Origin of the sequence: Streptomonospora sp. PA3, from assembly GCF_009728995.1 — a bacterium.
Lineage (GTDB): Bacteria > Actinomycetota > Actinomycetes > Streptosporangiales > Streptosporangiaceae > Streptomonospora.
On sequence record NZ_VTZW01000006.1, the window covers coordinates 1 to 113,642 of the forward strand.

A 113,642-nucleotide genomic window follows, 5' to 3' on the forward strand; every position below is an offset into this window, starting at 1 on the left:
CGAAGCGCGATCACAGCTTGCCGCCGAGCGCACGCGGTTCTTCCCAGGTGGAGCCGTACCACCGGTGGCGGACCTCCGGCACAAAAGTGCACCGTGCGCTCGGCGGCAAGCTGGCGCACAGCGCTTCGCGCATCACAGCCCCATTGCCGCAACCTCCTGTGGTGACCGACTCCTTGAACACGACGTAGGCCGCCCCACTACCGCCCTCGCCGCCCCCGTCGGGCGGCCCGCCGTCCGCCGCCGGCAACCGGTCACCGCCCAGCCCAGGCCCCGCCGGCCATCGCCGCCCCGTCGCAAGCCCGACCGGCGGGCACCCGAACCGATGCGCGCGGGCCAAGCCCTGCGCTGTCGTCGCCGCTTCGTCGGGTGATCGGGCCATACGCAGTCATCAGCCGGTGGCCGCCGACCCGAACCCCCGCCGTCGCCGCCCCCGTCGCCCACCGCCACCGGCGAGCACCCCAACCGATCCCCGCGGGCCGAGCCCACCACCGCCCTCGCCGCCACACTCCCGGAGGGCTAATGCTTCCGAGGGCTACCACTCCCGGACCCGAACGAACGGCATCGGGTCTACGGGATGGCTTCGCCCAGCGCCGCGATCACGTCGGCCTTGCGGGGCTGCCCGCTCGCCCGCTCGGTGATGCGCCCAGCGGCGTCGAGCACCAGAACGGTGGGGGTGCGCACGATGTCGAGCCGGCGCACCAGGTCCAGGTGGGACTCCGCGTCGATCTCGACGTGGGCCACGCCCTCGACCATGGCGCCCACGTCGGCCAGGATGCGCCGGGTCGCGCGGCAGGGCTGGCAGAAGGCGGTGGAGAACTGCACCAGGGTCGCGCGCTCGCCGAGCCCCGCACCCAGGTCGGCGGAGGTCAGCGCGCCGGGCGGCGCGTCCGTCCCGGGCGCGGTCTGCCCGCCGGAGTGCTGCGCGTCCATGCCGGCCGCCTCCTTGTGAACCGACTGCGCCTGCGCTTGCGGCGGGTGCTGCCCGCGGGCACCGCGCGCCGATCTTCCGACGGCGCGGAAGCGGCCGTCGAGGCGGCGGCGCAGCAGGCCGATGGCCGTTCCCACGATCAGCACCGCCGCCAGGGCCGCGGCGCCGGCCAGGGCCTCGGTGCCCGGTGCACCCGCGTCCACGAGGCTACCCCTGCAGGGGGGAGCCGCCGACGAGCTGGACGTCGCTGGCCTCGGCGGTGACCTCGACCCCGTTGGGCAGCGCCTTGATGCCCTCGACCTGCAGGCCGAACGGCATCTCGGGGACGGGGACCTCCAGCGACAGCAGGTCGTCGACCAGCCCCCTGCCACCGAACTGGGTCTGGCCGATCTCGATGTCGGAGGGGGAGACGACGATGCTGTCGCCCTCGACGGCGACGTTCAGGTCGGCCGAGACGGGCGTGCTGTACTGCCCCATCGCCAGGTCGCCGGCCATGCGCGGGCGGCCGTTCTCGTTCTCGATGACGATGCCCTCGGGAAGCCGCTTCTGCAGCTCGCTGTAGGGCAGCATGACCTTCGCCTCCGCCGTGCCCGCCACCACGCTGGGCTGGGTCATCAGATCGGACAGCGGCGCCCTGACGTCGAGGGCGGTGATGTCGACCCGCTCCAGCTGGACGTCCTCGACGACGATCGCCCCGGTGACGATCCGGATCTCCTCGTACTCCCCGCTGATCGCCTGGGTGAGGAAGGGGAAGCCGCCGATGGTGACCTCCGGTTCGGAGGTCATCTCGTACTGCTGCTCGACGCGGGAGGCGATCTCGCTCTCGGCCGCGTAGTGCAGCCCGCGGTCGGCGACGGCCACCACGATCAGCACGAAGATCACGAAGACGAGGAACTTACGCATCGGGCTACCAGCACGCTCCTGTTGGTTCCGGCGCCCCGCCCGGCTCCGACATCCGGCCGGCGGGCACGCCACGGCGGCGTCGGAGGGCGCCCAAAGCTCGGTACTTGCATGGAAGGGTACTTCACCCGTTTCGTCACTCCGGGTCCCAGGGGGATCTCACAGCGAACTCTGAGGGAGTACCCAGGGCCGGGGCCGGGCCGGGGAGGAAAGGGGCCGAACGGGCGGCACCGGCCGCACGCCGACGACGAGGTTAGCGCGGCATGAGCATGCTGGCTAGGTTGTCGGTGGCCGAGGCCCCGGAGAGCGAGAGTTCGATCACGTTGGTGGCCACGACCGCGGCGGCGCTGCGGCGGCCGAACTCCAGGACGTGCGGCTGCTGCTCGTGCTCCTCCATGGCCAGCTCGTCGCGGTACATCGCATAGACGATGCGCTGCAGCGGCGCACTGGGCACGGTGTGGCAGGCGAACAGCAGGGTGTCGGGTTCCCGCCGGGCGACCTCGTCGACGACCTCCTCGGCGGCCTCGTCGAAGGCGTCCGCGCGGCCGTCGGCGAGCGTGTAGATGGTGATCACGCCGAGCAGCCGCTGCTGGCGCGGGGCCGGCGCCCGGCCCGCCACCGGGCCGCGCTCGTCGCGGTCGCCGGCGCCGCCGTCGGGCTCGCCGAAATCGTCGTAGTCGGCGTAATCGTCGTAGTCGTCGCGGTCACGCCGCCGGCGCCTGCCCCACACACCGTCCTCCTCATCGTCGGCAGCGCCGCTGCCGTCGCGCTCGTCACCGGCACCGCCGCGGGCCGACCGGGAGCGGCCGCGGGCCCGCCGGTTCGGGCGCTCGCGCGGGGGGTCGACGGCCCGCAGGAAGCCCACCCACAATGCCGCGATCGCGCCCATCATCAGCAACTGGCCGAGAATGCCCAGGCCGAAGCGGCTGACGATGATCTCCAGTAGCACCGCCAGTCCCATCAGCGCCAGCACCGACAGGTCGTGCTGGGCGCGCCGGGGGTTGTCCCGCAGCCGCCGGGACACCGCGATGGCGCAGGCCGCCAGCGCCACCACGGCGAAGATGTGCACCAGCCCCAGCGCGAAGGCGGGGATGGTGTCGTAGTGGTCGCTCATGACCGGGTAGCTGTTGTCGAAGTTCCCCCGCAGCCGGTCCATGGTGAGCACCACGAGCGGCACGACGCCCAGGGTGGTCACGACAAGGCGGGTCCCGAAGCGGGCGCGCGGCGAGTGCACGGCGTACTCGACGGCGCCCCAGCCGGTCAGCAGCGGCCCCAGCAGTCCGACCCCGATCTGCAGGGCGCGGAAGGTGGATTCGGAGAATCCGAGCAGTGCGCCGGGGAAGGCGGCGCTGAGGGCGATCGCGAGCGCGACCGCCGACGCCGCCCAGGCAGCCGTGAAGAGCCGCGGGCGCCGGGAGCCGCGGGCGATCAGCGCCGCGGTGGCGCTCCAGGCCACCAAGGCGCAGACGAATGCCAGTCCAACCTCGACCATCCCGCTAATGATGGTGCACTCGCGGCCCCGGGCGTGAATCCGGACCCGATATCGCCTGACCGTTTTGCCGCACTCACCTCCGTTTGCACGGAAACAGGCGTTTGACATGTGAGTTACCTCACCGGACACACCGCGGTTTCCGCTCGGTTGTCCGGGGGTGCGCACCGACGTCTTAGGCTCGGAGGTATGTGGCGCTATCTCCGTCGAGACGACCGTGGCCGCGCCGCCCTCGCCGGGGAAGCGTCGGCCGCGGCCGCAGAGGCCGGGCGGGGCGACGACCGCGCCCGCGGCGCGTACGTGCGGCCGCTGACGGCCGACGTTGCGGCCGCGGCGGCGCGCACGGGCGCCCCCATGGCCTTCTTCGACGTCGACAACACCCTGATGCGCGGCGCATCGATCTACCACTTCGCCCGCGGCCTGGCCGCCCGCGACCTGTTCACCACCCGCGACCTGCTGCGCTTCGCCTGGGGGCAGCTGCTCTTCCGCGCCAGCGGCACCGAGCACCCCCAGCAGATCGACGCCGCACGGGATGCGGCCCTCGCCTTCGTCGCCGGCCACGACGTCAACGACCTGGTGAACCTGTGCGAGGAGATCTACGACGACACCATGGCCGACCGCATCTGGGACGGCACCCGGAACCTGGTCCGCCGCCATCTCATGGCAGGCGAGCGCGTCTGGCTGGTCACCGCCACGCCGGTGGAGCTGGCCGACATCATCAGGCGCCGCCTGGGGCTGGACGGCGCGCTGGGCACCGTCGCCGAGACCGTCGACGGCGTCTACACCGGCCGCCTGGTGGGCGACCTGCTCCACGGCCCGGCCAAGGCGGCGGCCGTGGAGTCGCTGGCCCGCCACGAGGGTGTGGACCTGGACTCCTGCACCGCCTACAGCGACTCCAGCAACGATCTCCCGCTGCTGTGCGCGGTGGGCCGCCCCAACGTGGTCAACCCCGATGACGCCCTGCTCGACCACGCGCACGCCCGGGGCTGGCCGGTGCACGAGTTCCGCACCCACCGCACCGCACTGCGCGTGGGCGTGCCCGCGGCGCTGGCCGGGGCCGTGGCCGGGGGTGTGACGATGAGCGTGCTGCGCCGCCGCGCACGCCGCTGACGGCGGTCGGCACCGCGGCGAAAGCCCGGCGGAAGGGCTCAGGCGCCCAGCGCCGGCCGGATCCGCTGCGGGCTGCCGTGCGAGGAAGCGGCGCCCTGCTCGCGGGGACCGCCGCCGCGCTCGCTCAGGTAGGCCTCGAACGCCTCTTGGGAGGTGTAGGCCGGCGACCAGCCCAGCACCCGCTCCAGCTTGCTGAAGTCCACGACGCGGCCGGAGCACAGCAGCCGCAGCTGATCGGGCGAGTAATCGAACTTGCCGCGCCGAGCGAGGCCGCCGAGCATGCGCAGTCCGCGCTCGGGCATGGCGAACCGGCGCCGCCCCACTCGCTGCAGGCAGTGCGACAGCGGCAGCGAGCCCGATCCCGCGACGTTGAACACGCCCGAGACCTCGCTCAGCGCCATCCGGCGGACCGCTTCGATGCCGTCGTCCTCGTGGATGAACTGCATGTTCGGGTCGTAGCCGCGCACTGTCGGCACCAGCCGCAGCCCGAAATAGCGGGTCAGCGGGGTGTCGACCGAAGGACCGATGAAGCTGGCGAAGCGCAGCACGGCCACCGACATGTCGGGCCGGCGCCGGGCCAGGATTCCGGTGTGCTCCTCGACCTCGGCGGCGTTGTGCGCGTAGGACGAGCGCGGCATGCTGCGCGGTTCGCGGTCCTCGGTGCACAGTGCCGAGTCGTGCGCCGACTGCCCGTAGACGGCGGCGCTGGAGCGCACCACCAGGCGCGAGACCGCCTGGGAGCGCTGGCAGCCGGCCAGCAGCTGCATGGTGCCCAGGATGTTGCCGTTGCCCGCGACCGACGCCGGCCGGCCGCCGGAGTCGGCGCCGGCGGGGGTCAGCCCCAAATGGAGCACGGTGTCGGCGCCGGAGTCCACGACCGCCTGGGCGAGGTTGCCGCCGTGCAGGTCGGCGGACACGTACTCGACACGGTCCAGAGGATGGCGCGGCGGTGCGGCGTCGACGCCGACGACCCGGTCGACCCCGGGCTCGGCCGCCATGGCCTCCGACAGTCGGGCCCCCAGATAGCGGGAGACCCCGGTTACCAGAACGACGCGGCCCATCAACGCCTCCACGAGTCGGGGATTTCCGGCGGGGAACAGAGAGGCCTCCGCGGCGACCGTTCCGCAGCGCTGCAGCCGCGGCTGCTGCGTCCGGTGCCCGCGGAGAGGCCGACCTCTGCCGGATTGGCGACTACTTCTTGTTGCGGCGCGCGACCCGGGTCCTCTTCAGCAGCTTGCGGTGCTTCTTCTTCGCCATACGCTTGCGGCGCTTCTTGATGACGGAACCCATACGGCTCACCTCTCGCCAGCGGACCTGATGACATGACGGCCCGCCTCGCACACTGCTCAGGCGGCAGCGCGCGTGCGGAACCGGCGGAAGAATGCGGCGGGATCCGTCGCAAGGACGAAGCGCGCGGGACCGCGCGCCGATGAAATACGCCGCACCCGAGGGACCAGCCTACCGCGACGCACAATGCGTTCGGCGCAGAGGTGGCCCCTTCGCCGGTCCGCCTCGGGGGGAACACGGGGGGAGGGGTATGCATTCCCGCCCGTCACCCACCACCGCCCCTAACGGAAGCGCTCCGCGCCACTCCCCCACATGCCCGTCACCCACCACCACCCCTAACGCAAGCGCTCCGCGCCACTCCCCCACATGCCCGTCACCCACCACCACCCCTAACGCAAGCGCTCCGCGCCACTCCCCCACATGCCCGTCACCCACCACCACCCCTAACGCAAGCGCTCCGCCACCCACCACCGCCTTCAAGCGCGCGGCGCCGGCTCAGGCTCCCGGGACGAGGGGGCCGCTCCTGCGGTAGAGGTCGGCGGCCGGTTCGGCGTAGCCCACGCTGACCAGCCGGTGCTCCTCGAAGGTCAGCGACGTCACGCTGGCCAGGTTGCACTGCCGCCGGTCGGGGCGGTGCCACAGCCGCTTCTTCTCGGCCGCGCGGCGCGCCATCCAGATGGGCAGTTGGTGGCTGACGCAGACCGCCTCGCGGCCCCACGCCTCCTTGCGCACCACCTTGATCACGTCGACCATGCGGGCGACGATGCGCGAGTACGGCTCGCCCCAGGAGGGCCGGAACGGGTTGTAGAGGCGGCGCAGCACCTGCGGGTCGCGCACCGACCGGGAGGACAGGGTCATCCCCTGGAAGGTGTTGCCGGCCTCGATCAGCCGCTCGTCCAGCCGGATGGACACACCGAACTCGTCGGCAACGGCCTGGGCCGTCTCCTTGGCGCGGTCCAGCGGCGAGGAGTACAGCGCGGCGATGTCGCGTCCGGCGAGCCACTCCGCGGCGAGCACGGCCATCTCCGTGCCGTTCTCGCTCAGGTGGAACTCCGGCAGCCGGCCGTAGAGGATCCCGTCCGGGTTGTGGACTTCGCCGTGCCTGAGGAGATGGACAACGGTGGTCGTACTCATGTGCGGGCGACCGATTCCCTTCAGCTCGTTCCGGGGGCGGCGCTGTTCGGGCAGCAGTCGCGGCCGTCCGAGGCGCGGACACGTCCCTCGGACGGGTACGAAAGGCCGGGCGTCGCCGTACGGGGTGTCGAGATCCAATCTATCGAGCCCCGGCGGCCGGAGGCTCACCGGACACCCGCCGCCTGCTCACGGGGACGCGCCGGCTCCGCCCCTCGCGGTGCCGGGATCCCTCCGGCGACCGCGCAGGGCTGTCACCGGAGGGATCGGCGACCGGACTTTCCCCGGGGAGGTCCCGGCCTACGCCTCGGCCGCCGCGCGGGCCGCCCGCGGGAGTGCGCTGATGATGCGGTCGATCGCGGCGTCGTCGTGGGCCGCCGAGAGGAACCACGCCTCGAATGCGGCCGGCGGCAGGTAGACGCCCTGGTCGAGCATCGCGTGGAAGAAGGCGGCGAACCTGCCGAGGTGCTGTGCGCGGGCGCCCTCGAAGTCGGTGACCTCATCGCCGGTGAAGAAGACGGTGAACAGGCTGCCGCCCCGCTGGACGCGGTGCTCGACCCCCGCGGCGCTCAGCTCGCGCTCCACAGCGGAGGCGACCTGGTCGGCGGCGGCGTCGATGCGCGCGTAGACGTCGTCGGTGGCGTTGCGCAGCGTGGCCAGCCCCGCCGCGGTGGCCAGCGGGTTCCCCGACAGCGTGCCCGCCTGGTAGACGGGCCCGGCCGGAGCCAGCAGCTCCATCAGTTCGGCGCGCCCGCCGAAGGCGGCCGCGGGCAGCCCGCCGCCCATGACCTTGCCGTAGGTGACCAGGTCGGGGGCGACGCCCTCCAGGCCGTACCAGCCCGAGCGGCTGACGCGGAACCCGGTCAGGACCTCGTCCAGCACCAGCAGGGAGCCGTTGGCCGCGGCGATCTCCTTCAGCCGCGCGTTGAAGCCGTCGCGGGGCGGAACCACGCCCATGTTGGCGGGGCAGGCCTCGGCGATCACACAGGCGATGTCCTCGCCCTGCTCGGCGAAGACGCGCTCCACGGCGGCGATGTCGTTGTAGGGCAGCACCACGGTGTCGGCGGCGGAGGCGCCGGTGACGCCCGGCGAGTCCGGCAGCGCGAACGTGGCCACGCCCGATCCCGCCGATGCCAGCAGCGCGTCGACGTGCCCGTGGTAGTTGCCGGCGAACTTGACGACCTTGCCGCGCCCGGTGGCGGCGCGGGCCAGCCGGATCGCCGACATGGTGGCCTCGGTTCCGGAGTTGACCAGCCGGACCTGTTCGACGGGCGCGCGGGCGACGAGTTCCTCGGCCAGCTCCACCTCTCCGGCGGTGGGCGTGCCGTAGGAGGTGCCCTTGGCCGCGGCCTCGGTCAGCGCCTCGACCACGGCCGGGTGGGCGTGCCCGAGGATCAGCGGACCCCAGGAGCAGATCAGGTCGACGTAGGTGTTGCCGTCGGCGTCGGTGAGGTAGGGCCCCCGGCCCGAGGCCATGAACGGGGGTGTGCCCCCCACCGCTCCGAATGCGCGGACGGGGGAGTTGACCGCACCGGGGACGACGGCGCTGGCTCGCTGGAACAGCTCGGCGGAAGTGTCTCGTGTACCCACGCCCCCAAGTGTGGCAGCCGCGGCCGGCTGCCGCCGCCCTGTCCACAGGAGGTGCCCGCCGTGTCCCCGCGGCGGCGGGCACCCCGGCTCGTCGTGCGCCTCCCGCGCCGCCGCCGGTCCGGGGACCGCGGCGCGGCGCTATTTCAGGCCGGTCGTGGCGATGCCCCGGACCAGGTACCGCTGGCCGAACAGGAAGAGCAGGAAGATCGGGACGAGGGAGACCACGGACATCGCCATGAGGGAGCCCCAGGAGCTGTCCGAGGTGGAGTCGACGAATGTCCGCAGCGCGACCGGGACCGTGTACATCTCCGGGTCGGTCAGGAAGATGAGCTGGCTGAAGAAGTCGTTCCAGGTCCAGATGAAGGTGAAGATCGCCGTGGTGGCCAGCGCCGGAGTGGACAGCGGCAGCATGATCTGCAGGAAGATCCGCCCGTGCCCGGCGCCGTCGATGTGGGCCGCCTCGGTCAGGTCGCGCGGGATGCCGCGGAAGAACTGCACCATCAGGAAGATGAAGAAGGCGTCCGTGGCCAGCAGCTTGGGCACCACCAGCGGCAGGTAGGTGTTGATCCAGTCCAGCGACGAGAAGAGGATGTACTGGGGCACGATCACCACGTGGATCGGCAGCATGATGGACATCAGCATGATGGCGAACCACAGCTTGCGCCCGCGGAAGTTCAGCCGCGCGAAGGCGTAGGCGGCCATCGAGCACGAGACCAGGTTGCCCAGCACCGCGCCCGCCACGATCACCAGAGAGTTCATCAGGTAGTGGGTGAACGGGTGGCCCAGCGCGTTCCAGCCCTCGGTGTAGTTGCCCAGGTCGAGCTGCGTGGGGATCAGCGACGGGTCGCGGAAGATCAGCGCGTTGGGTTTGACGGAGCTGGCGACCATCCACAGCAGCGGATAGATCATGACGAGCCCGGCGGTGATCAGCAGGGCGTGCTTGGCGATGCGGCGCAGGAGGTGGCCCCACTCGATCGGGCGCCGGGCCTCGCCCGCGCTTCCCGCGGGCGCCGACGGGCGGCTGCGCGCGGCCGGCTTGCGCGCCGGGCCGCGGGTTTCCGGGGTGCCTGCTCCCAGCAGGTCGGGTTCAGTCATTGTAGAAGACCCAGTACTTGGAGGCGAAGAAGTTGACCGCGGTGAGCGCCGCGATGATCACCAGCAGCAGCCAGGCCATCGCCGACGCGTAGCCCATGTGGAGGTTGCCGAAGCCCTCCTCGTACAGGTACAGCGTGTAGAACAGCGTCGAGTCGATCGGGCCGCCCGTTCCTCCGCTGACGATGAAGGCCTGGGTGAACGCCTGGAAGGCGAAGATGATCTGCAGGACCAGGTTGAAGAAGATGATCGGTGTCAGCAGGGGGATCGTGACGGCGCGGAACTGGCGGAGCTTTCCGGCGCCGTCGATGGCGGAGGCCTCGTAGAGGTCCTTGGGTATCTGGCGCAGCCCGGCCAGGAAGATCACCATCGGCGAGCCGAACGTCCACACGTTGAACACGATCAGTGTGCCCAGCGCGTAGTCGGGGTGGGCGATCCAGCCGGGGCCGTTGACGCCGAAGACGCCCAGCAGCTGGTTGATCAGTCCGGCGTTGCCGAAGATCTGGCGCCACAGGATCGCGACCGCGACACTGGCGCCCAGCAGCGACGGCAGGTAGAACACCGAGCGGTAGATCGCCAGCCCGCGCAGCCCGCGGTCCAGGAACAGCGCCAGTCCCAGCGCGGCGGCCAGCTGCAGCGGGACGGAGACGAAGACGTAGGTGAAGGTCACCCGCAGCGACGTGAACAGCCGCGGGTCGCCGGCCATCGCGGCGTAGTTGTCCAGGCCGGTCCATTCCGGCGGATCCAACAGGCTGTAGTCGGTGAACGACAGGTAGAGCGACGCCGAGATCGGTCCGACGGTGATCAGGGCGAGGCCGACGAACCACGGCGCGAGGAACACCGCGGCGGCCTTGTTGTCGCCGCGCTCGGCCGGGCTGGGGTTGGCTCGGGCGGACTTGGTGCGCCGCAGGGCCGCGAGCTCACCGATCGCCGACACGGTGCCCCCTTTCCGCGCCCGTCCCCGCGGGGGCGGGGTCCGCCTGCTCGGGCAGCCCCAGCTCGGCGATGCGCACCGGGAGGCCGGAGTCCATCGAGGCGTTGGCCGCCAGGCCGATGGCGACCGAGGCGAGGCCGTCGCCGAAGCCGGCCCGCTTGCCGAGCGGGTCGGCGGCGGGGGTGCCGAACACGTCCTGCAGCAGCAGTGCGTCGCCGCCGCCGTGCCCGCCGGGCCCGTCCTCGGCGATCGGCACCGGCTGCGCCTTCTCCCAGTGCCGCTGCACGGTCAGGCGTGCGCCCCTGCGGCGCTCGTCGCCGTCGGCGGTGTCCTCGACCGAGCTGGCGTCGAGCACGAACCGCCCGTCCGGGCCGGGCAGCACCGCGCTGCGTTCGACGACCTCCAGCTCCGCGCGCCCGGCCGTGCCGTTGACCGTCACCCGGTAGCCCTCCCACGGGCTGTGCGCGTTCAGGGAGTAGGTCAGCACCGCGCCGCGGCCGTAGCAGACCATGGCGGCCACGTTGTCCTCGATGGTGATGCCCGGAGCGAAGACGTCGCGGTCGCGGATGTAGCCGTCGTGGACCTCGGCGTCGAGGTAGAGCGAGCGCAGCACCGGGTCGTCGCGCAGGTCGAGGGCGAAGGGATCGCTGCTGGGCGGGTCGGTGGTGCCGCGGGCGGGGCGCTCGCCCAGCCCGCGGGCGCGGGCGTTGGCATCGCCGTAGAACCGCAGGCCGCCGCTGGCGAACACCCATCGGGGAGCGTCGGCCAGCCACCAGTTGACCAGGTCGAAGTGGTGGCCGGCCTTGTGCACGGCCAACCCGCCCGAGCGGGTCTTGTCGCGGTGCCAGCGGCGGAAGTAGTCGGCACCGTGCATGGTGTCCAGCGCCCATTCGAAGTGGACCGAGGTGACGTCGCCGATGCGGCCCGAGGCCAGCACCTCCTTCAGGGCGGCGTTGCGCGGCGAGTAGCGGTAGTTGAACGTCACCACGAGGGAGCGGCCGGTCTCCTGCGCCGCGGCGGCGATCAGGCGGCAGCCCTCGACCGAGGTTGTCAGCGGCTTCTCCAGGACGGCGTCGGCGCCGGCCCGCATGGCGCGGGCGACCGTCTCGGCGTGGGTCCAGTCCGGGCTGGTCACCACGACCGCGTCCACCCGCTGCTCTGCGACCATGCGCTCCAGGTCCCGGGGGGCGTAGCGCGCGGGCTGCGGCGCGTCAGGGCGGTGTCGGGCGAGGAGGCTGTCGGCGTGGTCCATCCGCGCCGGGTTGGGCTCGCACCAGGCGACCAGGTCGGCGGTGTCGGCGTACTCCCCGGCCAGGGCGGTGATGAAGAACCGCGCCCGCGCGCCCGTGCCGACCACTGCGTACCGGCGGATCTGGGTCATGCTGCTCCTTGCGTCCTCGGGGTGACGTAGCGGTGTCGGTAGATGTCGGCGTGGATGTTCTGCGCGGCGGTTCGGGGGACGGTCGTCACGGCGATCGCACGAAGCCCTCGTGCCGCACCGACCACGTCCCGTCGCGCGGGAACCCGGGGGCGTGCGCGCCGCCGTCGCCGTCCCAACCCCCGGCCATCAGGGCCAGGGCGGCCAGCAGGCCGCCGTTTCCGGGCAGGTAGGCCGGCAGGGTGCCGGTCTGCCGGTTGTGGCCGTTGGGCAGGTATCGGTTCTTCGGGGTGTCGCGCAGCAGGGCGTCGACCGCCGTCTCCGGTTCGCCCAGGCGGGCCGCGGTCATGGCCAGTGCCGGATAGTCCCAACCCCACGTGCTGGCCCAGTCCCAGTCGGCGAGCACGTCGTGCAGGGTCGCCCGGACCGCCTCTCGATCGGCGAGTCCGGTGTCCGGCACCGGGCCGAGCGCGTAGACCATGGACGGGTGGTCGGCGCGGACGGTGAACGGCTCGATCGGGATGGCGGGGTAAAGGCCGCCGCGCACCAGCGGGCGGCGGATCCGGGTGCGGACCTCCTCCCAGCGGGGCTCGGGCGGCAGTCCGGCGCGCACCCGCCACTGCTGGGCCACGCCCAGCGCCCACGCCCAGTAGGCGATTTCGAACGGAGGGTCGTGGGCCCGGTCGCGGAGGTCGGCGTAGGACTCCTGCGCAGGCACCAGGGGCGGGCCCAGCGAGAACCCGTCGGCCGCGGGCTCGGCGACGTCGGCCATGAAGTCCGCGGTTTCCTCGATCAGGTCGCCGTACTCGGCGGCGTCCCCGCCGCCGGCCCGGCGCAGCAGCTCGGCGAAGTGGATGACGTGCGGCTGCTGCCAGAGCAGGAACGGCCCGATCGAGCTAGGGCTCTCCCGGCCGTCGGGACCGACCTGCTTGGGCCAGCGCGCGCCGCGGTAGCCCTGCGACGCGGCGGTGGCCCGGGCCGCCGGCAGGATCCGCCGGTAGAAGCCCATGCTGCGACGCAGCAGATCGGGCCTCGCCCACAGCGCGAAGTGCGCCGCATGCCACCAGTGCATCTCCAGGTGGAACCGGCCGCGCCAGCTGTTGCAGGTCAGCCCGGTCTCCTGCGGCGGCAGGGAGCCGGCGCACTGGATCGCGGTGAGGTACTGGGACAGCACCGCGCGGCGCTCCAGCTCCTGGGCGCGCGGGTCGGTGCTGCCCGCGAGGTCGATCGCCGCTCCGCGGTCCCAGAACGCCGGCCAGTGCGCCCGGCTCGCCGCGAACACGGCGCCGGCGTCCGCACCCGCGGGATCGCCGCCCCCGCCCTCGGCCAGGGTCACCGCCAGTTCGAGTACGCCGTCCTGCGCGATGACGAGCAGTTCGTGCTCGCCGGTTCGGTCCACGGCGGCCTGCGGCGAGGTCCGCACCCGCACGCGGTAGAGCGGGTCGGGGCGCCCGTCGAGGCGCCGCCGCACCAGGACGCCGCCGGGCACCCGCTCGACGTCGCTGGAGTGGGCGCCTGGGCGCGACCAGTCGGCAGCGTTACTCCACGACTGCGATCCGTAGGGGAAGGCCAGGCGGACGGCGACGCCGGGTTCCGCCGGGTCGTGCCCGACGGGCTCGATGCGGAGCGCCAGGGTGTCCTCGCCCGGGTGGCAGGCCGTGCGCACCCGCAGCGGCCGACCGGCCAGGGTGAAGGAGCTGCGGACCACACCGGTCCACAGGTCCAGATCTTGACGGCACCGCCCCAGCTCCGCCGCCTCCGGCGCGCGGTGGCCGCTTCCGTGCGGCACCACCAGGCCTATCCGCAGCAGGTCCAACCGGTGAGGGTTGGCACGCAGCCACCGGGTCCCCTCGTCGAGCGCGGAGTCGTCGGAGCCGTCCAGCGGCGCGGAGTCCACGTAGCCGACATCGCCGCGCGGGGTGCGATAGGGCCGCACGGTGCGGGAGAGGTCGGCGCCCGCGGGGCGGGGTGTGCTGTGCCAGCCCCACTGGGACTGGGTGCTCAGCAGCGTGCCCGGCACCCCGCCGGCCGGGTCGGCCACCGGGTACCGGCCGGGGAACGTCTGCAGGCCGGTGGCGTCCACGGTCATGCACAGTTCGCCGTTGCCCACCGACAGCGCCGCGTCGGGGTCGATGCCCGCCGTCTCGACGCGGTGCCGCGCCACCACGGATCGCCGGTCGATCCCTCCGGCGGCCCTCGGGCGCGGGCCGCCGGAGAGGTCGCCGGCCGGCTCAGGAGACGGCATTCTTCAGCTCGGTGACGAACTGCTTCGCGCCCTGCTCGGGCGACTGCCGGCCGAAGAGGACGGCGTCGTTGACCCGCTGCAGCAGGTCGACGGACTCGGTGGAGCCGGTCGGGCCGATGACGAAGTCGCCGTCGACGAGCCCGCTCATGCGGTCCACGAACGCGAACTCGACCTGCTGGGAGGCGGTGAGATCGCCCTCCAGGTGGGCGCGGATCTCGGGGTTGGCCGGGATGCCGCGGTCGGACTTGATGAAGTCGGCGGCGCGCGGGTCGTTGACGAGGAAGTCCACGAGCTTGGCCGCGGCCTCGGGGTGCTCGCTGCGCTTGCTGATCGTGTAGAGCTGGGATGCCTGCAGCCACATGCCGGTGCCCTGGGCCGTGGTCTCGCCGGGCGCGCGCAGCAGCACCAGGTCGTCGCCGGAGCCCTCGCGGAAGGCGGCGAGCTGGTTGGACCAGGCCAGCTTCATCGCAGCCCGCCCCTGGCCGAGCAGCGTCTGCTCCGGTGCCGCCTGCGCCGCGAGTTCGGCGGTCATGCTCGCCGAGGGGGTGGCACCCGCGTCCGTCATCCCCGTGGTCAGGCCGAACCACCGCTCCACCGTCGGGGGCTCGATGGCGACCCCGCCCTGGGGGGAGTAGAGGCCCTGGCCGGTGTGCTGGTTGGCGTAGAGGTCGAGCGTGTCGGGCTGGGTGGGGTCCTCGGAGCCGTAGACGTCGTCGGGGGTGCCGGCCGAGATCTCCTCGGCGATGGCGGCGTAGTCCTCCCAGCTCCAGGAGTCGTCGTCGGGGAGCTCGACCCCCGCCTCCTCGAAGATCCGGGGGTTGGCGACGACCGAGAAGGTGTTCACTCCCGTGGGCACGCCGTAGTTCTCGCCGTCGAACTCGCCGTTGGATAGCGCTTTCTCATCGAGCGCGCCGAGGTCCAGGTGGTCGGAGACTTCGGAGAGTTCGAGGAGCACGCCGCGCTCGGCGTACTCGCGCGGGTACGCGCCGCCCATGGTGATCACGTCGGGTTCGTCGCCCGCCGCCACCGATGTGGAGAGCCGGTCGAAGTAGGACTCGAAGTCGATCGACTCCGTCTCGACGGTGATGTTCGGGTGCGCCTTCTCGAACGCGTCGACGGCCTGGTTGGTGATCTCGGCCCGCTCGGTGCTGCCCCACCAGGAGAAGCGGATCGTCACCTCCCCGCTGTCGCCCGAACCCCCGCCGCAGGCCGTGGTCATCATCGCGGCGCCGGTAAGGGCCGCCGCCAGGCGGAAGGTCGTCCGGGGGCGGACGCCCCGCCCGCCGGTGGTCGGTAGTTGCCGCATGAGCTGTCTCCCTCGCCACGCCGATGAGGTCGCCGAGAGTGCTACGAGCGCCCCACTCCCTACCGCCCGCGGCAGGACGCCGCGACCGATGTGGCGTGTAACACATCTTTACACCGGTGTAATTGCAACACGGCGCCTGGCGGGGGTCAATCCCTCGGATCGGGAAATGTCCGCCGTGCCGGAAGCGCCTACTTCGGGGCGTCCCCGGAGCCGTCCGGGCCGCCCGTGGACTCCCGCACGATCAGCTCGGGCGCGACCACCAGCTCACGGCCGCCCGCGCCCGCCGGCTCCCCCCGCGCGATCAGGTCCACCAGCAGCCACACCGCGGTGCGCGCGATCTGGGCCCGGCCCGGCTGCACGGTCGTCAGGCTCGGACAGGAGAAGCGCCCGTCCTCGATGTCGTCGAAGCCGGCCACCGCGACGTCGCCGGGCACCCGCAGCCCGCGCTCGAACAGCACCCGCATCGCGCCGAGCGCGAGCACGTCGTTGAGCCCGAAGACGGCATCGACGTCCGCCCCGCGCTCGAGTACCCGGCGCATCGCCTGGGCGCCCGTGGTGCGGGTCCACTCCAGCGCCTCGCCCGTGCGCCGCGGGTCGTGCTCGATCCCGCTGTCGGCGAGCGCCTCGGTGAAGCCGCGGGTGCGCAGCGAGCCCGCTCCCGCGCCGCGCTCGTCGTAGGACCCGACGACGGCGATGCGCCGGCGCCCCCGCTCCAGCAGGTGCTCCGCGGCCGCCCGCGCGCCCTCGACGTTGCCCATCGCCACGTGGTGCACGCTGCCGTGCAGCGCGCGCTCGCCCAGCAGCACCAGCGGGTAGTCCACCTCCAGGCTGCGCGCGTCGGCGGGGCGCAGGCCCAGCGGGGAGAAGATCAGCCCGTCGGTCATCCGGCGGCGGTCGCTGGTCAGCACCTCCAGCTCGCGCTCGCGCACCCCGCCGGTCTGCTCCACCAGCACGGTGTAGCCGCGTTCGGCGGCCACGGCGATGACCTCGTCGGACAGCTCCGCGAAGTAGGGCAGCCGCAGCTCCGGCACCGCCAGAGTGATCATCCCCGTGCGGCCCAGGCTCAGGCTGCGCGCCGAGAAGTTCATCCGGTAGCCGAGTTCGGAGATGGCGGCGAGCACCCGCGCCCTGGTCGCGGGGGTCACGTGCGGGAACTCGTTGACGACGTTGGAGACGGTCTTGACCGAGACCCCGGCGCGCCGCGCCACGTCGCGCATCGTCACAGGCACCGCCGGCCACCTCCGGGACGTCTCGATCGGGACCGGCCGCACACCGCGCCCTCCCCGCTTCCACCGCCGTGGACGGCTGGCCGCACCCCGGCTTACGTTAGGGTAACCGGTTACCTCGTAGAGGAGGACATGGCATGGGCGCACTGCCCTGGCTGCGTGTCGACGGCCCCCGCATCGCCGACGAGCACGGCAGGACCGTCACGCTGCACGGCGTCGGCATCGGCGGCTGGCTGAACATGGAGAACTTCATCACCGGCTACCCCGGCGCGGAGCAGCAGCAGCGCGCCGCGCTGCGATCGGCACTGGGCGAGGAGGGCTGCGCCCGCTTCTTCGACGGGTTCCTGAGCGGCTTCTTCGCCGAGGCCGATGCGGCCCACCTGGCGTCACTCGGGTTCAACTCGGTGCGCATCCCGGTGAACTACCGGCACTTCGAGGACGACCTGCGCCCCTTCGAGCTTCGGGAAAGCGGTTTCACCCACCTCGACCGGGTCATCGCCGAACTGGCGCGCCACGGGCTGTGGTCGATCGTCGACCTGCACGCGCTGCCGGGCTGCCAGAACCAGCACTGGCACAGCGACAACCCCACCCACGTCGCGGCGTTCTGGCAGCACCGCCACTTCCAGGACCGCGCGGTATGGCTGTGGGAGGCCATCGCCGACCGCTACCGCGACCGCCCCGAGGTCGCCGGCTACAACCCGATGAACGAGCCCGCCGACCCCACCGGCGAACTGATCGGCCCCTTCTACGAGCGGCTGGAGCGCGCCGTCCGGGCCGTCGACCCCCGGCACATCCTGTTCCTGGACGGCAACCGCTACGCCACGGACTTCAGCGCGTTCACCGAACCCCTCCCCAACACGGTCTACTCCACCCACGACTACGCGCTGCCCGGCATCGCGGGCGGAACCGGCTACCCGGGCACCACCCGCGGGGAGTACTTCGATCGCTCTGTACTGGAGCAGACCTTCCTGCGCCGCACCGAGTACATGCGCCGCACCCGGACCCCGGTGTGGATCGGGGAGTTCGGACCGGTCTACCCCACCGACCGGCCGCTGGAGGACTGGCGGCTCGCGCTGCTGGCCGACCAGCTCGACATCTACCGCGAGCACGGAGCGAGCTGGTCGCTGTGGACCTACAAGGACCTCGGGCTGCAGGGACTCGTCCACGCCCGCCCGGACAGCCCCTACGTCTCGCGCATCGCCGACGTCCTGGCGGCCAAGCACCGCCTTGGCACGGACTCCTGGGGCGGCTCCGACGCCGGCGTGCGCGCGATCCTGGACCCCGTCGACGAGGTCTTCGACCGCGAGTTCCCCGGTTTCGAGCCCTACCCGTGGGGGCGCCGGCAGTACATCGCGGGCCTGATCCGGCACATCCTGCTGGCGGAGCCGCTCGTCGAGCGGTTCGGCGCCGCGTTCGCCGGTGTCCCGCCGGAGGAGGCCGAGCGGCTCGCGGCGTCGTTCCGGTTCGAGAACTGCGCCGAGCGGACCGGGCTTTCCGCGGTGCTGCGCGCCCACCTGCGCCGGAGCCGGGCATGAGGACGGGGCGGCGGGGCGGTGCCGCCCGGTGGAAGCGCGGGGCGTGGGCCGCCCCGGGTTTCCGGCGGGCGCCGCAGGGTGAGTAGGTTGTGACGGCACCGGCCGCAGAACCGCAGAGAAGGATGTCCCGATGACCGAGGTCTTCGCCACCGCCGACCTGATCGACGCCCACGGCGACGCGCTGGCCAGCTGCGAGACGCAGTTCCGCCAGTTCGGTGCGCGCACCGCGTTCCACGGTCCCATCGCCACCGTGAAGTGCCATGAGGACAACGCGCTGGTCAAGGAGCAGCTCAGCCAGCCGGGCGAGGGCTGGGTGCTGGTGGTCGACGGCGGCGGCTCGCTGCGGACGGCGCTGATGGGCGACCTCATCGCCAAGTCGGCCCAGGAGAACGGCTGGGCCGGCGTGGTGATCAACGGGGCGGTGCGCGACGCCGCCGAGCTGGCCAAGGTGGACCTGGGGATCAAGGCGCTGGGCACCAACCCGCGCAAATCGGCGAAGACCGGCGCCGGCGTCCTCGACTCCCCCGTGGCGTTCGGCAACGTGGTCTTCGCCCCGGAGACCTGGCTCTACAGCGACGACGACGGCATCGTGATCAGTGAGGAGAAGCTGGACGTGCCGGTTTAGGCGGCCGGGGCCGCGAGCGCACCCGCGGCCCGGGACCGAGGCGAGCGGGAGGACGGGTGGCGGTGCACGGGTACCGGGAAGACCGGGCGGACCGGGCGGCTCGGCCGCCGGTGCTGGGTGTGGACATCGGCGGCGTGATCATCGACCGCGCCTGCGACGACCAGGACACGTCCTTCTTCGGCGAGACCCCGATGCGCACCCCGGCCGTCGCCGGGGCCTTCGAGGCGATCGCCGCCCTGGCGGCGGACCCGTTCCAGGGCCGCGTGCACGTGGTGTCCAAGGCCAAGCCGGAGACGGCCTACCGCACCCGGCGCTGGCTGGCGCTGCACTCCTTCGCCGACCGCACCGGACTGTCCGACGGCCACCTGCACTTCGTCCCCGAACGCGCCGACAAGGCCCCCGTATGCGAGCGGCTGGGCGTCACCCACTTCGTCGACGACCGCCTGGACGTGCTGCGCCACCTGTCCGCGGTACCGCACCGCTACCTGTTCACCGGCGGAGGCGGTGCCGCCGACGCCCCCGCCGAGCTTCCGCCCTGGGCGCAACGGGCCGACACCTGGCCCGAACTCACCGCGGCCATCCGGCGCTCGGTACCGGCGCCGGACTAACCGCACCTTTTCGGCCTCCCTAGGACGCCGGGAACTCCTCGCAGGCGTCGGAGATGACGTCGAGCACGGTGATGGGGTCCGGCAGAGCCGGCTCGCCCGGGTCCTCCTCCGGTGGTCTGATCCAGGCGACGGGGTTGCCCGACGGCAGCAGCGAGGGAGCGCCCAGCACGTAGCTGTCGCGGCAGTGCCAGCGCAGCCCGGGGCTCTCCTCGATACTCTCGGGGACGCAGTCGAGGTGGCAGGACCACCATTCGTCCTCGTCGACGGGCGAGCGGGTGGCCACGAAGAACAGGTAGCGCTGGGCGTCGACCGCGGCGACCGGGCCCGGGCGCACTCCGGCGCGGCCCATCCGCGCCAGCGCCATGACGCCCGCTCCCGCCGGGACGTCGAACACGTCGAAGACGCGCCCGGTGGGCAGGATGACGTTGGCGTCGGGGGTCGCGCTCCACCACCGGGTGATGGTCTCGGGATCGGTCGTGGCCTCCAGGCCCCAGGTGGCCGTGACCGGGTGGGCGCCGGGGTCGGGGCAGCCGACGCGGTCGCAGCCGCAGGCGCGCCCGCCCGTCGACGAGGGGGCCGCGCCGCGGCACACCGGCCACCCCAGCGCCGCATACCGCAGTGCGGCGCTCAGCACGCCGTCCACCGAACGTCGGCGCTTCCGCCGTTGCAGGACCTGGGCCACGTATGCCTCCCCGTTCGCCTGTCGCCGGTCGATGCCAGTGGTGCTTCCGCATCCCCCCGGCCTCGACCGCGATCCGGCGGGGAAACGGTCCCCCGCTCAGCGGAGCAGTCTTGCCGCCTCGGTCGCCCAGTAGGTGAGGATCTGGCCGGCGCCGGCCCGGCGGTAGGAGAGCAGCGTCTCCATGATCACCCGCTCCCGGTCCAGCCAGCCCTTCTCGGCCGCGGCCTCGATCATCGCGTACTCGCCGCTGACCTGGTAGGCGGATACCGGTACCTGCACCCGGTCGGCGACCCTCGCGACGATGTCGAGGTAGGCCAGGCCGGGTTTGACCATGACCATGTCGGCGCCCTCGGCGATGTCCAGCTCGACCTCGCGCAGCGCCTCCAGGGCGTTGGCGGGGTCCTGCTGGTAGCCCATGCGGTCGCCGAACTGCGGCGCCCCCTCGGCGGCCTCGCGGAAGGGGCCGTAGAAGGCCGAGGCGTACTTGGCGGCGTAGGAGAGGATCGCCACATCGGTGTAGCCGGCGCCGTCCAGCGCCGCGCGGATGGCGGCGACCTGCCCGTCCATCATGCCGCTGGGCGCCACGACCTCTACGCCCGCGGCCGCCTGGGCGACGGCGATCGCGGCGTAGCGCTCCAGGGTGGCGTCGTTGTCGACCTCCCCGGTGGGCGTGAGCAGCCCGCAGTGCCCGTGGGAGGTGTACTCGTCCAGGCACAGGTCGGCCATGACGGCGACGTCGCCGCCGAGGTCGCCGGAGAGGTCGCGCAGGGTCCGCTGCACCACGCCGCCGGGATCGTCGGCACCCGAGCCGCGCTCGTCCTTGAACTCGGGGATGCCGAACAGCACGATCGCGCCCACGCCGGCCTCGGCGGCCTCCTGGGCGGCCTTGCGCACGCTGTCGCGGGTGTGCTGCACGACGCCGGGCATGGAGGCGACCGGGTTGGGCTCGCTGATCCCCTCCTTGACGAACACCGGCAGGATCAGCTCTTCGGGGCGCAGCCGGGTCTCGGCGACCAGTCGCCGCAGCGCCGGTGTGCGGCGCAGGCGGCGCGGCCGCGCCGCGGGGTAGTTCGCGTTCATCCAAGGCTCCCTGGTCACACGGTCTTGCGGCGCCGCCCGCGCCGCTTCTGGCTGGGTTTGAGGGCCGGCTTGCCGGCGGCGACCGCCTCGGCGCGCTGGGTCGCACCGTACTCCGCCAGGGCCTCGGCGAGGGCGGAAACGGAGGTTTTCGGCGCGACGACGTCGACGCGCAGTCCGAACTCCTGGGCGGTCTTGGCGGTCTCGGGCCCGATCACCGCGATCACCGTGGTGTTGTGCGGCTTGCCCGCGATCCCCACCAGGTTGCGCACCGTCGAGGACGACGTGAACAGCACCGCGTCGAAGCCGCCGCCCTTGATCGCCTCGCGGACCGGTGCGGGCGGGGGCGCCGCGCGCACGGTGCGGTAGGCGGTGACGTCGTCGACCTCCCAGCCGAGGTCGGTCAGGCCGGCCGAGAGGGTCTCGGTGGCGATGTCGGCGCGCGGCAGCAGCACCCGCTCGATGGGGTCCAGCTCGGCGTCGTAGGGCGGCCACACCTCGACCAGCCCGGCCCCCGACTGGCTCTCGGGCGGCGGGGTGAGGTCGGGCTGGATGCCGAACTCGCGCAGCGCGGCCGCGGTCTGCTCGCCGACGGCGGCCACCTTGACCCCGGCGAAGGCGCGGGCGTCGAGGCCGTACTCCTCGAACCGCTCCTTGATGGCCTTGACGGCGTTGACCGAGGTGAAGGCCACCCACTGGTATCGGCCGGTGACCAGGCCGCGCACCGCCCGCTCCATCTGCTGGGGCGTGCGCGGCGGCTCCACCGAGATGGTCGGCACCGATTCGGGCACGGCGCCGAAGCCGCGCAACTGGTCCGACAGCCCGGCCGCCTGCTCCTTGGTGCGGGGCACCAGCACGCGCCAGCCGAACAGCGGACGGCCCTCGAACCAGGAGGGCTCCTTGTCGCCGGTCACGCCCTTGCCCATGAGGAACAGCGCCGGAGCGGTGACGTTGTGCCCCTTGGCGTCGGCGGCCTTCATGTCGGCGGTCAGCCGCTGGAGCGTCGAGGAGACGGTGGTCTGCTCGGTGGTCGATCCCATCCGCACCACCGCGACGGGGGTGTCGGCGGGCCTGCCGGCGGCGATCAGCGTCTTGCACAGCCGGTCGAAGCCGGGGCCGCTGTGGCGCGCGTCGGGCCCCTCGGGCGCGTCGGGGAACATGACGACGAGGCTGGCGTCGCCCTGGGAGACCCGCTCCCAGTCCACTCCCGGGTCCCTGCCGTCGACGATGCGGGCCTCGCTGACGTCGTCGGGCAGCAGCGGGACGCCGGCGAAGGCGGGCACGGCCGTCACCGAGGAGAGCCCCGGCACGATCTCGTACTCGACCCCGGCCTGGCGGCAGGCCGCCGCCAGCTCCGCGCCGCGGCAGCCCAGCAGGGGGTCGCCGCTGTAGAGCCGCACCACGCGCTTGCCCTCGCGGGCGTGGCCCACGGCCACGGCGTCGATCTCGCCGCCGCACTCGGCGGGGTCGATCACGGCGGCGTCCTCGCGGCAGTGCCGCAGCAGCGCCTCGCGGTGCTTGGCCAGCTCGGGCCCGGGTTCGCGGAGGTTGACGACGACGTCGGCCTTGGCGAGCGCCGCCGCGCCCCGCAGAGTCAGCAGCTCGGCGTCGCCCGGACCCGCCCCGACCAGGGCCACGTGCCCGCGCTGGGACGCGCCGTGTGCGTTGGGGGGCGGCTCCTGGTTACCACTCTGCGGATTCACTGTGCGATCGCTCCTTGCCGTTGCGCTCGGGCGCCCGCGTGGAGCGCCGCGGCCGCAGGGTGCGCCCGTGCTGGGCGCGGTCGATCGGTGCCGTCCGCCGCGCTGCGGCACGGCCCGCGTATGCCCTGCGGCCTCCTTCCCTCATCGAATGCCGCTCTTCTCGGGACCGCTGGTCCCCTGGTCGTCTAGTCTTCGGCCGCCTCGGCGACGATGCGGTCGGCCCCTTCGCCGATCATCTCGCGGGCGAGTTCGCGCCCCAGCGACGCCGCGGCCCCGGCCGGGTCGGCGCCGCCGAGCGCCGCGGACCGCTCGCGCCGCACCGCCTGGCGGCCGTCGGGGGCCACCACGGCGGCACGCAGCCGCAGCCGGTCGCCGTCGACCTCGGCGTAGGCCCCGACCGGAGCGGCGCAGCCGGCCTCCAGCTCGGCCAGCACCGTGCGTTCGGCGGTGACCGCCGCGCGGGTGTCCGCGTGGTCGACGGCGGCGAGGTAGGCGAGGTCGCCGCCGGCGCGCGAGGTCAGGCACTCCACCGCCAGCGCTCCCTGGCCGGGGGCCGGCAGCACCTGCTCGGGCTCGAAGACGTCGGTGACGTCGTCGAGGCGGCCCACGCGCTCCAGGCCGGCGTAGGCCAGCACGACCGCGTCGACCTCGCCCTCGGCGATCTTGCCCAGGCGGGTTCCGGCGTTGCCGCGGATGGGCACGAAGGTCAGATCCGGTCGCAGCGCGGCGAGCTGCGCCACCCGGCGCGGTGATCCGGTGCCGATGACGGATCCGGCCGGCAGGTCGGAGAACTTGCGGCCGTCGCGGGCGCAGAGCGCGTCGCGGGGGTCGTCGCGCTCGGTCACCGCGACCACGGTCAAGCCCTCGGCCGGTGCGGTGGGCAGGTCCTTCAGGGAGTGCACCGCGAAGTCGACGCCGCCCTCGGCCAACTGCTCGCGCAGGCTGTTGACGAACACGCCCGTTCCGCCGAGCTGGGTGAGGTGGGCCTGGGTGACGTCGCCGAAGCTGGTGATCAGCTCCAACTCCACCCGGACCCCCGTGCGCGCGGTGATGGCGTCGGCCACGCCCTGCGACTGGGAGGTGGCCATCGGGCTGCGTCGGGTGCCGAGCTTGGCCGGGCGGTCGGACACGGTCACGCCTCCTCGCCGGGTGCGGGTTCGACGCGCGTGACGGCGTCGGCGGCGCCGGGATCGAGATCGAACAGCTTGCGCAGCGCGGCCTCGTAGGAGTGGCCGTCGGGGCCGGCCGCCAGCTCCTTGACGCGCACCGTGGGCTGGTGCAGCAGCTTGTCGACGACGCGGCGCATGGCCCGGGTGACCTCGCCGCGGGTCTTCTCGTCGAGCTCGGGCAGGCGCCCCTCCAGGCGCGTCAGCTCCGACTCCATGACCGTGCGGGCCTTGTCGCGCAGGGCCACCACGGTGGGCGCGACCAGCTCGGCGCGGCGCACGCTCTGGTACTCGGCCACCTCTTCGTCGACGATCCCGCGGACCAGCGCGATGGCGCCGGCGCGTTCGGCGGACTCGGCGGAGGCCTCGGCGGCCGCCTGGCGCAGGTCCTCGATGTCGACGAGATCCACGCCGGGCAGCTCGCGCACGGCCGGATCGATGTCGTGGGGCAGCGCGAGGTCGAGGAACACCAGGGGGCGCGCGGCGGAGCGGGCCGCCGCCGCGACCTGGTCGCGGGTGAGGACGAGGCCCTGGGCGCCGGTGCAGGAGATCACCAGGTCGGCCTCCGGCAGCACCTCGGCGGCGGAGTCGAAGGGCACGGCACGGCTGCGGATGGTCTCGTAGGCCTCGGTCAGGCACTCGGCCAGGCGCAGGGCGCGCTCGTGGGTGCGGTTGGCCACGGTCACCTGCCCGGCGCCCTGGCGGGCCACGGTGTTGGCGGCGAGGGCGCTCATCGAGCCGGCGCCCAGCACGAGCACCCGCAGGCCGGTGAGGCGCTGCGGCTCGGGCAGGGCGGCGGCGACCGCGTCGGCGCCGCCGGACTCGCCGACGGGGCAGCCGGCGGCCTGGGCGACCGTGGGCTCGGCCGACGCGGGTTCGGGTGCGGTGCCGAACCGCCGCAGCGCGACGTCGAGGCCCAGGCCGACCATGTCCGCGCCGGCGTGGTCGAGGTGGGTGTCGGTGTGGGCGCGCTTGCCCACGCGCAGCGCCCGCTGGCCGAGGTCGTTGAGGACGCGGCCGAGGGTCCCGGCCTGCTGCGCGTCCTTGATCGCGTTGCGGACCTGGCCGAGGATCTGGCCCTCGCCCACGACCATGGAGTCCAGCCCGCAGGTGACGGAGAAGAGGTGCTGGACGGCGCGTTCCTCGTAATGGACGTAGGCGTGCTGGGAGAGCTCGCTGAGGGGGACGCCGGTGTGCCAGGACAGCAGCTCGGTCACGGCGGCGACGGCCGGGTGGAACTTGTCGACGTCGGCGTAGACCTCGGTGCGGTTGCACGTGGAGACCATCAGCGCCTCGTTGACCGAGGGGGCGGCGGCGATCTCCGACATGACCTTCAGCCGCGCCTGCCCCTCCAAGGCGACGCGCTCCAGTAGCGCCACGGGTGAGCTGCGGTGGCTCACTCCTACGGCGAGGACACTCATCTGCACTCCAATGCGGGCTGCATCGCGCTGCTGTCGTACCTGCGGCGCTTCCGCACGCGCGGGCGCGCCCCCTGCTGTGGCTCCGCTGCCCCCGGCTCCGCCGGCCTCACGCCGGCCCTTTCCCGAACGGGTCGAGGCCGGCGTACCCGTCGGCCTTGCGCTGCTCGTGGAAGGCCAGGATCTGCAGCTCGATGGACAAGTCGACCTTACGCACATCGACGCCCGGAGGCACATTCAGTACCACCGGGGCGAAGTTCAGCACACTGGTGACCCCTGCCTCGACGAACCGGTCGCAGACCTCCTGCGCGGCCGCCGCAGGCGTGGCGATCACCCCGATCGAGACCTTCTCCTTGCGGACAACGTCCTCGAGTGTGTCGATATGCCCGACCGGCAGGCCCGCGACGGTGTCTCCCAGCACAGCGGTGTCGGCGTCCAGCAGGGCGGCGATGCGGAAGCCGCGAGTGCCGAACCCGCCGTAGTTGGCCAGGGCGCGACCCAGGTTGCCCACTCCGACGATGGCCACCGACCAGTCCTGGGTGAGACCAAGTTCACGGGAGATCTGGTAGATGAGGTACTCCACCTCGTAGCCGACACCGCGGGTGCCGTAGGACCCCAGGTGCGACAGGTCCTTGCGCAGCTTGGCGGAGTTGACGCCGGTGGTCTCGGCCAGGTGCTCGGAGGAGACCGTGAGGATGCCGCGATCGTCGAGCGCCTGCAGCGCACGCAGATACACGGGGAGGCGGGCGACGGTCGCCTCCGGGATTCCCCGATCGCGGGGCCGTGGTTCAGGGGGGGTCACTGGCGTGCGCTCCTGGACGGCGATCGTCACTGCCGGATCGGTGGCTCGGGGCCGGCGCAGGCCGGGGGCCGCGCGGACGGGCTCCCGCGCCCGGCCGGATCCGAGTCGGCATTCAGATTACGCCCTTGTGAACACGCGCACAAAGTGGGGTGCCGACCGCCGACGCGCCCGTACGCTCCGCCGATGGGCGGTCGCGGCGGGCCGCGCCCGGGGTGAGCAGGGGCACCGCCCGCCCGGGGCCGGGTCCCGCGCGGCGGGTCGAGCGCGCAGCGCGGCCGGAGCCGGTCAGTCCGCGCGCCTCAGCGCGGCGCGCAGGCGGTCCTCGTCGACCCGCCAGAAGTCGTGCTGGGCGCCGTCGACGAAGGTGACCGGGATCTTGTCCCAGTAGTCGTCGCGCTCCTTCGCCGGGGCGGCGTCGAGGTCGCGGACCTCCACCCGCGCGCCCAGTTCGGCGCAGACCCGCTCGATGACCTCCAGGGCCTCCTCGCACAGGTGGCAGCCCGACCTGCCCAGCATGGTCACGGTGCGGCCCGCGGCGTCTCCGCCGGCGCCATCGGCCATCGCGTGTCCCTCCCTCGTCCGTGTCTCCGTCCGCCCGCGCGGCCCGCCTGCGACCCCTGCGGCGTGCGGGTGCTCAGCCGCCGGCGAAGGGCGGGAGCACCTCGATGACATATCCCTCGTCGAGCGGCACCTCGGCGTGCGGGCGCGTTCCCACGGGATACTCGTCCACGACGAAGGACGAGCGGTCCAGCACCCGCAGCAGGCGGTCGTCGCCGCTGTAGGCCGCACGCACCGAATCCAGCACCTCGGCCAGGGTGGATCCGCTCACCGGCTCTTCGGACTTTCCCGCGGCTTCTTTGGCCGCGGCCCAGTACCTGATGGTTCCGTTCACCATCGGTTGATTATCCTTGTTGGTCTCGGAGGCAATCACTTCATTATTTCTCCGGCGGGGGCAATGACGCCTTCGACCACCGCCACGCGCGGGTTGACGGGAAGAGACGCATGAGCCACCTGCTCCTACTGACGAACTCCAACGAACCGTCGGATCATGTCCTGCCCGCCCTCGGACTGCTGCTGCACTCGGTGCGGGTCTCCCCCGCCGAAGCCGGCGCACTGCTGACCACCGGCCCCGACCGCTCGTCGAACACGCCCGTCGACGCCATTCTCGTCGATGCGCGCAGCGACCTCGCGGCCGCACGCAACCTGTGCCGCCTGCTGGACACCACGGGCCTGGACTGCCCGCTCCTCGCGGTCCTCACCGAGGGCGGCGTGGCGGCCCTCGCGCCGGACTGGCAGGTCGACGACTTCCTGCTGACCTCGGCCGGGCCCGCCGAGGTCGAGGCCCGGCTGCGGCTGGCCATCGGCCAGGCCGACTCCGGATCCGACGACCCCGACGAGATCCGCCGCGGCGACCTCGTCATCGACGAGGCCACCTACATCGCCCGGCTGCGCGGCCGCATCCTCGACCTCACGTTCAAGGAGTTCGAGCTGCTGAAGTTCCTGGCCCAGCACCCGGGCCGCGTCTTCACCCGCGCTCAGCTGCTCCAGGAGGTCTGGGGCTACGACTACTTCGGCGGCACCCGCACGATCGACGTGCACGTGCGGCGGCTGCGCGCCAAGCTCGGCAGCGAGCACGAATCGCTGATCGGCACCGTCCGCAACGTCGGCTACCGCTTCGTGCCCGATCCCGCGACCAAGTCCGGCGGGGAGCCCGCCACTGCCGCGGAGGACCCGGCGCCGTCGCGCCGGTCCGCACCCAGCGCGCCCGCCCAGGGCTGACCGGCGGGCCCGGCGGGACGGCGCCCTCCGCCCGGCCTCCGCCTCCGGGACCGGAGGCCGGGGGTGCGGCTTCCGGCCTGCTCGCAGACGGCGGCCGCGCCGATGCGGGCGGGGCGGAACCGCTCCGCCGATCCGGGGCTTTGCCGGGCATCCGCGGATATGCTCGGATCGTTTCTGCCTCGTCCGGAAACGTCCCGGCCCCGGGGCTCGTGCCGAGGCGCCCGATTGTTTAGGATGCAGGCGGCGCGTGGTGACCGCTCGGATGCTCCGTGTGGTCGCCCTATCGCCGGTCCGCACCGCGGCGCCCGAACAAGGAGGCCAACGCCCATGTCCAGCGGAAAGCGGCTCTCTTCCGCCCGCTTCCCCCTGCCGCTGCGCCTGGTCGCCGCCATCCCTCTCGGCACGCTCTTCGTCGGCTCCGGGCTGGTGGGCCTGCCGGCCCCCGCCGCCGCATCGGACCCGGGTGCCCCCGTACTCACGTTCAGCCCCGCGACGGCCCAGATCAAGCCGGGCGCGACCGCGGTGGCCGAGGTCGTGATCGAGGCCGGTGCCTCCGACGGCACGATCTGCCTGTACGAACTGACGGTCGACAGCGGGTTCACCGTCGACTCCCAGCCCGGGCGGATCCCGACCACAAGAGCGAAGATCAGCGGCACCGCGTCGGAGCCGACCGAGGTCACCGCCACGGTCACCTATACCGAGGTCGAGAAGAAGGCCGCCTGCCCCGAGGACCCCGCGGAAGCGGAACTCGCCGAGGCGAGCACCGGCGCGCCGTTCGTGGTGACGATGAAGCCCGAGCCCACCCCGTCGCCGACCGATCCGCCGACCGGCTCCCCCTCCCCGGACCCGACACCGACGCCGACCGAGTCGCCGACACCGACGCCCACGCCCACGCCGACTCCGACCACGTCTCCCGATCCCACGCCCACCTCCGACCCCACGCCCAGCCCGTCGCCGACCGCCACGGACACCTCCGCACCGACCACGTCGCCCTCCGGCTCGGACACGCCCGAGTCGACCGCAGGCCAGGGCGGCGGCCCGAACGGCGGACAGAACGGCGACGGGGACGGCGGCGGAAAGCAGTCGCAGCGTGATGGCGGCGGCGGATCCGGTTCGGGCGGCGACGGCGGAAGCGGCGGCGGCAACACCGGCGGCTCCAGTTCGGGCGGCGACCGCCCCGGGGCCACCGCGCCTCCGCACAGCCCCGTGACCACCGACGGCGATCCGGGCTTCGGCGCGGGCGGCAACGCCGACCTCCCGGAACTGCCCCCGGGCTCCCCCGGCCTACCGGGCCTCGACTCCCCGGCCCAGGACGGCCCGCTGGCCGAGCTGCCCACGCTCGAACCCGGTCAAAGCGGCGGCGACCGCTCCTCCCGCACCACCGAGGTGGCCGCGCGCGAGCAGTCGCCGACGTCGATGGTCACTCCGGCCGTGCTGGTGCTGTTCCTCCTGCTGCTCCTGCTCTTCTCCACCCCGCTCGCCCCCTCGCGCCGGGTCCGCATCGGCCCTTCCGCCTACCGCGGCCGCCGCAGGAAGTAGCGCCGAGGCGCGGCGCAAGCCCGTCCCGAACCCGCCGCGCGGGCCCGACCACCCGCCCCCGCCGCCCCCTGTGCTGCCGCCGGGGCGGGCGGGTGCGGCCTAAGCTCGAAGGCATGACCCATGTGCGCACCACCGAGACCCTGACCGACGACGAGGCATCCGCCGTGATCGCGTTGGCCGAGGAGGCCGGCGCCCATGACGGTGTGGCGCCGTTGTCGGAGCAGACGCTGCTGCGGATCCGCCACGGCGCCCGGCCGGGGACCGCGCGGTTCCACCTGGCCGCCGAGCCGCTGCCCTCCGCGGACCCGACGGGGGCCTCCGACGGGGCGCGGACGCGCCTGGTGGGCTTCGCCTTCGCCGCGCGGACCGCGGGCGAGCCCGACTCCGCAGAGCTGGTGGTGGCCCCCGCGTGGCGGCGCCGCGGGCACGGGGCCGCGCTGCTGAGCTCGTTGAGCGGGGACGCTCCGCCGGCGGGGCTGCGCGTGTGGGCGCACGGCCGAAGCGAGGGCGCGGTGGCGCTGGCGCGGTCGGCGGGGTGGACCCAGGTGCGCGGCCTGCTGAAGATGCGGCTGCGGCTGCGCGGCGGCCCCGCCGAGGCGCAGCGGCCCGGCGCGGGCGCGGCGCTGCCCGAGCCGGTGCTGTCCGAGGCCGTCGGGGAGCGGGTGGTGGTCCGCACGTTCCGGCCCGGCGCGGACGAGCAGGCGTGGCTTGCGGCCAACGCCGCCGCGTTCTCCGACCACCCTGAGCAGGGCGGGCTGACGCTGGAGGACCTGCGCGAACGCGAAGGCGAGGACTGGTTCGACCCCGAGGGCTTCTTCGTCGCCGAGGACACCGCCACCGGGGCGATCGCCGGGTTCCACTGGACCAAGGTGCACGCCGACGGCGCCGGGTTGGCCGACGAGCCGGTGGGCGAGGTCTATGTGGTGGGGATCGCGCCGGAGTGGCGGCGTACGGGGCTGGGGCGCGCGCTGACGCTGGTCGGCCTGCGCCATCTGCACGAGCGGGGGCTGCCCTGGGTGCTGCTCTACGTCGACGAGGAGAACCGGGCGGCCGTCCGGCTTTACGAGTCGCTGGGCTTCTCCGTGTGGGACGCCGATGTGATGTACGCCGCACTGTGAGCGGCGGCCCGCCGGCCCCACCGCTCCTACCTGCGAATTCACCCACACAGGGTGATCAGTCACCCATTGGGGGTCACGATTCCTGGTCACACTCGGCGTGTCGGCGTGACATGAGCGTGACCGAGGCGTGGTTCACCTCACATCCATCGAAGAGCCGGTTTCTCTTCCCGCAGTCTCACGCCCCAGTTCACTTTGCGTTCACCCTGCTTGGGAGAACTCGTCACTTCGCGTGCCTACCTTCGCATTCGGCGAGGTCATCGACCGGGCTCGCCCAAAGGTGACGAAGTCCAAAGGAAGGACATCGGGGCTGTGAAGCTCTCCAAGTACAGCCAGTTCGCGGGGATTGCCCTCGCCGGCGCTCTTGCCCTCACCGCCTGCGGCAGCGACCAGGCCGTGTCTCCCGAGAACCAGCAGGCCGCCGGGAACGTCGACTGCGTCGACGGCGGCGGCACGCTCTCCGGGGCGGGCGCCAGCTCCCAGGAGAACGCCATGGCGGCCTGGAAGGCCTCATGGGAGGGCGCCTGCGCGGAGTCCATCGTCCAGTACGACTCGGTCGGCTCCGGTGCCGGCCGCGAGCAGTTCATCAACGGAGCCGTGACCTTCGCCGGCTCCGACGCCGCCCTCGACGAGCAGGAGACGCAGGCCGCCACCGAGCGCTGCAACGGCTCCGAGGTCGTCAACCTCCCCGCCTACATCGCGCCGATCGCCGTCGCGTTCAACCTGGAGGGCATCGACTCCCTCAACCTGTCCCCCGAGGTCATCGCCCAGATCTTCAACCAGGAGATCACCAACTGGAACGACGACGCGATCGCCGAACTCAACCCCGACGCCGACCTCCCCGACCAGAAGATCATCCCGGTCAACCGCGCCGACGAGTCCGGCACGACCGAGAACTTCGTCGCCTACCTCTCCGAGGCCGCCGGCGACGCCTGGCCGCACGAAGTCAGCGGCAACTGGCCGATCGAGCCGGTCGAGGCCGCCCAGGGCTCCAGCGGCGTCGTCCAGGCCGTCGAGAGCGGGCAGGGCACCATCACCTACGTCGACGCCTCCCACGTGGGTGAGCTGGGCACCGCCGCCGTCGGCGTCGGCGACGAGTTCGTCGAGTACAGCCCCGAGGCCGCCGCCGCCATCGTCGACGCCTCCGACCCCCGCGAGGGCAACACCGAGAACGACCACGCGATCGACCTGAACTACACCACCGACGAGTCCGGTGTCTACCCGATCGTGCTGGTCTCCTACGAGATCGCCTGCATGCAGTACCAGGAGCAGAAGGACGCCCAGCTGGTCAAGAGCTTCCTGAACTACGTGGTCAGCGAAGAGGGGCAGCAGGCCGCCGCCAAGGAGGCCGGCTCGGCTCCCATCAGCGACCAGACCCGTGAGGACCTGCTGGGAACCATCGAGCAGATCTCCGCGGGTTCCTGATCACCACATTGACGATGCCGTCCGCCGGGGCGGGGCACGCACCAGGTGCGGGCCCCGCCGTCGGCGGTTTCGGCATGTCCGAGGGTGCGCGCCGCACCGCCGCCCACCGGGCCGGGTGGCCGGGTGGCCGGGTGTCGGACCATGCCGTCACAACAAGCACAATGTCTTGCGGCGCCGCGCACCGTCACCCCATGCCGGCTGCACTGGGCGCACACGGCACGCTCCAATCGCCCGGCGGCGATCCATGACCGAATTCGACCGGAGCCATACATGACAACCACGGACTCGTCTACGACGGCCGAAGTCCCCAAGGGCCGGCGCCGGCTGGGCGATATCGCCTTCGCCAATACCGCCCGCGGGGCGGGCCTGCTGATCCTGGCGATCCTGGCGGGGGTTGCGATCTTCCTGGTCGTGCAGTCCCTCAGCTCGCTCACGGCCAACGAGGCCAACTTCTTCACCAGCACCGAGTGGAGTCCGGAGTCGGGGCCGGGCGACGCCGTGCGGTTCGGCGTCGCCTCGCTGGCCTTCGGCACCGTGCTGGCCGCGGCCATCGCGCTGGTGCTGGCCACTCCCGTCGCCATCGGGATCGCCCTGTTCATCGTCTACTACGCGCCCCGCCGCCTCGCGGCGCTGCTGGGGTACCTGGTGGACCTGCTGGCCGCCATCCCCAGCGTCGTCTACGGCCTGTGGGGCCTGGTCTACCTCGTCGACCAGCTTCAGCCGATCTACCGGTTCCTGGCCGCGTACCTGGGCTGGATCCCGCTGTTCGCCGGCCCCGTCTCCACCACCGGCCGGACGATGCTCAGCGCGGGGATCGTCCTGGCCGTGATGATCCTGCCGATCATCACGGCCATGTCGCGCGACGTGTTCGCCCAGGTGCCCCAGGCCCACCGCGAGGCCGCGCTGGCGCTGGGCGCCACCCGCTGGGAGATGATCCGCACCGCGGTGCTGCCCTTCGGCCGGCCCGGCGTCATCGGCGGCGCCATGCTGGGCATGGGCCGCGCGCTGGGCGAGACGATGGCCGTCGCGATGATCCTCTCCCCCTCCATCGCGATCTCGTTCAACCTGCTGCAGAGCGGCAACCAGACCATCGCCGCGCACATCGCCCTGCAGTACCCGGAGGCGACCGGCACCGGCGTCTCCGCGCTGATCGCCATCGGCCTGGTCCTCTTCGCGATCACCCTGGTCGTGAACATGGCCGCCCGGTTCGTCGTCTCGCGGCGCAAGGAGTTCACCGAATGACCACCACGACCCAGCGCACCGCCTCCGGCAGCTCCGGCGAAGGCCCGCGCACGGAGAACCAGGGCTTCTACACCCGGCAACTGCCGAAGTACTTCCCGGCCGCCCTGCTCGCTATCTGCGCGGTCGTCGTCTCGGCCGTGTTCGCCCTGCTCGGGGCATTCCACCCGGTCCCGGTGGCGGTCGTGGCCGCCCTGCTGTACCTGGTGGCGATCACCGTCTCCTCGGCGGTGATCGAGAACAGCCGCCGCGCCAAGGACCGGCTGGTGACGGGCATCGTCTACTGCTGCTTCGCCATCGCCGTCGTGCCGCTGGTCTCGCTGCTGTCGACCGTCGTGGTCTACGGCCTGGAGCGCTTCAACCTGTACTTCCTGAGCGTCTCGATGAACGGCGTCATCCCCAGCATGGACGCCGGCGGCGTCTACCACGCCATCGTGGGCACGCTGGTCATCACCGGCCTGGCGACGCTGATCTCGGTGCCGATCGGGCTGATGACCGCCATCTACGTGGTCGAGTACGGGCGGGGCCGGCTGAAGCAGGCCATCACCTTCTTCGTCGACGTCATGACGGGCATCCCCTCGATCGTCGCCGGCCTGTTCGTGGTGGCGCTGTGGATGATGGTCTTCGGGCCGGGCCAGACCAACGGCCTGGCGGGCGCGGTCGCCCTGTCGGTGCTGATGATCCCCGTCGTGGTGCGCTCCAGCGAGGAGATGCTGCGGCTGGTGCCCAACGAGCTGCGCGAGGCCTCCTACGCGCTGGGGGTGCCCAAGTGGCTGACCATCGTGAAGGTGGTGCTGCCCACCGCCGTGGCCGGCCTGACGACGGGAATCATCCTCGCGCTGGCCCGTGTTATCGGAGAGACGGCGCCGCTGATCCTCACCGCGGGCATGGCCTCGACACGCATCCAGGCCAACCCGCTGGACGGCGACATGATGACCCTGCCGGTCTTCATCTACCAGCAGGTCGGCAACCTGGGCCTCTCCGCCGAAGCCGGGGCCTACGCGGAGGAGCGGGCGTGGGCCGCGGCCCTGACGCTGATCCTGGTCGTGATGCTGCTGTTCCTCACGGCCCGCCTGGTGTCGCGCTTCTTCTCGCCCAACAGCCGGGGCTGAAGGCCGCACCGACTCCACAGCAGACCAACCTGACTCACCTGAGGACATCAAGTGGCCAAGCGAATCGACGTCTCCGACCTGAACGTCTACTACGGCGACTTCAAGGCGGTCGAGGACGTGACCATGACCATCGAGCCCCGATCGGTAACCGCCTTCATCGGCTCGTCGGGCTGCGGCAAGTCGACGTTCCTGCGCACCCTCAACCGCATGCACGAGGTCACGCCCGGCGCCCGCGTCCAGGGCAAGGTCATGCTGGACAACCTGGACGTCTACGACCCCTCTGTCGACCCGGTGGCCGTCCGGCGCGAGATCGGCATGGTGTTCCAGCGCGCCAACCCGTTCCCCACGATGTCGATCTACGACAACGTGATCGCCGGAGCCAAGCTGAACAACCAGCGGATGAGCAAGCGCCGCGCCGACGAGATCGTCGAGCGGTCCCTGCGCGACGCCAACCTGTGGGAAGAGGTCAAGGACCGGCTGCACAAGCCGGGCGCCGGCCTCTCCGGCGGTCAGCAGCAGCGCCTGTGCATCGCGCGCGCCACGGCGGTGGAGCCCGCGGTGCTGCTCATGGACGAGCCGTGCTCCGCGCTGGACCCCATCTCCACGCTGGCGATCGAGGACCTGATCGCCAAGCTCAAGGAGAACTACACCATCGTGATCGTCACCCACAACATGCAGCAGGCGGCCCGCGTCAGCGACCGCACCGCCTTCTTCAACCTGGCGGGCACCGGCCAGCCGGGGCGGCTGATCGAGATGGGCGACACCAACAAGATCTTCACCAAGCCCGACCAGAAGGAGACGGAGAACTACATCACCGGCCGGTTCGGCTAGCAGGCGGTCGACGGGGCTGTTCGCGGCTCCGGTCGAAGAAGATCCGGTCGGCGGGCGCCGGCGGAGCGGGGCTCCGCCGGCGCTCGTGTCTCCCGCGGGCCTCCGGGGTGCGGCGCCTAGGCATGTTCAAGAACGGCGGGGACGCCGTTCCCCAGGAACCCACCGGGCACCACCCCGGGCGGCCACCACCGGGGCTGCGGCAATGGGCGCGTCTCGCGCAGCGCGGTCGCAGCTTGCCGCCGAGCGCATGCTGCACCTGCCAGGCGGAGCCGCACCACCCGTGGCGGGCCTCCGGCGCAAACGTACACCGTGCACTCGGCGGCAAGCCGGCGCAGAACAAGTACGTGGCGCGAAGCGCCTCCGTTAGGGGCGGCGGCGGGTGACGGGTGGGATTCGCGCAATCCAGCCCCATTGCCGCAACCCCTGTGTTCTGTGGTGACCGACTTCCTGACACGACGCAGACGCGCCCCATCATGCCCGCTGCCGGTCAGTTCGGCAGGGCCGTGCCGATGAGGACGTAGGCCGCGCAGGCGATGAGGGCCGCGCCGGGCACCGTGGCCAGCCAGACGGCCACGATGTTGCCTGCCACGCCCCAGCGCACGGCCGAGAGGCGGCGGGTGGCGCCCACGCCCACGATCGCCGAGGTGATCATGTGGGTGTTGGAGATGGGCACGTGCCAGATGAACGAGGTCGCGTAGGAGACCGCCGCCACGGTGCTCTCCGCGGCGAAGCCCCGGGGCGCGTCCAGCTGGATCACCCGCCGGCCCAGGGTCCGCATGATGCGCCAGCCCCCGGTCAGCGTCCCCAGCGCCATGGCGAGGGCGGCGGCGCAGACCGTCCACAGCGGGACGTCGTAGGTGCTCTGGTAGCCGGTGGCGACCAGGGCGAGCACCACGATCCCCATGGTCTTCTGCGCGTCCTGCAGCCCGTGGCCCAGCGCCATGGCGGCCGCGGACGCGCTCTGGGCGATCTTGAATCCGCGGGTCATCCGCCGCACGTTGGCCCGGCGGAAGGCCCACATGATCGCCACCATCGCCAGGAAGCCGAGCAGCCCGCCGATCACCGGGGAGAGCACCATGGGCAGGGCGACGTCCGTACCCACTCCGCGCCACTGCACGGTGGTCGTCGAGGCAAGAGCCGCGCCGATCATCCCGCCGATGAGCGCGTGGGAGGACGAGGAGGGCATGCCCGCGTACCACGTGGCCACGTTCCACACGATCGCGCCGATCAGCGCCGCCAGCAGCACCGCCACCCCGCCGGGGCCCTCCGGGGGGTTGATGATGTCGCGGCTGATGGTGCGGGCGACGCCCTCCCCGAGGAAGGCGCCGATCACGTTCATGCAGGCGGCCATGATCACCGCGGCGCGCGGCCCCAGCGCCCGCGTCGAGACGGCGGTGGCCAGGGAGTTGGGGGCGTCGTGGAAGCCGTTGGTATAGGCGAAGACCAGCGCGGTGACGACTACCGCGATCAGCGGAGCGGTTTCGAGGGGCACGTCGCAGCCAAGAGTCGGGGGAGGGAGGTGTCAGGATTCCTTCACCGCGATGCTCTCGACCGTGTTGGCGACGTGTTCGAAGGCATCGGCGGCGGCCTCCAGCTCCTCGATGACGTCCTTGAGCTTGAGCACGGTGAGGGCGTCGTAATCTCCGCTGAACAGTTTGGCGAGCAGGCGGCGGTAGATCTGGTCGGCCTGGTTCTCCAGCTGGTTGATCTCGATCCAGTAGCGGGTGAGGTCCTTCATGGAGCGCAGCCGGGGCATGGCCTCGGCGGTCAGCTCGGCCGCGCGCTCCAGCACCTCGATCTGGTCGATGATGCCCTTGGGGAGGCGGTCCAGGCTGTAGAGGCCGACCAGGTCGACCGCGGCCTCCATGGAGTCCATGACGTCGTCGAGCGAGGACGCCAGGCGGTAGATGTCCTCGCGGTCGAAGGGGGTCACGAAGCTCTCGTTGAGTCTCCGCATGATCGCGTGGGTCCGCTCGTCGCCGGCGTGCTCGCAGGCGCGCATCTTCTCGGCGATGGCATCGCGGTCCGCGCCCTCGCTGATGAGCTCAACCAGCAGGCGCGCGGCGATGACGAGGTTGTTCGCGGAGTCGGCGAACATCTCGAAGTAGCTGTCATCACGCGGGGTCAGGCGCAGACGCACATCAATCTCCCGAAGTGCGGTGATCGTCCTCAGGGATGCTATGGGCACTAATCCGGCAAAAAGGTCACAACCGCACGACAGGCGTGACCGCGCGGCGCCCCCGCACCGAGTCCCGGGGGCGTCCCCTCCCTTGTTCTGTTGAACCGCATCAGCGGCTGCGAAAGCCGACGTAGTGGAGCATTCATCCTATCCATCCCGCCCCGGCGCACGGCTTGGCGCCGGCTGCGGCCCGGCGGCGGACCCTTGGGGAGCGAACTTCGCGAACGGGATGCGAATCACATCGGGGCGATCTCTCACCCCGCTGCCGTACCCCCGCGTCACCGCGCCGGAACGGCGTGTTCACATCCAGGTCGACGTGTCTTCCCCCGACCGACAGTTTCCCCGGGTCCGCGGGTTTCGGCAAGCTTTCGCCCGCAATGCCCGCCGCCGCAGCCGGTTCCGCGCGTCGGGGGGCGGCCCGGAGCGGGCGGCGCGCGGCGGTGCCTATCCTCGGACGCATGCCGACCAAGCCCACCGCCGCTCAGCGGCGCCGCGCCGCGCTGCGCGCGGGACTCGACGCCCAGCTCGCCGCGCTGGGCGAGGCGCCCTACTCCGGCCCCGACCGCCCCGCCCTTCTCCTGCGCGCCTGCGCCGAGGCGGTGCTGCGCGCCCGCGACAGCGGCGCGGCCCCCGAACGCGCCGCGGTGAAGGCGGCGGTGCGTGGCACGCTGGCCGAACTCGCCGAGCGCGCGCCCGGGCACAGCCTGGAGGTGCGGGTGCCGCCCTACGGCGCCGTGCAGGTTGTCGAAGGCCCGCGGCACACCCGCGGCACACCGCCCGGGGTCGTCGAGACCGACCCGCTGACCTGGCTCGCCCTGGCCCTGGGCACGGTCTCCTGGCGCGAGGCCGTGGACGCCCACGCGGTGAGCGCCAGCGGCGCCCGCGCCGACCTCTCGGCGCTGCTGCCGCTGTGGCCGGAGGGCGGTGGACACTCCTCGGTGGGTCAGCGACTAAGCTGAAACCGTGGCGCAACCCGACGGCCGACTTTCCACGGACCTCGACCCGCACGAGCGCGCACCGCAGGACGCCTGCGGGGTGTTCGGGGTCTGGGCTCCCGGCGAAGAAGTCAGCAAGCTCACCTATTTCGGCCTCTACGCATTGCAGCACCGCGGCCAGGAGTCCGCGGGCATCGCGCTCAGCGACGGCGAGCGCATCGTGGTCTACAAGGACATGGGGCTCGTCTCCCAGGTCTTCAACGAGGCCACCCTGGACTCCCTGCAAGGGCACCTGGCCATCGGACACTGCCGCTACTCCACCACCGGCTCACCGGTGTGGGAGAACGCGCAGCCGACCTTCTACACCGCACGCGCGGGCGGCCTGGCGCTGGGGCACAACGGCAACCTGATCAATACCCCCGAGCTCGCGGCGATGCTGCCCGACGACCGCCGCGGGGCCACCACCGACACCGAGGTGCTCACCGGCCTGCTCGCCGACAACCCCGATCGCAGCACCGAGGAGGCGGCCCTGGAGCTGCTGCCCAAGGTGCAGGGCGCCTTCTCGCTCGCCTTCATGGACGAGACCACCCTTTATGCCGCCCGCGACCCCCAGGGCATCCGCCCGTTCGTGCTGGGCCGGCTGGAGAACGGCTGGGCGGTGGCCAGCGAGACCGCCGCGCTGGACATCGTCGGGGCCACCTACGAGCGCGAGATCGAGCCCGGCGAGCTGATCACCGTCGACGAGCGCGGCGTGCGCTCGCAGCGGTTCGCCCCGGCCGCGCCCAAGGGCTGCCTGTTCGAGTACGTCTACCTCGCCCGGCCCGACACCACCATCGCCGGGCGCAACGTCAACTCCAGCCGCGTGGAGGTGGGCCGCCGCCTGGCCAAGCAGCATCCGGCCGAGGCCGACCTGGTGATCCCGGTCCCCGAGTCGGGCACGCCCGCGGCGGTGGGCTATGCCGACGGCAGCGGCATCCCCTTCGCCCAGGGCCTGGTGAAGAACTCCTACGTGGGCCGCACGTTCATCCAGCCCAGTCAGACCCTGCGCCAGCTGGGCATCCGGCTCAAGCTCAACCCGCTGCGCGAGGTCATCGAAGGCCGCCGCCTGGTGGTGGTCGACGACTCCATCGTCCGCGGCAACACCCAGCGGGCGCTGGTGCGCATGCTGCGGGAGGCCGGAGCCGCCGAGGTGCACGTGCGCATCTCCAGCCCGCCGGTGATGTGGCCCTGCTACTACGGCGTCGACTTCGCCACCAAGGCCGAGCTGGTCGCGGGCAACCTCTCCACCGAGGAGATCCGCGCCTCCATCGGAGCCGACTCGCTGGCCTTCATCGATCTGGAGGAGCTCGTTCAGGCGACCGAGGTGCCCAAGGAGCGGCTGTGCCGCGCCTGCTTCGACGGCGTCTACCCCATCGAGGTCGACGAGGCCGCCCGCGGCAAGTACCTGCTGGAGAAGTCCTGCGGCAACGCCGCCGAGCGGCCGCTGGCGCGCGGTCGGCGCTGACCGCGCCGACTCGGGGCCGCCCGGTCGGCGGCCCGAGTGCTCCGCCGCCCACACGAGTGCAACGAGCTGAGAGGTATCGCGTGGCAGAGGGTGCCAACACCACGCCGGCTTATGCGGCCGCCGGCGTCGACATCGAAGCCGGCGACCGCGCGGTCGCGCTGATGAAGGAGCACGTCGCGCGCACCCGCCGCCCGGAGCAGGTCGCCGATCCCAGCGGCTTCGCCGGGCTGTTCCGCCTCGACACCGCCAAGTACCGCGCGCCCCTGCTGGCCACCTCGACCGACGGCGTGGGCACCAAGGCGCTCATCGCCCAGCGCTGCGACCGCCACGACACCATCGGCCTGGACCTGGTGGGCATGGTCGTCGACGACCTGGTGGTATGCGGGGCCGAGCCGCTGTTCATGACCGACTACATCGCCTGCGGGAAGGTGGTGCCCGAGCGCATCGCCGAACTCGTGGCGGGCATCGCCGAGGGCTGCCGCCAGGCGGGATGCGCGCTCATCGGCGGCGAGACCGCCGAGCACCCGGGGGCCATGCGGCCCGACGAGTACGATCTGGCCGGCGCCGGGACCGGGATCGTGGAGGAGGACGCGGTGCTGGGACCGCAGCGGGTCCGCGAGGGCGACGCGGTCATCGCGATGGCCTCCTCGGGCCTGCACTCCAACGGGTACTCGCTGGTGCGCCGGGTCGTCGACGAGGCGGGGCTGCGCCTGGACGCCCGCGTCGCCGAGTTCGGCGCCGAACTCGGCGAGGAGCTGCTGACGCCCACCCGGATCTACGCAGGTGACTGCCTGGCCCTGGCCGAGGCCGCCGAGGTGCACGCCTTCGCCCACATCACCGGCGGCGGGCTGGCCGCCAACCTGGCGCGGTCGGTGCCCGAGGGGCTCGACGCCGTCGTCGACCGCGCGACCTGGACCCCGCCGGCGGTGTTCTCGTTCGTCTCCGAGCGCGGATCACTCGCGCAGGCCGACATGGAGGCCGCGTTCAACATGGGGGTCGGCATGGCGGCCGTCGTGCCCGCCGAATCGGCGCAGCGGGCGCTCGACCTGCTGGAGGAGCGCGGCGTGCCCGCCTGGCGCGCGGGCTCGATCGAGGCCGGAAGCGGAACGGCGCGGTTGGAGGGCGCCTATGCCTGAGGGGGAGCGGCGGAGGCGGACCGAGGCGCAAAACGTAGCCGGTCCGCGCCACCGCGGCGGCGCGAACCGGCTACGTCTATAAGCACTGCAAGCACAGTATGCGTATCAGCGGGCTCAGCAGACCCGGTCATGCGGATGTCGCAGGTTCCCGATGCGACGGATCAGCGCAGGCTGTCCGAGCGGTCGGACTCCTCCGCCGGTTTGTCGCCGCTGGGATACTCCTCGGCGAGGTCCGCATAACGGTCGACCAGGTCGTCGTAAGGGTCTTCGTAGGACTGGTCCGGCGATTTCGCCGCTGCCCCGTCATCCTCAGCGACACCCAGCTCTGCCCGCAGCTGTTCGAGGTCGGTGTGGCCGGAGTTGTACTTCAGCCTCCGAGCGACCTTTTGCTGCTTGGCCTTGGCTCGGCCGCGCCCCATGGCTCGACCCCCTCAACGATTGGGTTCGGACAAACCCCAGATCACTAGCAAAACCGCAATGCCGGGCTGACGGCCGTCACCGCACTGACGACAGGCGCCAGCTTACGTACGGATACAACCGTACCCGCTTTGGGCCCTACCTGCCTACGCCGCCCATGCCTAACGAGCCGCGCGAGGCGAGCGGTCGGCGGGTCCGGCTGCCCGGGCGTGTCCGCCCGTGCCGCCGCTGTGACGGCTGCCCAGGAGCGCCGGGGTCCAACCGTGCCCGGAGCCTGCGCCCTCACCGGTGCCAACGCCTCCGCGCGCGAGGGTTGTTCCCGGTTCGCGCCGCGACATGCCGCCTACCTGGATCTGTGCCACGATGCCTGCGTGCTGCCCTACACCGCCTATCTCCGCGTCTACCAGCCCCTCATCGCGTTCTCCAACCGCGAGAAGGCCTACTGGAGGGCCTACGCCGCGTCGTCGCGGAGGCCCCGGCGCAGCGGGGCGGTTGCGGCCGAGCACAGCGAGAGCCTGCGCCGCCTGGTGGCCACCCCGCCCATCCCGGTCCCCGAACGCGAGAGCGGCGACGCCTATGTGCGGCGGCTGGACGGAGAGGTCTACATCTGCCCGTGGCAGACGCGGTTGCGGTCGTGGCTGGGGCTGCGGGACTTCCGCGCCGAAACCCCGGCGCGGCTGAGCCCCGCCTTCATGCCCGAACCTGTCGCGGCGTCCGCTGAGGAGCGCTTCGAGCAGTGGCGCGAACGCGGCGAACCCACCCGCACCCAGATCCTCACCAGCACCTGGACCGTGCCGATGTCCTGGTTCGCTCCTTTCGACCCCGAGGAGCGCTGCCTGGTGCTGGGCGGCGCGGAGCAGCCGGCCGACGCGGCCGAGGCGGCGGCCGAGCAGGGCGCCACGCGCGCCCGCCATCCGGCCGGCGGGCAGGGCGCCGCGCCGCGGACCCTGCTCTATGTCGCGCGGATGCCCGAGGCCCGGCGCCGGCTGGAGCGCGCCATCGCCGTCCTGCGCGAGCACGTCGGGGAGAGCTCCGCGCTGTCGGCGGCCGAGCGGCTGGAGGACTGGCTCCTGGGGGTGGCCCACCCCCGCGCGCTGCTGGAGCTGGACTACGGCGGACTCGTGCACCTGGTGGGCGACGAGGAGCTGCGGCGGGACCAGTCGGTCGCCGAGGTGGCCGCGGCGCTCAGCGGCCTGGAAACCGGCCAGGAGGAGCTCGCGGCGGCCATGTACCAGCGGGTGACTCAGCGGTGGAAGGAGATCCAGGCCCTGCAGCACGCCAACTGAGGGTCACGGGCCGGTCGGCGCCGGTCACGTCGCTCACGCGCGCCTCAGGGGCCCGCCGCCACGCCGGGCGCCAACCTGGCGGCCAGGTTTCTCACCCAGTGCGGTCGGTCTATCGCTTTCTGACAGGCGGATATGTCAGGACGAGGTTCACAGTCGACATCAACATTGACGAAACTGGGCATACCAGTGCATAGAGATCGACATAGACTGTGTCGAGCCGGTCACACACTGCACTCTGCGTAACCGGAAACCCGGGGCACACCGAGGATGTACGTGACAGGGGAGAGCCGTCGATGAGAGAAGACACGTACCTCGACTGCGCCGCCCGCACCCGTGAAAGACCTGGCCACGACCGGGGCGCCGACACCTGCCAGGCGCCGCGCTGCGGGTTTCAGTCCGACCCTCTGTAGCACTTCCGGTTCACCGGATCGAGAAAAACAGGGCCGGAGAACGAAGTTTTGACCGAATACGCCACATGCCACTAAACGTGTCGCTAGAATCACTCAGCGTGACGCGGCCCATGGGCGGCTTTGGGACCTCCCATCCGACAAAGTCGCGGTAAGTGGTCGCGTAATCACCTCGGGTGATGCCAATATAGACCTACGAGGGCAATATTGGACATCCGGGCCAAGTGCCAGGATAAGGCTCAGGATCGGCACACAGATCCAGGAGGAGAGGCCGTACACATGTCAACTCGCACGCCCGAGGCGGAGCCCCTGTTGACCCCTGCCGAGGTCGCCACCATGTTCCGCGTGGACCCCAAGACCGTCACACGCTGGGCGAAGGCGGGCAAGCTGACCTCGATTCGGACCCTGGGTGGCCACCGCCGCTACCGCGAGACCGAGGTCCGCGCTCTGCTGGCCGGCATCCCCAACCAGCGCACGGAGTGATCTCCCCCGGCTTGTGCCGTATCCGGGGGGATCGACCGGGGGGCTCAGCGCTCCTCGGAGACTGAGGGCGGGCCGCTGCGCGGCCCGCCCTTCGCATGCGCGGTGCACGCTCGGGCCCGCACGTCGCCCGCGTCGTCCCCGCTGTTCAGGGGTGGGGGAGCTTTGCCGCCGCACTGGAGCTGTCGGTATGTTCTCGGATGAACCGGAGGTCGCCGATCCGCGCCGCCGCACCGTCGCGAAGGCGCGGCGGCGGCGTTCCGAGCCATGAGGGGGGCGGAGGGAGTGAAGGACATGCGCGCCCGCCCCACCGGATTCCACGACGTACGCGAGACCAACCTGGGCGTGGTACTGCGCGCCGTGCGTACGCTGGCCCCCTGCTCGCGGGCCGCCGTGGCCGCCGCGACGGGGTTGAACAAGACCACCGTCTCCAGCCTCGTCGCCGACCTCATCGCCCGCGGCCTGCTGCGCGAGACCGGCGAGTCCGCCGAGCGCCGGGTCGGCCGCCCGGGCGTGATGCTCGCGCTCGACGACCTGACGATCGCCGCGATCGGCGTCGAGGTGAACGTCGACTACCTGTCCGTGGTCGCCGTGGACCTGCTCGAACGCGACCTGGTGACCCGGCACATCGCCTTCGACGCCCGCTCGGCCGGTCCCGACGCCTGCGCGCGCCGCATCGCGGCGGCGGTGGAGTCGGTGGCGGCCGACCCCGCTCTGCGCCGCCGCAGCCTCATCGGACTGAGCGTGGCGGTGCCCGGCCTGGTCGACTCCCCCGCCGGCGTCGTCACCCGCGCACCCAACCTCGCCTGGCGCGGCACCCCGCTGCGCGCCCGCCTGGAGGAGCTGCTGGAGCGAGGCGGCCTGGCGCCCCTGCCGGTCCTGGTCGACAACGACGCCAACCTCGGCGCGGTCGCCGAGTACCGCGGCGGCCACCTCGCCAGCACCGGCGACCTCGTCTACATCACCGGCGAGGTGGGCATCGGGGCGGGCGTGCTGATGAACGGCGAACTGCTGCGCGGCTCGGCCGGGTTCGCCGGCGAGATCGGGCACGTGCGCATGGTCGAGGACGGCCCCGAGTGCGGTTGCGGTCGGCACGGCTGCCTGGAGGCGCTGGCCGGAATCGAGGCGATCCTGCGCGCGGCGCTGCCCGACCGCTTCCCCGGCAGCGCGCTCACCCGCGCCGACCTAGCCGACCTGGTCGACACCGCGGTCGAGCGTGCCGACAGCGGGGATCCCGTCGCCGTGGACGCCCTGGAGACCGCGGGCGCCTGGCTGGGGCGCGGCGCGGCGACCCTGGTCAATCTGGTCAACCCGGGTGCCGTGGTGCTGGGCGGCTACTTCGTCCCGCTGGCGCCCTGGCTGCTGCCCTCCTGCCGCGCCGCGGTGCGCGAACTGGCGTTCGCGCCGGAGGCGGGCGGGTGCCTGGTCGAGACCTCGGCGCTGGGCCTGAGCGCGGCCGCGCGGGGCGGCGCGGTGGCGATGGTCGACGCCATGGAGAGCGGGCGGCTGCCGCTGCCCCCGCCGCGAGCGGGCGGTGTCGCGGCGGCCGACGAGGGAGCCTCCTGACCGGTGGCGCACCGGCACGGGTCGGGGTCCCGGTCCGGCCCGGCGTCGCGGTGGACGACGCCGCCTCCGTTCGTGGCCCCACCGGTACCGGTCGCCGTTGACGCGGATCCAGGCGGAACCCGGCGCGGGTAGGCGGGTCAGTCGACGACGCGCCCCTGGACGTAGCCGTCGCTCCCCTCCCACTGCAGGAAGCGCTCGGACTCGCTCATCAGGCTCGTGGCCAGCCACACCGCCACACCGACGTCGTCGGCCAGACCCAGCACCGGCACGAACAGCTCGGGCACCAGATCGATCGGAGAGGCGACGTAGGCGATCCCCAGCAGGAACATCAGCAACCGGGGAACCGTCAGTCCGTCGTAGCGCCCGCGCAGGCGCGACCACAGCATGCGCGGAAGCGCGGCGGCGCGTTCGGCCAGTCCGGGAGTGCCCGGCCGCGCGCTGGTCTGCACGGCCTGCCAAGCCGCGACCCCGGCGGCGGCGCGATTGCTCTTGCGCATTGACTTCACCTCGGCTCGGTGCGGCGGCGGCGATCCGGGCACGCTGGCCCGACCGCCGCCCTACTCACGATATGACGCGTCCGGGGGCGGAAAAAGTTCCACGGAGCGGCTAGGTTGGTCAGCGCTCCCACCCCCGACGCAAGGACGCCTCGGACCATCATGCGCACGAGAACCGCAGCAGCAGGGACGATGCCGCGAATCGCGCCCCTTGTGGCGGCGGCCGTCCTGGCTCTGCCCGCCTGCTCGGCGGTCGCAGGGGGCGGCCCGCCCGACCCTTCCGCCGCCCCGCCGCCCTCCGCCGACGCATCGGCGCCCGCGGCGCCCGGCGAGGGGGGCTCCGGCGACGGGACGGGGGAGACCGCCGCGCCGGAGGGTCCGCTGGCGGGCACGACCGTCGTCATCGACCCGGGCCACAACGGCGGCAACGAGGACGCCCCCGACCGGATCGGAGAACTCGTCGAGGCCGGGCACGGGCGCAAGGCCTGCGACACCGTCGGCGCCGAGACCGACGCGGGGTACCCCGAGCACGCCTTCAACTGGGACCTGTCGCGGCGGCTACGCGATCACCTGGAGGAGCAGGGCGCCGAGGTGGTCCTCACCCGCGAGAGCGACGAAGGCGTCGGCCCCTGCATCACCGAGCGCGCCCAGATCGGCAACGAGGCCCGCGCCGACGCGGCGATCTCGGTCCACGCCGACGGGGGCCCGTCGAGCGGCCGGGGCTTCCACGTCATCGCACCGGGCGTGCTGGAGGGCTACACCGACGACATCGCCGAGCGCTCCTACCAGTTGGCGCTGCACCTGCGGGAGGGTTTCGAGGAGGGCACCGGCCAGCCGCGGGCCGACTACATCGCCGAGGACGGCCTGGACAAGCGCACCGACCTGGGCGGGCTGAACCTTTCCGACGTGCCGAAGGTGTTCCTGGAGGCCGGCAACATGAGCAACAGCGAGGACGCCGCCAGGATGGCCGACGCCGAGTGGCGGGAGAAGGCCGCGGAGGCCGTCGCCGCCGGTATCAGCGGCTACCTCCAGGAGCAGCAGGACGGCGCGGCCGGCCAGGCCGACGCGGGGTGAGGCGGGGCGACGCGGGCGCGGCGCCGCGCAGTCGGCCCGGACACCGCGCGGTGCGAACCGGGGGCCCGAGGAGGCCGCCTCCCGCCGCGGGCGGCTCCCGCTGCGGCCCGCACCCGCTGACCGGTTCCGGACACCCGGCCTGTCCAGCGGGAACGCCCGCCGGGGCGCGATGGCCGCATGCGGCGGGGAAGCGGAAGCGCCCGCAGTGCCCGATAATTGCGCAATGACTGATTCATCCCCCGATTCCCCTCCCGCAGCACCGGACACCCCCGACGCGGTCGACGGCCCCTTGGACTTCGACGTGGTCCTGCGCGGCTACGACCGCGCCCAGGTCCAGGCCCTGCTGGAGACGATGCAGCGGAGCATCGCGGCTCCGGGGACGCCGGGCGCCCTCAGTCCCGCGGAGGCCCGCGACCGCGCCGAGTTCGACGTGGTCCTGCGCGGCTACGACCGCGCCCAGGTCCGGGCGGCCTACGACCGGCTGCTGGAGCGCCTGTCCGCGGCCTGGGCCGAGGGCGGGGCCCAGCAGTGGGCAGACCCCCGGACGTGGGAGTTCGAGTTCGACCGGGCCGCACGCGGCTACGACCCCCGCGCCGCCACTGAGCTGGTCGACTCCGGCCTCGCCGCACTCCGGGAAGCACTCAGCGGAGGCACGGACGACTCGGCCGCGCGCACCGCGGCGGAGGCCCTCCGCCGCGGCCGCGCCGCCCTGCCCAAGACGTTCCGCGGCTACAACACCGGCCAAGTGGACTTCGCCGTCGACACCCTCTGCGCCGAACTGGAGCGGGCTGAACCAGCGGAGGGCCAGGGTCGCGTTTAAGAACGGCGGGGGCTGGGGGCGCCGCTTTCCGGAACCCACCGGGTACCGACGGGGGCGGCCGCCATCGGGGTTGCGGCAATAGGTGCGCCTCGCGTAGCGCGATACGCCCGCCCGTCAGCCCGCCACCACCCCAACGGAGACGCTGCGCGCCATGTGCTTCCTTGCCGCCGAGCGCACGCTGCACCTGCCGGGCGGAGCCGCACCACCGGTGGCGGACCTCCGGCGCGAAAGTGCACCGCCGCTCGGCGGCAAGCTGGCGCGCAGCGCTTCGCGCATCACAGCCCCATTGCCGCAACCTCCTGTGGTGACCGACTCCCTAAACAGGACGTAGGCCGCGTCTAAGAACGACGGGGGCGCCGATTGCCAGGAACCCCCCGGGCACCACCTGGGGCGGCCACCATCAAGGTTGCGGCAATGGGCGCGCCTCGCCTAGCGCGGCCCGCCCGTCAGCCCGCCACCACCCCAACGGAGACGCTTCGCGTCACGTGTTTCCTTGCCGCCGAGCGCACGCTGAGCTTGGCGGGTGGAGCCGTGCCATGGGTGGCGGACCTCCGGCACGAAAGTGCACCGCCGCTCAGCGGCAAGCTGGCGCGCAGCGCTTCGCGCATCACAGCCCCATTGCCGCAACCTCCTGTGGTGACCGACTCCCTAAACAGGACGTAGGCCGCGTCTAAGAACGACGGGGGCGCCGCTTGCCAGGAACCCCCCGGGCACCACCTGGGGCGGCCACCATCAAGGTTGCGGCAATGGGCGCGCCTCGCGTAGCGCGGTCGCAGCTTGCCGCCGAGCGCACGCTGAGCTTGGCGGGTGGAGCTGTGCCATGGGTGGCGGTCCTCCGGCGCAAAGGTGCGCCGTGCGCTCGGCGGCAAGCCGGCGCAGAACAAGTACGTGGCGCGAAGCGCCTCCGTTAGGGGCGGCGGCGGGTGACGGGTGGGAGTCGCGCAATCCAGCCCCATTGCCGCAACCTCCTGTGGTGACCGACTCCCTAAACAGGACGCAGCTCCTGTCCGAGCCGGGTCCCTGCTTGCGGCAGAGCTACGTACCCCTACGGGCGGGGACGCGGTCGAACGGCCGCGAACGTGCGGAAGCCGCGCGCGGGGGCCACCCTGTCGCCTCCCCGCAGGCGTGGCACAGGCGCTCGATGCGCCCCGCGCTCATCGGGCGCCCTCGGCCGGCGTCCGCCCTGCCCGCTCGGGACGGTGGAGACACGCCGGACGCTTTCGGCCGGACCCGGCCGACGGGATGCGGATTCCGTGGAGTACGGCGGTTCACCCCCCGCCCGGGCGTGCCCGCGTCGTCTCCGGGAGGCGGCCCCGGCCGCGGACCGACCGGTCGGCCGACTGCCGCGCGGCTGCGCGCCCCGCCGGCCGTGCGGCCACCGGCCTCCGGCCGTCCACCGCGGTGACCTGCGGCGCGCCGACATGCGGCGCCACGACCCGGGCGCCGGTGCCCTTACGGAGGACCGCTTTGTCAAGGCATGGCGCACCGGATCTGTTACCGGCGGATACAGGCGGGGAGCCTTTACCCACGTCCGGGCGCGGAATCGGCACAATGTACCCATGCCTCTGACACCGGCCGACATCCGCAACAAGCAGTTCAACACGGTCCGCTTGCGCCCGGGCTACAACGAGGAAGACGTCGACACGCTGCTCGATCGGGTCGAGGCCACGATCGCCGGCCTCCAGGGCGGTCCTCGCAGCGGGCGGCCGATCACCGCCGAGGAGGTGGAGGGCGCCAAGTTCCGGACCACGCGGCTGAGTCCGGGATACGACGAGGAGGAGGTCGACAACTTCCTCGACGTCATCGCCGCCGACCTGCGCTCGCACGGCCTGGCCCGCCCTTCCGAGGCCGCCTGGCCCCCTCCCGCCCGCCCCTACGGCGCGCAGCCGCCGCCCGGTCCGCCCGGCAACTACGGGCCGCCGGACCCGTACGGTCCGGTGGCTCCCGGACCTCCCATGCCGCCGCCGTCCCAGCCGCCCACGGGGCCGCCGCCCTCGGCGCAGGGCGGGCGCCCGCCGCTGCGCCCGGAGGACATCCGCAACCAGCAGTTCTCCACCACCCGGCTCACCACCGGATACAACGAGGAGGAGGTCGACGCGTTCCTCGACAGCGCCGAGGCCACGCTGGAGGCCCTGATGCACGGCCGCCGCGAGAACGCGCCGCTTACCGCGGCCGCGGTCGACCGCGTCAAGTTCTCCACCACCCGGGCGCGCCCCGGTTACGACCCGGCCCAGGTCGACGCGTTCCTGGACTTCCTCGCCCAGGAGTTCCGGTACTACGAAGGCGCGCAATGATCCGGGCCAGGGCACGGGAGCGCGGCGGCGGAGACGGCACCGCCGCGCTCCCGCGCTCTGGCCCCGCCGACTGCCCGCTCCGCCGGTCCGCCGAATCGGTCGCGCCGAAAAGATCCACCCTCCGGACACGCCCAAATCTCCGCGACTTCCATCCGATACAGAAAGTAATATGCGATAACTTGACGCGCACACGCGTGTCGCGGCCTGCACGGCAGTACGGAGGAGGGCAGCACCATGACGCACACCGCGGCCTCCGACGGCGGTCCGCACCGCCTGCAGCCGCTACGTTCCGCCGCGCGGCCGCGGACGCCGCACACCGCGGCGGCCCGGGCCGCGGCCGCGCTTCCCCGCCGCGAGCCGCAGTTGCGCCCGGCGAGGGTCGGCACCGGCTCCGTTCGGGCGCCGGCTGATCCGGGGGCCCGGGTCGGCGGAGCCGCCCTGACCGAGTTCGCGCCCGTGGCGCGGCACCCCTGGGAGTGGCCGCTGGCAGCGGCCGCCGCCGCGGTGACCGCCTGCCTGCTCGCCGCGGTCATCCACACATTGTTGACGGGCGAGGGGGCCGCGGTGTGGGCGGCGGGACTCGTGCTGGCCGGCGTCCCGGCCGGCTGCTGGGCGGAGGGCGGGCTGCAGCACGCGAAGCAGCGGGCGCAGTCGGTCCGGATCTCGCCGACGCAGTTCCCCGAAGCCCACCACGCCATCCGCCGCCTGAGCGCTCAGATGGGCCTGGCCTGCGCTCCCGACGCCTACGTGCATCCGGCCGCGGACCGCCCGCGGAGCTGGGCCGCGGGACACGGCCGACGCGGCTACGTCGTCGTCTCCGGCGACCTGTTCGACAGCGGCGGCCGCCTGCGCGACCCCGATGCTCTGCGCTTCGTCGTCGCCCATCAGCTCGGCCACATCGCCGCCGGCCACACCGCCCTCTGGCTGCGCGCGGCGACGGCGGCGGGCCGGGCGGTGCCCGTGCTGGGAGCCTCGCTGTCGCGGGCGATGGAGTACACCGCCGACAACCACGCGCACGCCCACTGCCCCGAGGGGGTGCACGCGATCCGCATGCTCGCCGGAGGGGCGCACCTGTACGCGCAGGTGAACATGAGCGAGATGGCCGAGCGGGCGCGCACCGACAGAGGTCCGTTCCTGCTCCTGTACAACCTGCTCTCCAGCCGGCCCGCCAACACCAAGCGCATGGCGGCCCTGCGCGACAGGACACGCCCGGGCCGGGTGTTCCTCTAAGCCGGCCCGTCGGCGCCGCCCGGGCCGCGGGAGCACGGGGCCGGTGAGCCTCGCGGCCTAATCGGCGGACTCGACCGGGCTCAGACCGGCCAGGAACAGGTCGGCGAAGTAGGCGCCCACCTCGCCGCCGGTGAGCGCGCCTCCGGTGCGGTACCAGGTGCTGAGGTGGTGCACGGCGCCGAAGTACTGGGTGACGGCGATGTCGGCAGGCACGTCGGCACGGAAGACGCCCTGGCGCTGGCCCTCCTCGACCATGGCGCGGAACCGCTCGTGGTACTGGCGGCGCTCCTTGCGCACGGCGATCTGCCGGTCGGCGGAGAGCATGTGCAGCGACCGGAAGAAGATCCGGGTGTCGTCGAGGTTGTCCACAGTGGTGTGCACGACGTCGATCGCGGCCTGGCGCAGCCGCTCGCGCACCGGCCCCTCAGCGCCGGCGAACCCGTTCAGCCGCTCCATCTGCATGGCGAGCACGCGCTGGTAGATGGCGTAGAGCAGATCGTCCTTGGAGGCGAAGTAGTGGTACATCGCCCCCTTGGTCACCCCGGCGGCGGAGACCAGCTCCTGCACCGATGTGCGTTCGAAGCCCTGCTCGGCGAAGAGCCGGGTGGCCGCCGACAGCAGCCGGTCGGGGACCGCCGTGCCGCGGTCGGGGGCGGTCGCCGACCGCTTGCGGCCGTCCGTGTTCTGCATGCGTCTTCCCGTCTTCCGGTCTGCCGCGTCGTGGAGCCGGTTCCAGCATAGACATACCATCCGGTCGGTCGCCGGGCGCCCGAGTGCACGGGGCGGCCCGCCCGCAGCGCGACACGCCGAGAACACGCGGTCGACCGAGGCCGCGCAGAACGGAAACCGTGCAGGCCATCGCCGCCTCGACGCGATCCGATCCTCCTGCGCGGCGGCGCGTGCGCGGGCGGCGGCACGGCCGCGATCCTAAGGTGGTGGACGGCCGCGACACGCCGCGCCCCCGATCCCGATTCGAACGGGTGTTCGATACACTGCCCGGGTGAGTCTCTACAACGAACGGATCGATGTCCGATCGACCACCGGCGGCCACCCGGCGTTCTTCGCCTGGCGCGACCGCACTTACCGCGTCCGGCGCGTCATCGGCGCGTGGTCGCCGCCGGACGAGCCCGGTGCCCGGGCCGCGGCCGCAGACGTACGGCTGGTCCGCGTGGCCGCCGAGTCTCCCGAGGGCGAGCTCGGCATCGCCGATCTCACCTGCGACGCCGCCACCGGCGACTGGACCATGCGCCGCCTGTGGGGCTGAGGCGCGAACCCGTCGCGCCGCTCGGGCGAACCGCTCGGGCGGCGCGCCGCGGACGCGGCCGTGCGGCCGGTTCAGACGTCGAGCTCGGTCTGCCCTTGGGCCACGCGGGTGCCGCGTCCGGCCATCGCCCTTCTGAGGCAGCGGCGGCAGGTCACCGGCCCCTCGGCCGGGCGCAGGCGCAGCGGGTCGGCGGCGGCCCGGCACACGACCGCCGGCACCCGTACGCCCACCCAGACCGCGTCCTCGACGGCGTGGACCACCGACGACGAGCCGATGGTGGCCCTGCCGCCCGCCAGCTCCCGCCGCCGGCGCGCCAGGACCGCGGCCAGGTGCTCGATGTCCGCGCCCGCCGCCGGCTCCTTGTCCGCCGGTCCGCTGCTCATGCCTCCAGCATCCACCATGCCACCGACGGGCGGGAGGGGCGCCCTGACGGCATCGCGACCAGGGCGCCGGCAAGCTGAGCCTTGGTCAAGAAGTCGCGCACCGCCGACGCCGCGGGCGATGGGACTGAAACGGGCGCAGTGCCTGCCCGCCATCGGCCAATGCTCAGCGGTGGCGGGCTGACGGGCGGGCCGACCGCGCTTCGCGAGGCGCACCCACTGCCGCAACCCAGACGGCGGCGCCCCGGGTGGTCGGTGGGTACCTGGAAAGCCGCGCTCCCGCGTTCTTGAGCGCGGCTTAGGGTTCGACGTAGAACGCCGGCCCGTCTTCGCGGGCGTGGGCGATGCGGCGCATGATCCGGTCGTTCATCGGAGGCAACCGGTCGGGGGCGAACCAGCCGACCTCCAGGGACTCCTCCTCGTCGGGGCGCGCGTGTCCGCCCGCCGGGCGGCAGCGGAAGGCCACGTCCATGAACTGCACCCGGTCGCCGTTGCGGTAGGTGAACGGCGGTTCGGTGACGACGCTGGCGATCCGCTCGGGCACCACCTCGACACCGGTCTCCTCGGCCACCTCGCGGACAAGCGCGACGGCCGGCTGCTCGCCGGGTTCCACGATGCCGCCGGGGGTGCTCCAGCTGCCGTCCTCGGCGCGCCGGTGCAGCAGGACCTCCCCCGACTCCGCGATGACCACGGCCGTCACCCCGGTCAACCAGATCAGGTCGTGGCCCACGTGCTTGCGCAGGCGGAGGATGAACTCGGGTGTGGGCATGGCATCGACACTACCCAGGCGCGGCGTGCGCGCGGGCGGCCCCGCTCAGGGCGGGATGGGGCGGGTGTAGACCAGGGAGTAGCGCCAGAACAGCAGCCGCCGCACACGCGCGCCCGGCAGGTGGCGCTGGGCCGCCGCGCGGATCTGGCGCAGGCTCATCCGGGGCTCGCGCAGGGGGACGGGCGAGCGCAGGCCCGCGGTGGGGCTGGCGACCCCGGTGGCGGCGCGTGCGGCGCGCAGGCCGGCGCCGATCGCCCATTCCGGCGGCAGAGCGGCGGCGCTCACGGCGTAGTCGGCCAGGGTCTCCTCGCGGTAGAGGCCGAGGATCGCCAGGACCCCGCCGGGCGCCAGGCCGTGGGCCATGGCCCGCACCGACTCGGCGAAGTCCATGTGGTGCAGGCTGGCGATGGCGGAGATGAAGCCGTAGGCGCCCGCCGCGATGCCGTAGTCGGCCAGGGCCGCACACGAGTAGTGGACGCCCAGCCGCTGGGGCGTGCGCTCCCGCGCCTGCTCGATCATGGCGGGGTCGGGATCGATCGCCTCGACCCGGGCGCATCTGCCCGCGAGGAGGCGTGCGAACCGGCCGATGCCGCATCCGACGTCGAGTGCACGCACGCAGTGGTCGGGCACCTGGCGCAGCAGATGGTCGTGGTAGTGGGCGTTGTGGTTCCACGAGAGATCCACGGGAGGGCTCCGGGTCAGCGCAGCGCGCGTTTCGGGCGCGCGGCACCGCGGCGGCCCCGGGGAACCCGGGGCGCCGCTGCGCGCCGCGGCGGGGCGGCCATGGGGGCGGGACGGCGGGGGCTCACCCCGCCTGCTGCTTGCTCTCCAGCAGCTCCATGGCGTTGACCGCCGCCGAAACGGAATTGTGGACCGGAACCTGCCGGTGCAGGCCGACGAGGCGGACGACCTTGGTCACCCGTTCGTTCGGCGCGGCCAGCGCGAGGCTGCCACCGTGCTCCTTGACGGCACGGTAGGCGTTGATGACGACGTTCAGGCCGCTGGAGTCCATGAACTCCAGCCCCGTCAGGTCGAGGATCAACCACGGCCCGTGCTTGTCGATCGCGGACAGGACATGTTCGTGGAGGTCGTCGGCGGTCGCGATGTCGAGGTCGCCCTCGACGCTCACGATCACGCTGTGGTTGTCGACCCGGGTGCTCAGCCCAAGCCTGTGCACGTTCACTCCTCCCAGCCCCACGTGTCGATGAGGGGTCCCCTTGCTCACCCTACGGAAAACAGCGGATTTCGGTAGGGGTCGATCCGCGTTCCCTTGCGGCGGCGGCCGATCGCGAGCGCGCTGTGCTGCGGCCGACGCCGACGGACGGGGCCGCCGGGTCACGGCCCCCTGTTCCCGTAAGCCTTTGACCACATACGGTATTAGCCCTGCCGCTCGGCGGGAATGCCGTCGCGGAACTATTCTCTCCACATATCGGGCAATCCAGACGCGCCGCCATTGTGGCCTGTTTCACGTCCGATGTTCAACGCCTCGATCACGGGGTCCGCGGAGGATGTGATGAATCCTGCGCTTCGTCCGATTTCTCGCCGGGTGCGGCGGGCTCGTGCCCCGGCCGAGCGTACCCCCCGATGAACTCCGCGAGGACCCGATCGGCCGCCAGTGTGGGGGTCAGCTCGCCGGCGCGGACCCCGGCCTCCAGGTGCGGCGCGTCCTCGCGCACCCGCGGGTGCGCGAGCAGGCTGTCCATCAGGCGGTCGCGGACCTGCGCCCACATCCAGTCGACCTGCTGGCGGCCGCGGCGCTCGGCGAACTCCCCGGCCTCCTCCATGGCGCTTCGGTGGTCGCCGACCGCCTGCCAGAAGTCGTCCAGACCGTCGCCGCTCAGGCCGCTGCACGTCAGCACCGGCGGGCGCCACGCCGGGTGCACCGGCTGCAGCATCCGCAGCGCGCGCGACAGCTCGCGCGCGGCCTTGCGGGCGTCGGACTCGTGCGGGCCGTCGGCCTTGTTCACCGCGACCACGTCGACCAGCTCCAGCACGCCCTTCTTGATGCCCTGCAGCTGGTCGCCGGTGCGCGCGAGGGTCAGCAGGCAGAAGGAGTCGACCATGTTGGCCACCGCGACCTCGGACTGCCCCACCCCCACGGTCTCGACCAGCACGACGTCGAACCCCGCCGCCTCCATGAGCACCATGGTCTCGCGGGTGGCGCGGGCGACGCCGCCCAGCGTGCCCGCTGTGGGCGAGGGCCGCACGAACGCCTGCGGATCCACCGACAGCCGCCCCATGCGGGTCTTGTCGCCGAGGATGCTGCCGCCGCTGCGCGTCGACGAGGGATCGACCGCCAGCACCGCCACCCGGTGGCCCTGCCCGGTGAGCAGGGTGCCCAGGTGGTCGATGAACGTGGACTTGCCCACTCCGGGAACACCCGTGATGCCGACGCGCCGGGACCCTCCGGCGTGCGGGAGCAGCCGCACCAGAAGCTGCTGGGCGAGCTCGGCGTGGTCGGCCCGGCGGGACTCCACGAGGGTGATCGCGCGGGCCAGTGTGGGACGGTGCCCGGCCAGAACCCCCTCGGCGTAGGCGTCGACGTCGATCGGCCGGCTCATCGGCGCCCCCCGGCGGCCGCACCGCCCCCGGCGCCCCTCACGGCGTGTGGCCCAGCTCGGATTCGAGGGTGGTCAGCAGGCCCAGCGCCGCCTCGGCGATGACGGTCCCCGGCGGGAAGATCGCGGCGGCGCCGGCTTCGTAGAGGGCGTCGTAATCGGCCGGCGGGATGACCCCGCCCACCACGATCTGGATGTCGGAGCAATCCAGCGCGGCCAGCTCCGCCCGCAGCGCCGGGACCAGGGTCAGGTGCCCGGCGGCCAGCGACGAGACGCCGACGATGTGCACGTCGGACTCGGCGGCCTGGGCGGCGACCTCGGCCGGCGTCTGGAACAGCGGGCCCACGTCGACGTCGAATCCCAGGTCGGCGAACGCGGTGGCGATCACCTTCTGCCCCCGGTCGTGGCCGTCCTGGCCCATCTTCGCCACGAGGATGCGCGGACGGCGGCCCTCGTTCTCCTCGAACGCGCGCACGCGCTGGGCTACGGCGGCCATGGCGGTCTCGGCGTCGGACGACGACCCGGCTTCCTCGCGGTACACACCCTGGATGGTACGGACCTGCCCGGCGTGGCGGCCGAAGACCCGCTCCATGGCCGCGGAGATCTCGCCGACGGTGGCCTTGGCGCGGGCGGCGTCGACGGCCGCGGCGAGCAGGTTGTTCTCCAGCCCGGCGCCGCCGGGCTCGGCGGCGGCCGCGGCGCTGAGGCGCTCCAGCGCACCGCGCACGGCGGTGTCGTCGCGCTCGGCGCGCAGCCGGTCGAGTTTCTCCAGCTGCTCGGCCCGCACCCGGCTGTTGTCGACCCGCAGCACATCGATCTCGTCGTCGGCCTCGGGCCGGTACTTGTTCACGCCGATGACCGGCTGGCGACCGGAGTCGATGCGCGCCTGCGTGCGGGCCGCGGCCTCCTCGATGCGCATCTTGGGGATGCCGGCGTCGATGGCGGCGGCCATGCCCCCGGCCTGCTCGACCTCGCTGATGTGGGTCCAGGCGCGCTCGGCGAGCTGGGCGGTGAGGCGCTCGACGTAGTGGCTGCCGCCCCAGGGGTCGATGACGCGCGTGGTGCCCGACTCCTGCTGGAGGACCAGCTGGGTGTTGCGGGCGATGCGCGCCGAGAAGTCGCTGGGCAGCGCCAGCGCCTCGTCGAGCGCGTTGGTGTGCAGCGACTGGGTGTGGCCCTGGGTGGCGGCCATCGCCTCGACGCAGGTGCGCACGACGTTGTTGAACACGTCCTGGGCGGTCAGCGACCAGCCCGAGGTCTGGGAGTGGGTGCGCAGCGACAGCGACTTGGGGTTCTGCGGCTCGAAGGCGTTGACCAGCCGCGCCCACAGCAGGCGGGCCGCCCGCAGCTTCGCGACCTCCATGAAGAAGTTCATGCCGATGGCCCAGAAGAACGACAGCCGCGGCGCGAACGCGTCGATGTCCAGGCCCGCCCGGCGGCCGGCGCGGATGTACTCGATGCCGTCGGCCAGCGTGTAGGCGAGTTCGAGGTCGGCCGTGGCCCCGGCCTCCTGCATGTGGTAGCCGGAGATCGAGATGGAGTTGAAGCGCGGCATGCGCTGCGAGGTGTAGGCGAAGATGTCGGAGATGATCCGCATGGAGGGCTGCGGCGGGTAGATGTAGGTGTTGCGGACCATGAACTCCTTGAGGATGTCGTTCTGGATGGTGCCCGCGAGCTGTTCGGGCGCCACCCCCTGCTCCTCGGCGGCGACGATGTACAGCGCCATCACCGGCAGCACCGCGCCGTTCATGGTCATCGACACGCTCATCCGGTCCAGCGGGATGCCGTCGAAGAGCTGGCGCATGTCGTAGATGGAGTCGATGGCCACCCCCGCCATGCCGACGTCGCCGGCGACCCGCGGGTGGTCGGAGTCGTACCCGCGGTGGGTGGCCAGGTCGAAGGCCACCGACAGCCCCTTCTGCCCGGCGGCGAGATTGCGCCGGTAAAAGGCGTTGGACTCCTGTGCCGTGGAGAACCCCGCGTACTGGCGGATGGTCCAGGGCTGGTTGACGTACATGGTGGGGTAGGGCCCGCGCAGGTAGGGGGGCACGCCGGGGTAGTGGCCGGCCAGGCCCAGTCCTTCGCGGTCGGCCGGGGTGTAGAGCGGCTTGACGCCGATGCCCTCGGGCGTCTCCCAGGTCAGGGACTCGGGGCTCTTGCCGGCGGCCTCCTCGAACGCGCGCGCCCACGCGGCGGCGCCGGGACCGCCCGCGGTGGCCTCGCCTTCGGCGGCGGTGCCGGGGCCGATACGGCTGAAGTCGGGAATCATCGGGCCACCCCCAGGGCCTCGTGCAGGTCTGCCAGCAGGCTGAGCGCGTCGCATCCGGCGAAGCAGAAGGCGTCCACCGGGGCGCCCTCGGGCGCGGTCTCGGGCCGGCCCGCCAGCAGCACCAGCTCGGCGCCGGCATCCTTCAGGGCCGCGGCGGCCGCGGCGGCGTGCTCGGTGTAGAGGGAGTCGCTGCCGCACAGGCAGGCGATGCGCGCACCGCTTTCGCGGAAGCCGGCGGCGGCCTCGGCGGCGCCGCCGGTGGAGTCGCCGCCCACGGGCTCGATCCCGCCGGCGCGCAGCAGGTTGGCGGCGAACGCGGACCGCGCCGTGTGTGCGGCGATGGGGCCCAGGGTGGCCAGATGGACCCGCGGGCGCCGCCCGGTGGCGGCCGTGTGGGCGTCGGAGCGGTCCCGCAGCTCCTCGAAGTCCTGGGCGTAGCGGCGCCGCGGCAGCGCCGTGCCGGCGGCGGGGGTGTCGGCCGCCGGCGGCGGTTCGCGGCGGATGGGCGGCTCGTCGAGGTCCGGGAACTCGCTGACGCCGATGAGGGGATCGCGCCGGTGGGCGAGGGCGTCGCGGCGCCGCCGCCACACCTCCTCGACCCTGGCCGCGACCAGCCCGCCGGACAGGGCCTCGGCCATGCCGCCGGCCGCCTCCAGCTCCTGGAAGAACGCCCAGCCCGCGCTGTAGAGGTCGGCCGTGAGCCGCTCGACGAAGAACGAGCCGCCCGCGGGGTCGATGACCCGGGTCAGATGGGACTCCTCGGCCAGCAGGGTCTGGGTGTTGCGGGCGATACGCCGGGAGAAGCCGTCGGGCAGCCCCAGTGCGGAGTCGAAAGGGAGCACGGTGACCGCGTCGGCGCCGGCCGCGCCCGCGGCGAAGCAGGCCAGCGTAGTGCGCACCATGTTCACGTAGGGGTCGCGGCGAGTGGCCATTGCCGCCGAGGTCACCGCGTGCTGGTGCATGGCGGGGCGGGCGGCGGGCTCCAGGCCGCAGGCCTCCAGCACCCGGTCCCACATCGCCCGCGCCGCCCGCAGCTTGGCGATCGTGCCGAACTGGTCGGCGTCGGCCGCGAAGCGGAACTCCAGCCGGCGTGCCGCGTCGTCGAGTGCGAGGCCGGCGGCGGTGAGCGCCCGCAGGTAGGCCACCCCCGCGGCCATGGCGGCGCCGAGCTCCTGGGCGTGGGATCCGCCGGCCTCGTGGTAGGGCGTGGCGTCGGCGGTGATCAGGCGCAGCCGGGGGTGGCGCGGCGCGAAGCCGACCGCGGTGGCCGCGGCCCGGTCGAGGTCGGCCCCCTCACCCGTGCGGGCCGCCCGGCTCAGCGGGTCGATGCCCAACCCGCCGGTGACGGCGCTCGCGGGCAGGCCGCGATCGCTCCAGGCGCGCACGAGTTCGCGGGCCGCGGCCTCGTAGTCGGGTCCGGCATCCAGGGTGACGGGGCAGAAGTCGAGGTGGACGTCGGCCAGGACCTCGCCGATGGAGCCGACCGGGATGCCGGAGTCGCCGCAGACCAGCCACAGCGCGCCCACGCCGTTCTCCAGGTCGGCGAGCACGGCCGAGCGGGCGCGGTCGGGCCGGGGGTCGCGGTGCTGCTGGCGCACCTCCCAGCCCTCGGTGACGGCGCCCTGCGGCCGACCGCCGCGGGTGAAGGGCGCCAGGCCCGGGTAGCCGGAGTCGAGGTCGTCGTCGGCGGTGTAGAGCGGGCGCAGCCGGATGCCGTCGTAGGTGGTGGTGGCCAGCGCCGCCTCCGGTTCGGGGTCGTCGTCGCCGACCTGCACGCCGGTCTTGTTCAGCACCCCGGCGACGAGTCGCCGCCACTGCTCCGGGGTGGCCTCGGGAAACTCCGCCGACGCGAGCTCGGCGGCGCCCTCCGCTTGCGCGGTCTGCGGACCGCTCTCCGGCTTTTCCATATTCCGGATGTTAGGCAACGGCACCGGTCTCCGGCCAAAGCGGGTCCGAACCTGTGGACGGATCGGCGAAGAGGCGGCACAGAACCGCACAGGGCGGGGAACCCGCCCACATCTCCGGGGACTACCCGGTGGGGCTCGCCGAGCCGTCCGCGGGCCCGTTCGCGGGCGGAAAGACGAACCGCTGCCGGTCGCTGACGACGATGCTGTAGCCCTCGTCGGTGGCGGCCTCCACGTAGGCGTCGAGCCCTTCGGCGGCGATCTCCTTGTCTTCGGCGGCGAGCACCACCTGGCCCGCCGGCGTGTCGCCGGCGCCGCGGGTGTCGCCGTAGATGTAGCCGCCCAGGGTCAGGGCGGGCGAGATCGCCTGCTCGAACTCGTCCTCGAACGTCCAGCGCACCTCGCCGGCGGCCAGGTCCACCGCGATCAGCGGCGTCTCCCCGGTGGCCTGCGGCAGCAGCAGCGTGCCCGTGCGCGACTCGTAGAGCGCGCCCGGCAGCGGGGGCGGCGAGAACTCGTCGCTCGGGGGGTTGGCGCCGGGCTCGGAGAAGCTCCACAGGAGTTCGCCGCTGTGCAGGTCGTGCAGCGACAGCACCGAGGGCTCCTCGGGCACGCTCCAGCGCACCAGGACCCTCGGCGGGGCGGGTTCCTCGGCCGTCCCCTCGCCCGGAGAGGCGGACGCGGTGCCCTCGCCGGCCTCGGGGGAGGCGGACGGCGGCGTGTCCGACGGCGTGGGGGGCGGCGACTCGGGCGAGGCGCCGGGGGTGTCCGCGCCGCCGCCGTCCTGGTGGGCCGGGACCTCGTAGATGCCGACGACCTGGGGGCGGGGGCGCTGCACGTCCGTGCCTCCGGCGAGGCCGGGGTCGTCCCCGGAGAAGCTCCACAGCAGCTCGCCCGCGTCGTCGTCGCCGATTCCGCGCGCCTGGAGCAGGCCGGTGCCGTCGTCGAGCAGCAGTACGCCGTCGCGGGCGGCCACCGGGACGCCGTTGCGGTCGGGGTCGGGGGCGCCGTCCTCCGGCGAGGCGGTCGGGGTCGGCTCCTCCTCAGGGGCGGCGAAGGTGAACTCCCACCGCTTCGCTCCGCCGGGTTGGAGGACGGTGTAGTCGCCGTAGGGGTCCTCGGCGCTCCAGTCGGCGGGGCGGCGCACCACGGCGCCGCCGATGAAGGTCTCGCGGGGGCCCGATCCGCTCCACACCGTCTCGCCGTCGTCGCCGATCACCCGGGTGCCGCCGCCGCGGCCGTCGACGATCAGCACCGGCGACCCGCGGGTGTCGGCGCCGAACCGCTGGATGTGGCGCTTGCCCTGCCACAGCGTCGCGCCGTCCTCGGCGCCCAGCAGCAGGTGGCGCTCCTGGCTGTTGGAGCTGATCAGGAAGGCGTCGCCCACCGAGGAGATCCGCACTCCCATTTCGTCGTCGAGGATGGCGGGCCCCTCGCCGCCGGGCCCGTGCAGGTGGCGCAGCGGTTCGCCGCCGACTCCCGGCGGGGGCTCGCCCTCGAAGGCGGTGGGCAGTGGGCGCGGCGAGTCATCCGGGCGGTCCGGGGGCTGCTCCTCGGCCGTGCAGGCGGTCCCCGCGACGAGCAGTGCCGCGCCCGCGGCCGCTGCCAGCGGCGCCCGTCGCCAGGTGCGCATGGCCGCTCACTCCCTACGACGACATCAGGTAGGGGAATCCTAGAACGCCGGCCGCGCGGCGACACACCGGAGCCGAGCCGCCGGAGCCGCCGCCCGGCCGCGATCAGCCCGAGGCCGGGTCGACCTCGACGACGGTGCTGCCGCTGACCTCGTAGTGGGCCTTTCCGCCGGTGACTTCGGCCAGCCACGCGCCGAATCCGGCGAGCGCGGAATCGGCCACGGCGACGTCGAAGGCCACATCCGCCTCGTAGCGAACCTCGCGCACCGGGTACGCGGACTCGCGCAGCTCGCTTTCCAGCCTTCCGGCCAGCAGGTAGTCGGCCCGGACCGTGACCACGGCCAGGGTGCGCCGCTCCAGCAGCCCGACCCGGTCCAGCGCGGCGGCGACGGCGCCGCCGTAGGCGCGCACGAGCCCGCCGGCGCCGAGTTTGATGCCGCCGAAGTAGCGGGTGACCACCGCCGCCGTGCCGGTGACGCCGCGGTTGCGCAGCACCTCCAGCATCGGCACCCCCGCTGTTCCGGAGGGCTCCCCGTCGTCGCTGGAGCGCTGCACCTCGCCTTCGTCGCCGAGGACGTAGGCGGTGCAGTTGTGCGCAGCGCCCCAGTGCGCGCGCCGCCGCTCGGCGATGAACGCGCGCGCCTCGTCCTCGCCGGCCACCCGCGCCAGGGCGCAGATGAAGCGGGACTTCTTGATGAGCAGCTCGTGCTCGCCGCCCTGGCTGATCGTCCGCATGTCCGCTCCCGATCGTAAGGCGCCCCGGGAGGCGGCCGCCGAAGGAGGTCTCACTGCGGCCCGCGGTGCCAGTGGTAGGGCGTCGTCGTGAAGACCTCGACCATGCCGGAGCGCTCCGGGATCGAGCGGGAGTGCTCGGTGGAGTCGCTGCGTATCAGGGGTTCGCCGCCGGCGGGCCGATCGCCGTGCCGACGCCCGCAGCCGTCGGCACGGCGATCCGCGCCGCGGCCGGTGTCACCCGCCCATCGAGAACACCCAGTAGGCGACGCCGTACATGGTCGCCATGATCAGCACCACCGCGGAGGCGTTCAGCCAGACGCCCGCGCGCACCATCTGGCCGATGCGGATGTAGCCGGAGCCGAACGCGATGGCGTTGGGCGGGGTGGCCACCGGCAGCATGAAGGCCAGCGAAGCGGCCAGGGCGGCGGGCACGACCAGCAGCAGGACGTCGAGGTTCATGCCCACCGCGACACCGGCCAGGACGGGCAGGAAGATGGTGGCCGTCGCCGTGTTGCTGGTCAGCTCGGTCAGCAGCAGAACCAGCACCGCCACGATCAGCACGACCACCCATGCGGGCACGGCGCTGAGCAGGCCCACCTGCTCGCCGATCCAGTTGCTCAGCCCGGACTCCTCGAAGCGCACCGACAGCGAGATGCCGCCGCCGAACAGCAGCAGGATTCCCCAGGGCAGCTGCAGGGCGGTCTGCCAGTCCAGTGCGGCGACTCCTTCGCGCGGTTTCACCGGGATGACGAACAGCGCCACGGCCACCGCCATCGCGATACCCGCGTCGGAGATGTCGGCCAGCCACGGCAGTGCTTCGGCGATGGGCGCGGTGTCGGCCAGCAGGGGGATCCCGACCCAGGAGACGGCCGCGCACACGAAGACGGCGAGCACCGTCCACTCCCCGCGCGACATCGGCCCCATCTCGTGGAGCTGGTCGCGGATGAGCTGCCGCCCGCCGGGCAGCGTGCGGATCCCGGGCGGGTAGATCACCCGCGTGAGCAGGAACCAGGCCACCACGAGGAAGACGGCGGCCAGCGGCAGGCCCACCATCATCCACTGGCCGAAGCCGACCTCGATGCCGTGGTTCTGCGAGAGGTAGCCGGCCATGAAGGCGTTGGGCGGCGTGCCGATGAGGGTGGAGACCGAGCCGATCGAGGCGGCATAGGCGATGCCCAGCATGAGCGAGGTGGAGAAGTTGGCGTCGCCCTTGCCGTCGCCGAGCTGGTTGACCAGGCCGAGCACCGACAGGCCGATCGGCAGCATCATGACGGTGGTGGCGGTGTTGCTCACCCACATCGTGATGAAGCCGGTGGCCAGCATGAACCCGGCGACGAGCATCACCGGGCTGGTGCCGACGGCGGCGACCACCGCCAGCGCGATGCGGCGGTGCAGATTCCACCGCTGCATCGCCATGGCCAGCATGAATCCGCCCATGAACAGGAAGATGACGTCGTCGGCGTAGGGCGCCGCCACGTCGGCGATGTCGACGCCGACGAGCACGGGGAACAGCACCAGCGGGAGCAGGGCCGTCGCCGGCAGCGGGATGGCCTCGGTCATCCACCACGCCGCCATGAGCGCCGCCACGGCCGCGGTCACCTTGCCTTCGTAGGACAGCGAATCGGGCAGCACGAGGTAGAGGACCGCCGCCAGGACGACTCCCGCCGCCAGGCCGATCCTCTTGCGCGTCAGGCCGCTCTCGGCCTCGGCCGTATCGCCGGGGGCGGTGGACGAGCCGTGGGCGGCCGCGCCCTGGGGAGGGGCCGGTCCCGGCTCGGGTCCGGTTGGTGTCGCCATGGGATGTCCTCGGAGTCGAATCACACGGATGACATGCGTCACGCGGTTTCTACCTTCGCAGCGTCCGCGGAATCTCCTCCGCGGTATCGAAGCGGCAACGAATCGGGCGGACCGCCATCGGATGGGCCCGTCCACGCGTCCGCGGAGGCGGCACACTGCGGGCGCCCGCCCGGGCCGCAGCACAATGGGGGTATGACCGGATCCGGTATCGACGCCCTCGGCGTCCTCGCCGAGCCGCTGCGCCGCAGGCTCTACGACTACGTCGCGGGGCACGGCGGCGAGGTCAGCCGCGCCGAGGCCGCCGAGGCGGTGGGCGCACGGCGCAACCTCGCGGCCTTCCATCTGGACAAGCTGGTCGAGGCGGGGCTGCTGGAGGTCAGCCGGCGCAAGGTCTCCGGACGCGAGGGCCCGGGCTCGGGCCGCCCGGCCAAGGTCTACCGGCGCTCCGGGCGCGAGCACGCCGTCCACCTGCCGCCGCGCGACTACGGCGGCGCCGCCGCCCTCCTGGCCGAAGCCGTGGAGCGGGCGGGCGCCGAGGAGGCCCTGTACGCGGCCGCGCGCGAGGAGGGCGAGCGCCGGGGCGCCGCGCGGGCCGGTACCGCGGCGACGGAGGCGGATCTCGCGCGCGTCCTGGAGCGCTACGGCTACGAGCCGGCCCCGGTCCCGCCGGGCGACCGCGCCGCGCGCTCGGCCGGCTGCCCCGACGCGGCCGATCCCCCCGCCCACCGGCCGATGCCCGCAGCCGCGTGCCCGGTGCTGCGGCTGCGCAACTGCCCCTTCGACGCGGTGGCGCGCAGCCACCCGCCGGTCGCCTGCGGCATGAACCTGGAGCTGCTGCGCGGACTGCTTCGCGGCGCCGGCGCGGACTCCTTCCGCGCGGACATGGCTCCGGCGGTGGAGGGCTGCTGCGTCCTGATCTCCGCCGTCGCGCCGGATTCCAAAACCAATTCCGATTGACATAGAACCGCCGGCCGCTCATGCTGAGCCGCATGAGCGACCACTGGCTGGCCCAACTCAACGTCGGCGTCCTCAAGGCGCCCCTGGACGACCCCTCCATGGCGGAGTTCGCGTCCCTCCTCGACCCCGTCAACGCCCTGGCCGAGTCCAGCCCCGGCTTCGTCTGGCGCTACACCGACGAAGGCAGCAACGACGCCACCGCGGCGCGCCCGTTCGGCGGCGACATCCTGGTGAACTTCTCGGTCTGGCGGGACCGCGAGTCGCTGTGGAACTTCACCTACCGCAGCGACCACCTCGACCTGCTGCGCCGGCGGCGCACCTGGTTCACCCGCATGAGCGACATGCACCTGGCGATGTGGTGGATCCCGGCCGGGCACATCCCCACCCTCGACGAAGCGCGCCGGCGGCTGGAGCGGCTGCGCGCCGACGGGCCCACGGCCGCGGCGTTCACCTTCACCACCTCGTTCCCGCCGCCCGAAGCCGCCGGCGCGCCCGAGCCTGCGGCACCTCCGCGGCACTGATCCGCCCGACCGCCCGGGGCCGCCCCGCCGTCCGCGCCGCGGCGCGAAGGCACGTGATGGCCGGGTGGCTTTGGGTAGCGGGCGCCCCGACATCGACCGCGGGAATCGGGGGGTTCCAACGTGTCCGCGACCCGAGGCATCATCGCCCTGGCCGCCGCATCGCTGCTGCTCGCTGGATGCGGCGAGGATTTCGAAGGCGACGACGAAGGCGCTGCCGACCCCTCTCCTTCAGCGGGCCAGACCGCCGAAGCGGGCGCTCCCGACCTCTCCCGTGTCAACGCGGAGTTCCAGGAGTACTCGCCCGAGGCCGAGGCGGTCACCTACGACAAGGAGGCCGTCCCCGTGGGTTCCACGGCCGGCGTGCACGTCACCAAGGACGGCGCGGAGACCGACTTCCACCTCGCGGTGAGCGGCCTGAAGCCCGAGGAGACCTACGGCGCCCACGTGCACACCATGGCCTGCGGCGAGGATCCCGCCGACGCCGGGCCGCACTACCAGAACGACCCGGCGCCCACGAAGACCTCGCACGATCCGGCGTATGTGAACCCCGACAACGAGGTCTGGCTGGACTTCACCACCAACGCCGACGGCGCCGGGACCTCCAACGCCGACGTCGAGTGGCACCCCCGCAAGGGCGAGGCGGGCTCGATCGTGATCCACTCCGAGCACACCAAGGCCGAGCCGGGCGTGGCGGGTGAAGCGGGCACCCGCCTGGCCTGCGTGAACATCCTGATCTAGCCGGCCGGCGCGGGGCCGCCCGCGGCAGGCGGCCCCCGTGGCCTCCTCCCGCGGGCGTGCGCGGCGTGCCGGGTCAGCCGGCGACGAGCCGCCGCAGCACGAGGCGCTCGGCGAGCGTCCAGACGGTGGTTGTCGCCAGGTACAGGCCCGCCGCCAGCGGAACCACCGCGGCGACCGCCACGGTCGCGTAGGGCAGGAACGACATCAGCCCCATCCCGGGCGCCGGCGGGGCCCCCGCCTGGGCGGCGCCTTCCAGGGCCGGCCGCGTCAGCCACCGGCGCGTCGCCCACGCGACCGCGGCGATGACCGCGAAAAGCACCGCGAACACCGGCAGACCGGTTCCGGCGCCTCCGGCGAGCACGTCGCCGAGCGCGGAGGTCAGCGGCACCCCGGCGAGGGTGTGGGAGGGTGAGCCGCCACCGGTTCCGCCGAGCGCCGGGCCGGTGAAGACGCCGTAGAGCACCGTGAAGACCGGCAGCTGGGCCAGCGCGGGCAGGCATCCGCCCATCGGCGAGGCCCCTTCCTCCGCGTAGAGCCGGCGCTGCGCGTCGAGCAGGCGGCGGGGGTCATCCCGGTGCCGGCGCCGGAGCTCGCGCATCCGCGGCGCGAGCCGCGCCCGCGTCTTCTCTCCGCGGACCTGGGGGATGCTCAGCGGCAGCAGCGCCGAACGGACGAGCACTGTCAGCACGACGACGGCCAGCGCGGCGGCGGCCGGGCCGGCGACGGGGTCGAGCAGCTGGGTGAGGGCGATAAGGGCGGTACGGGCCGCATCGACGGCGGTGCCGAGAAGGGGAAGGGAGGCGACGCTCAGCGTCGCGATCGAGTGGGGCTGCGGGAACGGAGTCATCGCGGACCTCGGTTCTGTGCACAGGTGCGGAAGGAAGCCGGAAAGGGTGCGGCACGACCGCGGCGGCGCCGGTCGTCTCCGGACGGCCGGCGGGGCGGAAGTGCTGCTTCGAGGGCGGCGACGCGGCGTGACGGTTTCCGTCGGTCCGGCGGCTAGCGGAGCACCCGCCCCGACCCGCGGCGGCATATCGGCGCGAACCGGTATACGGCCAGGTCACAAGCGGGTTTCCAGGCATGCCGAGGTTTGCGGGCGATTCCGCCGATGATCCAGACTCGACGAGGCAGCTCGCCACTCACCGTGATTGGAGCGCCATGCTTCGTCGAACCGCCGCCTGGGCCGGAGCCGTCGGCGCGGCCGTCCTGATCTCGGCGGCGCCGACCGCATCCGCCGGTGCCCGGGAGCTGTCCTCGACTCTGGAGATCACCGTCGAACGCCCGAAGGCGGGGTCGGTCGAGCGCTTCTGGCTCAACTGCGACCCCGATTTCGGCACCCACCCGCGGCCCCTGGCCGCCTGCGACCGGCTGCGCGCGGTCGAGGGCGATTTCGAGCGCCTTCGCAGTGGGGCGGTGTTCTGCCCGCCGCTCGACGACCCGGTCGCGGTCCGCATCACCGGGACCTGGCGCGACCGGCCCGTCGATTTCAGCGAGCGCTACACCAACGACTGCGACGCGCTCTTCTCCAGCGGCCCGGTGGTACCTCCCTCTTGGGCCTAGCGGGGCGTCCGGGGCTTCGCCCGCCCGTGCACCGGCGCGGGGCCGGCAGGGGACGGCTCAGCCGGTCGCCGGCGCGGCGCCGGGCGCCCTGGGGAGCGGCTTTCCCGGTGTGTCGGGGGCGCGCACCGGCGGCTCGCAGTCGCACCGGGTGCTGCGCAGCAGGAAGTCGCGGCGGCTGTTCTCGGCGGTATCGGTCGCCGGCCGGGCGCACGCGCGGCGGAGGGCCCGTACCAGGGCCGCGCCGAGGGCCGCGGCCGCCAGCACGGCGAACGCGCCCAGAGCGGGGCCGGCGAACGGCAGCTGCGGCAGGCCGGCGTCGAAGCCGAACAGGAGCACGTGCCCGAGCGCGTAGTGGAGGGGCATCGGCACTCCCTTCGTCCGCCGCCGGGGCAGGGCTACGCCCGGTTCGCGGGCCCGCGGTCGAGCCTCACTCTATCCCGCGGCGAACGTCCCGCGCGGCGGTGATCGCGCGCCGATCGGTGCGGGGCGGGGGCGGAGCGCGTCCGCCGGAACGGCGGCGGATGACGACACACCGCACGGAATCCGCGATCATCACGCCCCGATGACGTCTAATTACCGACAGTGATGCACGTTCGAGTCCCCTGAGAAGCACCCGAGGAACGAGAGCCGCGCCGTGCCGATCCGCCCTGCCAACCTCGCCACCATGTCCGCCACCATCGCCGGGGCGCTGTCCGGTATGCGCCCGGCGCGCGACGAGTCCGTCCGGCCCGTCACGGTGACCTTCGAGTCGGGCCACCGGCAGGTGGTCGACGCCGGCGGCTGCCGGGCGCTGGCCTGCGACCAGGGCGGCGTGGTGGCCATCGAGACCGGCCCCGGCTCCAAGTACGCGCTGTTCGCCGGCGACACCTGCCAGGGCGGCCGGGCGATCACCTCGGGGCGCGGATCGGTCACCTTCAGCCAACCCGTGCTGGCCGGCGCGATCGTACTCGGCTGACCCCCGTCACCGGCTCCGCCGCCTGCGACACCGACCGCCCGCCCGCCCGCCCCGCACGCCGAGCCGCACCGGCCGGCGGCACCCGATCGCCGAAACACCGCCTCATGCCTTCGTCTCCTTTCCCGCAGCACGCACGGTTCCCGCAGGCCATGAAGCCGGCGCCGACCCGCGCCCGGCCTGCTCCGCCCGACCGCCGCCGGCCGCTCGGCGGGCGCGCCGGGACTCCCCGCGTCCGCGGCGGACGCGCGCGTGTTCAAGCTCTCGCGCGCAGGTCGGCGGGCGCGGCGGTGCGGGCGGGCGGCCGCCACTCGGGCACGGGCGCGCGCCGGGCACGGCTCGGCATCGGCGCCGTGCTGCGCATCGGAGTGGCGGCCGCGGGGCGGCGCGGTCAGGTCTCGACGCCCGGGCGCACGGCTCCGGGCGGAGTCTCAGGCGATACGGCGCGCCCCCACGAAATGCCGGTTGTAGTAGCCGGACATCTTGACTATCTTGACCCTTTTCCCGGAACTCGGGGAGTGGATCATCCGGCCCTTTCCGACGTACATTCCGACGTGTCCGGGTCCGGAATAGAAGAAGACGAGGTCGCCGGGGCGCAGCTTCGAACGGGAAACCGAGCGGCCCTGATCGAACTGGGTGTAGGTGGTGCGGCCGATTCTCTTGCCGGCCTTCTTGTAGGCGTACTGGACGAGCCCCGAGCAGTCGAAGGATCCCGGCCCTTCGGCGCCCCACCGGTAAGGCTTGCCTATCTGGTCTTTGGCGTGTGCGACTGCTTCCCTGGCGACACTCGAAGCCTGCTGCACTCTTTCCTCGGCGACCGCCGGAGTTGCGGGAACGAGGCCGAGTGCGCCGAGTATCGCCAGGGACGATAAGGTCAGCGCCGTCCTGGCCAGGCGCGGTCTGTTTCCCCGTTTCAGGCGCACGGATCCTGTGGGCGCGTTCATTTCTACCCCCTGTGTTTCCGCTTCCCCGAAGCGGTGTGCTCCGGGACACAGTTCCATAGGGAAACACAGGGTTTCGGCCGGACTTGTTCTTATCGCCGCATTGGCGTGTCGCGCTGGATTCCCCGGCACCGCAGGCGGATGAGGCGCCGCAAGCATCGCCGACCGCGGGAATTCCGGGCGGTACCGGACAGTTCAATGCGGTTTGCCGAGTTTGCCGATATTTCCGGGGTTTCCGAGTCTTGCTGCCGGTATCGCCGCGGCCCGGCCCGGTGCGCCCGGTGACGGGGGCAGGACGCGGATCCGCCGGCAGGCGGCGGAGCGGGGGTCCGGACCGCCCCGCCGCCTGATCCGTCCGAAGGGACGGAGCCGCGGGCGCGGTCTACAGCGCGCCCTTGCCCCACGGCCCGGTGACCGCGTAAGTGATACCGGGGCTCTGCACGTTGAAGAACAGCACCCGCCCGTCGGGGCTGAATGTGGCGCCGGCGAGCTCACTGGTGTTTCCGCTGTTCAGAGCGGCGAAGTCGAAGATCTCGCCGCGGTCGGTGACACCGCGCAGCATGTCGCCGCCCGAGCCGTCCTCGCACAGCACCAGCCCGCCGCTGTTGGGCGAGACGCAGATGTTGTCCGGGCTCTGCAGCAGGTCCGGGTCGACCGACTCATAGACCAGGATCAGCTGGCCGCCCGAGCGGCCGCGGGGGCGGTACTCCCACACCTGCCCCAGTCCGGCGTCGCCGCCGCTGGTGGAGTTGACGTAGACGGCGCCGTCGCCGTACCAGGCGCCCTCCAGGCGGGCGAACACCGCGCCGCCCTTCTCGCGCCCCTGGTTGAACACGGCCAGCGAGTCCCCGCTGTCGGGATCGGGGTCGTCGATGTCGACCCACTCCACCGCCAGCGGTTCGCCGGCGCGCTGCCCGGTGCGGGTGTCGTAGCGGGGGCGGTCCTTGATCGCCAGCATCTGCAGCTTGCCGCCCTCGCCCAGGCGGGAGGGGGCATCGGGCACGAACCGGTAGAAGCCGGAGCTGCCGCGGTCCTCGGTCTCGTAGACGATACCGGTGGCGGGGTCGATCGCGACGGCCTCATGGGTGAACCGGCCCATCGCCTTGTAGGGCACCGGGTCCACCGGGCCGTCGGCGTCCACGGGGACCTCGAAGACGTAGCCGTGGGGGGTGTCGGCGTCCAGGCCGGTGAAGGTCTCCTCGCACGACAGCCACGATCCCCAGGGAGTGGGCCCGCCGGCGCAGTTGCGGATGGTCCCGGCGAGGCTGGGGAAGGAGTCGACCAGGCGCATCTGCTCGGGATCGAAGACCAGCGTGGTCGTACCGCCCGCGGCCTGCGGATCGTAGCTGGGGGAGGCGAAGGCGGCGCCCCCGCTCTGCTCGTGGTTGCGCACCAGGCGCAGGGTGCCGTCGTCGCCCTCGAAGGCGGCCATGCCGTCGTGCCGACCGGGGGTGGGCAGGCCGCCGCGCATGGGGGTCCCGGTCCGACCGAACGCGACGTAGGAGAATCCGGCGGGCAGCAGCAGCTCCCCCTCGGGCCCGGCCGGGCGCAGCGGACCGTATCCGCCGTTGTCGGGGGCCGCGGTGCCCCGGTTGTTGCCGCGGCCGGGGCCGGCGGCGTGGGCGGCGGTCTGTCCCATGAGGCCCTGCAGGGCGGTCGCGGCACCCACCAGGCCGGTTCCCGCCAGGAAGCGTCTGCGGTTCACACCGGGTGTACGTGCGTCGATACTGTCGGGCATCGGCCCCTCCTTCGACGAGCTTGCGGGCAGGGGCGAGCCAATCCCGCCGAGGTGACCCGCACGTAAGGCCCGCATCTCCAGCGGCTGACGCAGCAGACAACAACCGCGCGAAGCGCCCTGGAGGCAGCGGCGGGCGCGCGGCGGGGATGCACGGCCGACCGGGCACGCGCCGAAGACCCCGCGGGGCGGCTCCGAGCGGTTCCAAGCGGTTCCGGCGGTTCTTCCGGCGTGCCGAGGGGCCGGAGAGCCCGGCGGTCCGCGCTCACTCCTCCAGGCAGCGCTCGATGATCCCCGTCAGCCGCCGGGTCAGCGCGGCTGGATCCTGTTCCATGAGCGAGTCGGCCCCGCCCATGCGGCGGACGTTGCCCACGCCGATCAGCAGGGCGGCCACCAGGGTGGCGCGCGTGCGGGCCTCGGCGCCGCCGATGTAGGCGGCCAGCGGCCCGATGATCGCGCTCTGCAGCCGCTCCTCGAACACCGACTGCAGATCGGGGTCGCCGATGGAGTGCATCAGGGCGCGCTGCAGCGGCGTTCCCTCGCCCAGTGTGCGGTGGACGACGTGTTCGGCGATGCGCCGGGGCAGGGTGGCGCGGTCGCCTTCGAACAGCCCGGGAAAGGCGGCGTCCTCGGCGATGACCTCGGCGAGCAGGCCGCGCTTGGCGCCGAAGTACCGGTTGATCAGGGCGACGTTGACACCGGCCGCGGCGGCGATCCGCCGCGAGGACACCTGCGCGTAGCCCTCCCGGGTGAACAGGTCGCGGGCGCAGTCGAGGATGCGCTGGCGCGTGGCCTCGCGGTCGCGCACCCGCCCCTGGCAGGTGTCGGTGTCCGGTCGGTCCATCCGGGCTCCCATGCTGTCGCCGTCGCGGAGTCCCTGCTCAGCGCGGCTTCTCGTGCGCGGTTCCCCGCACTATAACCCCTCGCCTTGACAAGTCAACACTGTTTACTTATACCTGGAGGGAGAATCCACCGGACTGTCCGACCAGGGGATGGTCCGTCCTGTCCGCCCCGGGCCGCTCCAGCGCGCAGGCCCGGGGCCGGCGGCGCAGCGCGATACGGGGCGAGGGAACAGGAGAAGCCGGACGTGGAACGACGCTTAGGGGCGGCAGACACCCACGACGCGGCGGTGCCGGGGGAGCAGGCCGCCGCGGAGGCCGCCGACGAGGCGCAGGTGAACTACTCGCGGCGCCAGATCGTCGAGATCCTCATCGGGCTGATGCTGGCCATGCTGACCTCGATGCTCACCACGTCGATCGTGGGCACCGCGCTGCCCACCATCGTCGGCGAGCTCGGCGGCCAGGACCGCCTCTCGTGGGTCGCCAGCGCGACCCTGCTCACCATGACCGCGTCCACCCCCGTCTGGGGCAAGCTCTCCGACGTATGGGGCCGCAAGCTGCTGTTCCAGATCGCGCTGGTCGTCTTCATCGCCTCGTCGGTCGCCGCCGGCTTCGCCGACGACATGACCTGGCTGATCACCGCGCGCTTCTTCCAGGGCATCGGCACCGGCGGGCTGGCCGCGCTGCCCCAGATCATCCTCGGCGACGTGGTCGCACCGCGCGAGCGCGGACGCTACTCCGGCTTCCTCGGCTCCGTCTTCGGCGTGGCCACCGTGGGCGGCCCGCTGCTGGGCGGCTTCCTGGTCGACAGCCCGCTGGGCTGGCGCTGGTGCTTCTTCATCACCGTGCCGCTGGCGGTGGTGGCCTTCATCGTGATCCAGCGCCTGCTCAAGCTGCCGGCGCGGCCGCGCACCGCAAACCGCATCGACTGGTGGGGCGCCACCTGCATCGTCGGCGCCGCCAGCGCCGTCATGCTGCTGCTGAGCCTGGGCGGGCAGGAGTTCGCCTGGCGTTCGGCGCCCTCCTACGGGCTGATCGCCGCCGCGGCGGTGCTGCTGGTCGCCGCCGTGCTGGTCGAGCGGCGCGCCGGGGACCCGATCCTGCCTCCGCACCTGTTCCGCAACGGCACGTTCGTCCTCGGCTCGCTCGCCTCGGCCACCGTGGGCATGAGCATGTTCGGCGTGATGATCTACCTGCCGCAGTACCTGCAGATCGTGCAGGGCCTCAGCCCTACGGCGTCGGGTCTGATGACGCTGCCGATGGTGCTCGGCCTGCTGACGGCGTCGGTCACATCGGGCTTCCTCGTCAGCCACACGGGAAAGTGGAAGGTCTTCCCGGTCGTGGGCACGGTGCTGATCGGCACCGGGTTCTTCACCCTGACGCGCCTGGAGGCCGAATCCGGCCTGGTGCTGGTCGGGGTCGGCGTCTGCCAGATCGGGCTCGGCCTGGGGCTGTGCATGCAGATCCTCATCCTGGCGACGCAGAACGCCGTCAAGCGCGCGGACCTCGCCTCGGCGACCTCGGCCGTCTCGTTCTTCCGCAACCTCGGCGGCGCGATGGGGGTGGCCGCCTTCGGCTCGGTGATGGCCAACAGGCTGCACGACGAGCTCGCCGAGTCCGCCCGCGCCATGGGAGCCGCACCGGGTACGGCGGACCTGGCCGATTCGGCCGGCGGCTCCCCCGATGCGATCCACGCCCTGCCGCCGGCCGCCCAGGACGCCGTGATCACGGCCTTCAGCAACGCGATGCACACGGTCTTCGTCCTGGGCATGCCGATCGCGGCGGCGGCATTCGTGATCGTGCTCTTCTTCAAGCAGATCCCGCTGCGCTCGGGCCGCTGAGCGGCGCGGACCGGCGAGCGCGCACCGCGTCCCCGGGGCGCGGCCGCCGGCCGGCGGAGGGCGGCTGCGGGGCCGCGGCCTCAGAGATAGCGGCGGAAGCCCTCGGCCGAGTTGGCGAAGCCGACCGCTGAGTAGAACGCGTGGGCGCCGGTGCGGCTCTCGTGCGAGAGCAGCTCGATCTTGTAGCAGCCGGCGCGGGAGGCGCGGTCGACGGCCTCCTCCACCAGCGCACGGCCCACACCGCCGCGGCGGCAGGCCGGATCGACCACCAGGTTGTCGACGATCGCCCACGACTGCGCGTCGTGGGTGAGGTTGGCGACCACCAGCAGGTCCAGGGTCCCGATGATCTGGCCGCGGCGCTCGGCGACCAGGACCGAGCGGTCGGGGTCGTTCTCCATCCGGGTCCAGGCGCGCACGGCCGCCGAGGACATGCGGACGGTGCTGCTCTGCGCAGGGGTGGTGTCGCCCAGTTCGCGTAACAGCCGCAGAATCGCACCGAGGTCAGACCGGATGGCCGAGCGGATAATCATGGCTTCCGGCATCGTAGCCGACACCGGGCAGAAGACCGACGTCGCCCCTCAGGCCTGGACAAACGGCGCGGAGCGGGACGCTTTCGAGCATCCCGCTCCGCGTACGACATGAGCGAGTCCAGGCGGACCCGGCCGGCGGTCGGCGCAGGCGGCGTGCGCACGCGACGGACACTCCGCCGGGCGCCGACCCCGGGTCACGGCTTGATGATGCGCACCCCTTCGGAGGCGTCCCCCTCGTCGGGTCCCGGGGCCTGTGCCGCCTCGGGCCGCTGGTGGATCGCCGTGATCCCCGGATCGTTGGCCGGAGCCGCCGGCGCCTGTCCCCCCTGCTGGGGCCGGCCGCTCTGGTTCTGCTGCTGCGGTTGCTGTGTCGGCTGCTGCTGCGGTGCGGGGCCCGCATAGCGCTGGCCCTGCGGCTGCGGCGCCTGGCGGACCGGCTGCGCCGCGGCCCCCTCGCCCTGCCTGCCGGCGGGCGGCTGCGGGTCGAGGCGGACCGTGGACTCGTCGGCCACGTCCAGCGGCCGGCCGGCGGGGCCGACCTGCGCGCCGGACTCGGCCTGCTGCCGGCCTACCGGGGCGTTGGGACCGGAGTCGCCGCGCGCCCCGGCTGCCGCGGGCGGCTGCTGCGGCGACGCGGCCGCGGCCTGCTGCTCGGCGGGCTGCGGACGCGGCTTCTGCTGGGCCTGCCCGCCCTGCTGCCCTTGCTGAACCTGCCGGCCCTGCTGCGGGCGGCCGCCCTGCTGCTTGGCGGACTGGTCGGCCTGCTGCCCGGACTCGCCCGAGCCCTCCTGCTCGGCTGCGAACTCGCCCTGGGACAGCCCCGTCTCCAGCGGCCCCGCCTTCTTCTCGGCGTTGAGCAGTTCGGCCAGCGTGCCGTGCATGTCGCTGAGCCGGCGCACGGCCTCGCCGTGGGTCGCCGTGAGCGTGGCCAGCCTGCGGTCGGCGGTGTCGTTGATCTTCTTGGCCCTGGCCTCGGCGTCGGCGACGCGGCGCTGGGTCTCCTCCTCGGCCTGGGACCGGAGCTGTTCGGCCTCCTGCTTGGCCGCCGAGACCATCTCCTGGGCTTCGGTGCGCGCACTGGAGACGACGCGCTCGGCGTGCTCCTCGGCGTCCTTGACCCGCTTGGCCGCCTCTTCCTCCGCCTTGCCGCGGATGGCCTCGACTTCGCTGTCGACCTTGCTGCGCTTCTCCTTCGCCTCTTCCTCGGCGATGCGAAGGATCGTGGACATGCGTTCGCTGATCTGTTCGTGCTCGGGCTTGACCGCGGCCTGCTCCTTGGCCTCGGCCAGCTCGCGGCGGAGCTGCTCCAGCTCGTCGTGGGCGCGCGCCAGCCGCTCCTGCAGGTCGCGGGTCTGGTTGTGGGTGCGCACCACGTAGTCGTCGACCTGGCGCTTGCTGTAGCCCCGCTTCTCGGTCGGGAAGGCTTCCTCGCGGAGGAAGTTCGGCAAGATCTCTGCGCTGTGCTCGTTCATGTCCTAATCAACCAGGTTGGCTGCCAATGGGATGGTGGCCGGACTCCCTGCCTATCATTCCCATAACACCCGGAAAACACGTCAATGACATTCATTCCCCAAGCTTGGCGGTGTGATGGGAAACCGCAACAGAGACCCGAATCGCGTGCGAAGTGTGACGTAGTGAACACGGGGGGAGGCGACTACGGTAATGGCCCCTACACCTCCCGCTCAATAGCCTGGACGGATCGTTCGCGCGTGCGGCGCGGCTGCGCGGCCGCCGTGCTCACTGCACTACTAAGGTATGCCCGTTCCCGGCGGCGCGGAGCCCGAGTGCGCCGATTGCACGGCGCGTCTCACCCGCCCGCCCGAGCCAAGGGAGGTCACGTGTCCGCTCCGCTCGTCGGAGACGCCCCGTTCGGTGAGCCCGATATCCACCCCGACGCCTGGATCGCCCCCGGGGCGGTCGTCGTCGGTCGGGTCCGCATCGGCGCCCGCAGCAGCGTCTGGTACGGCTCGGTCGTGCGCGCCGACACCGAGGACATCGTGATCGGGCAGCTGTGCAACATTCAGGACCAGTGCGGCCTGCACTCCGATCCCGGCGAGCCCGCCGTGCTGGCCGACCGCGTGAGCCTGGGGCACAAGGCGATGGTGCACGGCGCCGAGATCGGCGAGGGCGCGCTGATCGGTATCGGCGCGGTCGTGCTGGGCGGCGCGCGCGTGGGCGAGGGCGCCCTGGTGGCCGCCGGCGCGCTGGTGCCGCCGGGCAAGGAGGTCCCCGCGGGCACCCTGTGGGCCGGCCTGCCGGGCAAGGTCGTGCGCGAGCTCACCGACGAGGACCGGGCGGGCTTCGCCGAGACCCCGCAGAAGTACGCCCGCTACGCCGAGCGCCACCGCGACGTCACCTGGCTCAGCTCGCATCGGCGCGACTGAGGAGGCGCCGGCCGTCCCCCGCCTTCTGCGGCCGCGGCGCCCGCCCGACACCCGCCACCCCCACGGAGGCGCTGCGCGCCACCCGTTCGCCGCCGCCCGACGCGGCGCCGCACGGATCCCTCCACCCGCACATGACCGTCCGCATTCCGGTTAACGGCCGGGTGAGGACGTCACAGCGTTCAGTAGGGAGCGATCGGCGATGGGGCCGTCACAGGGGTCGAAGAGGCGGCCCGCGCCGCTGGGGCGCTGGGCGCGGATCGGGCAGTGGTTCCGGCGCGCCCGCTCGGAGGGGGCCGAACGCACGACCCTGCTGCTGATCGTCAAGAGCACCCTGGCGGGCACCATCGCCTGGGCCGTCGCCTACACCGCCATGCAGGCGACCGCGCCCGCGTTCGCGCCGTTCTCCGCGGTGCTGATGATCCAGGTGACCGTCTACCAGTCGCTGGCCCAGTCCGTGCGCTACCTCGCCGCGGTCGCGGCCGGCGTGGCCGTGCAGGGCCTGGTCGGCTTCCTGACCGGGGCCGGCCTGCTGACGTTCGCGCTCGTCACGTTCATCGCACTGGTCATCGGCAGGTGGCCGCGGCTGGGCTCGCAGGGATCGCAGGTCGTCACCGCGGCGTTCTTCGCCTTCGCCCTGTACGTGACCGCCACCAGCACCGTGGAGCGCGCCTCCCAGCTGGGCCAGATCATCCTGCTGGTCGCCATCGGCTGCGGGATCGGAGTCGCGGTCAACGTGCTCGTCGTCCCGCCCATGCGCTTCCGCAGCGCCGAGTACGGGGTCCGCTCGCTCGCGCACGCGATGTGCGACCTGCTCTCCGACATGTACCCGGCGCTTCGCGAAGTCGAGCTCGACCAGGAGCGGACCGGGCAGTGGCGGCACCGCGCCGCCGCGATGGAGGGCACCGTCGCCCAGGCCCGCAGCGCGGTGCGCACCGCCGAGGAGAGCGTCTACTACAACCCGCGGCGCCTGCTGCGCCGGTACCGGTACGGCACCCGCTCGTTCTCGGGCTACGCGGGCGTGGTCGCCGCCCTGGAGCGGGTCTCCTACCAGCTGGCCTCCGTCACGCGCACCCTCGACCAGTCGGTGTCCGCCACCGAGGACGGACCGCGGCGCACCGAGTTCTTCGGGCTCTACGGGGACTTCCTCGCCGCTCTGGCCGAGGTCGCCCGGCAGCTCAGCGAGGTGGAGCAGGACCGGCTCGCCGAGCAGACCGATCAGCTGGCGTCGCTGACCCGGCGGGCGGCGGAGTGCGCCCAACGGTTGACCGAGACCGCCGAGGCCGAGGAGGCCCCGAGGCGGCTCGTCGATGACCCGGCGAGCCCGTACGGCACCATGCTGATCGAGGCGTCGCGGCTGCGCCAGGAGTTCGAGAGCACCTGCGGGATCCTGCGCCGGTCGGTGGGGCAGGAGCCGTCCTGAGCCCTCGGCCGGGCGCGGTTCCGCCCGTGTTCCCGACTACGTCGTGTCCGTCCCAGGCGGCACGCGGAGGTTCCTGGAAAGCGGCACCGCCGCCGTTCTCAGCACGCCTGGCCGCGCCCTTCCACGGGGCAGGGCGCCTCGCGGTCCCAGCCGTTGGGTGAGCAGGCCACCACCGAGACGAACGCGCGCTCGTCGCCACCGAGCTGGTACTGCCAGGTGACGTCGCGGCCGTCGGCCAGGTCGCGCAGAGCAGCGGCGTACCGGCCGCCGGCGGGCGCCCAGAAGGCGTCCGGGCCGTCGATCTCGGTGCGCACCTTCTCGTACTGGGCGGCCATCCACTCCGCGGCGCCTTCGGGCTCGCCCCAGGTGCCCGCGACCTTGTCCGCGGGCTTGCGCAGCCACCAGCACATCTTGACGGGAGGCACGTCCGCGGTCGTGAACTGGGGACCGTCGATATGGGTGTCGCGTGCCTTGCGCGAGCGCTCTTCGTCGGATCCGCGCCAGAAGTACCCGTGGTAGTGCACGTGCCGATGTTCGCACGCGGCGGGCGGCCTGGCCACCGGGACACCCGGCTCCCGCAGCGCCCGGCGCGCGGTGGTACCGACCGCTGCTCCTAGTCCTGTCGGCCCGCGGCGACCGTGCGTGTATACCGCCGGATGACTACTCGAACGTGGTTCTGAGAATGGCCCGTCTGGGTCATGCGACGGCGGGCTACCCGGGCGTAGCCTTCGTAGAGCGGGATGTCCCCGGCGGGATCCCACGAAGGTCGGTGGTCCGACCCGGGGATACGTGTGACCGCCTCCCGCGTTCCCTTGTCCCGGGCGGGTCGCGCCCCCGCGGTGCTGTCGATGGAGGTGGGCGCGCATGGATCCGGACGTGCGCCTCCACGATCATGTGGCGATGGCGGAGATCGAGCTCTACGCCGAGCTGCTGATCGCCGTCGCCGGGTCGGATCGGCGGCTGACCTACGAGGAGATCGACATCGTGCTGGGCGTGCGCCGCGCGGTCCCCGAGCAGACGCGGCGCCGCGTGCGCGGGCGCCCGGTCCGCACCCGCCACCTCGGCTGATCCCGCCGCCCGCGGCACCGCGACCGGCTCGGCAGGGCCGCGCCCCGGGTGGCGGCCTCCCGGAGCGCGACCCTGCCGAGCCGGGGCCGGCGACGCCTGCGGCGGCGCGCCGGGGCGCGCCGCCGCTCTCGGCGGAGGCGCTCCAGGCCACCGCCGAATCGCGTCCGCAGCGAACGACCGCGGGGCGCGGCCTTCGTCAGGCCTTCTCCTTCTCCCCCTCCTCGGCCGGGGCGGAGCCGCCCTTGACCGAGCGCAGCAGCAGCTGGGAGACGTCGACGACCTCCAGCGTCTCCTTGGCCTGGCCCTGCGACTTCTTCTCGTTGATGGCGTCGCCCAGCATCACCTGGCAGAACGGGCAGGCGGTCGAGACGGTGTCGGGGTCGGTGGTCAGCGCCTCGTCCACCCGCTCGGTGTTGATGCGCTTGCCGATCCGCTCCTCCATCCACATCCGGGCGCCGCCCGCGCCGCAGCAGAAGCCGCGCTCCTTGTGCCGGTGCATCTCCTTGGTGGTGATGCCGGGCACCTGCGCCATGATCTCGCGCGGCGGGGTGTAGACCTTGTTGTGCCGCCCCAGGAAGCAGGGGTCGTGGTAGGTGATGTTCTCCTCGATCGGCTGGACCGGGGTGAGGCGGCCCTCCTCCACCAGCCGGGCCAGCAGTTGGCTGTGGTGGACCACGTCGTACTCGCCGCCCAGCTGCGGGTACTCGTTGCCCAGCGTGTTGAAGCAGTGCGGGCAACTGGCCACGATCTTGGTGACGCCGGCCTCGTTGAGCGTCTCCACGTTCTGCTGGGCGAGCATCTGGAAGACGTACTCCATGCCCAGCCGGCGCGCGGGGTCGCCGGTGCAGGCCTCCATGCCGCCCAGCACCGCGAACTTAACCCCGGCCGTGTGCAGCAGCTCGGCGATGGCCTTGGTGGTCTTCTTCGCGCGGTCCTCCAGCGCACCGGCGCAGCCGACCCAGAACAGGTACTCGGTGCCATCGGGCAGCTTGTCCTCGACAACCGGGACCTCGAAGTCCAGCTCGGCGATCCAGTCCATGCGCCGGTCCTCGGCCATGCCCCACGGGTTGCCCTTGTTCTCCAGGTTCTTCAGCAGGGTGTTGGCCTCGGAGGGGAAGCTGGACTCGATCATCACCTGGTAGCGGCGCATGTCCATGATGTGGTCGATGTGCTCGATGTCGACGGGGCACTGCTCGACGCAGGCGCCGCAGTTGGTGCAGGACCAGAGCACGTCGGGGTGGATGACACCGCCTTCCTCCTCGGTGCCCACCAGCGGCCGCTGCAGGAGCGCGAGCACGTCGGTGTCGGCGTGCGCGGCGTCCTCCGCGGCCTTCTCCTCCAGCGTTTCCGCGGTCACGCCCTGCATCAGGTACGGCGCCTTGGCGTAGGCGTGGTCGCGCAGGTCCATGACCAGCTTCTTGGGCGAGAGCGGCTTGCCCGTGTTCCAGGCCGGGCACTGCGACTGGCAGCGGCCGCACTCGGTGCAGGTGCTGAAGTCCAGCAGGCCCTTCCAGGTGAAGTCCTCGACCCGGCCGACGCCGAAGGGGTCCTCGTCGGGGTCGGCCTCCTCGAAGTCCAGCGGCTTCTTGCCGGTCTTGTCCATCATCGGCTTGGCCGCGCCCAGCGCGGGAGAGCCCTCGGGGTCGCGCTTGAAGTAGATGTTGAACGGCGCGGTGAAGCGGTGCCAGCCGATGCCCATGGTCACCACGGCGGCCAGCACCATGAAGAACAGCCAGGAGATGATCAGCTTGAACGCGGCGACCAGGGCGAGGCCCGGCTCACTGGCCGGCAGCACGGCACCCAGCGCGTGGGAGATCGGCGTGGCCCACACCGGGAAGGGGAACTCGTCCATGGCGACCTTGAAGCCGCGGATCACGAAGATGGCCGCCAGCAGCGCGATGATGTAGGCCTCGACGTAGTAGGCCGTCCAGTGCACGGAGTTGGCGAACCGGGATCCGCGCCCCAGGCGGCGCGGACCCTTGATCTGCCGGTAGACGGCCAGGCCCGCGATGGCGGCCAGCCCCAGCCCGGCGATCACCTCGATGGCCAGCCCGTAGACCGTCCAGTCGTGGATGACGGGCAGGTGGAAGTGGGGGTCCCACACCTCGCCGTGCGCCTCGGCCACGGTGAACACCAGCAAGGGGAAGGACACCATCACGAACCAGTGGGCGATGCCCACCCACGGCCGCTTGAGCATCCGGGTGTGCCCGAGCACCTCGATCAGCGTGGTCGTGAGTCGCCGGCCGAAGGGCCCGGTGCGCCCGTCCTCCACCGGCCGGCCCAGACGCACGGTCTGCACCATCCGGCGGACGCCGAACGCGAACATGGCGACCCCGACCACGGCGAAGAGGGTCGTGATGATCCCCAGAACGATGTAGAGCATCGCCCGCGGCCTCCCATCCTGCTGTAGTGCCCCGATGCGCCACACATCGGAGGTCCCCCAAATGTTACTAGCCAGTAATGGCCGGTGGATCCATCGCCCCTGACACGGGCGCCGCCGAGACCGCACCCTCAACGGTAGAAGACCCCGCCCCCTCGCGTATCGGCGGGTTCACCTGCGTTTTCCCCCGGACGATGCACCCGCTCGCCGCCGTCTCGCCCGGTGGGCGGACAGGGACACCGACGCGACGCGCAGCGCCCCCGTTGGGGCGGTGGGTGACGGGCGGGCAAGGGGGCGACGCGCAGCGTCTCCGTTGGGGCGGTGGGGGGCGACGGGCAAGGGATACGCGGCGCGCAGCGCCACCGTTGGGGCGGTGGGGGGTGACGGGCGGGCCCTGAGGCACCCCCGGGTTCCCCCTGAACCCACCCGGAGTCCGCCACTCGGGTGCCCGGCTCGGGAACAAACGCCGTGGTCCGAGCCGTTATAGGGGCGGAAACCCACATTGAGTCGCCGAGGCTCAAGTGATTTGACAGTAGGCGAGCCGCGAAGCAAACTTACGTCTGTAAGACTCAACTCTGACGGAGGAACGTACTCATGGCACGTGCGGTCGGAATCGACCTGGGGACGACGAACTCGGTCGTCTCGGTCCTGGAGGGCGGCGAGCCCACGGTCATCGCCAACGCCGAAGGCGCCCGGACCACCCCGTCCGTCGTTGCCTTCGCCAAGAACGGCGAGGTGCTCGTCGGCGAGGTCGCGAAGCGTCAGGCGGTCACCAACGTCGACCGGACCATCCGCTCGGTGAAGCGCCACATCGGCACCGACTGGAAGACCGAGATCGACGGCAAGGACTTCAACCCGCAGCAGATCAGCGCGTTCGTGCTGCAGAAGCTCAAGCGCGACGCCGAGGCCTACCTGGGCGAAGAGGTCACCGACGCCGTCATCACGGTTCCGGCCTACTTCAGCGACGCCCAGCGCCAGTCCACCAAGGAAGCCGGCACGATCGCGGGCCTCAACGTCCTGCGCATCATCAACGAGCCCACCTCCGCGGCGCTGGCCTACCACCTGGAGAAGGAGGACGAGGCCACCATCCTGGTCTACGACCTCGGTGGCGGTACGTTCGACGTCTCCCTGCTCGAGGTCGGCGACGGCGTGGTCGAGGTGAAGGCCACCAACGGCGACAACCACCTCGGCGGCGACGACTGGGACCAGGCGATCGTCGACTGGCTGGTCGAGCGCTTCAAGAACAACAACGGCGTCGACCTGTCCAAGGACAAGATGGCGCTGCAGCGTCTGCGCGAGGCCGCTGAGAAGGCCAAGATCGAGCTGTCCAGCTCCAGCGAGACCGCGATCAACCTGCCCTACATCACCGCCTCGTCCGAGGGCCCGCTGCACCTCGACGAGAAGCTGACCCGGGCGGAGTTCCAGCGGCTGACCTCCGACCTGCTGGACCGCACCAAGGCGCCGTTCCACCAGGTCATCAAGGACGCCGGCATCAGCGTCGACAAGATCGACCACGTGGTCATGGTCGGCGGTTCCACCCGTATGCCCGCGGTCGTGGAGCTGGTCAAGGAGCTGACCGGCGGCAAGGAGCCCAACAAGGGCGTCAACCCCGACGAGGTCGTGGCCATCGGCGCCGCGCTGCAGGCGGGTGTGCTCAAGGGCGAGGTCAAGGACGTCCTGCTGCTGGACGTGACCCCGCTGTCGCTGGGCATCGAGACCAAGGGCGGCGTGTTCACCAAGCTGATCGAGAAGAACACGACCATCCCGACCAAGCGCTCGGAGATCTTCACCACGGCCGACGACAACCAGCCGTCGGTGCAGATCCAGGTCTACCAGGGCGAGCGCGACATCGCGCAGTACAACAAGAAGCTGGGCGTCTTCGACCTGACCGGCATTCCGCCGGCGCCGCGCGGCGTCCCCCAGATCGAGGTCACCTTCGACATCGACGCCAACGGCATCGTGAACGTCACCGCGAAGGACATGGGCACCGGCAAGGAGCAGTCGGTCACCATCTCCGGCGGTTCGGCCATGAGCCAGGACGAGATCGACCGGATGGTCCGCGAGGCCGAGGAGTACGCCGAGGAGGACCGCAAGCGCCGCGAGGAGGCCGAGGTCCGCAACAACGCGGAGTCCCTCGTCTACCAGACCGAGAAGGTCATCAAGGACAACGAGGACAAGATCCCGGCCGACGTCAAGACCGAGACCGAGAGCGCCGTCGGCGAGCTGAAGAAGGCGCTGGAGGGCACCGACATCGAGGCGATCCGCCAGGCGAGCGAGAAGGTCGCGCTGGCCAGCCAGAAGATCGGCTCCTCCATCTACGGCCAGAGCGACCAGCAGGGCGGCGGTGAGGACGCCTCGGCCGGCCCTTCGGACCAGAGCGACGACAGCGACGTCGTGGACGCCGAGATCGTCGACGAGGACAAGAAGGACGGCAACGCCTGATCGGCCGAGAGGCAAGGCAAGGGAGGCGCAGCCAATGGCGCTGCCGGAGAACGAGAACGGCGAGGAGCAGCAGGGACCGGTGATCCGCGACAAGCGTCGGATAGATCCCGAGACCGGTGAGCTCCGCACGCCCGAGGGAGCCGCGGACGCCGCTCCCGACTCCCCCGAGGCCGAGGTCGCGGCCGACGAGGAGCCCGTCGTCGTCGACGACACCGCCGCGGGCGGCGAACTCCTCAAGGCCCGCGAGCAGATCGCGGAGCTGACCAACGACCTCAAGCGCATCCAGGCGGAGTACGCCAACTACCGCAAGCGCGTCGAGCGCGATCGGGTGGCCCTGCGCGAGCAGGCGACCGCCCAGGTGGTGGGCGACCTCCTGCCGATCCTCGACGACATCGGCCGTGCCCGCGAGCACGACGAGCTCACCGGCGGGTTCAAGTCGGTCGGCGAGGCCCTGGAGGCGCTGGTCAACAAGCTCGGGCTGCGGAAGTACGGCGAGACGGGCGACGAGTTCGACCCCAACGTCCACGAGGCGCTGACCATGGTGCCCTCGCCCGACGCGGTGCCCACCGTCGTCGAGGTCTTCCAGCCCGGCTACACGATCGGCGAGCGGGTTCTGCGCCCGGCACGCGTGGTGGTCGCCGGTCCGGGGGACGATGCCGCTGAGGCGCCGGAGTCCGCCGAACCCGCCGAGTCCGCACCGGAGCCCGGCGGGCAGGACACCTCCGGCGAGGAGTCCGGTCCCGACGCCTCCGGCGGGGCGGCAGAGGACAAGCAGTAGACCGCCGGGCCCCGGGCGCCGCGCCGGCGCCCGGGGCGCGCGGGCGCCGGCCCCTTCCCCGCGGGCGGGGAGGGGGCGGGGCCCGGACCATTCGACAAGCGCGAAGCGGGAGAAGGCAGACGTCGATGAGCACGAAGGACTACCTCGAGAAGGACTATTACAAGGTCCTCGGAGTCTCAAAGACCGCCTCGCAGGACGAGATCAAGCAGTCCTATCGCAAGCTCGCGCGTGAGAACCACCCCGACGCCAACACCGGCGACCCCAAGGCCGAGGAGCGCTTCAAGGAGATCTCCGAGGCCTACAACGTGCTCAGCGACGAGAAGCGGCGCAAGGAGTACGACGAAGCCCGCTCCCTCTTCGGCTCCTCCTACCGGCCCGGCGGAGGCACCGGTGCGGGCGGGTTCGACCTGGGCGACCTGTTCGGCCAGGGTGCGCCGACCGGCGGAGGCGGGGGCGGCGAGCGGCTGAGCGACCTGTTCGGCGGCCTGTTCGGGGGCCGCGGCCGCACCACGACCCAGCCCCGGCGCGGGGCCGACATCGAGACCGAGACGCGGCTGACCTTCGGCGAGGCCGCCTCCGGCGTCACCCGGTCCTTCCAGCTCAGCAGCGACGCCGCCTGCCCCACGTGCCGGGGCACCGGCGCCAAGGCGGGCACCGCGCCGCGGGTGTGCCCGAAGTGCTCGGGCACCGGACACGAGAACCGCAACCTGGGCGGGTTCTCGCTGTCGGAGCCCTGCAGCGAGTGCAAGGGGCGCGGCCTGGTGGTCGACGACCCCTGCCCCACGTGCAGCGGCAGCGGGCGCGGCAAGAGCACCCGCACGATCCAGGCCCGGATCCCGGCGGGCGTCTCCGACGGCCAGCGGATCCGGCTCAAAGGCAAAGGCGCGCCGGGCGAACACGGTGGACCGGCCGGAGACCTCTATGTGGTGGTACATGTGCAGCCGCACCCCGTGTTCGGCAAGTCCGGCGACAACCTGACGATCACCGTTCCGGTGACCTTCCCCGAGGCCGTGCTCGGCGCCGATGTGCGGGTGCCGACGCTCAACGGCCTGCCGGTCACCGTGAAGATCCCGCCGGGTACGCCCAACGGCCGCACGTTCCGCGTCCGCGGCAAGGGCACGGCCCGGCGCGACGGCACCGCGGGCGACATGCTCGTGACCGTCGAGGTGGCGGTGCCCGCGCACCTCAGCGACGATGCGCGCGAGGCACTGGAGAAGTTCCGCGCCGCGACCGCGGACCAGGACCCGCGCAGCGGTCTGGAGACGCGCGCAAAGGGGATGTGAATGTCATGACCAATCCGGGACTGGGCGACGACATCCCGGTCTATGTGATCTCGGTGGCCGCCGAGCTGTCCGGGCTGCATCCGCAAACCCTGCGCCAGTACGACCGCCTCGGCCTGGTCTCGCCGGGCCGGGCCGCAGGGCGGGGCAGGCGCTACTCGATGCGCGACATCCGGACACTGCGGGAGGTGCAGCGGCTCTCCCAGGAGGAGGGCATCAACCTCGCCGGGATCAAGCGCATCCTGGAGCTGGAGGACGAGGTCGAGAAGCTGCGCGAGCACGTCTTCCACCTCCGCAACGAACTGGACGCGGCCCGGTCGGCGGTCGCGCGGCGCTCGGCGGGCGATACCGGGGGCGGCGAACTGCTGCCGGTGCGGCGCACCCGGGTGACGATCTTCAACACCTCTCCGCCGCCCGAGCAGGATCAGTAGCGGCCCGCCGGGCAGAGCCGGCCGTCCCGGGGCGGTCGGGACGGGCGGCCTGTGCCGCTCCGGGCCCACCGGGCCGGCGGCGGGCCGGGCGGAGCTTCCGCGCCGGCACCCGGCACACCACTGACAACCGCATAGCGATCACGCGCGAAGGGGGCGGCGAAGCATGAACTACAAACTCACCACCAAGAGCCAGGAAGCCGTGTCGGCGGCGGTGCGGCGCGCCACCACCGACGGCAACCCGCAGGTCGAACCGGTGCACCTGCTCGCCGCTCTGCTCGGCCAGGGCGAGGGGATCATCCGCCCGCTGCTCAAGGAGGTCGGCGCGGCCCCCGACGATCTCGCGGCCAAGACCGACCAGGCGATCGCGGGCCTGCCCAAGGCCGCCGGCAGCACGGTGGGTGCACCGCAGAGCGCGCGCCAGTTCATCGTCTCGCTGAACACCGCGGCACAGCGGGCCCAGCAGATGGAGGACGAGTTCGTCTCGACCGAGCACCTGCTCGTGGGCCTGGCCGCTGACGGGGGCGAGGCGAGCCGGCTGCTCAAGGACGCCGGCGCGACTCCCGAGGCGCTGCTGGAGGCGTTCGACCGGGTCCGGGGCCCGGGCCGGGTCACCACGGAGAACCCCGAGGACACCTACCAGGCGCTGGAGAAGTACGGCATCGACCTCACCGGGCGGGCGCGCTCGGGCGCGCTGGACCCGGTCATCGGCCGGGACTCCGAGATCCGGCGGGTCGTGCAGGTGCTCTCCCGGCGCACCAAGAACAACCCGGTGCTGATCGGCGAGCCCGGCGTGGGCAAGACCGCCGTGGTCGAGGGGCTGGCCCAGCGCATCGTGGCCGGCGATGTGCCCGAGTCGCTGCGCGACAAGCGGCTGATCGCGCTCGACCTGTCGTCGATGGTGGCCGGCGCCAAGTACCGCGGCGAGTTCGAGGAGCGGCTCAAGGCCGTGCTCAACGAGATCAAGGAGAGCGACGGCCAGGTCATCACCTTCATCGACGAGCTGCACACCGTGGTCGGCGCCGGCGCGGCCGAGGGCGCCATGGACGCGGGCAACATGCTCAAGCCGATGCTGGCCCGCGGCGAGCTGCGCATGGTCGGCGCCACCACGCTCGACGAGTACCGCGAGCGGATCGAGAAGGACCCGGCGCTGGAGCGCCGCTTCCAGCAGGTGCAGGTGGGCGAGCCGTCGGCGGCCGACACCATCGCGATCCTGCGCGGGCTCAAGGGCCGCTACGAGGCGCACCACAAGGTGCAGATCGCCGACTCGGCGCTGGTGGCCGCGGCCACCCTGTCGGACCGCTACATCACCGCCCGGTTCCTGCCGGACAAGGCCATCGACCTCATCGACGAGTCCGCCTCGCGGCTGCGGATGGAGATCGACTCCCGGCCGGTGGAGATCGACGAGCTGCAGCGCACCGTCGACCGGCTGAAGATGGAGGAGATGGCGCTGGACAAGGAGTCCGACGCCGCCTCCGTGCAGCGGCTGGAGCGGCTGCGCGCCGACCTCGCCGACCGCCAGGAGGAGCTGACCGCGCTGGTGGCCCGCTGGGAGCAGGAGAAGGCCGGGCTGAACCGGGTCGGCGAGCTCAAGGAGCGCCTGGACGATCTGCGCACGCAGGCCGAGCGCGCCCAGCGCGACGGCGACTTCACCGAGGCGTCGCGGCTGATGTACGGCGAGATCCCGCAGCTGGAGAAGCAGCTGGACGAGGCGTCCTCCGCCGAGGAGGAGGCCGGGGACGCCGACGAACCGACGATGGTCAAGGAGGAGGTCGGCGCCGACGACGTGGCCGACGTCGTGTCGTCGTGGACGGGCATCCCCGTGGGCCGGCTGATGGAAGGCGAGACCGCCAAGCTGCTGCGCATGGAGGAGGAGTTGGGCAAGCGCCTGGTCGGCCAGGACGCGGCGGTGGCCGCGGTCTCCGACGCGGTGCGCCGCGCGCGCACCGGGATCTCCGACCCCGACCGGCCCACCGGTTCGTTCATGTTCCTGGGCCCCACCGGCGTCGGCAAGACGGAGCTGGCCAAGGCGCTGGCGGAGTTCCTGTTCGACGACGAGCGCGCGATCGTGCGCGTCGACATGAGCGAGTACTCCGAGAAGCACTCGGTCTCGCGGCTGGTGGGCGCTCCCCCCGGCTACGTGGGCTACGAGGAGGGCGGCCAGCTCACCGAGGCGGTCCGCCGCCGGCCCTACACCGTGGTGCTGCTGGACGAGGTGGAGAAGGCGCACATCGAGGTCTTCGACACCCTGCTGCAGGTCCTCGACGACGGGCGGCTCACCGACGGCCAGGGCCGCAGCGTCGACTTCCGCAACACACTGCTGATCATGACCTCCAACCTGGGCTCGCAGTTCCTCGTCGACCCCTCGCTGGCCAGCGAGGAACGGCGGGAGCGGGTGATGACGACCGTGCGCAGCACCTTCAAGCCGGAGTTCTTGAACCGGCTGGACGACCTGATCGTCTTCGAGGCGCTGTCCACCGAGGAGCTGACCCGCATCGTCGACCTGCAGGTGGACCGGCTGGCCGCGCGCCTGAGCGAGCGGCGGCTGCGACTGGAGGTCACCCCGGCGGCGCGCGAGTGGCTGGCGCTGACCGGCTACGACCCGGTCTACGGCGCCCGGCCGCTGCGCCGGCTGGTGCAGGCGGCGATCGGCGACCCGCTGGCCAAGGCGATGCTGTCGGCCGAGTTCTCGGAGGGCGACACCGTGCTCGTCGACCTCGACGAGAACAGGGACGCCCTGAGCGTCCGCCGCGCCGAGCCCGAACCCGCCCCGGCCTGACCCGCGGGATCGGGTGCCCCTACCGGGGCGCACACTCACGACGGCCCCGGCGATCCCGCGCCGGGGCCGTCGTCGTGTCGAGGTAGGCGTGCGGCGCGGTCGCCCGCCCGAGCGGGTGCGCCGCCTCTGCTCAGATCACGTCGGAGTCGTCGTGGAGCGACTGCCGGGTGCGGTCGCGGCGCACCATCATGAGGATGATGGTCAGGACGACCACCGCCACCCCGGCGACCATGAAGATCATGCCGATGGCGTCCAGGTCGAGTCCGGCGACGTCGGCGGTGATGCCGTAAGCCAGCACGGCCCCGATGACCACCAGGAAGATGCCGAGTCCGATTCCCATTCGCTGCCTCCGCACCGCATCAGTTGGGTCCCGTTGGCTACATCTACCCGTTTGGCGCCCCGACATCCCGGAAACGCCCGCCCGGTCCCCGATCGGTCCGATCTCACACCCCGCCGCCCGCGCGGCCGCCGCAATCGACCCGTGTCGACAGGCTCTTCGGAATCGGGATCCCCAACCGGCCTCTGGATATGGTGAAACGAGGCGACGAAGAAGGTGGCACGAATGGTCGCAGTAGACATAGCCGCCGACCTCAACACCGAGGACCAGACCGGGTACGTATGGGCGTTCTTGGACGAGGCGCGGGATCCGTCGATCATCGTGCCCGGTGCCCTCGTGGTTGCGGGTGACGACGATGCACCCGCCGTCGCCGTCGTGGTGGACCTGACTCCCCACCCCAGCGGCACCGTGGTTCGTCTGGACGTATTGCCCGGTGCGCTCGAACAGTACGTCGCGCTCGCCAAGCGGGTGGATGCCGCGGCCTGAGTCTGCGGCGCGAACGGCGGCGGCCCGGTGCGCAGGGGTCGTGCGCACCGGGCCGGGGTTTCCGGGGCGGTTGTGCCGCTCCCGGAGGTCGAGTGGACTTTAGAAGGCCGACTCGGGAACCTCCATCAGCTCCAGGGTCGTGTCGTCCACGATCTTGCGCTCGGCGGCCAGGCGGGGCAGGACCTGGTCGGCGAAGAAGCGCGCTGCGGCGATCTTGCCGGTGTAGAAGTCGCGGTCGGCGTCGCCGGCTCCGTCCAGCGACGCCAGGGCCACCTCGGCCTGGCGCAGCAGCAGCCAGCCCAGCACCAGGTCGCCGGCGCTCATCAGCAGGCGGGTGGTGTTCAGGCCGACCTTGTAGAGCTCCTCGGTCTGCTCGCTGGAGCGCATGAGGTCGCCGACCATGGTCTCGACCATCTTCTCGACGTGCTCGGCCCCTTCGGCCAGCGCGGCGCGCTCCTCCTTGAGGCGGCCGTTGCCGGCCTCGCCCGCGGCGAACTCCTTGATCTCGCTCATGAGCCGGCCGAAGGCCTCGCCGTTGTTCTTGACGATCTTGCGGAAGAAGAAGTCCTGCGCCTGGATGGCGGTGGTGCCCTCGTAGAGGGTGTCGATCTTGGAGTCGCGGATGTACTGCTCGATCGGGTAGTCCTGCAGGTAGCCGGAGCCGCCGAGGGTCTGCAGCGATTCGGCCAGCAGCGCATACGACCGCTCGGAGCCCACGCCCTTGACGATGGGCAGCAGCAGGTCGTTGAGCGCGTCGGTGGCGCTGTAGTCGGCACCCTCGTGCTGGGCGATCTGCACCGCGTCCTGCTGGGTGGCGGTGTAGATGACCAGCGCGCGCAGGGCCTCGGCGTAAGCCTTCTGCGTCATCAGGCTGCGGCGCACGTCGGGGTGGCGGGTGATGGGCACGCGCGGCGCGGTCTTGTCGGCCATCTGGGTCAGGTCGGCGCCCTGCTTGCGCTCCTTGGCGTACTCCAGCGCGTTGAGGTAGCCGGTGGAGAGCGTGGCGATGGCCTTGGTGCCCACCATCATCCGGGCGTGCTCGATGACCAGGAACATCTGGCGGATGCCGTCGTGCTTGTCGCCGACGAGGTAGCCGATGGCCGGGTGCTTGGCGCCGAAGGTCAGCTCGCAGGTGGTGGAGGCCTTCAGACCCATCTTGTGCTCGACGTTGGTGACGTAGACGCCGTTGCGCTCGCCGGGCGAGCCGTCCTCGTTGATGAGGAACTTGGGCACCAGGAACAGCGAGAGGCCCTTCGTACCCGGCTTGGCGCCCTCGGGGCGCGCCAGGACCAGGTGGAAGATGTTCTCGGTCATGTCCTGCTCGGCGGAGGTGATGAAGCGCTTCACCCCCTCGATGTGCCAGGTGCCGTCGCCCTGGTCGACGGCCTTGGTGCGGCCCGCGCCCACATCGGAGCCCGCGTCGGGCTCGGTGAGCACCATGGTCGCGCCCCAGCCGCGCTCGATCGCCTGGTGGGCGATGCGCTTCTGGGTCTCGTTGCCCTCCTGGTAGAGCACCTTGGCGAAGCCCGGCCCGGCGGCGTACATGTGCACAGCGGGGTTGGCGCCCAGGATCAGCTCCGCGGCGGCCCAGGCCAGCGAGCGGGGCGCGTTGAGGCCGCCGAGCTCCTGGGGCAGGTCGAGGTTGTACCAGCCGGCGTCCATGTAGGCCCGGTAGGACTTCTTCAGGCTCTCGGGGAGGGTGACGCTGCTGGTCGCCGGGTCGAAGACCGGCGGGTTGCGGTCGGAGTCCTCGAAGGACTCGGCGACGACGCCGGTAGCCAGCCGGTTGACCTCGTCGAGGATGGTGCGGGCAGTGTCCTCGTCCAGTTCCTCGAACGGGCCGCTGCCCAGCACGTCCTGGCGCTTGAAGACCTCGAAGAGGTTGAACTCGAGGTCGCGCAGATTGCTCTTGTAGTGCGTCATTCGCGCGCTCCGCTCGTCCCGGCCGCTGTGTGTGCACACGCGATCTACTGACTGGTAACAAAACCCATGTTACTACCCGGTAGGAGGCGGCGGCCAGCGGGGACGGTCACACGACGGTCCCCAAGGGTGCGGATCTTGGAGGGTGCTTCCTGACGCTGCGCAACCGCGACCGGTGACCCGGTGTAATCCGGAACGGAGACGGGTCGTGCCAACCTTGAAGTCCCTGGTCACAGAGTTCCTTGAAGATCGCGCCGCAGAGGGTCTGTCGAAGCACTCTGTCAGTAGCTACTCCCAAGCGCTGACCCACTTCACCGCGTACATGGGACCGGACACGGATCCCTCCGAGGTGACCCGCCGCGACATCAAAGGCTTTCTCGCGGATCGTCGCGCGAAGGGTGAGGCTGTCACCACCCTTGCGAATCGTCACGCGTCCTTGTCGGTCTTCTGGTCATGGCTTATCGAGGAAGAAGAAGTCTCCGACAACGTCGTGAAGAAGGTCACGCGTCCCCGTGAGAAGGTCAAGCCGGTCCCGCTGGTCTCCGCAGAGGACATGTCAGCGCTGCTGAAGATCGAAGCGCGAACCCCGTTCCTCACGGTGCGCAACCGCTGCATTCTCCACCTTCTGTACGACACGGGTATCCGTGTCGGAGAGCTGTGCAACTTGAAGCTTGACGATATCGACTTTGATACCCAAATGCTGACCGTCCGGGGCAAGACCGGAGAGCGGACGATCCCCTTCGGTAAGACGTGCTCGGTTGCCCTTCGACGCTATATCCGTCGCCGTCAGTACCATCCCGGTAGCGGTAGCGACCGGGTTTTCATCGGGTCGAAGGGTTCCACGCAGGAAGGGACCGTTCTTCACATGATCCGTGAGTACGGGAAGCGCGCGGGTATCGGGAAGATCTACCCGCACATGTTCCGTCACAGCTACGTGGATTCCATGCTGTCTGCCGGGGCAACGGTCTTGGATGTGCAGTACCTCTGCGGTCACGCGTCGCCGCAGCAGATCATGAACCGCTACGGGATAGCGGGTAAGCGTGACCGTGCGATCCTTGCCCATCGTCGACTGTCGCCGGGTGACAGGTTGAACGGCTGACATCGGACGGAAGCGGGGACGGTGACCGTCCCCGCTTCTCTTTGTCTTCCTCCGTCAACCAAAGTTGACGCAGTCGGCAACGGGATTAAGGGATTTCCGGGATGAGCTACTAGCCCGACTCCCTAGAGCAACACATGTGTTATTAACACACGTGTAGTGCAGCAGGGGTAAGGGGCGGCGGAGGTATCCCGGAAACCCCTTCCTCGACCCCTCGACGGTGTTACCGCCTATGGGTGGGGTTCCGGTAACCCGCTTTCAAGATCAAACCCGAAGACCCCCACCCCTCCGGTGATGGGATGAATCCGGTGATCCCGCTTTACACGAACCGGTCCCGTGCAAATCGACTCCCAAAAACCCTATGGTCTATGTGACCTGCGGTTTCGCAAAAGCTAGTCGATGATGTGGATCAGGTACCACCAAGCTGTACGGGGGAGCGTGTGTGTTAAATACACATGTATGTGTTGGTAGGGGCGAGTAGCGGCTGAGTGATCCACCTGATCGATTCTCCCGAGTCGCGGTGACGCTCCCTGACGGTCCCGACTCCGGTAGACCCTCAGCCGTCCCGGTCGACCGTCCGGGTCGCTCTCAGCCGCTTCCTGACGCTCTCCGGTGTACCGCGCGGGTCGACGTCTCCCGATGCCCTGACGGTCGAGGCTGAGCCGCTTCCTGACGGTCCCGGTCGACGTCTCCCGATGCCCTGACGGTCCCGGTCGACCGCCAAACCCGATGCCGGCATCCCGTGACCAGCGCTTTTGTTCACGATCGAGATGATCGAGATACCCGCCGCCGCTGCCCGCCGCCATTAATGAATCAAGGTGCGCATGCGCAGGCGTGCGCGCGCGGCAGTGAAGGTCGGTTTTGCTCAGTTCGAGATGATCGAGATACCCGCCGCCGCCTGCTGCCCGCCGCCTTTTATGTAATTCACTGCGCATGCGCAGGTACGCGCGCGCGACATCCGAGGTCACCCGCTGGGCGTGACCTGCGCAGGTAGAGCCGCTGGGGGTCACCTCCGCTGGGGGTCGCAGGTCGACGCGCGTCCCTGCTGCCCGCTGGGGCAGCGTGATTACGTCCGGACAGCGGCATACAAAGCGCTGAGATCAACGCTCCCGGCCTAACTCAGAGCGTCGCGTGTAATCCCCTAGGTCCGATACCCGACCGCTTAGATTCGATCTGAGAGCTTCAGTGCAGGTCACGGGTAGCTGTAGCGGTTAACCCTGCTGCTGCCTACCGGAGCAGCGGGTGTATCGGTGCAGGTCAAGGCCGCAATCAGAATGCCATTCGGTTATCGCAGCCGACACGTCAAACGCCTAATCTTGGAGAACAACAACGATCTTGGTTTTATTCCCACTTGCTCATGTGCCGTGCGTCACCCTCCGATGTGACTGTGTGTACCCGAGACGTCGACAGCGAGTAATCCTCAACTGTTCATAACAATGAACCTACTGCGGAATTGAGGTGGCAGCGGGCAGCCGTCGACTGCCAGCAGCCAGCGGCTACGTGCACAGCGTCACTGGTTGAACACACCAGGTAGCCACTCAGCGGAGGGGCGAAGGGGCGTAGACCCCGCGCGCTACAGCGCAGCATTTTTGAAGCCTACCGGCGACTTTTCGCAGCTCACAACCCTACGGCTAACTCTCAGTGCTGCGCACGTACTTAGACCGCAGGGTCAGCCGTAGCGCTTCCCACCTGGTGACCCGAGACGACTGCGAGACACCTTCAATACGCTGCGTAAACGCCTGACCACGAAGTGTGGTACAATAGGACATAAGGGTTGATACCCACATGAGACGGACAGGAGGTGACCCGATGCCCGGACTTTCCATCCCAGGTGTTCAGGGATTCCAGAAGGCGCGACCAGACACCAGCGATGTCGACGACTTCCGCGATATGACTATTGCGGCGCTTCACCGCGACGGCGCGACAATCGAACAGCTTACGAAGGGTTTCGCGTGCTCCCGCGCGACGATCTACCGCCGCATTGCAAGGGGTAACGAGCTGCTAGATGTTGCTCCGGAGAATGATGGACCATGAGAAAGCTTACTCCGGAAGCATGTGCCGAAATCCTGAAGAACCTTCCCTCCGGAGTTGTCCCGCCGTCCGACAAGCTGTTGGCTAAAGGACACGCGGGAAAGCGCGTGGAGCGATTGCAGAGGTCTTTGCAGCGACTCGGGATTCAGCTTACGGAGTACGGCGTAGACGGGATCTTCGGGGATGAAACAGAAAGCGCGCTGAGGTCGTTTCAGCAGCGCTCCGGAATCCTTGTCGACGGTGTCTACGGTCCGAATACCGAAAGCGCGATGCTGGAAGCTTTCACGAAGCTGGACGACAAGCACTGGAGAGAAGCCGCTGAGCGGACCGGATCCGTATACAGCGAGGGATTTCGAGGACGTGTGAAGGGACTCGCGAATCGGTACTCCGTAGGGAAGTACTTCGAGCGATACGAAAAAGAGAACGGGACGCGTCCCGTACCGCCAAACAGTACAGGAGGCAGTAATGCCTAAGAAGGACTCGGGATTCTCCGAGGATGAGCTTCGGGAGCTGTATCGACTTTCCCGAAGCGGCGTACCGGTCGGGAAGCTGGTCAAGCGCTTCGGGCTATCCGAAGACCTTGACGGGGTCACCTTGATCCACCAAGCGCTTTTCGAAGCGGGGAAGCTGGTCGCGGAAGACAACCGGACTGAGCGTCTTCGCGTTGAGGCTCAGCGCGCATACGACGACACTCGACGCCTTCACGAGAAGGCAGAAGCGAGTAACGCCAGAAGCGAGCGTAACAAGCTTGCGAACAGGGTTGGTAAGAAGCTTGCCGACCAAGAACCATTCACCGACGACGAACGCGAGTTCGTCTTGAACCACCTAAAGGAGACGACATGAGCACACGTGACCAGATTGCCGCAGCACTACGCGGACGCAACCCCAACGAAGAAAAGCAGCAGCGTGAGCGATCCGCGAAGGCAGCGAAGGACGCTCAGGACAAAATCCGCTCCCGTGCGCGAGAGCTTGTCGAAGAGCGCGACCTAACCATGACCCGAGCGCTACAGATCGCTGAGAAGGAGAACAAGGACGCTGTTGCCCAGAAGCACGCTGAGGAGAAGAAGCGGCGCGACTACGAAGCGGTACGCGCCAACTCGGAGCGCTCTTCGCAGCTTTCCGATCGTCTACAGGACGCGATCAAGCGCAGCGCCGCTACCAAGACATACACCGACGCTGGTGGACACCAGCGACCGGTGAAGGACTGACAGACTTTCAGCGCGCTCCCGTGGAATCGGTCGAGCGCGATCCCTAAGGCGGGCTTCTCTCACCCGCGCGTCGGGGTGAAGGGTTGCCGTAGCGGGACGGCGACCCTTCGCCCGGACACCCCTCGGTTGAAGCTGGACAGCTCCCGAGAAACCCCAGGTCAACGGATGCCGGCGGAGGTCGGCTATGAATGCCAACTCGGCGGGAAGCGCCGTGGGACAATAGATGTACCGGGTCAGCAAGACCCGGAGACGAAAGCTCCGAGCAACGTGGAAGACCTCAGAGAGGATCGCCCCCACGTTCACCCGGAAGGGTGTGACTCGGAGACAGCGCGAGTAGGAACGCGCGAGAGATGAGACTGAGTAACCCGACCGACTGACGAGACGTTCATTGCAGCGTCACCGGTCCGCTTGGATGAGCGAGCGTCGGAGAGACGAGAGAACGGCTGAGCGTAGACGGTGGTTACCCCATAGTCCGCTCCGTAACGGGACGTGAGTCGGCACCCGAGTTCCCCCTGAAGGTCTGTGCGGTCACTCGTGTGACCGCTTCCTTTCAACCTTTCTAACTGTAAAAAACCGATACACGGGAGGTACCTATGTCTGAATCCAAGTCAGAACTGAAGCGTTGCACCGCGCGGCTTGCGGGTGCGGTACGTGCATACGGAAACAACCATCCAAGGACTGAGGAACTCCGCGCGGAGTTCCATGCGGTTCACTACGCGCTTGCTTGGGACAAGATGAGTGAACGTCTCGGATACATCGACTCCGAGACGATCCGGGAGACCATTGACGGTCTTCTTTCTGAGCTGGACACACGCGGAGAGTCCTATGGTCCGCTGTGACCCTAACTCGCAGACACAACCGTCTATACGCGAAACAGAGCAAGACCCCAACCCTTACCAACAGATACAGCCGATTGGAGTAACCGTGAATCACGAATACAGAGCAGTAGAGCTGACCCCTGAACAGGTCTATGAACCGTCCCGCTACGATCCTTCTTTTCAGGATTGGGATGGTGGACTGAACTACACCCACGTTCGCGTGACGGTCGACGAATCGACCGGAGCGACCTACGAAGGGGTATGCCGTCCCGAAGACGTCGGGAGCGACCGACTACACAACCGCGCGGGGGGCGAGGATGAATGACCCGATCGATTTCCGTTGCCCTACCTGTTCCGCTGAGAAGGGTTCTCCCTGTAGCGGTCCAATGTTCTGGGACCGCAAGGTGCACCGGGACCGTGAGAAGCGCGCGGAAGGGTGGGACGCTGCGGTTGCGACACTGCGGAACCGTGTAGCTAAGGCGAAAGTCCCCAGCAAGCCACGGAAGACCGTGACCCCGATCGGGGGAACCGACGATCAGCATTACGCACTCGCTTTCATGTGTCCTGCGAAGGGTTGTCGAGCTGCACCGGGAGAGGAATGCAGCTCTCCCAGAGTCGACATGCATAAGCAGCGGTTGGACCGGGGACACAAGGCGAAGCTTGTTGCGGAGCAGTGAAAACTTCCCGATCACACGTCGAGGACAATACAAGCGTATTGCCGAGAGTGATTTATGGGAGAATAGGAGAGGGGCGATCTCCCGGCTGAGAGATCGCCCCTAACGAAGAGCAACGTTTTCGATTGGAGAACAACTATGTAAGCACTCAGGACCACCACAACCCGAAGTACTCAGGAAAGGAACCCGCTTATGTACACGCCCACGCAAGAAAGTAACCTTACAAATGAGTATACCACGTACACAGTTCATCAGCGTCGAAGACGCTTACAGCAAGTACACCGAAGCCGGTTGGCAGATCGTCCCGGTCAACGGGAAGACCCTTGCGGTCAAGGGTGCAACCGGACGCGACGGACACACCGAATCCGTCCCGCCTAAGAAGGGTCAGAACGTAGCGCTTCGCCTTCCCCGTGGCGTTATCGGTATCGACGTCGACGCCTACGGCGACAAGCCCGGTGCGGAAACGCTGAAGGATTGCGAAAGGAAGTGGGGGAAGCTTCCCGCAACCGACCGCAGCGGTTCTAGGGAAGCCCCCAGCGGGATCTACCTGTACCGAGTCCCGGACGACTTCGAGGCGATCACCGCACTCCCCGGTATCGAGCTGATCCAGCACCATCACCGCTACATGGTCGTTGAACCGAGCACGCACCCCGTTACCGGCAAGGCGTACCGCTGGGAACCGGTAGGTGATTCGCTGATGGTGCTCGGTGGAGTCGAAGCACTTCCCAAGCTGCCGGATTCCTGGCTTGAAGGGCTGCGCGCGACCAATACCGGAAAGCCACTGAAGCGGACGGAGAGCGCTTCGGACTCGCTGAGCGAAGGCAACCCCTGCGGCAGCGTCACACACGCTCTGGAAGCCTATGAGAAGCGGGTACAGGACGGTTCCAGCCGTCATGACGCGATGGTCGCCGCACAGTACCGCTTGATCCAGCTCGGGTCGGAGGGACACCCCGGAGTCGGTGCGGCAATCGACACGTTGGAGTCGGTGTTCGTCCCGGAGGTGTCGGCCGACCGCAAGGGCGGCAGTCGTGAAGCACAGCGCGAATGGGACACCGCGTTAGACGGTGCGCTGCGGCTGGCGGACGACCCCGAAGCGCTCGGGTGCGACTGCGACGGTGCACAGACCAACCTCCCGGATTCGTTCTGGGAGTCGCGGGAGTCGCTGCGACACATCCGTCAGGCTGCACACTCCCGGACCTCCAGTGCGGACGTGGTCTTCTACGCGACCCTTGCGCGCATGTCCGCCATGGTCGACTACCGCACCCGTGTGGACACCGGAGTGAAGGAACCGGCTTCGCTCAACCTTTTCGTCGCTGTGGTCGGCAGCTCCGGAGCGGGCAAGACCTCCGGTGTTTCCGGGGTGCGAAAGCTGATGCCGGCACCGGCTGACCTGGACTTTCGCGACGGTCTTCCCATGGGTAGCGGCGAAGGGATCGCAGAGGCGTACTACGGGACCGTGTGGGAGGAAGACCCCAGCGGCGGGACCAAGAAGGACGGGACTCCCAAGGTGGTCTCCGTCCGCAAGCAAGTGCGGTGGAACTGCTTCTTCTCCCTGGACGAAGGCGAGAACCTCACGAAGCAGTTGGAGCGCTCGGGTACCACGATCGGTCCGACGCTGCGGAGCGCTTGGGTCGGTGATCTGCTGGGGCAGGCCAACGCGCGGCAGGAGACCACACGGGTACTGCCCCGGGGTGAGTACGCGCTCGGCGCGCTGATCGGGTATCAGCAGGAAACCGCAGCGGCGCTGCTGGACGACTCCGCAGCGGGGACACCTCAGCGGTTCCTGTTCTGCTCCGCGACCGACCCCAGCATCCCGGACAAGCGCATCCCGCATCCGGGAGAGCTGAGCGGCTATCTGCTGGGACCGGACAACTCGTTTGTCGATACCGGACCGCTGACGCTGGAGTTTCCCGAAGACCTCAAGGACGAGATGTTCCGGGAGATGCGTTCGTACGCCACGGGTGAGGCAGTCATTGAAAACCCGCTGGATTCGCACCGGTCGCTGATGCGGGCGAAGGTCGCGGCGTTGCTCGCACTCTTGGACGGTCGGGTTGAGGTCACCCGTGAGGATTGGGACCTTTCCGGTGTCGTCTGGGAGACGTCGTGTGCGGTACGGGATTCGGTCGTCTCTTACAACCTCGCTGAGAAGACCAAGCGGGAGGAAGCCGCGACCCGCAAGCGGGTTGAAACCGAGCGACGGCTTGAAGTCGCGCGGACGCAGGCAAGACCCAAGCTGGAGAAGACCGCTAAGGCTTTGGCGAAGAAAGTTCACGACAAGGGACGCTTCCCGGTCGGAGAGCTGCGCAAGACCCTTCGCTCCGACACGCGTGAGTTGTTTGCTGAGGCGACCGACTACGCGGACGAACAGGGTTGGGTGGTCTTCGACGAAAACGAACGGGTCTTCTACCCCGGAGAGTCGAAGCCATAAAAAAGTCCACGGTGGACTTTTTGTCCACCCCTAAAACCGCAGGTCAGTAGGGGTGGACCACCGTGGACAAAAAGTCCACGGTCCCTCGCGAACGAACCCAAGTATAAACCTCTAGTCCTTACGTTCAATACTATATTTACGCAGGTCACAGAGTTATAGGGCTAGAGAGCGGAGAGATGACGGATTTTCGTTCCTCCGCGCGCGACCGTGGACTTTTTGTCCACGGTGTCCACGGTCGCTGACCTGCGAAAATAAGGTCCACCGGGGTGGACATAATCCCCTGAGCTGGGGAAACTATGTCCACCCCAGGTCAGAGCGTTGATAAGGAGAATCATGGAATGTCGTTACTGCGGGAAGCGTCCCGCTGGTGTCCCGTTCAATCGTAGCGCTCCCGCTTGCGGTGAATGCTACTCCGGATACTCGAAGATCAAGAAGCACGAAGTCAAGGCGAAAAAACGCGGACTTCCCGTGGTGTACTTCCTGCGGGAGGAAGTCTACGACTACGCTGAACCGCTGTGCGGTATCTGCCTTGAACCGGTCGATATGGACACCCCGTGGATTCGCGGCGAAGACTGTCCGGGTTACCCGGTAATGGATCACATGATGCCGTTAGCGGCGAACATCGGTCCGCATCCGGGACACAGTCCGGTCAATGCTCAGTTGGCGCATGCGTCATGCAACGCGCAGAAGAAGGACCATGCGGTGATGATCCTTCAAGGGGTGGAGTTTCCCGCTCGGTTCTTCTGCTGTGTTCCGTGGCGCAAAACGGAGCGGTTGCATTCTCCGAGGTGTCCGGCAGCATGACTGAAGGCGACGGCTGAGCCGTCGCCTTCTTCGGACCACGAAGGCCGCAACTAGACCCGGTCGGCTGCGGGTAATGCGCGACCGTTACAACAGTCGTTGTCACAGTTCAGGTACCGGAACCGTTAAGACTCTTTACAGTTGCTTGCGGGCTGTCAGAGGGTTTTCACAATTGCACGAGCGTGACCAAGAGAAGACCCGGTGAACGCCCCTCCTGTTCACCGGGTCAGCTTCTCCAGTCCGCGACTCTCACCCCAGCGTCATCCCCGCGTTCAACCCCTTCGGGAAGACGTCACCGGGGTTCGCGTCCGCGACCACCACGTCAACGGTCTTGCAGACCCCCTCGTCATCGATCACCGCAATGTGTCGCGTCCCTCCGGTCGACATCTGGAAGGAAGCGAGGTTCTCTGAGGCGGTCACCGTGACACCCGCGATGATCACCGACATCCCGCGACCCCGTGACACCGCGACACCACGGGAGCGCGCTTCCATCAGCAGCAGCTCCAGTACATGCATTGAGTCCATACACCAACGGTCACGGTCGCCTGAGCGGTTTCACAGCAACCGCAGTCTTCCCGCACAGCAATGGTGGCGGTTGCACGTTGCTGCATAGGCTTGACGCGTGGATGAAACAGGGTTCGGGGCGAACCTCGCAAAGCTCCGCGAACTGTCAGGACTCACACAGCGGCAGTTAGCCAACCGCGTAGACGGGTCGGCTTCTTCCATCTCCCGATGGGAATCGGGAACCATCACTCCGAGGCGGTCTGACGTCGAAAAACTCGACTCGGCTCTACATGCCGGCGGTCGGCTTCTACGGACCTGGGAGAGCGAGACGTCAGGGTCACAGCTTCCCCCGTGGATGCGCTCGGTTGGGAAGCTCGAAGACAAAGCGGTGTCGATTGACACCGTCGCTGTGTCGACCGTTCCGGGACTCCTCCAGTCCTACGCCTTCGCTCGTGAGGTGTTCCGCGCGGGTCGACCGTCCGCGACTTCTGAGGAGCTGGACAAGCTAGCTCGGTTGCGGGTCGAGCGCTACGAACGGCTGACCCGCAGCAATGACCCGTTCGTCACTGCGGTGTTTCCGGAGTTCGCTCTCCGCTGGACTCCCGAAGCCGTCAGGATCGATCAGGTCAAGGCTCTACTTGCCTTCGCTGAGCGGGAACGGACCTCGATACACGTGGTCCCCGATGGCACGTTGCTGCTGTCCCTGACGGCTGCGGTTCACGTCTACCGCTTGGGTGACGGAACGATCGTCGCTGCGAGCGAACACGGTAACGGGAGTCTGGTGTACGACACACCCGCTCAGGCTGCGAGGATAGACGGGTTCATCCGGGACGCACTGACCCGCGCGCTCCCGGAAGCTCACACCGTGAAGTTGCTTGAAGGGATGCTTTGATGCGTTCTCCCGATGGGTTCCATAAGTCCAGCTACAGCGAGTCGGGTTCCCACTGTGTGGAGGTGTCGGAGGGTCCCGAGACACGTGTCCGCGACACGCAGAACCGCGACAAGGGACACCTGACGTTCCCCGCTGGTGAATGGAAAGCGTTCCTCGAAGGTCTCGAAGACCTCTGACCGCTGCGACTTCGAGGGGGACACCCGACGTCGGGTGTCCCCCTTTGTCGTGTCGAAGGGGGTCATAATGTGACCCCCATTGCGCTGACCTGCGAAGTACGGGAGATGTCCGCAGATCCCTCGCGTATACAGTATGCAATCCTAACCCGCTGAGATTGCAACCTTCGGTTGCAACTCTGACCGCTCCGGCCTACAGTCAGCGTGTAATCACAAAACGAACGGGTCACCGGGAGCGCAAACGGCTACCGTCTGCGACTCCTCCCAGGTCAGACACCTCACCCGTTGCGGAGCGCAGACTACTGAAAGTGCTCTTGTAGTGCGTCATTCGCGCGCTCCGCTCGTCCCGGCCGCTGTGTGTGCACACGCGATCTACTGACTGGTAACAAAACCCATGTTACTACCCGGTAGGAGGCGGCGGCCAGCCGGACCTACCGCAAGGACACTCAGCTCTCTCGGAGCACAGAACAGCTCGACGTGGTTGCGGTTATTTCATTTGCTTCGGATAATTCACTAAGGAGGGGGAACGGTTTGAGGAACGACGAGGAGGAAGCATGGCTGTACTGTCGTCGCACCCGGACTCCACGCAGGTCGAGGCGGCCGCGAGTGCACTCCCCCGGATCCGCCATTACCTGGAAGAGCACCCCGAGCCCTTGACCCGCGTCCCCGTGGTCGCCGAGGACAGCGGCCAGGGACTGGTGCTCCCGCGCTCGGCCGTCGAGTTGCTCGCCGCCGTGCTCGCGCACATGGCGGCAGGACGCGGCGTTTCGATCGTTCCCGAACACGCGGAACTGACGACTCAGCAGGCCGCGGACATGCTGAACGTCTCGCGCCCTTACCTGGTCGGCCTTCTCGAAGCCGGCGAGATCGCGTATCGCAAGGTCGGCACGCATCGAAGAGTGCGTGCGGCTTCGCTGCTGGAGTACATGCGCGCCGACGACCAGCGCCGCCGCGAAGCCGCCGATGACCTGTCCGCGGTGACTCGGGAGCTGGGCCTGGACTGAGATGCCCTTCACCGTCGTCTATGACGCCAACGTCCTCTACCCGAGCACACTGCGGGACCTGCTCATCCGAGTGGCGCAGGCGGGGCTCGTCCAAGCGAAGTGGACGCATCGGATCCTCGATGAGGTTTTCGACAGTCTCGCGGCGAACCGCCCCGATCTGCCTGCCGATGCCCTGCGTCGCACACGGCAACTGATGATCACAGCCGTCCGCGACTGCCTTATCACGGGATACGAGCCGCTGATCGAATCCCTGCGCTTGCCCGACCCCGATGATCGCCACGTACTGGCGGCCGCCATCCGTGCACGGGCCCAGGTCGTCGTCACCGAGAACCTGTCCGACTTTCCTGCATCGGTGCTGGGCGACTGGGACATCGAGGCCAAGAGCGCCGACGAGTTCGTCCTGGACCAGATCCATCTGGATCGAAAGGTCGTCTGGTCCTGCGCGCAGCAGATCGCCGATTCGTGGCGCAGGCCTCCCGGAACGGTCGCCGACGTCCTCGCGAACCTGCAACGCAACGGGTTGCACGCGGCCGTGGCCGAGCTTCAGGCCGAATGAGCCGCGGCGGGGCGCGGCCGCCGTGCCGCGCCCCGCCGGCTGCGGGGGTCCGGGGTGCGCCTCAGTGCCCGCCGTGGGAGTTCAGGCGTCCGGCCGCCCTGTCGATGGCCGTCTCGACGGCGCCCACGCGGTCGGCCAGGAGCCCCACCGCCCCGACGGCGCGCGTCAGCGGGTCGTCGCCGTCACCGCCCAGGGCCTTGGCGCGCCGGTAGGCGGCCTTGACCTCCTCCCAGCGCCGGGCCTGCTCGGCGGTGAGCGTGCCGCGCAGCTCGGCGAGCTTGAGCAGGTTGGCCTCGGCGCCGGAGGTGAGCGTCTGCGCCTCGCCCAGGTAGTGGTCGTCGATCGCCGCCTCGAGCTCGGCGTCGTTCATCACCGGGACGATCTTCTCGGCCAGCCGGTTCATGTTGCGGTAGGAGCCCTGCAACCGGAACGGCGGCTCGGTGCGGGACTCCTCGGCCTGGGCCGCCGAGGCGATGTAGGCCTGGTTGGCGGCCAGCACCACCTCCTGCACCCGCACCAGCTTGGCCAGCACCGCCTGGATCTGCTCCAGCTCCACCCGGGAGTAAGGATGGGAGAGCTGGTCGGCGCGCACCGAGTCGTCGCCCCTGGCCATGCGCACCAGCAGCTCGACATCACCGCGCTCGCGCGATGAGAGCGGAGCCAGCACCGGGTTGGACGTCAGCGCGTTCTCGATGTAGCTCAGCGCGAACAGCTCGTCCCGGCCGGAGAGCACGTCGCCCAGGTTGTAGACGTCGGCGCGGTTGGCGAGCATGTCGGGCACGCGGAACCGGCTGCCCTGCTCGGTGTAGGGGTTGCCGGCCATGCACACCGCGAACCGCTTGCCCCGCAGGTCGTAGGTGCGGGTGCGGCCCTCCCACACGCCCTCGATCCGCCGCTGGCCGTCGCACAGCGAGATGAACTTCTGCAGCAGCTCGGGGTTGGTGTGCTGGATGTCGTCCAGGTACAGCAGCGCGTTGGAGCCCATCTCCAGCGCGAACCCGATCTTCTCGACCTCCTGGCGCGCGGTGGCGTCCGGCGCGTCGGCCGGGTCCAGCGAGGTCACCGCGTGCCCCAGCGCGGGGCCGTTGACCTTCACGAACACCAGACCCAGCCGGTCGGCCACGTACTCCATCAGCGTGGTCTTGCCGTAGCCGGGCGGGGAGATGAGCAGCAGCAGCCCGCTCTGGTCGGTGCGCTTGTCGTCGCCCGCCGCGCCGATCTGCTTGGCCAGGTTGTCGCCGATCAGCGGCAGGTACACCTCGTCCAGCAGCCGGTTGCGCACGAACCCGCTCATCACCGAGGGGCGGTACTCCTCCAGCCGCAGCCGGGAGCGCTCGCGCGCCAGCAGCTCGTGCCGGCGCCGCTGGTAGTCGCGGAAGGCCGGGACCCGCTCGGTGCGGAAGCGGCGCACGCGCGCCAGGGTCTCGTCCAGCCGGAGCCGCATTCGGCGGTCGGCGACGCGGGGATGGGCCCCCAGCAGCCCGGTGACCTCGGTGCTCAGTTCGGCCGCGGAGTCGCGGCGGTCCACCGCCGTACCGCACAGCTCGATCGCCACCGCCTCGGCGAGGTCGGGACCGGCGTCGGCGCCCGCCGAGGCCAGGTAGGACTCCAGCCACGCCGTCACCAGCTGATGGCGCGCGGCCAGGTCGGCGCCCAAGGAGCGGAGATCGCGCTCGAACTCCTGCTGCGAGGCCGCGGCGGTGCCGCTCAGCGCGCGGCGGAACCGGTCCAGCAGCGTGCGCGCCTGGGCTCCGGTGACGAAACCGCCGCCGCGGGCCAGCTCCTCGAACAGGTACTCCCCCGCCAGCCCGGACCCGCCGCCGGACTCCGCGTCCGCGGCACCGTCCCCGATCGCGTGCCCCAGTCCCGCCTCGGCGAGGAACGCCGCCACGGCGTCCTCCAGTTCGGCGCACAGGCCGCCGATCGCCGGGGAGCGGTGCCCGCCGAAGGCGTCGCGTGCGCGCGCGAGCGAGGCCGCCCGGGTGGACCAGGCCGCCTTGGCCTCCCGCGCGGCGCCGAACGCCCAGAACAGCTGGGCGGCCGAGCGGGCCGGCGCGGGGTAGCGCAGCAGGTCCGCGCCCGTATGCAGGCGCAGCAGGGCCGCCAGCAGCAGCGCGGCGTCGTGGTCGTGGACCCCGCGCTCATAGCCCTCGTCGTAGCGCTCCTCGGCCGCCGCGCGCACCAGCGGCAGCAGCCCGGCGGCGGCGTCGTCCTCGCCCCGGGCCGCCGCCCGGTGCAGTTCGGCCGCCGAGACCGGGCCGGCGCCCGCCTCGGCGTCGGCCAGGATCGACACCGCCAGGTACTCGGCGCGGTAGACCTGCGGGCTCTCCGACACCACGGACTGCTCCCACAGCGGGCGCGTGGCCAGGAAGTCCGGGTCGGTCACCGGCGCGCGGAAGTCGGTGCCGGTGATACTCAGCGACATCGCGCCGTCGCCGGGCACCAGGGTCAGCTCCAGCGGCTGGGTGTTGACGGCGAAGCGGTGCCGGCCCAGCCGGATGGCGTCGCCGCCGTCGTAGAGGTCGACGCGGTCGCGCAGCGCCCGCCCGGCCTCCTCGCGCGCGGCCTTGAGCCGTCCCTCCAGCTCCTCGGCGCGCACCGTCTCGCCCAGCTCGCGCAGCTCCGCGGCGCTGGAGCGCAGCCGCGCCACCATCGCGTCGGAGGCGAAGTAGGTGTTGACCTCCTCCAGCGAGTCCAGGCCCGCCACGCGGCGGGCGACGGTGGCCAGCACCCGCTCGGCCGACTCCGCGATCCGCTCCGCGCGGCGCGCCCGCTGGTCGAGCAGCGCCTGCTTGCGGGCGGAGAACGCCTCGTAGACGTCGTCGCGCTTGGCGGCCAGCTCACCGAGGAAGTCGTCGAACTCCGCGAACCGCGATTCCAGGTTCTCCAGCTGCAGCATCAGCCGGCCCAGTTGCTCGTCGCACTTGGCGGGGCTGTCGGCGGCCGCGAGCGCGCCGGTGACGGCCTGGCCCAGCAGTGCGAACTCGGCGGCGAACTCCGCACGCCCCTCGGCGTCCAGCAGCTCGCCGCGGCGGGCCTCCAGGGTGGCGCGCGCCCGGTTGACGCCGCCCAGCACCTCGCCGATGCGCTCCAGGATCGCGGTGCGCACGCGGGCGTCGGCGATCTCCAGCGAGCCGACGACCTCGGTGACGATCTCCAGGCCCTCGGTCTGCTCGGTGATGCGCTCGCGCACCGGTTCGGCCTCGGCCGCGGCGGTGATGGCCTCGGCGTCGGCGACGAGCCGGTCGACCTCGGCGTGGTAGGCGCTGAAGGCGTCCTCGCCCTGCAGGAACTCCACGGCCCGCCGGCCGGCCGACCCCAGTTCCCCGGTCAGCGAGGACTCCAGCTCCCCGACGCGGTCGGTGTCGATGTAGCGCATCTCCCGCAGTGTGACCAGGTGCCCCTGGGCGCGGCGCAGCTCGGCCAGCCGGCCCACCCACGCCTCGGCCGAGCGCGGCGTCTCGCCGCGCGAGCGCCGCACCAGCGAGGCGACGTGCTCGGCCGCCTCCTCCAGCGCGCGCTCGGCCTGCAGGGTCAGCGCCTGGACCTTCTCGAACTCGTCGAGGACCTGTTCGGCGGTGGCGCGGACGTCGGCCAGCGGCGCGTGCACGTCGCCCAGTTCCGGGTCGTCCAGCCAGGGGTAGTGGTCGAACACCCGCCGGCAGTTGGCGATCAGCGCCTCGAAGACGGCCGTGGAGGGGGTCATCTCCTCGACCATGCGCGCCACCGACAGGCAGTCGGAGACGCCCCGCACCAGCTCGGCGTTGCCGACCCGCTCCAGCGGCCCGGTGCCCACCGGCTGGGCGGCGGCGTAGTCGTCGGAGACGTACGGCGTCTGCCACACCTGCATGGGGTGCACCCGGGTGGGCTCCTCGGAGCCGGCGCGGAACACCACCAGGGTGCCGTCGTCGAACAGCGAGTACCCGTGGCAGGGGATCGGCGCGGCGACCTCCTTGCGGATGACGTTGTAGGGCAGCAGCAGGCTGCGGCCCTCCCGGCGGGCGTGGAAGACGTAGAGCACGTCCTCGCCGTTGGGCGAGCGCACCGCCTTCTCGAACTCCAGCTCCTCCAGCTCGGTGTCGAAGGTCTTCACCGTGCCGGTCGCCAGGTAGTAGCCGCCGGGGAAGATCACGCCCTGGTCCTCGGGCAGCCGCCGGCACGCCTGGCCGATGCCGTCCAGCCGCACCACGTCCTTGGTGCGGGTGTTGAACACCAGGTAGCGGGCCTCGGCCTCGTTGTAGGGCAGCACGCGCAGCAGGATGAGCGCGCCGATCCGGGCGTAGGAGACCTCGGCGTCGGCGAGGCTCTGCAGCGGCTCGTCGACCGGTTCGCTGTAGATGCCCTCGCCGACCTCGGTGTTGTTCTCGATCTTGACGGTGAGCGTGCCGCCCACCGTCTCGACGAACAGCTCGCCCAGGATGGAGATGTGCGGGTGGCGCCCCAGCACGTGGTCGTCGCGGGTGGCGGCGGTCCACTCGAAGTCGTAGGGCGGCGGGAACACGTGGTCGCGCTCGCCCCGGTTGTCCAGGTAGGTGATGGCCCCGGTGGCGCCGATCTCCCAGCGCAGCACCCGCACGTCCGCGGTGCGCGGGCCGGTCTGGAAGACGGCGAGCAGCTTCTCCTCGACCCGCCGCAGCTGCATCAGCCGGGTCTCGCGGTAGTAGCGGTACAGCTCGCCGAAATCGCGCTGGAACTGCGGATCGGCCAGCAGCTCGGGCAGTTCGGCGAAGTCGGCGGTGTCGAAGCGGAAGGCGCCCGAGCCGCCCTCGGGGTCGCGGATGAAGGTGTGCAGCGAGAACACGTCGCCCACGGCCGTCTCGGGTTTGAGCCCGATGAACACGTTGTAGCCGAAGAGCATGAACCCGTTGACCGAGATGATGTCGCGGGGGACGCAGTTGTTCTCGGTGCGGATCCGCGCCGTGCCGACCAGGGACAGCTCGTTGCCGCCGAACACCTCCACGCGGCGGCTGTTGAGAGCCTCGGCCCGGCGGGCCAGCTCCGCGGCCTGGGTGGCCAGGCGCGAGCGCAGCACCTCGTAGGTTCCGGCGTCGAGCTCGCTTCCGGTGGAGGGGTCCGCCGGGCCGGCGGACCCCTCGGTCGCGACGTCGGTCACCGTCTCACCGCTTCACGCCGTCGAGGGAGGCCACCGGGGCGTCGGCGACCCCCAGGCGCTTGGCGGCGTCGAGCAGTTCGCGCATCTTCTCGCTGTCGGGACCGCCGGAGTTGATCAGCCGCAGCAGCACCGCCGAGATGGTGAGGTTCTTGATGTCGGCGGTGTCGACCGCGCCGAGCGCGCGGGAGACGTCCTGGGCGAAGTTCTGGGATCCGTCCATCCACGAGCCGGCCAGGGTCTGGGCGACGTCGGAGTTCTCCATGAACCCGTCGACGGCCTTGCCCATGCCGATCGAGTTGACCATGCGGTCGAAGAACATGCCGTCGCCGCCGACGATGTTGATGTCGGCCTTCTCCAGTCCGCTGGCCAGGACCGACGCCTGGGCCTCGGCGACCTGCCGGTGCACGTCGATGCCGGCCAGGCGGATGTCCTTCTCGGTCTCCAGGCGCAGGCGGTACTCCTCGTGCTCGCGGCTGACCTCGTCAAGCGCGGCCATGGCGCCGGCCTTCTCGTTGAGGCCATCGGCCTCGGCCTTGAGCTTCTCGCGGATGCCCTCGGCCGAAGCCATCGCCTTCTCGCGCTCGACGGCGGCCTCGGCGCGGCCGACCTTCTCGACGGCCTCGGCGTCCTGCTCGCGCACCTGGACGGCGGCCAGCCCCTCGGCGGCGGCCTCGGCCTGCAGGCCTTCGGCGAGGCGGATCTTGGCGCGGGTGTCGAGCTCGGCGGCCTGCTGGCGCGCCTCGGCCAGGGTCATCTCCTCGGCGGCCTTGTGCTTGGCGGCCTGCTCCGCGGCCTCGGCGGCCTTGATGTCCTTGACCAGGTTCTCCTGGGCCTCGGCCTCGGCGTGGATGACGGTGGCCTGGCGCTCGCGCTCGGCCTCCTCGACCGCGCGCAGCCGCTTGATGTTCTCCTCCTGCTCGGCGACGGTCTTCTCGACGGCGACGCGTTCGCGCACCACCTCGGCGACCTCGCGCCGCTCGCCCTCGACCTCCTTCTCCTTGGCGATGGTGGCCAGTTCGGTCTCGCGGTCGCGGCCGATGACCTCCAGCATCCGGTCCTTCTCGATGCGCTCGCTCTCGATGGAGATGACGCGCTCGCGGTTCTTCTCGGCCACGGCGATCTCGCGCTGCTGGTTCTCGCGCTGGACGCCCAGCTGCTCGTCGGTGCGGATGTGGGCGGCCTGGGCCTTGAGGCGCTCCTCGGCCTGCACGCGCTGGGTTTCGGCCTCCTCGCGGGCCTTGAGCGTCTCGATCTCGCGCGAAGCCTTGGCCTCGGCCTCCTCGCGGCGGCGGCGCAGCTCCTCGCGCGCCTCCATCGCCTCGGTGCGCTGGCGGTCCTTCTCCTTGGCCTCGTCCTGCTCCAGCAGGTGCGTGCGCTCGTTCTTCGGCTTGGTCAGCTCGGTGATCTTGAGGATGCCCTGGGCGTCGAGGATGTTGTCGGAGTCGAGCTGCTCCTTGGGCGTCTGCTCCAGGTAGTCGATGGCGGCGTCGTCGAGCACGTAGCCGTTCAGGTCCTGGCCGATGACCTCCATGATCCGGTCGCGGAACTCCGCGCGGCGGGTGTAGAGGTCCTCGAAGTCGAAGTGCTTGCCGACGGTCTTCAGCGCCTCGGAGAACTTGGCGCTGAAGAGGTCCTGCAGCTTGTCCTGGCTGCTGGCGTTCTCGACCCCGATCAGCTTGGCCACCCGCAGCACGTCGTCGGTGGTGGGGTTGACGCGGACGAAGAACTTGATGCTGATGTCGGCGCGGATGTTGTCCTTGCAGATCAGGCCGTCGGTGCCGCTGCGCTCCAGCTCCATGGTCTTGACGGAGATGTCCATGGTCTCGGCCTTGTGCAGGACCGGCAGGACCACGGCACCGGTGAAGGTGACGTCGACCTTGCGGACCTTGGAGACGATCAGCGCCTTGCCCTGCTCGACCTTGCGGAACAGGCGGGCGATCGTGAAGACCAGGCCGATGACGATCAGCAGCGCGACGGCGAGCAGTACGCCTGCTCCGGTGGTGATGGTGCTCGTATCCATCAGGCGGTGTTCTCTTTCATCCTGGGGGAGTCGGACGCCGGGGCACCCGCCTCCCGGCGGGCGGCGCCGACCGCGGGCCGCGGGTGCCGCGTGCGCAGCGGGTGGAAGCGGAGTCGGCGGATGGGGGATCGGCCGGCGCCGCACCCCTCCCGGCCGCGGCGCCGATGTGATGGGTAGGACGCCGGCCGGGCGGAGCGGGTTCCGACCGGACGGCCCTCGGCGCGGGCGTGCGCGGCCGAGGCCGGTGGAGCGGACGAGCGGGCGGGTGAGGACGCGGTGCGGGTGCCGGGTGCGGGCGGTGCCGCGGCCCGGCCGGGAGGGGTCAGTCGATCAGAGGGCGGACCTCGGCGGCGGCGAAGCGCACGAAGCCCTCGGGATCGGGCTCGTCGGCGGTGGGCTGGAGGACCACGGTGTGCGCCCCCGCCTGTGCGCGGCGGCGGACGGCCTCGGCCACCGCTGCCGCGTCGCCGGACACCGCCACCTCCGGCACCGAGGCCATGCCTTCGCGTTCCAGCTCGGCGCGCAGCCGCTCGTCGGCTCCCGGACCGGTGGCAGCGAGCAGGTAGGACACCACCCGGTGGTCGTCGGTCCGCCCCGCTTCGGCGCGGCCTTCGTCGATCAGCCGGCGCGCCTCGCGCACGCGGTCGGGTCCGGCTCGGGCGTCCAGGACGGTGCCGTCGGCGCAGCGCCCCGCCAGCCCGACGGTGCGCGGCCCTCGTGCGCCGGCGAGCAGGCGGGGGGCGGTCGCGGGCGGCCAGTCGAGGGCGACGTCGTCGAGGCGGATGTAGCGGCCCTCGGTGGTCAGCCGCTCGCCCCGCAGCAGCGCCCGCAGCGCCGTGACGTGCTCCTCCAGCAGGGTCAGCGGCGACGACGCCTTCGCCCCGACCTGCGCCATCCACTCCTGGATGCCGTGGCCGACGGCCAGCGTGACGCGGTCGGGGAACAGGCGGTGCAGGGTGGCCGCCTCCATGGCGGTCAGGGCGACGTTGCGCAGCGGCACCGGGAGCAGGCCCACCCCCACCCGCAGCCGCTCGGTCCAGGCCAGCGCCGCGGACGCGGTGGCGATCCCGCTCTCCAGGAAGCAGTCCTCCCACAGCCACAGCTCCTCCAGCCCCGCCTCGTCGGCGGTGCGCGCCACGGAGCGGAGGCGTTCGGGGGGCAACTGGGGGCGGAACACGGCGCCGAGTGTCGTCATGCCGTCGTTCCTACCGCGCGCCGATCGCCGCGGGCAATGGAACCGTCGGGCCTGGGGACGACGCCGGTCGGCCGGTTGCGGCCAGGGCCCGTCAGGCCGATGTGCCCGGGTCGAGCGCGGGGTCGAAGGGGGTGACGCGGTACACGCCGGTTTCGGAGTCGTAGTCGAAGATGAGCGCGGTGCTGCCCGCACTCAGCCGCTCCTCGCCGATGGTGCGGACCTCGATCAGCGACGACGAACCGTCGGCCCCGGAGATCTCGGCCTGGCCGAACCCCTGGTCGACCCGGCCGGTGCGCACGACGCAGGTCTTGCCGACGAAGTCGGCGCCCCGCGGCTGCCGCTCGGCGGGCAGCAGCCGGCGCAGCCCCATCACGATCGCGGCGGTGGCGCCCCAGGCGAGGATCACCGCCGC

Annotated in this window: 103 protein-coding genes (1 of these 103 running past the window's edge); 51 read left to right on the top strand and 52 right to left on the bottom strand. The window is 71.3% G+C overall.

Annotated features, from left to right (window positions below):
* Nucleotides 1–188 (top strand): hypothetical protein (locus FZ103_RS25075; protein WP_222936490.1); only part of this gene is annotated, 188 nt, incomplete at its 5' end.
* Between the two features lie 379 nt (nt 189–567).
* Here FZ103_RS25075 and FZ103_RS26150 read toward each other — a convergent pair.
* From FZ103_RS26150 to FZ103_RS03820, 3 genes are all read right to left on the bottom strand, one after another.
* Nucleotides 568–930 carry a thioredoxin family protein gene (locus FZ103_RS26150; protein ID WP_155999041.1) on the bottom strand — a complete coding sequence of 121 codons (363 nt, stop codon included), beginning with the start codon at nt 928–930 and terminating at the stop codon, nt 568–570.
* 205 nt (nt 931–1,135) lie between these two features.
* Nucleotides 1,136–1,831: a DUF2993 domain-containing protein gene (locus FZ103_RS03815; RefSeq protein ID WP_155998916.1), complete on the bottom strand. Its 696-nt coding sequence runs from the start codon at nt 1,829–1,831 to the stop codon at nt 1,136–1,138.
* 250 nt (nt 1,832–2,081) lie between these two features.
* Nucleotides 2,082–3,320: a putative quinol monooxygenase gene (locus FZ103_RS03820; RefSeq protein WP_155998917.1), complete on the bottom strand. Its 1,239-nt coding sequence runs from the start codon at nt 3,318–3,320 to the stop codon at nt 2,082–2,084.
* A 351-nt stretch (nt 3,321–3,671) separates the two neighbouring features.
* Between FZ103_RS03820 and FZ103_RS03825 the strand changes: the two genes are divergently transcribed.
* Entirely contained in the window at nt 3,672–4,427 is a 756-nt protein-coding gene (locus FZ103_RS03825; protein ID WP_255429754.1) for an HAD family phosphatase, read from the top strand.
* A 38-nt stretch (nt 4,428–4,465) separates the two neighbouring features.
* Here FZ103_RS03825 and FZ103_RS03830 read toward each other — a convergent pair whose 3' ends face one another.
* The 10 genes from FZ103_RS03830 to FZ103_RS03875 all read right to left on the bottom strand — a co-directional run bounded on the left by FZ103_RS03830 (nt 4,466) and on the right by FZ103_RS03875 (nt 16,619).
* Nucleotides 4,466–5,488: an NAD-dependent epimerase/dehydratase family protein gene (locus FZ103_RS03830; RefSeq protein ID WP_155998919.1), complete on the bottom strand. Its 1,023-nt coding sequence runs from the start codon at nt 5,486–5,488 to the stop codon at nt 4,466–4,468.
* Between the two features lie 130 nt (nt 5,489–5,618).
* Complete coding sequence (locus FZ103_RS03835) at nt 5,619–5,717, bottom strand: 30S ribosomal protein bS22 (protein WP_013155353.1); 99 nt, start codon at nt 5,715–5,717, stop codon at nt 5,619–5,621.
* A 492-nt stretch (nt 5,718–6,209) separates the two neighbouring features.
* Nucleotides 6,210–6,848, bottom strand: a complete 639-nt coding sequence (locus tag FZ103_RS03840) for a histidine phosphatase family protein (protein WP_155998920.1) — start codon at nt 6,846–6,848, stop codon at nt 6,210–6,212.
* A gap of 297 nt (nt 6,849–7,145) precedes the next feature.
* Complete coding sequence (hemL, locus tag FZ103_RS03845; RefSeq protein ID WP_186355774.1) at nt 7,146–8,435, bottom strand: glutamate-1-semialdehyde 2,1-aminomutase; 1,290 nt, start codon at nt 8,433–8,435, stop codon at nt 7,146–7,148.
* Nucleotides 8,436–8,573: 138 nt separating this feature from the next.
* Nucleotides 8,574–9,344, bottom strand: a complete 771-nt coding sequence (locus tag FZ103_RS03850; protein WP_255429755.1) for a carbohydrate ABC transporter permease — start codon at nt 9,342–9,344, stop codon at nt 8,574–8,576.
* 178 nt (nt 9,345–9,522) lie between these two features.
* A complete protein-coding gene (locus FZ103_RS03855) occupies nt 9,523–10,437 on the bottom strand; it encodes a carbohydrate ABC transporter permease (protein ID WP_155999043.1) in 915 nt (304 codons plus the stop codon).
* Nucleotides 10,438–10,447: 10 nt separating this feature from the next.
* The gene (locus tag FZ103_RS03860; RefSeq protein WP_155998922.1) at nt 10,448–11,842 is read right to left on the bottom strand and encodes a Gfo/Idh/MocA family protein; all 1,395 of its coding nucleotides are present in this window, start codon (nt 11,840–11,842) and stop codon (nt 10,448–10,450) included.
* A gap of 85 nt (nt 11,843–11,927) precedes the next feature.
* Entirely contained in the window at nt 11,928–14,084 is a 2,157-nt protein-coding gene (locus FZ103_RS03865; protein ID WP_155998923.1) for a hypothetical protein, read from the bottom strand.
* Complete coding sequence (locus FZ103_RS03870; RefSeq protein WP_155998924.1) at nt 14,071–15,390, bottom strand: ABC transporter substrate-binding protein; 1,320 nt, start codon at nt 15,388–15,390, stop codon at nt 14,071–14,073. Before FZ103_RS03870 ends, FZ103_RS03865 begins: the two co-directional genes overlap by 14 nt.
* Nucleotides 15,391–15,578: 188 nt before the next feature.
* Entirely contained in the window at nt 15,579–16,619 is a 1,041-nt protein-coding gene (locus FZ103_RS03875) for a LacI family DNA-binding transcriptional regulator (RefSeq protein WP_186355776.1), read from the bottom strand.
* 134 nt (nt 16,620–16,753) lie between these two features.
* Between FZ103_RS03875 and FZ103_RS03880 the strand changes: the two genes are divergently transcribed.
* From FZ103_RS03880 to FZ103_RS03890, 3 genes are all read left to right on the top strand, one after another.
* Nucleotides 16,754–18,151 (top strand): glycoside hydrolase family 5 protein, encoded by a 1,398-nt coding sequence (locus FZ103_RS03880; protein WP_155998925.1) that lies wholly within the window; start codon nt 16,754–16,756, stop codon nt 18,149–18,151.
* Nucleotides 18,152–18,281: 130 nt separating this feature from the next.
* Nucleotides 18,282–18,776 (top strand): ribonuclease E activity regulator RraA, encoded by a 495-nt coding sequence (gene rraA / locus FZ103_RS03885; RefSeq protein WP_155998926.1) that lies wholly within the window; start codon nt 18,282–18,284, stop codon nt 18,774–18,776.
* A gap of 56 nt (nt 18,777–18,832) precedes the next feature.
* Nucleotides 18,833–19,384, top strand: coding sequence for a hypothetical protein (locus FZ103_RS03890; protein WP_343233370.1), 552 nt, complete (start codon nt 18,833–18,835; stop codon nt 19,382–19,384).
* Between the two features lie 19 nt (nt 19,385–19,403).
* Here FZ103_RS03890 and FZ103_RS03895 read toward each other — a convergent pair whose 3' ends face one another.
* The 8 genes from FZ103_RS03895 to FZ103_RS03930 form a co-directional block, all read right to left on the bottom strand.
* Complete coding sequence (locus FZ103_RS03895; RefSeq protein ID WP_186355777.1) at nt 19,404–20,066, bottom strand: bifunctional DNA primase/polymerase; 663 nt, start codon at nt 20,064–20,066, stop codon at nt 19,404–19,406.
* 96 nt (nt 20,067–20,162) lie between these two features.
* Nucleotides 20,163–21,146, bottom strand: a complete 984-nt coding sequence (gene hemB / locus FZ103_RS03900; RefSeq protein WP_155998927.1) for a porphobilinogen synthase — start codon at nt 21,144–21,146, stop codon at nt 20,163–20,165.
* A gap of 14 nt (nt 21,147–21,160) precedes the next feature.
* Nucleotides 21,161–22,846, bottom strand: a complete 1,686-nt coding sequence (locus tag FZ103_RS03905) for a uroporphyrinogen-III synthase (protein ID WP_186355778.1) — start codon at nt 22,844–22,846, stop codon at nt 21,161–21,163.
* A gap of 185 nt (nt 22,847–23,031) precedes the next feature.
* A complete protein-coding gene (gene hemC / locus FZ103_RS03910; protein WP_155999048.1) occupies nt 23,032–23,934 on the bottom strand; it encodes a hydroxymethylbilane synthase in 903 nt (300 codons plus the stop codon).
* A 44-nt stretch (nt 23,935–23,978) separates the two neighbouring features.
* Nucleotides 23,979–25,433: a glutamyl-tRNA reductase gene (locus tag FZ103_RS03915; RefSeq protein ID WP_155998928.1), complete on the bottom strand. Its 1,455-nt coding sequence runs from the start codon at nt 25,431–25,433 to the stop codon at nt 23,979–23,981.
* 106 nt (nt 25,434–25,539) lie between these two features.
* A complete protein-coding gene (locus FZ103_RS03920) occupies nt 25,540–26,232 on the bottom strand; it encodes a redox-sensing transcriptional repressor Rex (protein WP_186355779.1) in 693 nt (230 codons plus the stop codon).
* 285 nt (nt 26,233–26,517) lie between these two features.
* Nucleotides 26,518–26,793, bottom strand: coding sequence for a glutaredoxin family protein (locus FZ103_RS03925; protein WP_155998930.1), 276 nt, complete (start codon nt 26,791–26,793; stop codon nt 26,518–26,520).
* Between the two features lie 73 nt (nt 26,794–26,866).
* A complete protein-coding gene (locus FZ103_RS03930; RefSeq protein ID WP_155998931.1) occupies nt 26,867–27,127 on the bottom strand; it encodes a MoaD/ThiS family protein in 261 nt (86 codons plus the stop codon).
* 107 nt (nt 27,128–27,234) lie between these two features.
* Between FZ103_RS03930 and FZ103_RS03935 the strand changes: the two genes are divergently transcribed.
* From FZ103_RS03935 to pstB, 7 genes are all read left to right on the top strand, one after another.
* A complete protein-coding gene (locus FZ103_RS03935; RefSeq protein ID WP_155998932.1) occupies nt 27,235–28,011 on the top strand; it encodes a response regulator transcription factor in 777 nt (258 codons plus the stop codon).
* Between the two features lie 327 nt (nt 28,012–28,338).
* Nucleotides 28,339–29,550, top strand: coding sequence for a hypothetical protein (locus tag FZ103_RS03940; protein ID WP_155998933.1), 1,212 nt, complete (start codon nt 28,339–28,341; stop codon nt 29,548–29,550).
* A gap of 113 nt (nt 29,551–29,663) precedes the next feature.
* The gene (mshD, locus tag FZ103_RS03945) at nt 29,664–30,668 is read left to right on the top strand and encodes a mycothiol synthase (RefSeq protein WP_155998934.1); all 1,005 of its coding nucleotides are present in this window, start codon (nt 29,664–29,666) and stop codon (nt 30,666–30,668) included.
* A gap of 309 nt (nt 30,669–30,977) precedes the next feature.
* Nucleotides 30,978–32,090 carry a phosphate ABC transporter substrate-binding protein PstS gene (gene pstS / locus FZ103_RS03950; protein WP_186355780.1) on the top strand — a complete coding sequence of 371 codons (1,113 nt, stop codon included), beginning with the start codon at nt 30,978–30,980 and terminating at the stop codon, nt 32,088–32,090.
* Nucleotides 32,091–32,360: 270 nt separating this feature from the next.
* Complete coding sequence (pstC, locus tag FZ103_RS03955) at nt 32,361–33,332, top strand: phosphate ABC transporter permease subunit PstC (protein ID WP_155998936.1); 972 nt, start codon at nt 32,361–32,363, stop codon at nt 33,330–33,332.
* The gene (gene pstA, locus FZ103_RS03960; RefSeq protein ID WP_155998937.1) at nt 33,329–34,441 is read left to right on the top strand and encodes a phosphate ABC transporter permease PstA; all 1,113 of its coding nucleotides are present in this window, start codon (nt 33,329–33,331) and stop codon (nt 34,439–34,441) included. Before pstC ends, pstA begins: the two co-directional genes overlap by 4 nt.
* Before the next feature lie 51 nt (nt 34,442–34,492).
* Complete coding sequence (gene pstB / locus FZ103_RS03965) at nt 34,493–35,272, top strand: phosphate ABC transporter ATP-binding protein PstB (RefSeq protein WP_186355781.1); 780 nt, start codon at nt 34,493–34,495, stop codon at nt 35,270–35,272.
* Nucleotides 35,273–35,759: 487 nt separating this feature from the next.
* Here the strand turns inward: pstB and FZ103_RS03970 are convergent, their stop codons facing one another.
* Nucleotides 35,760–36,764 (bottom strand): inorganic phosphate transporter, encoded by a 1,005-nt coding sequence (locus tag FZ103_RS03970; protein WP_186355782.1) that lies wholly within the window; start codon nt 36,762–36,764, stop codon nt 35,760–35,762.
* A 30-nt stretch (nt 36,765–36,794) separates the two neighbouring features.
* Complete coding sequence (locus FZ103_RS03975) at nt 36,795–37,412, bottom strand: DUF47 family protein (RefSeq protein WP_186355783.1); 618 nt, start codon at nt 37,410–37,412, stop codon at nt 36,795–36,797.
* A 497-nt stretch (nt 37,413–37,909) separates the two neighbouring features.
* Between FZ103_RS03975 and FZ103_RS03980 the strand changes: the two genes are divergently transcribed.
* From FZ103_RS03980 to purM, 3 genes are all read left to right on the top strand, one after another.
* Nucleotides 37,910–38,410 (top strand): sterol carrier family protein, encoded by a 501-nt coding sequence (locus tag FZ103_RS03980; RefSeq protein WP_155998938.1) that lies wholly within the window; start codon nt 37,910–37,912, stop codon nt 38,408–38,410.
* Between the two features lie 4 nt (nt 38,411–38,414).
* A complete protein-coding gene (purF, locus tag FZ103_RS03985) occupies nt 38,415–39,890 on the top strand; it encodes an amidophosphoribosyltransferase (protein ID WP_186355784.1) in 1,476 nt (491 codons plus the stop codon).
* A gap of 80 nt (nt 39,891–39,970) precedes the next feature.
* Entirely contained in the window at nt 39,971–41,026 is a 1,056-nt protein-coding gene (gene purM, locus FZ103_RS03990; protein ID WP_186355785.1) for a phosphoribosylformylglycinamidine cyclo-ligase, read from the top strand.
* A 161-nt stretch (nt 41,027–41,187) separates the two neighbouring features.
* Here the strand turns inward: purM and FZ103_RS03995 are convergent, their stop codons facing one another.
* Entirely contained in the window at nt 41,188–41,445 is a 258-nt protein-coding gene (locus tag FZ103_RS03995; RefSeq protein WP_155998939.1) for a DUF3073 domain-containing protein, read from the bottom strand.
* 369 nt (nt 41,446–41,814) lie between these two features.
* Here FZ103_RS03995 and FZ103_RS04000 point away from each other — a divergent pair, with 369 nt between their 5' ends.
* From FZ103_RS04000 to FZ103_RS04010, 3 genes are all read left to right on the top strand, one after another.
* Nucleotides 41,815–42,729: a hypothetical protein gene (locus FZ103_RS04000; RefSeq protein ID WP_186355786.1), complete on the top strand. Its 915-nt coding sequence runs from the start codon at nt 41,815–41,817 to the stop codon at nt 42,727–42,729.
* A gap of 686 nt (nt 42,730–43,415) precedes the next feature.
* Nucleotides 43,416–43,619, top strand: a complete 204-nt coding sequence (gene bldC, locus FZ103_RS04005) for a developmental transcriptional regulator BldC (RefSeq protein ID WP_017600591.1) — start codon at nt 43,416–43,418, stop codon at nt 43,617–43,619.
* A gap of 291 nt (nt 43,620–43,910) precedes the next feature.
* Complete coding sequence (locus tag FZ103_RS04010) at nt 43,911–45,182, top strand: ROK family transcriptional regulator (RefSeq protein ID WP_155998941.1); 1,272 nt, start codon at nt 43,911–43,913, stop codon at nt 45,180–45,182.
* Nucleotides 45,183–45,319: 137 nt separating this feature from the next.
* Here FZ103_RS04010 and FZ103_RS04015 read toward each other — a convergent pair whose 3' ends face one another.
* A complete protein-coding gene (locus tag FZ103_RS04015) occupies nt 45,320–45,679 on the bottom strand; it encodes a YkvA family protein (protein WP_155998943.1) in 360 nt (119 codons plus the stop codon).
* A 189-nt stretch (nt 45,680–45,868) separates the two neighbouring features.
* Here FZ103_RS04015 and FZ103_RS04020 point away from each other — a divergent pair, with 189 nt between their 5' ends.
* The 4 genes from FZ103_RS04020 (at nt 45,869) to FZ103_RS04035 (ending at nt 51,094) form a co-directional block, all read left to right on the top strand.
* Nucleotides 45,869–46,750: an N-acetylmuramoyl-L-alanine amidase gene (locus FZ103_RS04020; protein WP_255429749.1), complete on the top strand. Its 882-nt coding sequence runs from the start codon at nt 45,869–45,871 to the stop codon at nt 46,748–46,750.
* A gap of 223 nt (nt 46,751–46,973) precedes the next feature.
* Nucleotides 46,974–47,570 carry a hypothetical protein gene (locus FZ103_RS04025; protein WP_155998946.1) on the top strand — a complete coding sequence of 199 codons (597 nt, stop codon included), beginning with the start codon at nt 46,974–46,976 and terminating at the stop codon, nt 47,568–47,570.
* 1,559 nt (nt 47,571–49,129) lie between these two features.
* Nucleotides 49,130–49,864 carry a DivIVA domain-containing protein gene (locus FZ103_RS04030; RefSeq protein WP_155998947.1) on the top strand — a complete coding sequence of 245 codons (735 nt, stop codon included), beginning with the start codon at nt 49,130–49,132 and terminating at the stop codon, nt 49,862–49,864.
* 234 nt (nt 49,865–50,098) lie between these two features.
* The gene (locus tag FZ103_RS04035) at nt 50,099–51,094 is read left to right on the top strand and encodes a M48 family metallopeptidase (protein WP_155998948.1); all 996 of its coding nucleotides are present in this window, start codon (nt 50,099–50,101) and stop codon (nt 51,092–51,094) included.
* 57 nt (nt 51,095–51,151) lie between these two features.
* Here FZ103_RS04035 and FZ103_RS04040 read toward each other — a convergent pair whose 3' ends face one another.
* Nucleotides 51,152–51,784, bottom strand: coding sequence for a TetR/AcrR family transcriptional regulator (locus FZ103_RS04040; protein ID WP_155998949.1), 633 nt, complete (start codon nt 51,782–51,784; stop codon nt 51,152–51,154).
* Nucleotides 51,785–52,094: 310 nt separating this feature from the next.
* Here FZ103_RS04040 and FZ103_RS04045 point away from each other — a divergent pair, with 310 nt between their 5' ends.
* Nucleotides 52,095–52,358 (top strand): DUF6504 family protein, encoded by a 264-nt coding sequence (locus tag FZ103_RS04045; RefSeq protein ID WP_186355787.1) that lies wholly within the window; start codon nt 52,095–52,097, stop codon nt 52,356–52,358.
* Between the two features lie 71 nt (nt 52,359–52,429).
* Here the strand turns inward: FZ103_RS04045 and FZ103_RS04050 are convergent, their stop codons facing one another.
* The 10 genes from FZ103_RS04050 to FZ103_RS04095 all read right to left on the bottom strand — a co-directional run bounded on the left by FZ103_RS04050 (nt 52,430) and on the right by FZ103_RS04095 (nt 64,401).
* Nucleotides 52,430–52,741: a hypothetical protein gene (locus FZ103_RS04050; RefSeq protein WP_155998950.1), complete on the bottom strand. Its 312-nt coding sequence runs from the start codon at nt 52,739–52,741 to the stop codon at nt 52,430–52,432.
* A 295-nt stretch (nt 52,742–53,036) separates the two neighbouring features.
* Complete coding sequence (locus FZ103_RS04055; protein ID WP_155998951.1) at nt 53,037–53,507, bottom strand: NUDIX domain-containing protein; 471 nt, start codon at nt 53,505–53,507, stop codon at nt 53,037–53,039.
* 45 nt (nt 53,508–53,552) lie between these two features.
* Nucleotides 53,553–54,191, bottom strand: a complete 639-nt coding sequence (locus FZ103_RS04060) for a class I SAM-dependent methyltransferase (protein WP_186355788.1) — start codon at nt 54,189–54,191, stop codon at nt 53,553–53,555.
* A 121-nt stretch (nt 54,192–54,312) separates the two neighbouring features.
* Nucleotides 54,313–54,684 (bottom strand): STAS domain-containing protein, encoded by a 372-nt coding sequence (locus FZ103_RS04065; protein ID WP_186355789.1) that lies wholly within the window; start codon nt 54,682–54,684, stop codon nt 54,313–54,315.
* Nucleotides 54,685–54,997: 313 nt separating this feature from the next.
* Entirely contained in the window at nt 54,998–56,068 is a 1,071-nt protein-coding gene (meaB, locus tag FZ103_RS04070; protein WP_155998953.1) for a methylmalonyl Co-A mutase-associated GTPase MeaB, read from the bottom strand.
* Between the two features lie 37 nt (nt 56,069–56,105).
* Entirely contained in the window at nt 56,106–58,334 is a 2,229-nt protein-coding gene (gene scpA / locus FZ103_RS04075; protein WP_155998954.1) for a methylmalonyl-CoA mutase, read from the bottom strand.
* The gene (locus FZ103_RS04080; protein WP_155998955.1) at nt 58,331–60,241 is read right to left on the bottom strand and encodes a methylmalonyl-CoA mutase family protein; all 1,911 of its coding nucleotides are present in this window, start codon (nt 60,239–60,241) and stop codon (nt 58,331–58,333) included. The genes scpA and FZ103_RS04080 overlap by 4 nt, the downstream gene beginning before the upstream one ends.
* A 121-nt stretch (nt 60,242–60,362) precedes the next feature.
* Entirely contained in the window at nt 60,363–61,871 is a 1,509-nt protein-coding gene (locus FZ103_RS04085) for a hypothetical protein (protein WP_155998956.1), read from the bottom strand.
* Nucleotides 61,872–61,974: 103 nt separating this feature from the next.
* Nucleotides 61,975–62,604: a YigZ family protein gene (locus tag FZ103_RS04090; protein WP_155998957.1), complete on the bottom strand. Its 630-nt coding sequence runs from the start codon at nt 62,602–62,604 to the stop codon at nt 61,975–61,977.
* 234 nt (nt 62,605–62,838) lie between these two features.
* Nucleotides 62,839–64,401 carry a DASS family sodium-coupled anion symporter gene (locus tag FZ103_RS04095; protein WP_155998958.1) on the bottom strand — a complete coding sequence of 521 codons (1,563 nt, stop codon included), beginning with the start codon at nt 64,399–64,401 and terminating at the stop codon, nt 62,839–62,841.
* Nucleotides 64,402–64,593: 192 nt separating this feature from the next.
* On the opposite strand from FZ103_RS04095, the gene FZ103_RS04100 reads away from it, so the two are divergent.
* The 3 genes from FZ103_RS04100 (at nt 64,594) to FZ103_RS04110 (ending at nt 66,617) form a co-directional block, all read left to right on the top strand.
* Nucleotides 64,594–65,358 (top strand): metalloregulator ArsR/SmtB family transcription factor, encoded by a 765-nt coding sequence (locus tag FZ103_RS04100; protein WP_155998959.1) that lies wholly within the window; start codon nt 64,594–64,596, stop codon nt 65,356–65,358.
* 32 nt (nt 65,359–65,390) lie between these two features.
* A complete protein-coding gene (locus tag FZ103_RS04105; RefSeq protein ID WP_155998960.1) occupies nt 65,391–65,879 on the top strand; it encodes a DUF3291 domain-containing protein in 489 nt (162 codons plus the stop codon).
* 120 nt (nt 65,880–65,999) lie between these two features.
* Nucleotides 66,000–66,617, top strand: a complete 618-nt coding sequence (locus FZ103_RS04110; RefSeq protein WP_186355790.1) for a superoxide dismutase family protein — start codon at nt 66,000–66,002, stop codon at nt 66,615–66,617.
* A 73-nt stretch (nt 66,618–66,690) separates the two neighbouring features.
* Here the strand turns inward: FZ103_RS04110 and yidC are convergent, their stop codons facing one another.
* Nucleotides 66,691–67,464: a membrane protein insertase YidC gene (yidC, locus tag FZ103_RS04115; protein WP_155998961.1), complete on the bottom strand. Its 774-nt coding sequence runs from the start codon at nt 67,462–67,464 to the stop codon at nt 66,691–66,693.
* A 311-nt stretch (nt 67,465–67,775) separates the two neighbouring features.
* Between yidC and FZ103_RS04120 the strand changes: the two genes are divergently transcribed.
* Nucleotides 67,776–68,177, top strand: a complete 402-nt coding sequence (locus FZ103_RS04120; RefSeq protein WP_186355791.1) for an SSI family serine proteinase inhibitor — start codon at nt 67,776–67,778, stop codon at nt 68,175–68,177.
* A gap of 57 nt (nt 68,178–68,234) precedes the next feature.
* Here the strand turns inward: FZ103_RS04120 and FZ103_RS04125 are convergent, their stop codons facing one another.
* A complete protein-coding gene (locus FZ103_RS04125) occupies nt 68,235–68,540 on the bottom strand; it encodes a hypothetical protein (RefSeq protein ID WP_155998963.1) in 306 nt (101 codons plus the stop codon).
* 271 nt (nt 68,541–68,811) lie between these two features.
* Between FZ103_RS04125 and FZ103_RS04130 the strand changes: the two genes are divergently transcribed.
* Nucleotides 68,812–69,132 (top strand): phosphatase, encoded by a 321-nt coding sequence (locus FZ103_RS04130; RefSeq protein ID WP_186355792.1) that lies wholly within the window; start codon nt 68,812–68,814, stop codon nt 69,130–69,132.
* 428 nt (nt 69,133–69,560) lie between these two features.
* Here FZ103_RS04130 and FZ103_RS04135 read toward each other — a convergent pair whose 3' ends face one another.
* From FZ103_RS04135 to FZ103_RS04145, 3 genes are all read right to left on the bottom strand, one after another.
* Nucleotides 69,561–70,073, bottom strand: coding sequence for a C40 family peptidase (locus FZ103_RS04135; protein WP_155998964.1), 513 nt, complete (start codon nt 70,071–70,073; stop codon nt 69,561–69,563).
* A gap of 379 nt (nt 70,074–70,452) precedes the next feature.
* Complete coding sequence (locus tag FZ103_RS04140) at nt 70,453–71,808, bottom strand: alkaline phosphatase PhoX (RefSeq protein ID WP_155998965.1); 1,356 nt, start codon at nt 71,806–71,808, stop codon at nt 70,453–70,455.
* Between the two features lie 262 nt (nt 71,809–72,070).
* Nucleotides 72,071–72,649: a TetR/AcrR family transcriptional regulator gene (locus FZ103_RS04145; protein WP_155998966.1), complete on the bottom strand. Its 579-nt coding sequence runs from the start codon at nt 72,647–72,649 to the stop codon at nt 72,071–72,073.
* A gap of 243 nt (nt 72,650–72,892) precedes the next feature.
* Between FZ103_RS04145 and FZ103_RS04150 the strand changes: the two genes are divergently transcribed.
* Complete coding sequence (locus tag FZ103_RS04150) at nt 72,893–74,485, top strand: MDR family MFS transporter (RefSeq protein ID WP_394350072.1); 1,593 nt, start codon at nt 72,893–72,895, stop codon at nt 74,483–74,485.
* 80 nt (nt 74,486–74,565) lie between these two features.
* Here FZ103_RS04150 and FZ103_RS04155 read toward each other — a convergent pair whose 3' ends face one another.
* Nucleotides 74,566–75,015, bottom strand: coding sequence for a GNAT family N-acetyltransferase (locus FZ103_RS04155; RefSeq protein WP_155998968.1), 450 nt, complete (start codon nt 75,013–75,015; stop codon nt 74,566–74,568).
* 194 nt (nt 75,016–75,209) lie between these two features.
* Complete coding sequence (locus FZ103_RS04160) at nt 75,210–76,487, bottom strand: DivIVA domain-containing protein (RefSeq protein WP_155998969.1); 1,278 nt, start codon at nt 76,485–76,487, stop codon at nt 75,210–75,212.
* Between the two features lie 366 nt (nt 76,488–76,853).
* Here FZ103_RS04160 and FZ103_RS04165 point away from each other — a divergent pair, with 366 nt between their 5' ends.
* Both FZ103_RS04165 and FZ103_RS04170 read left to right on the top strand, forming a co-directional pair.
* On the top strand, nt 76,854–77,399 hold the full coding sequence (locus tag FZ103_RS04165) for a gamma carbonic anhydrase family protein (protein WP_186355793.1): 546 nt from the start codon (nt 76,854–76,856) through the stop codon (nt 77,397–77,399).
* A 199-nt stretch (nt 77,400–77,598) separates the two neighbouring features.
* Entirely contained in the window at nt 77,599–78,819 is a 1,221-nt protein-coding gene (locus tag FZ103_RS04170) for an aromatic acid exporter family protein (protein ID WP_155998970.1), read from the top strand.
* A gap of 98 nt (nt 78,820–78,917) precedes the next feature.
* Here the strand turns inward: FZ103_RS04170 and FZ103_RS04175 are convergent, their stop codons facing one another.
* Entirely contained in the window at nt 78,918–79,343 is a 426-nt protein-coding gene (locus FZ103_RS04175) for a hypothetical protein (protein ID WP_155998971.1), read from the bottom strand.
* Nucleotides 79,344–79,683: 340 nt separating this feature from the next.
* Here FZ103_RS04175 and FZ103_RS04180 point away from each other — a divergent pair, with 340 nt between their 5' ends.
* The gene (locus FZ103_RS04180) at nt 79,684–79,887 is read left to right on the top strand and encodes a hypothetical protein (protein ID WP_155998972.1); all 204 of its coding nucleotides are present in this window, start codon (nt 79,684–79,686) and stop codon (nt 79,885–79,887) included.
* Nucleotides 79,888–80,083: 196 nt separating this feature from the next.
* Here the strand turns inward: FZ103_RS04180 and FZ103_RS04185 are convergent, their stop codons facing one another.
* Nucleotides 80,084–82,270, bottom strand: a complete 2,187-nt coding sequence (locus FZ103_RS04185) for a (Fe-S)-binding protein (protein WP_155998973.1) — start codon at nt 82,268–82,270, stop codon at nt 80,084–80,086.
* Between the two features lie 591 nt (nt 82,271–82,861).
* Between FZ103_RS04185 and dnaK the strand changes: the two genes are divergently transcribed.
* The 5 genes from dnaK to clpB all read left to right on the top strand — a co-directional run bounded on the left by dnaK (nt 82,862) and on the right by clpB (nt 89,974).
* Complete coding sequence (gene dnaK / locus FZ103_RS04190; protein ID WP_155998974.1) at nt 82,862–84,709, top strand: molecular chaperone DnaK; 1,848 nt, start codon at nt 82,862–82,864, stop codon at nt 84,707–84,709.
* 34 nt (nt 84,710–84,743) lie between these two features.
* Nucleotides 84,744–85,487, top strand: a complete 744-nt coding sequence (grpE, locus tag FZ103_RS04195; protein ID WP_155998975.1) for a nucleotide exchange factor GrpE — start codon at nt 84,744–84,746, stop codon at nt 85,485–85,487.
* A gap of 125 nt (nt 85,488–85,612) precedes the next feature.
* The gene (dnaJ, locus tag FZ103_RS04200; protein ID WP_155998976.1) at nt 85,613–86,770 is read left to right on the top strand and encodes a molecular chaperone DnaJ; all 1,158 of its coding nucleotides are present in this window, start codon (nt 85,613–85,615) and stop codon (nt 86,768–86,770) included.
* Nucleotides 86,771–86,775: 5 nt separating this feature from the next.
* A complete protein-coding gene (locus tag FZ103_RS04205; RefSeq protein ID WP_155998977.1) occupies nt 86,776–87,198 on the top strand; it encodes a heat shock protein transcriptional repressor HspR in 423 nt (140 codons plus the stop codon).
* A 163-nt stretch (nt 87,199–87,361) separates the two neighbouring features.
* Nucleotides 87,362–89,974, top strand: a complete 2,613-nt coding sequence (clpB, locus tag FZ103_RS04210) for an ATP-dependent chaperone ClpB (RefSeq protein WP_155998978.1) — start codon at nt 87,362–87,364, stop codon at nt 89,972–89,974.
* Between the two features lie 130 nt (nt 89,975–90,104).
* Here clpB and FZ103_RS04215 read toward each other — a convergent pair whose 3' ends face one another.
* Nucleotides 90,105–90,314 carry a DUF6458 family protein gene (locus tag FZ103_RS04215; protein WP_155998979.1) on the bottom strand — a complete coding sequence of 70 codons (210 nt, stop codon included), beginning with the start codon at nt 90,312–90,314 and terminating at the stop codon, nt 90,105–90,107.
* A 222-nt stretch (nt 90,315–90,536) separates the two neighbouring features.
* Between FZ103_RS04215 and FZ103_RS04220 the strand changes: the two genes are divergently transcribed.
* Nucleotides 90,537–90,797, top strand: a complete 261-nt coding sequence (locus FZ103_RS04220; protein ID WP_155998980.1) for a hypothetical protein — start codon at nt 90,537–90,539, stop codon at nt 90,795–90,797.
* A gap of 99 nt (nt 90,798–90,896) precedes the next feature.
* Here the strand turns inward: FZ103_RS04220 and FZ103_RS04225 are convergent, their stop codons facing one another.
* Nucleotides 90,897–92,720: an acyl-CoA dehydrogenase gene (locus tag FZ103_RS04225; RefSeq protein ID WP_155998981.1), complete on the bottom strand. Its 1,824-nt coding sequence runs from the start codon at nt 92,718–92,720 to the stop codon at nt 90,897–90,899.
* Between the two features lie 205 nt (nt 92,721–92,925).
* Here FZ103_RS04225 and FZ103_RS04230 point away from each other — a divergent pair, with 205 nt between their 5' ends.
* The 9 genes from FZ103_RS04230 to FZ103_RS04270 all read left to right on the top strand — a co-directional run bounded on the left by FZ103_RS04230 (nt 92,926) and on the right by FZ103_RS04270 (nt 101,776).
* Nucleotides 92,926–93,816, top strand: coding sequence for a tyrosine-type recombinase/integrase (locus FZ103_RS04230; protein ID WP_155998982.1), 891 nt, complete (start codon nt 92,926–92,928; stop codon nt 93,814–93,816).
* A gap of 1,806 nt (nt 93,817–95,622) precedes the next feature.
* The gene (locus FZ103_RS04235) at nt 95,623–95,847 is read left to right on the top strand and encodes a hypothetical protein (protein WP_155998983.1); all 225 of its coding nucleotides are present in this window, start codon (nt 95,623–95,625) and stop codon (nt 95,845–95,847) included.
* On the top strand, nt 95,844–96,317 hold the full coding sequence (locus FZ103_RS04240) for a peptidoglycan-binding protein (protein WP_155998984.1): 474 nt from the start codon (nt 95,844–95,846) through the stop codon (nt 96,315–96,317). The genes FZ103_RS04235 and FZ103_RS04240 overlap by 4 nt, the downstream gene beginning before the upstream one ends.
* Entirely contained in the window at nt 96,310–96,687 is a 378-nt protein-coding gene (locus tag FZ103_RS04245) for a hypothetical protein (RefSeq protein WP_155998985.1), read from the top strand. Before FZ103_RS04240 ends, FZ103_RS04245 begins: the two co-directional genes overlap by 8 nt.
* Nucleotides 96,684–97,052, top strand: a complete 369-nt coding sequence (locus FZ103_RS04250; protein ID WP_155998986.1) for a hypothetical protein — start codon at nt 96,684–96,686, stop codon at nt 97,050–97,052. Before FZ103_RS04245 ends, FZ103_RS04250 begins: the two co-directional genes overlap by 4 nt.
* Nucleotides 97,053–97,645: 593 nt before the next feature.
* Nucleotides 97,646–97,891, top strand: a complete 246-nt coding sequence (locus FZ103_RS04255) for a hypothetical protein (RefSeq protein ID WP_155998987.1) — start codon at nt 97,646–97,648, stop codon at nt 97,889–97,891.
* 85 nt (nt 97,892–97,976) lie between these two features.
* Nucleotides 97,977–98,195, top strand: coding sequence for a hypothetical protein (locus FZ103_RS04260; RefSeq protein WP_155998988.1), 219 nt, complete (start codon nt 97,977–97,979; stop codon nt 98,193–98,195).
* A 575-nt stretch (nt 98,196–98,770) separates the two neighbouring features.
* Nucleotides 98,771–100,972, top strand: a complete 2,202-nt coding sequence (locus FZ103_RS04265) for a bifunctional DNA primase/polymerase (protein ID WP_155998989.1) — start codon at nt 98,771–98,773, stop codon at nt 100,970–100,972.
* Nucleotides 100,973–101,305: 333 nt separating this feature from the next.
* Nucleotides 101,306–101,776 (top strand): hypothetical protein, encoded by a 471-nt coding sequence (locus FZ103_RS04270; RefSeq protein ID WP_155998990.1) that lies wholly within the window; start codon nt 101,306–101,308, stop codon nt 101,774–101,776.
* Between the two features lie 246 nt (nt 101,777–102,022).
* Here the strand turns inward: FZ103_RS04270 and FZ103_RS04275 are convergent, their stop codons facing one another.
* Entirely contained in the window at nt 102,023–102,298 is a 276-nt protein-coding gene (locus FZ103_RS04275; protein WP_155998991.1) for a hypothetical protein, read from the bottom strand.
* A 97-nt stretch (nt 102,299–102,395) separates the two neighbouring features.
* On the opposite strand from FZ103_RS04275, the gene FZ103_RS04280 reads away from it, so the two are divergent.
* The 4 genes from FZ103_RS04280 (at nt 102,396) to FZ103_RS04295 (ending at nt 104,902) form a co-directional block, all read left to right on the top strand.
* Entirely contained in the window at nt 102,396–103,169 is a 774-nt protein-coding gene (locus tag FZ103_RS04280) for a Scr1 family TA system antitoxin-like transcriptional regulator (RefSeq protein WP_186355794.1), read from the top strand.
* On the top strand, nt 103,169–103,345 hold the full coding sequence (locus FZ103_RS04285) for a DUF397 domain-containing protein (RefSeq protein ID WP_155998992.1): 177 nt from the start codon (nt 103,169–103,171) through the stop codon (nt 103,343–103,345). The genes FZ103_RS04280 and FZ103_RS04285 overlap by 1 nt, the downstream gene beginning before the upstream one ends.
* A gap of 551 nt (nt 103,346–103,896) precedes the next feature.
* On the top strand, nt 103,897–104,346 hold the full coding sequence (locus tag FZ103_RS04290) for a helix-turn-helix domain-containing protein (RefSeq protein WP_155998993.1): 450 nt from the start codon (nt 103,897–103,899) through the stop codon (nt 104,344–104,346).
* A 1-nt stretch (nt 104,347) separates the two neighbouring features.
* Nucleotides 104,348–104,902, top strand: a complete 555-nt coding sequence (locus tag FZ103_RS04295) for a PIN domain-containing protein (protein ID WP_155998994.1) — start codon at nt 104,348–104,350, stop codon at nt 104,900–104,902.
* Nucleotides 104,903–104,963: 61 nt separating this feature from the next.
* On the opposite strand, the gene FZ103_RS04300 is transcribed toward FZ103_RS04295, so the two are convergent.
* The 4 genes from FZ103_RS04300 to FZ103_RS04315 all read right to left on the bottom strand — a co-directional run.
* Nucleotides 104,964–110,015, bottom strand: a complete 5,052-nt coding sequence (locus FZ103_RS04300) for a DNA repair ATPase (RefSeq protein WP_186355795.1) — start codon at nt 110,013–110,015, stop codon at nt 104,964–104,966.
* Nucleotides 110,016–110,019: 4 nt separating this feature from the next.
* Nucleotides 110,020–112,035 carry a flotillin family protein gene (locus FZ103_RS04305; RefSeq protein WP_155998995.1) on the bottom strand — a complete coding sequence of 672 codons (2,016 nt, stop codon included), beginning with the start codon at nt 112,033–112,035 and terminating at the stop codon, nt 110,020–110,022.
* 322 nt (nt 112,036–112,357) lie between these two features.
* Nucleotides 112,358–113,230 carry an LLM class flavin-dependent oxidoreductase gene (locus tag FZ103_RS04310; RefSeq protein WP_155998996.1) on the bottom strand — a complete coding sequence of 291 codons (873 nt, stop codon included), beginning with the start codon at nt 113,228–113,230 and terminating at the stop codon, nt 112,358–112,360.
* Between the two features lie 91 nt (nt 113,231–113,321).
* Nucleotides 113,322–113,642, bottom strand: partial view of an OB-fold-containig protein gene (locus FZ103_RS04315; RefSeq protein ID WP_155998997.1) — the end only. It continues 327 nt past the right edge of the window; only the last 321 of its 648 coding nucleotides appear in the window; its start codon lies off the right edge, out of view — the gene reads right to left on this strand; the stop codon is at nt 113,322–113,324.

Coding starts and splice junctions, on each gene's coding strand:
- FZ103_RS03865 (WP_155998923.1), bottom strand. CDS start 14,084: ATGCCGTCTCCTGAGCCGGCCGGCGACCTCTCCGGCGGCCCGCGCCCG.
- FZ103_RS04020 (WP_255429749.1), top strand. CDS start 45,869: ATGCCGCGAATCGCGCCCCTTGTGGCGGCGGCCGTCCTGGCTCTGCCC.
- FZ103_RS04145 (WP_155998966.1), bottom strand. CDS start 72,649: ATGGACCGACCGGACACCGACACCTGCCAGGGGCGGGTGCGCGACCGC.
- FZ103_RS04240 (WP_155998984.1), top strand. CDS start 95,844: ATGAGAAAGCTTACTCCGGAAGCATGTGCCGAAATCCTGAAGAACCTT.
- pstA (WP_155998937.1), top strand. CDS start 33,329: ATGACCACCACGACCCAGCGCACCGCCTCCGGCAGCTCCGGCGAAGGC.
- FZ103_RS04055 (WP_155998951.1), bottom strand. CDS start 53,507: ATGCCCACACCCGAGTTCATCCTCCGCCTGCGCAAGCACGTGGGCCAC.
- FZ103_RS04235 (WP_155998983.1), top strand. CDS start 95,623: ATGCCCGGACTTTCCATCCCAGGTGTTCAGGGATTCCAGAAGGCGCGA.
- dnaK (WP_155998974.1), top strand. CDS start 82,862: ATGGCACGTGCGGTCGGAATCGACCTGGGGACGACGAACTCGGTCGTC.
- FZ103_RS04100 (WP_155998959.1), top strand. CDS start 64,594: ATGACCGGATCCGGTATCGACGCCCTCGGCGTCCTCGCCGAGCCGCTG.
- FZ103_RS04095 (WP_155998958.1), bottom strand. CDS start 64,401: ATGGCGACACCAACCGGACCCGAGCCGGGACCGGCCCCTCCCCAGGGC.
- FZ103_RS04140 (WP_155998965.1), bottom strand. CDS start 71,808: ATGCCCGACAGTATCGACGCACGTACACCCGGTGTGAACCGCAGACGC.
- grpE (WP_155998975.1), top strand. CDS start 84,744: ATGGCGCTGCCGGAGAACGAGAACGGCGAGGAGCAGCAGGGACCGGTG.
- FZ103_RS04160 (WP_155998969.1), bottom strand. CDS start 76,487: ATGAACGAGCACAGCGCAGAGATCTTGCCGAACTTCCTCCGCGAGGAA.
- hemC (WP_155999048.1), bottom strand. CDS start 23,934: ATGGCCACCTCCCAGTCGCAGGGCGTGGCCGACGCCATCACCGCGCGC.
- FZ103_RS04270 (WP_155998990.1), top strand. CDS start 101,306: ATGGAATGTCGTTACTGCGGGAAGCGTCCCGCTGGTGTCCCGTTCAAT.
- FZ103_RS04135 (WP_155998964.1), bottom strand. CDS start 70,073: ATGAACGCGCCCACAGGATCCGTGCGCCTGAAACGGGGAAACAGACCG.
- FZ103_RS04310 (WP_155998996.1), bottom strand. CDS start 113,230: ATGACGACACTCGGCGCCGTGTTCCGCCCCCAGTTGCCCCCCGAACGC.
- yidC (WP_155998961.1), bottom strand. CDS start 67,464: ATGACTCCGTTCCCGCAGCCCCACTCGATCGCGACGCTGAGCGTCGCC.
- FZ103_RS03825 (WP_255429754.1), top strand. CDS start 3,672: ATGGCCTTCTTCGACGTCGACAACACCCTGATGCGCGGCGCATCGATC.
- FZ103_RS03980 (WP_155998938.1), top strand. CDS start 37,910: ATGCCGACCAAGCCCACCGCCGCTCAGCGGCGCCGCGCCGCGCTGCGC.
- FZ103_RS03820 (WP_155998917.1), bottom strand. CDS start 3,320: ATGGTCGAGGTTGGACTGGCATTCGTCTGCGCCTTGGTGGCCTGGAGC.
- FZ103_RS03880 (WP_155998925.1), top strand. CDS start 16,754: ATGGGCGCACTGCCCTGGCTGCGTGTCGACGGCCCCCGCATCGCCGAC.
- FZ103_RS04290 (WP_155998993.1), top strand. CDS start 103,897: ATGGCTGTACTGTCGTCGCACCCGGACTCCACGCAGGTCGAGGCGGCC.
- FZ103_RS04105 (WP_155998960.1), top strand. CDS start 65,391: ATGAGCGACCACTGGCTGGCCCAACTCAACGTCGGCGTCCTCAAGGCG.
- FZ103_RS04225 (WP_155998981.1), bottom strand. CDS start 92,720: ATGACGCACTACAAGAGCAATCTGCGCGACCTCGAGTTCAACCTCTTC.
- rraA (WP_155998926.1), top strand. CDS start 18,282: ATGACCGAGGTCTTCGCCACCGCCGACCTGATCGACGCCCACGGCGAC.
- FZ103_RS04220 (WP_155998980.1), top strand. CDS start 90,537: ATGGTCGCAGTAGACATAGCCGCCGACCTCAACACCGAGGACCAGACC.
- FZ103_RS04030 (WP_155998947.1), top strand. CDS start 49,130: ATGCCTCTGACACCGGCCGACATCCGCAACAAGCAGTTCAACACGGTC.
- FZ103_RS04120 (WP_186355791.1), top strand. CDS start 67,776: ATGCTTCGTCGAACCGCCGCCTGGGCCGGAGCCGTCGGCGCGGCCGTC.
- FZ103_RS04305 (WP_155998995.1), bottom strand. CDS start 112,035: ATGGATACGAGCACCATCACCACCGGAGCAGGCGTACTGCTCGCCGTC.
- FZ103_RS03840 (WP_155998920.1), bottom strand. CDS start 6,848: ATGAGTACGACCACCGTTGTCCATCTCCTCAGGCACGGCGAAGTCCAC.
- FZ103_RS04275 (WP_155998991.1), bottom strand. CDS start 102,298: ATGGACTCAATGCATGTACTGGAGCTGCTGCTGATGGAAGCGCGCTCC.
- FZ103_RS03995 (WP_155998939.1), bottom strand. CDS start 41,445: ATGGGGCGCGGCCGAGCCAAGGCCAAGCAGCAAAAGGTCGCTCGGAGG.
- FZ103_RS04010 (WP_155998941.1), top strand. CDS start 43,911: ATGCGCGCCCGCCCCACCGGATTCCACGACGTACGCGAGACCAACCTG.
- FZ103_RS03940 (WP_155998933.1), top strand. CDS start 28,339: ATGTCCAGCGGAAAGCGGCTCTCTTCCGCCCGCTTCCCCCTGCCGCTG.
- FZ103_RS04265 (WP_155998989.1), top strand. CDS start 98,771: ATGAGTATACCACGTACACAGTTCATCAGCGTCGAAGACGCTTACAGC.
- FZ103_RS04125 (WP_155998963.1), bottom strand. CDS start 68,540: ATGCCCCTCCACTACGCGCTCGGGCACGTGCTCCTGTTCGGCTTCGAC.
- FZ103_RS04205 (WP_155998977.1), top strand. CDS start 86,776: ATGACCAATCCGGGACTGGGCGACGACATCCCGGTCTATGTGATCTCG.
- FZ103_RS04025 (WP_155998946.1), top strand. CDS start 46,974: ATGACTGATTCATCCCCCGATTCCCCTCCCGCAGCACCGGACACCCCC.
- FZ103_RS04050 (WP_155998950.1), bottom strand. CDS start 52,741: ATGAGCAGCGGACCGGCGGACAAGGAGCCGGCGGCGGGCGCGGACATC.
- FZ103_RS04170 (WP_155998970.1), top strand. CDS start 77,599: ATGGGGCCGTCACAGGGGTCGAAGAGGCGGCCCGCGCCGCTGGGGCGC.
- FZ103_RS04085 (WP_155998956.1), bottom strand. CDS start 61,871: ATGCGCACCTGGCGACGGGCGCCGCTGGCAGCGGCCGCGGGCGCGGCA.
- clpB (WP_155998978.1), top strand. CDS start 87,362: ATGAACTACAAACTCACCACCAAGAGCCAGGAAGCCGTGTCGGCGGCG.
- FZ103_RS04080 (WP_155998955.1), bottom strand. CDS start 60,241: ATGGAAAAGCCGGAGAGCGGTCCGCAGACCGCGCAAGCGGAGGGCGCC.
- FZ103_RS04215 (WP_155998979.1), bottom strand. CDS start 90,314: ATGGGAATCGGACTCGGCATCTTCCTGGTGGTCATCGGGGCCGTGCTG.
- FZ103_RS04090 (WP_155998957.1), bottom strand. CDS start 62,604: ATGCGGACGATCAGCCAGGGCGGCGAGCACGAGCTGCTCATCAAGAAG.
- FZ103_RS04180 (WP_155998972.1), top strand. CDS start 79,684: ATGGATCCGGACGTGCGCCTCCACGATCATGTGGCGATGGCGGAGATC.
- hemB (WP_155998927.1), bottom strand. CDS start 21,146: ATGAACGCGAACTACCCCGCGGCGCGGCCGCGCCGCCTGCGCCGCACA.
- FZ103_RS04245 (WP_155998985.1), top strand. CDS start 96,310: ATGCCTAAGAAGGACTCGGGATTCTCCGAGGATGAGCTTCGGGAGCTG.
- FZ103_RS03930 (WP_155998931.1), bottom strand. CDS start 27,127: ATGGTGAACGGAACCATCAGGTACTGGGCCGCGGCCAAAGAAGCCGCG.
- FZ103_RS04040 (WP_155998949.1), bottom strand. CDS start 51,784: ATGCAGAACACGGACGGCCGCAAGCGGTCGGCGACCGCCCCCGACCGC.
- FZ103_RS03915 (WP_155998928.1), bottom strand. CDS start 25,433: ATGAGTGTCCTCGCCGTAGGAGTGAGCCACCGCAGCTCACCCGTGGCG.
- FZ103_RS03850 (WP_255429755.1), bottom strand. CDS start 9,344: ATGATCTATCCGCTGCTGTGGATGGTCGCCAGCTCCGTCAAACCCAAC.
- FZ103_RS03835 (WP_013155353.1), bottom strand. CDS start 5,717: ATGGGTTCCGTCATCAAGAAGCGCCGCAAGCGTATGGCGAAGAAGAAG.
- FZ103_RS03870 (WP_155998924.1), bottom strand. CDS start 15,390: ATGCGGCAACTACCGACCACCGGCGGGCGGGGCGTCCGCCCCCGGACG.
- FZ103_RS03815 (WP_155998916.1), bottom strand. CDS start 1,831: ATGCGTAAGTTCCTCGTCTTCGTGATCTTCGTGCTGATCGTGGTGGCC.
- FZ103_RS03860 (WP_155998922.1), bottom strand. CDS start 11,842: ATGACCCAGATCCGCCGGTACGCAGTGGTCGGCACGGGCGCGCGGGCG.
- FZ103_RS04255 (WP_155998987.1), top strand. CDS start 97,646: ATGTCTGAATCCAAGTCAGAACTGAAGCGTTGCACCGCGCGGCTTGCG.
- bldC (WP_017600591.1), top strand. CDS start 43,416: ATGTCAACTCGCACGCCCGAGGCGGAGCCCCTGTTGACCCCTGCCGAG.
- FZ103_RS04185 (WP_155998973.1), bottom strand. CDS start 82,270: ATGCTCTACATCGTTCTGGGGATCATCACGACCCTCTTCGCCGTGGTC.
- FZ103_RS03925 (WP_155998930.1), bottom strand. CDS start 26,793: ATGGCCGATGGCGCCGGCGGAGACGCCGCGGGCCGCACCGTGACCATG.
- FZ103_RS03935 (WP_155998932.1), top strand. CDS start 27,235: ATGAGCCACCTGCTCCTACTGACGAACTCCAACGAACCGTCGGATCAT.
- FZ103_RS26150 (WP_155999041.1), bottom strand. CDS start 930: ATGGACGCGCAGCACTCCGGCGGGCAGACCGCGCCCGGGACGGACGCG.
- FZ103_RS04250 (WP_155998986.1), top strand. CDS start 96,684: ATGAGCACACGTGACCAGATTGCCGCAGCACTACGCGGACGCAACCCC.
- mshD (WP_155998934.1), top strand. CDS start 29,664: ATGACCCATGTGCGCACCACCGAGACCCTGACCGACGACGAGGCATCC.
- FZ103_RS04155 (WP_155998968.1), bottom strand. CDS start 75,015: ATGATTATCCGCTCGGCCATCCGGTCTGACCTCGGTGCGATTCTGCGG.
- pstC (WP_155998936.1), top strand. CDS start 32,361: ATGACAACCACGGACTCGTCTACGACGGCCGAAGTCCCCAAGGGCCGG.
- FZ103_RS04015 (WP_155998943.1), bottom strand. CDS start 45,679: ATGCGCAAGAGCAATCGCGCCGCCGCCGGGGTCGCGGCTTGGCAGGCC.
- FZ103_RS04295 (WP_155998994.1), top strand. CDS start 104,348: ATGCCCTTCACCGTCGTCTATGACGCCAACGTCCTCTACCCGAGCACA.
- meaB (WP_155998953.1), bottom strand. CDS start 56,068: ATGAGCCGGCCGATCGACGTCGACGCCTACGCCGAGGGGGTTCTGGCC.
- scpA (WP_155998954.1), bottom strand. CDS start 58,334: ATGATTCCCGACTTCAGCCGTATCGGCCCCGGCACCGCCGCCGAAGGC.
- FZ103_RS03830 (WP_155998919.1), bottom strand. CDS start 5,488: ATGGGCCGCGTCGTTCTGGTAACCGGGGTCTCCCGCTATCTGGGGGCC.
- dnaJ (WP_155998976.1), top strand. CDS start 85,613: ATGAGCACGAAGGACTACCTCGAGAAGGACTATTACAAGGTCCTCGGA.
- FZ103_RS04285 (WP_155998992.1), top strand. CDS start 103,169: ATGCGTTCTCCCGATGGGTTCCATAAGTCCAGCTACAGCGAGTCGGGT.
- FZ103_RS04035 (WP_155998948.1), top strand. CDS start 50,099: ATGACGCACACCGCGGCCTCCGACGGCGGTCCGCACCGCCTGCAGCCG.